The 114,027-nt window shown below is 41.8% G+C and carries 118 protein-coding genes and 1 other RNA gene (2 of these 119 cut by a window edge); 33 read left to right on the top strand and 86 right to left on the bottom strand.

What is annotated here, in order from left to right:
* The 3 genes from ACOOE0_RS18435 to lysA all read right to left on the bottom strand — a co-directional run.
* Nucleotides 1–10: the 5' end (the start) of a thioredoxin family protein gene (locus ACOOE0_RS18435; protein WP_420402243.1), read on the bottom strand. Its footprint begins 515 nt before the window's first position; the window shows 10 of its 525 coding nt (coding positions 1–10); the start codon lies at nucleotides 8–10; its stop codon lies beyond the left edge, outside the window.
* Between the two features lie 71 nt (nucleotides 11–81).
* On the bottom strand, nucleotides 82–495 hold the full coding sequence (locus ACOOE0_RS18430; protein WP_420400373.1) for a DUF3995 domain-containing protein: 414 nt from the start codon (nucleotides 493–495) through the stop codon (nucleotides 82–84).
* 1 nt (nucleotide 496) lies between these two features.
* The gene (lysA, locus tag ACOOE0_RS18425; protein ID WP_420400372.1) at nucleotides 497–1,735 is read right to left on the bottom strand and encodes a diaminopimelate decarboxylase; all 1,239 of its coding nucleotides are present in this window, start codon (nucleotides 1,733–1,735) and stop codon (nucleotides 497–499) included.
* Between the two features lie 164 nt (nucleotides 1,736–1,899).
* Between lysA and ACOOE0_RS18420 the strand changes: the two genes are divergently transcribed.
* From ACOOE0_RS18420 to ACOOE0_RS18405, 4 genes are all read left to right on the top strand, one after another.
* Nucleotides 1,900–2,538 carry an LON peptidase substrate-binding domain-containing protein gene (locus ACOOE0_RS18420; protein ID WP_420400371.1) on the top strand — a complete coding sequence of 213 codons (639 nt, stop codon included), beginning with the start codon at nucleotides 1,900–1,902 and terminating at the stop codon, nucleotides 2,536–2,538.
* A gap of 355 nt (nucleotides 2,539–2,893) precedes the next feature.
* Nucleotides 2,894–4,087 carry an ADP-forming succinate--CoA ligase subunit beta gene (gene sucC / locus ACOOE0_RS18415; RefSeq protein WP_420400370.1) on the top strand — a complete coding sequence of 398 codons (1,194 nt, stop codon included), beginning with the start codon at nucleotides 2,894–2,896 and terminating at the stop codon, nucleotides 4,085–4,087.
* Nucleotides 4,088–4,272: 185 nt separating this feature from the next.
* Nucleotides 4,273–4,674 (top strand): TerB family tellurite resistance protein, encoded by a 402-nt coding sequence (locus tag ACOOE0_RS18410; protein WP_420400369.1) that lies wholly within the window; start codon nucleotides 4,273–4,275, stop codon nucleotides 4,672–4,674.
* A gap of 116 nt (nucleotides 4,675–4,790) precedes the next feature.
* Complete coding sequence (locus ACOOE0_RS18405; protein WP_420400368.1) at nucleotides 4,791–5,216, top strand: Hsp20/alpha crystallin family protein; 426 nt, start codon at nucleotides 4,791–4,793, stop codon at nucleotides 5,214–5,216.
* A 132-nt stretch (nucleotides 5,217–5,348) separates the two neighbouring features.
* Here ACOOE0_RS18405 and uvrB read toward each other — a convergent pair whose 3' ends face one another.
* The 5 genes from uvrB to ACOOE0_RS18380 are packed head-to-tail and all read right to left on the bottom strand — an operon-like array spanning nucleotide 5,349 to nucleotide 13,655.
* On the bottom strand, nucleotides 5,349–7,337 hold the full coding sequence (gene uvrB, locus ACOOE0_RS18400) for an excinuclease ABC subunit UvrB (protein ID WP_420400367.1): 1,989 nt from the start codon (nucleotides 7,335–7,337) through the stop codon (nucleotides 5,349–5,351).
* A gap of 45 nt (nucleotides 7,338–7,382) precedes the next feature.
* The gene (locus tag ACOOE0_RS18395; protein ID WP_420400366.1) at nucleotides 7,383–9,119 is read right to left on the bottom strand and encodes a T9SS type B sorting domain-containing protein; all 1,737 of its coding nucleotides are present in this window, start codon (nucleotides 9,117–9,119) and stop codon (nucleotides 7,383–7,385) included.
* A gap of 51 nt (nucleotides 9,120–9,170) precedes the next feature.
* Complete coding sequence (locus ACOOE0_RS18390; RefSeq protein ID WP_420400365.1) at nucleotides 9,171–11,885, bottom strand: T9SS type B sorting domain-containing protein; 2,715 nt, start codon at nucleotides 11,883–11,885, stop codon at nucleotides 9,171–9,173.
* 28 nt (nucleotides 11,886–11,913) lie between these two features.
* On the bottom strand, nucleotides 11,914–12,747 hold the full coding sequence (locus ACOOE0_RS18385) for an ABC transporter permease (RefSeq protein WP_420400364.1): 834 nt from the start codon (nucleotides 12,745–12,747) through the stop codon (nucleotides 11,914–11,916).
* 11 nt (nucleotides 12,748–12,758) lie between these two features.
* On the bottom strand, nucleotides 12,759–13,655 hold the full coding sequence (locus tag ACOOE0_RS18380) for an ABC transporter ATP-binding protein (protein ID WP_420400363.1): 897 nt from the start codon (nucleotides 13,653–13,655) through the stop codon (nucleotides 12,759–12,761).
* Nucleotides 13,656–13,729: 74 nt separating this feature from the next.
* On the opposite strand from ACOOE0_RS18380, the gene ACOOE0_RS18375 reads away from it, so the two are divergent.
* Nucleotides 13,730–14,800: a hypothetical protein gene (locus tag ACOOE0_RS18375; RefSeq protein WP_420400362.1), complete on the top strand. Its 1,071-nt coding sequence runs from the start codon at nucleotides 13,730–13,732 to the stop codon at nucleotides 14,798–14,800.
* Between the two features lie 138 nt (nucleotides 14,801–14,938).
* Here ACOOE0_RS18375 and ACOOE0_RS18370 read toward each other — a convergent pair whose 3' ends face one another.
* The 8 genes from ACOOE0_RS18370 to ACOOE0_RS18335 all read right to left on the bottom strand — a co-directional run bounded on the left by ACOOE0_RS18370 (nucleotide 14,939) and on the right by ACOOE0_RS18335 (nucleotide 22,730).
* Nucleotides 14,939–15,997, bottom strand: a complete 1,059-nt coding sequence (locus tag ACOOE0_RS18370) for a nucleoid-associated protein (protein ID WP_420400361.1) — start codon at nucleotides 15,995–15,997, stop codon at nucleotides 14,939–14,941.
* A gap of 90 nt (nucleotides 15,998–16,087) precedes the next feature.
* The gene (locus ACOOE0_RS18365; RefSeq protein ID WP_420400360.1) at nucleotides 16,088–16,582 is read right to left on the bottom strand and encodes an IS1096 element passenger TnpR family protein; all 495 of its coding nucleotides are present in this window, start codon (nucleotides 16,580–16,582) and stop codon (nucleotides 16,088–16,090) included.
* Between the two features lie 44 nt (nucleotides 16,583–16,626).
* Nucleotides 16,627–17,640, bottom strand: a complete 1,014-nt coding sequence (locus tag ACOOE0_RS18360) for a COX15/CtaA family protein (RefSeq protein ID WP_420400359.1) — start codon at nucleotides 17,638–17,640, stop codon at nucleotides 16,627–16,629.
* Complete coding sequence (locus ACOOE0_RS18355) at nucleotides 17,627–19,066, bottom strand: CCA tRNA nucleotidyltransferase (protein WP_420400358.1); 1,440 nt, start codon at nucleotides 19,064–19,066, stop codon at nucleotides 17,627–17,629. Before ACOOE0_RS18355 ends, ACOOE0_RS18360 begins: the two co-directional genes overlap by 14 nt.
* 1 nt (nucleotide 19,067) lies before the next feature.
* Nucleotides 19,068–19,640, bottom strand: a complete 573-nt coding sequence (locus tag ACOOE0_RS18350) for an L-threonylcarbamoyladenylate synthase (RefSeq protein WP_420400357.1) — start codon at nucleotides 19,638–19,640, stop codon at nucleotides 19,068–19,070.
* Nucleotides 19,641–20,510, bottom strand: a complete 870-nt coding sequence (locus tag ACOOE0_RS18345; protein WP_420400356.1) for an N-acetylneuraminate synthase family protein — start codon at nucleotides 20,508–20,510, stop codon at nucleotides 19,641–19,643. It abuts the gene before it with no gap.
* Nucleotides 20,500–21,672 (bottom strand): cytidylyltransferase domain-containing protein, encoded by a 1,173-nt coding sequence (locus ACOOE0_RS18340; RefSeq protein WP_420400355.1) that lies wholly within the window; start codon nucleotides 21,670–21,672, stop codon nucleotides 20,500–20,502. The genes ACOOE0_RS18345 and ACOOE0_RS18340 overlap by 11 nt, the downstream gene beginning before the upstream one ends.
* Before the next feature lie 11 nt (nucleotides 21,673–21,683).
* Nucleotides 21,684–22,730, bottom strand: coding sequence for a glycosyltransferase family 52 (locus ACOOE0_RS18335; protein WP_420400354.1), 1,047 nt, complete (start codon nucleotides 22,728–22,730; stop codon nucleotides 21,684–21,686).
* Between the two features lie 74 nt (nucleotides 22,731–22,804).
* Here ACOOE0_RS18335 and ACOOE0_RS18330 point away from each other — a divergent pair, with 74 nt between their 5' ends.
* Nucleotides 22,805–23,617 carry a glycosyltransferase family 2 protein gene (locus ACOOE0_RS18330; protein ID WP_420400353.1) on the top strand — a complete coding sequence of 271 codons (813 nt, stop codon included), beginning with the start codon at nucleotides 22,805–22,807 and terminating at the stop codon, nucleotides 23,615–23,617.
* Here ACOOE0_RS18330 and ACOOE0_RS18325 read toward each other — a convergent pair.
* The gene (locus ACOOE0_RS18325; RefSeq protein WP_420400352.1) at nucleotides 23,599–24,402 is read right to left on the bottom strand and encodes a glycosyltransferase family 2 protein; all 804 of its coding nucleotides are present in this window, start codon (nucleotides 24,400–24,402) and stop codon (nucleotides 23,599–23,601) included. The genes ACOOE0_RS18330 and ACOOE0_RS18325 overlap by 19 nt on opposite strands.
* 459 nt (nucleotides 24,403–24,861) lie before the next feature.
* Between ACOOE0_RS18325 and ACOOE0_RS18320 the strand changes: the two genes are divergently transcribed.
* Nucleotides 24,862–25,860, top strand: a complete 999-nt coding sequence (locus ACOOE0_RS18320) for a hypothetical protein (RefSeq protein ID WP_420400351.1) — start codon at nucleotides 24,862–24,864, stop codon at nucleotides 25,858–25,860.
* Between the two features lie 58 nt (nucleotides 25,861–25,918).
* Here the strand turns inward: ACOOE0_RS18320 and ACOOE0_RS18315 are convergent, their stop codons facing one another.
* Nucleotides 25,919–26,734 carry a 2,3,4,5-tetrahydropyridine-2,6-dicarboxylate N-succinyltransferase gene (locus ACOOE0_RS18315; RefSeq protein WP_420400350.1) on the bottom strand — a complete coding sequence of 272 codons (816 nt, stop codon included), beginning with the start codon at nucleotides 26,732–26,734 and terminating at the stop codon, nucleotides 25,919–25,921.
* 99 nt (nucleotides 26,735–26,833) lie between these two features.
* Between ACOOE0_RS18315 and ruvX the strand changes: the two genes are divergently transcribed.
* From ruvX to ACOOE0_RS18300, 3 genes are read left to right on the top strand one after another with little or no spacing between them, the layout of a single operon-like run.
* Nucleotides 26,834–27,244, top strand: a complete 411-nt coding sequence (gene ruvX / locus ACOOE0_RS18310; RefSeq protein ID WP_420400349.1) for a Holliday junction resolvase RuvX — start codon at nucleotides 26,834–26,836, stop codon at nucleotides 27,242–27,244.
* A gap of 3 nt (nucleotides 27,245–27,247) precedes the next feature.
* A complete protein-coding gene (gene def, locus ACOOE0_RS18305) occupies nucleotides 27,248–27,838 on the top strand; it encodes a peptide deformylase (RefSeq protein ID WP_420400348.1) in 591 nt (196 codons plus the stop codon).
* A 52-nt stretch (nucleotides 27,839–27,890) separates the two neighbouring features.
* Entirely contained in the window at nucleotides 27,891–28,325 is a 435-nt protein-coding gene (locus ACOOE0_RS18300) for a DUF5606 domain-containing protein (protein ID WP_420400347.1), read from the top strand.
* Nucleotides 28,326–28,328: 3 nt separating this feature from the next.
* Here the strand turns inward: ACOOE0_RS18300 and ACOOE0_RS18295 are convergent, their stop codons facing one another.
* Together ACOOE0_RS18295 and ACOOE0_RS18290 are read right to left on the bottom strand one after the other, a co-directional pair.
* Nucleotides 28,329–29,909, bottom strand: a complete 1,581-nt coding sequence (locus ACOOE0_RS18295; RefSeq protein WP_420400346.1) for a family 20 glycosylhydrolase — start codon at nucleotides 29,907–29,909, stop codon at nucleotides 28,329–28,331.
* A 2-nt stretch (nucleotides 29,910–29,911) separates the two neighbouring features.
* A complete protein-coding gene (locus ACOOE0_RS18290) occupies nucleotides 29,912–30,583 on the bottom strand; it encodes a GDSL-type esterase/lipase family protein (RefSeq protein WP_420400345.1) in 672 nt (223 codons plus the stop codon).
* 103 nt (nucleotides 30,584–30,686) lie between these two features.
* On the opposite strand from ACOOE0_RS18290, the gene mazG reads away from it, so the two are divergent.
* The 6 genes from mazG to ACOOE0_RS18260 all read left to right on the top strand — a co-directional run bounded on the left by mazG (nucleotide 30,687) and on the right by ACOOE0_RS18260 (nucleotide 37,032).
* Nucleotides 30,687–31,460 (top strand): nucleoside triphosphate pyrophosphohydrolase, encoded by a 774-nt coding sequence (gene mazG, locus ACOOE0_RS18285; protein ID WP_420400344.1) that lies wholly within the window; start codon nucleotides 30,687–30,689, stop codon nucleotides 31,458–31,460.
* 67 nt (nucleotides 31,461–31,527) lie between these two features.
* A complete protein-coding gene (locus ACOOE0_RS18280; RefSeq protein WP_420400343.1) occupies nucleotides 31,528–33,105 on the top strand; it encodes a sulfatase in 1,578 nt (525 codons plus the stop codon).
* A gap of 69 nt (nucleotides 33,106–33,174) precedes the next feature.
* Nucleotides 33,175–34,545 carry an MATE family efflux transporter gene (locus tag ACOOE0_RS18275; protein ID WP_420400342.1) on the top strand — a complete coding sequence of 457 codons (1,371 nt, stop codon included), beginning with the start codon at nucleotides 33,175–33,177 and terminating at the stop codon, nucleotides 34,543–34,545.
* Between the two features lie 31 nt (nucleotides 34,546–34,576).
* On the top strand, nucleotides 34,577–34,804 hold the full coding sequence (locus ACOOE0_RS18270; protein ID WP_420400341.1) for a hypothetical protein: 228 nt from the start codon (nucleotides 34,577–34,579) through the stop codon (nucleotides 34,802–34,804).
* A 3-nt stretch (nucleotides 34,805–34,807) separates the two neighbouring features.
* A complete protein-coding gene (locus ACOOE0_RS18265) occupies nucleotides 34,808–35,377 on the top strand; it encodes a phosphatase PAP2 family protein (RefSeq protein WP_420400340.1) in 570 nt (189 codons plus the stop codon).
* Nucleotides 35,374–37,032: an ArnT family glycosyltransferase gene (locus ACOOE0_RS18260; protein WP_420400339.1), complete on the top strand. Its 1,659-nt coding sequence runs from the start codon at nucleotides 35,374–35,376 to the stop codon at nucleotides 37,030–37,032. Before ACOOE0_RS18265 ends, ACOOE0_RS18260 begins: the two co-directional genes overlap by 4 nt.
* On the opposite strand, the gene ACOOE0_RS18255 is transcribed toward ACOOE0_RS18260, so the two are convergent.
* From ACOOE0_RS18255 to meaB, 3 genes are read right to left on the bottom strand one after another with little or no spacing between them, the layout of a single operon-like run.
* On the bottom strand, nucleotides 37,029–37,901 hold the full coding sequence (locus ACOOE0_RS18255; RefSeq protein ID WP_420400338.1) for a lysylphosphatidylglycerol synthase transmembrane domain-containing protein: 873 nt from the start codon (nucleotides 37,899–37,901) through the stop codon (nucleotides 37,029–37,031). The two genes, ACOOE0_RS18260 and ACOOE0_RS18255, sit on opposite strands and share 4 nt — an antisense overlap.
* Entirely contained in the window at nucleotides 37,882–38,844 is a 963-nt protein-coding gene (locus ACOOE0_RS18250; protein WP_420400337.1) for a glycosyltransferase family 2 protein, read from the bottom strand. The genes ACOOE0_RS18255 and ACOOE0_RS18250 overlap by 20 nt, the downstream gene beginning before the upstream one ends.
* Before the next feature lie 34 nt (nucleotides 38,845–38,878).
* Nucleotides 38,879–39,970: a methylmalonyl Co-A mutase-associated GTPase MeaB gene (meaB, locus tag ACOOE0_RS18245; RefSeq protein ID WP_420400336.1), complete on the bottom strand. Its 1,092-nt coding sequence runs from the start codon at nucleotides 39,968–39,970 to the stop codon at nucleotides 38,879–38,881.
* Nucleotides 39,971–40,096: 126 nt separating this feature from the next.
* Here meaB and ACOOE0_RS18240 point away from each other — a divergent pair, with 126 nt between their 5' ends.
* The 3 genes from ACOOE0_RS18240 to ACOOE0_RS18230 are packed head-to-tail and all read left to right on the top strand — an operon-like array spanning nucleotide 40,097 to nucleotide 42,666.
* The gene (locus tag ACOOE0_RS18240; protein WP_420400335.1) at nucleotides 40,097–40,639 is read left to right on the top strand and encodes an RNA polymerase sigma factor; all 543 of its coding nucleotides are present in this window, start codon (nucleotides 40,097–40,099) and stop codon (nucleotides 40,637–40,639) included.
* Entirely contained in the window at nucleotides 40,623–41,225 is a 603-nt protein-coding gene (locus tag ACOOE0_RS18235) for a hypothetical protein (protein ID WP_420400334.1), read from the top strand. Before ACOOE0_RS18240 ends, ACOOE0_RS18235 begins: the two co-directional genes overlap by 17 nt.
* Nucleotides 41,197–42,666 (top strand): hypothetical protein, encoded by a 1,470-nt coding sequence (locus ACOOE0_RS18230; RefSeq protein WP_420400333.1) that lies wholly within the window; start codon nucleotides 41,197–41,199, stop codon nucleotides 42,664–42,666. The genes ACOOE0_RS18235 and ACOOE0_RS18230 overlap by 29 nt, the downstream gene beginning before the upstream one ends.
* Nucleotides 42,667–42,830: 164 nt before the next feature.
* Here ACOOE0_RS18230 and msrA read toward each other — a convergent pair whose 3' ends face one another.
* On the bottom strand, nucleotides 42,831–43,511 hold the full coding sequence (gene msrA / locus ACOOE0_RS18225) for a peptide-methionine (S)-S-oxide reductase MsrA (protein ID WP_420400332.1): 681 nt from the start codon (nucleotides 43,509–43,511) through the stop codon (nucleotides 42,831–42,833).
* Nucleotides 43,512–43,585: 74 nt separating this feature from the next.
* Entirely contained in the window at nucleotides 43,586–44,269 is a 684-nt protein-coding gene (locus ACOOE0_RS18220) for a metal-dependent hydrolase (protein WP_420400331.1), read from the bottom strand.
* A 327-nt stretch (nucleotides 44,270–44,596) separates the two neighbouring features.
* Here ACOOE0_RS18220 and ACOOE0_RS18215 point away from each other — a divergent pair, with 327 nt between their 5' ends.
* Both ACOOE0_RS18215 and ACOOE0_RS18210 read left to right on the top strand, forming a co-directional pair.
* Nucleotides 44,597–44,833: a hypothetical protein gene (locus ACOOE0_RS18215; protein ID WP_420400330.1), complete on the top strand. Its 237-nt coding sequence runs from the start codon at nucleotides 44,597–44,599 to the stop codon at nucleotides 44,831–44,833.
* A 2-nt stretch (nucleotides 44,834–44,835) separates the two neighbouring features.
* The gene (locus ACOOE0_RS18210; protein WP_420400329.1) at nucleotides 44,836–44,982 is read left to right on the top strand and encodes a hypothetical protein; all 147 of its coding nucleotides are present in this window, start codon (nucleotides 44,836–44,838) and stop codon (nucleotides 44,980–44,982) included.
* 64 nt (nucleotides 44,983–45,046) lie between these two features.
* On the opposite strand, the gene ACOOE0_RS18205 is transcribed toward ACOOE0_RS18210, so the two are convergent.
* From ACOOE0_RS18205 to ACOOE0_RS18160, 10 genes are all read right to left on the bottom strand, one after another.
* Nucleotides 45,047–46,624 (bottom strand): amidohydrolase family protein, encoded by a 1,578-nt coding sequence (locus ACOOE0_RS18205; protein WP_420400328.1) that lies wholly within the window; start codon nucleotides 46,622–46,624, stop codon nucleotides 45,047–45,049.
* A 6-nt stretch (nucleotides 46,625–46,630) separates the two neighbouring features.
* On the bottom strand, nucleotides 46,631–49,144 hold the full coding sequence (locus ACOOE0_RS18200) for a M14 family zinc carboxypeptidase (protein WP_420400327.1): 2,514 nt from the start codon (nucleotides 49,142–49,144) through the stop codon (nucleotides 46,631–46,633).
* Nucleotides 49,145–49,187: 43 nt separating this feature from the next.
* Nucleotides 49,188–50,405: a sensor histidine kinase gene (locus ACOOE0_RS18195; protein ID WP_420400326.1), complete on the bottom strand. Its 1,218-nt coding sequence runs from the start codon at nucleotides 50,403–50,405 to the stop codon at nucleotides 49,188–49,190.
* Nucleotides 50,406–50,566: 161 nt separating this feature from the next.
* Nucleotides 50,567–53,929: a preprotein translocase subunit SecA gene (gene secA / locus ACOOE0_RS18190; RefSeq protein WP_420400325.1), complete on the bottom strand. Its 3,363-nt coding sequence runs from the start codon at nucleotides 53,927–53,929 to the stop codon at nucleotides 50,567–50,569.
* A 293-nt stretch (nucleotides 53,930–54,222) separates the two neighbouring features.
* The gene (locus ACOOE0_RS18185; RefSeq protein ID WP_013551418.1) at nucleotides 54,223–54,447 is read right to left on the bottom strand and encodes a DUF2795 domain-containing protein; all 225 of its coding nucleotides are present in this window, start codon (nucleotides 54,445–54,447) and stop codon (nucleotides 54,223–54,225) included.
* 120 nt (nucleotides 54,448–54,567) lie between these two features.
* Nucleotides 54,568–55,128: a cob(I)yrinic acid a,c-diamide adenosyltransferase gene (locus tag ACOOE0_RS18180; RefSeq protein WP_420400324.1), complete on the bottom strand. Its 561-nt coding sequence runs from the start codon at nucleotides 55,126–55,128 to the stop codon at nucleotides 54,568–54,570.
* A 96-nt stretch (nucleotides 55,129–55,224) separates the two neighbouring features.
* The gene (locus ACOOE0_RS18175) at nucleotides 55,225–55,380 is read right to left on the bottom strand and encodes a hypothetical protein (protein ID WP_202619528.1); all 156 of its coding nucleotides are present in this window, start codon (nucleotides 55,378–55,380) and stop codon (nucleotides 55,225–55,227) included.
* Nucleotides 55,381–55,396: 16 nt separating this feature from the next.
* Nucleotides 55,397–55,858: a hypothetical protein gene (locus ACOOE0_RS18170; protein WP_420400323.1), complete on the bottom strand. Its 462-nt coding sequence runs from the start codon at nucleotides 55,856–55,858 to the stop codon at nucleotides 55,397–55,399.
* 37 nt (nucleotides 55,859–55,895) lie between these two features.
* Entirely contained in the window at nucleotides 55,896–57,773 is a 1,878-nt protein-coding gene (locus tag ACOOE0_RS18165) for an ABC-F family ATP-binding cassette domain-containing protein (RefSeq protein WP_420400322.1), read from the bottom strand.
* Between the two features lie 18 nt (nucleotides 57,774–57,791).
* The gene (locus ACOOE0_RS18160; RefSeq protein ID WP_420400321.1) at nucleotides 57,792–58,970 is read right to left on the bottom strand and encodes a DUF4105 domain-containing protein; all 1,179 of its coding nucleotides are present in this window, start codon (nucleotides 58,968–58,970) and stop codon (nucleotides 57,792–57,794) included.
* Nucleotides 58,971–59,075: 105 nt separating this feature from the next.
* On the opposite strand from ACOOE0_RS18160, the gene ACOOE0_RS18155 reads away from it, so the two are divergent.
* Both ACOOE0_RS18155 and ACOOE0_RS18150 read left to right on the top strand, forming a co-directional pair.
* Nucleotides 59,076–59,810, top strand: a complete 735-nt coding sequence (locus tag ACOOE0_RS18155) for a CDP-alcohol phosphatidyltransferase family protein (protein WP_420400320.1) — start codon at nucleotides 59,076–59,078, stop codon at nucleotides 59,808–59,810.
* Between the two features lie 17 nt (nucleotides 59,811–59,827).
* The gene (locus ACOOE0_RS18150) at nucleotides 59,828–60,232 is read left to right on the top strand and encodes a PH domain-containing protein (protein WP_420400319.1); all 405 of its coding nucleotides are present in this window, start codon (nucleotides 59,828–59,830) and stop codon (nucleotides 60,230–60,232) included.
* A gap of 5 nt (nucleotides 60,233–60,237) precedes the next feature.
* Here ACOOE0_RS18150 and lptB read toward each other — a convergent pair whose 3' ends face one another.
* Genes lptB through ACOOE0_RS18130 form a run of 4 tightly spaced genes read right to left on the bottom strand, consistent with a single transcriptional unit; the run spans nucleotide 60,238 to nucleotide 63,174 of the window.
* Nucleotides 60,238–60,978, bottom strand: coding sequence for an LPS export ABC transporter ATP-binding protein (gene lptB, locus ACOOE0_RS18145; RefSeq protein ID WP_420400318.1), 741 nt, complete (start codon nucleotides 60,976–60,978; stop codon nucleotides 60,238–60,240).
* Nucleotides 60,979–61,035: 57 nt separating this feature from the next.
* The gene (locus ACOOE0_RS18140; protein WP_420400317.1) at nucleotides 61,036–61,386 is read right to left on the bottom strand and encodes a carboxymuconolactone decarboxylase family protein; all 351 of its coding nucleotides are present in this window, start codon (nucleotides 61,384–61,386) and stop codon (nucleotides 61,036–61,038) included.
* Nucleotides 61,376–62,209, bottom strand: coding sequence for a twin-arginine translocase subunit TatC (gene tatC / locus ACOOE0_RS18135; RefSeq protein WP_420400316.1), 834 nt, complete (start codon nucleotides 62,207–62,209; stop codon nucleotides 61,376–61,378). Before tatC ends, ACOOE0_RS18140 begins: the two co-directional genes overlap by 11 nt.
* Nucleotides 62,209–63,174 carry a KpsF/GutQ family sugar-phosphate isomerase gene (locus ACOOE0_RS18130; protein ID WP_420400315.1) on the bottom strand — a complete coding sequence of 322 codons (966 nt, stop codon included), beginning with the start codon at nucleotides 63,172–63,174 and terminating at the stop codon, nucleotides 62,209–62,211. The genes tatC and ACOOE0_RS18130 overlap by 1 nt, the downstream gene beginning before the upstream one ends.
* 189 nt (nucleotides 63,175–63,363) lie before the next feature.
* Here ACOOE0_RS18130 and recQ point away from each other — a divergent pair, with 189 nt between their 5' ends.
* On the top strand, nucleotides 63,364–65,565 hold the full coding sequence (gene recQ, locus ACOOE0_RS18125) for a DNA helicase RecQ (protein ID WP_420402242.1): 2,202 nt from the start codon (nucleotides 63,364–63,366) through the stop codon (nucleotides 65,563–65,565).
* On the opposite strand, the gene ACOOE0_RS18120 is transcribed toward recQ, so the two are convergent.
* The 3 genes from ACOOE0_RS18120 to ACOOE0_RS18110 are packed head-to-tail and all read right to left on the bottom strand — an operon-like array spanning nucleotide 65,562 to nucleotide 66,534.
* Nucleotides 65,562–65,873: a CCC motif membrane protein gene (locus tag ACOOE0_RS18120; RefSeq protein WP_420400314.1), complete on the bottom strand. Its 312-nt coding sequence runs from the start codon at nucleotides 65,871–65,873 to the stop codon at nucleotides 65,562–65,564. The genes recQ and ACOOE0_RS18120 overlap by 4 nt on opposite strands.
* A 12-nt stretch (nucleotides 65,874–65,885) precedes the next feature.
* On the bottom strand, nucleotides 65,886–66,209 hold the full coding sequence (locus ACOOE0_RS18115) for a CCC motif membrane protein (protein ID WP_138834348.1): 324 nt from the start codon (nucleotides 66,207–66,209) through the stop codon (nucleotides 65,886–65,888).
* Between the two features lie 10 nt (nucleotides 66,210–66,219).
* Entirely contained in the window at nucleotides 66,220–66,534 is a 315-nt protein-coding gene (locus tag ACOOE0_RS18110) for a DUF2752 domain-containing protein (protein ID WP_420400313.1), read from the bottom strand.
* 78 nt (nucleotides 66,535–66,612) lie between these two features.
* Between ACOOE0_RS18110 and ACOOE0_RS18105 the strand changes: the two genes are divergently transcribed.
* Complete coding sequence (locus ACOOE0_RS18105) at nucleotides 66,613–67,155, top strand: Smr/MutS family protein (RefSeq protein ID WP_420400312.1); 543 nt, start codon at nucleotides 66,613–66,615, stop codon at nucleotides 67,153–67,155.
* Here the strand turns inward: ACOOE0_RS18105 and ACOOE0_RS18100 are convergent.
* The gene (locus ACOOE0_RS18100; RefSeq protein ID WP_420400311.1) at nucleotides 67,152–67,670 is read right to left on the bottom strand and encodes a hypothetical protein; all 519 of its coding nucleotides are present in this window, start codon (nucleotides 67,668–67,670) and stop codon (nucleotides 67,152–67,154) included. The two genes, ACOOE0_RS18105 and ACOOE0_RS18100, sit on opposite strands and share 4 nt — an antisense overlap.
* A gap of 111 nt (nucleotides 67,671–67,781) precedes the next feature.
* Between ACOOE0_RS18100 and ACOOE0_RS18095 the strand changes: the two genes are divergently transcribed.
* Nucleotides 67,782–68,930, top strand: a complete 1,149-nt coding sequence (locus tag ACOOE0_RS18095) for a cysteine desulfurase family protein (RefSeq protein ID WP_420400310.1) — start codon at nucleotides 67,782–67,784, stop codon at nucleotides 68,928–68,930.
* On the opposite strand, the gene ACOOE0_RS18090 is transcribed toward ACOOE0_RS18095, so the two are convergent.
* From ACOOE0_RS18090 to ACOOE0_RS18080, 3 genes are all read right to left on the bottom strand, one after another.
* Nucleotides 68,927–69,580 carry a hypothetical protein gene (locus tag ACOOE0_RS18090; protein ID WP_420400309.1) on the bottom strand — a complete coding sequence of 218 codons (654 nt, stop codon included), beginning with the start codon at nucleotides 69,578–69,580 and terminating at the stop codon, nucleotides 68,927–68,929. The genes ACOOE0_RS18095 and ACOOE0_RS18090 overlap by 4 nt on opposite strands.
* Before the next feature lie 9 nt (nucleotides 69,581–69,589).
* Nucleotides 69,590–71,983 (bottom strand): TonB-dependent receptor, encoded by a 2,394-nt coding sequence (locus tag ACOOE0_RS18085; RefSeq protein ID WP_420400308.1) that lies wholly within the window; start codon nucleotides 71,981–71,983, stop codon nucleotides 69,590–69,592.
* Between the two features lie 77 nt (nucleotides 71,984–72,060).
* Nucleotides 72,061–73,752: a M23 family metallopeptidase gene (locus ACOOE0_RS18080; protein WP_420400307.1), complete on the bottom strand. Its 1,692-nt coding sequence runs from the start codon at nucleotides 73,750–73,752 to the stop codon at nucleotides 72,061–72,063.
* A gap of 168 nt (nucleotides 73,753–73,920) precedes the next feature.
* Between ACOOE0_RS18080 and ACOOE0_RS18075 the strand changes: the two genes are divergently transcribed.
* The 4 genes from ACOOE0_RS18075 (at nucleotide 73,921) to rny (ending at nucleotide 76,312) form a co-directional block, all read left to right on the top strand.
* On the top strand, nucleotides 73,921–74,211 hold the full coding sequence (locus tag ACOOE0_RS18075; protein ID WP_138834334.1) for a hypothetical protein: 291 nt from the start codon (nucleotides 73,921–73,923) through the stop codon (nucleotides 74,209–74,211).
* 14 nt (nucleotides 74,212–74,225) lie between these two features.
* On the top strand, nucleotides 74,226–74,519 hold the full coding sequence (locus tag ACOOE0_RS18070) for a cell division protein ZapA (RefSeq protein WP_420400306.1): 294 nt from the start codon (nucleotides 74,226–74,228) through the stop codon (nucleotides 74,517–74,519).
* A gap of 60 nt (nucleotides 74,520–74,579) precedes the next feature.
* Nucleotides 74,580–74,689: non-coding RNA, 6S RNA (ssrS, locus tag ACOOE0_RS18065), on the top strand.
* A 51-nt stretch (nucleotides 74,690–74,740) separates the two neighbouring features.
* Complete coding sequence (gene rny, locus ACOOE0_RS18060) at nucleotides 74,741–76,312, top strand: ribonuclease Y (RefSeq protein ID WP_420400305.1); 1,572 nt, start codon at nucleotides 74,741–74,743, stop codon at nucleotides 76,310–76,312.
* A gap of 94 nt (nucleotides 76,313–76,406) precedes the next feature.
* On the opposite strand, the gene ACOOE0_RS18055 is transcribed toward rny, so the two are convergent.
* Complete coding sequence (locus ACOOE0_RS18055) at nucleotides 76,407–77,882, bottom strand: arylsulfatase (protein ID WP_420400304.1); 1,476 nt, start codon at nucleotides 77,880–77,882, stop codon at nucleotides 76,407–76,409.
* 127 nt (nucleotides 77,883–78,009) lie between these two features.
* On the opposite strand from ACOOE0_RS18055, the gene ACOOE0_RS18050 reads away from it, so the two are divergent.
* Entirely contained in the window at nucleotides 78,010–78,429 is a 420-nt protein-coding gene (locus tag ACOOE0_RS18050) for a CBS domain-containing protein (protein WP_420400303.1), read from the top strand.
* 15 nt (nucleotides 78,430–78,444) lie between these two features.
* Here the strand turns inward: ACOOE0_RS18050 and ACOOE0_RS18045 are convergent, their stop codons facing one another.
* The 7 genes from ACOOE0_RS18045 to ACOOE0_RS18015 form a co-directional block, all read right to left on the bottom strand.
* The gene (locus ACOOE0_RS18045; RefSeq protein WP_420400302.1) at nucleotides 78,445–80,505 is read right to left on the bottom strand and encodes a DUF349 domain-containing protein; all 2,061 of its coding nucleotides are present in this window, start codon (nucleotides 80,503–80,505) and stop codon (nucleotides 78,445–78,447) included.
* Between the two features lie 141 nt (nucleotides 80,506–80,646).
* Nucleotides 80,647–81,399: a shikimate dehydrogenase family protein gene (locus tag ACOOE0_RS18040; RefSeq protein WP_420400301.1), complete on the bottom strand. Its 753-nt coding sequence runs from the start codon at nucleotides 81,397–81,399 to the stop codon at nucleotides 80,647–80,649.
* Nucleotides 81,353–82,390, bottom strand: a complete 1,038-nt coding sequence (locus ACOOE0_RS18035; RefSeq protein ID WP_420400300.1) for a DUF368 domain-containing protein — start codon at nucleotides 82,388–82,390, stop codon at nucleotides 81,353–81,355. Before ACOOE0_RS18035 ends, ACOOE0_RS18040 begins: the two co-directional genes overlap by 47 nt.
* 18 nt (nucleotides 82,391–82,408) lie before the next feature.
* Entirely contained in the window at nucleotides 82,409–83,326 is a 918-nt protein-coding gene (locus ACOOE0_RS18030) for a DUF368 domain-containing protein (RefSeq protein WP_420400299.1), read from the bottom strand.
* 29 nt (nucleotides 83,327–83,355) lie between these two features.
* Complete coding sequence (locus ACOOE0_RS18025; RefSeq protein ID WP_420400298.1) at nucleotides 83,356–84,756, bottom strand: tetratricopeptide repeat protein; 1,401 nt, start codon at nucleotides 84,754–84,756, stop codon at nucleotides 83,356–83,358.
* Between the two features lie 86 nt (nucleotides 84,757–84,842).
* Entirely contained in the window at nucleotides 84,843–86,036 is a 1,194-nt protein-coding gene (locus ACOOE0_RS18020) for an aspartate aminotransferase family protein (protein ID WP_420400297.1), read from the bottom strand.
* Between the two features lie 55 nt (nucleotides 86,037–86,091).
* Nucleotides 86,092–87,786, bottom strand: coding sequence for an OstA-like protein (locus ACOOE0_RS18015; RefSeq protein WP_420400296.1), 1,695 nt, complete (start codon nucleotides 87,784–87,786; stop codon nucleotides 86,092–86,094).
* A gap of 230 nt (nucleotides 87,787–88,016) precedes the next feature.
* Here ACOOE0_RS18015 and ACOOE0_RS18010 point away from each other — a divergent pair, with 230 nt between their 5' ends.
* Entirely contained in the window at nucleotides 88,017–90,038 is a 2,022-nt protein-coding gene (locus tag ACOOE0_RS18010; RefSeq protein WP_420400295.1) for a hypothetical protein, read from the top strand.
* Here ACOOE0_RS18010 and ACOOE0_RS18005 read toward each other — a convergent pair whose 3' ends face one another.
* The 30 genes from ACOOE0_RS18005 to ACOOE0_RS17860 all read right to left on the bottom strand — a co-directional run bounded on the left by ACOOE0_RS18005 (nucleotide 90,039) and on the right by ACOOE0_RS17860 (nucleotide 111,748).
* The gene (locus ACOOE0_RS18005; RefSeq protein ID WP_420400294.1) at nucleotides 90,039–90,440 is read right to left on the bottom strand and encodes an OsmC family protein; all 402 of its coding nucleotides are present in this window, start codon (nucleotides 90,438–90,440) and stop codon (nucleotides 90,039–90,041) included.
* Between the two features lie 21 nt (nucleotides 90,441–90,461).
* Nucleotides 90,462–90,959 carry a GNAT family N-acetyltransferase gene (locus ACOOE0_RS18000; RefSeq protein WP_420400293.1) on the bottom strand — a complete coding sequence of 166 codons (498 nt, stop codon included), beginning with the start codon at nucleotides 90,957–90,959 and terminating at the stop codon, nucleotides 90,462–90,464.
* A gap of 82 nt (nucleotides 90,960–91,041) precedes the next feature.
* Nucleotides 91,042–92,538, bottom strand: coding sequence for a sulfatase (locus ACOOE0_RS17995; RefSeq protein ID WP_420400292.1), 1,497 nt, complete (start codon nucleotides 92,536–92,538; stop codon nucleotides 91,042–91,044).
* Nucleotides 92,539–92,602: 64 nt separating this feature from the next.
* On the bottom strand, nucleotides 92,603–94,051 hold the full coding sequence (locus ACOOE0_RS17990) for a sulfatase (RefSeq protein ID WP_420400291.1): 1,449 nt from the start codon (nucleotides 94,049–94,051) through the stop codon (nucleotides 92,603–92,605).
* A gap of 85 nt (nucleotides 94,052–94,136) precedes the next feature.
* Nucleotides 94,137–94,622, bottom strand: coding sequence for a DUF7000 family protein (locus ACOOE0_RS17985; RefSeq protein ID WP_420400290.1), 486 nt, complete (start codon nucleotides 94,620–94,622; stop codon nucleotides 94,137–94,139).
* Between the two features lie 43 nt (nucleotides 94,623–94,665).
* Entirely contained in the window at nucleotides 94,666–95,235 is a 570-nt protein-coding gene (locus ACOOE0_RS17980) for a class I SAM-dependent methyltransferase (protein ID WP_420400289.1), read from the bottom strand.
* Nucleotides 95,236–95,242: 7 nt separating this feature from the next.
* A complete protein-coding gene (locus ACOOE0_RS17975) occupies nucleotides 95,243–96,115 on the bottom strand; it encodes a YihY/virulence factor BrkB family protein (RefSeq protein WP_420400288.1) in 873 nt (290 codons plus the stop codon).
* A gap of 100 nt (nucleotides 96,116–96,215) precedes the next feature.
* A complete protein-coding gene (locus tag ACOOE0_RS17970) occupies nucleotides 96,216–96,788 on the bottom strand; it encodes a sugar O-acetyltransferase (protein WP_420400287.1) in 573 nt (190 codons plus the stop codon).
* Between the two features lie 198 nt (nucleotides 96,789–96,986).
* On the bottom strand, nucleotides 96,987–97,484 hold the full coding sequence (locus tag ACOOE0_RS17965; protein WP_420400286.1) for a VOC family protein: 498 nt from the start codon (nucleotides 97,482–97,484) through the stop codon (nucleotides 96,987–96,989).
* 75 nt (nucleotides 97,485–97,559) lie between these two features.
* Complete coding sequence (locus ACOOE0_RS17960) at nucleotides 97,560–98,375, bottom strand: AraC family transcriptional regulator (RefSeq protein ID WP_420400285.1); 816 nt, start codon at nucleotides 98,373–98,375, stop codon at nucleotides 97,560–97,562.
* A gap of 16 nt (nucleotides 98,376–98,391) precedes the next feature.
* Nucleotides 98,392–98,943, bottom strand: a complete 552-nt coding sequence (locus tag ACOOE0_RS17955; RefSeq protein WP_420400284.1) for a GNAT family N-acetyltransferase — start codon at nucleotides 98,941–98,943, stop codon at nucleotides 98,392–98,394.
* A 38-nt stretch (nucleotides 98,944–98,981) separates the two neighbouring features.
* On the bottom strand, nucleotides 98,982–99,575 hold the full coding sequence (locus ACOOE0_RS17950) for a hypothetical protein (RefSeq protein ID WP_420400283.1): 594 nt from the start codon (nucleotides 99,573–99,575) through the stop codon (nucleotides 98,982–98,984).
* 108 nt (nucleotides 99,576–99,683) lie between these two features.
* Nucleotides 99,684–99,980 carry an antibiotic biosynthesis monooxygenase family protein gene (locus tag ACOOE0_RS17945; RefSeq protein ID WP_420400282.1) on the bottom strand — a complete coding sequence of 99 codons (297 nt, stop codon included), beginning with the start codon at nucleotides 99,978–99,980 and terminating at the stop codon, nucleotides 99,684–99,686.
* A 184-nt stretch (nucleotides 99,981–100,164) separates the two neighbouring features.
* On the bottom strand, nucleotides 100,165–100,584 hold the full coding sequence (locus ACOOE0_RS17940; protein ID WP_420400281.1) for a VOC family protein: 420 nt from the start codon (nucleotides 100,582–100,584) through the stop codon (nucleotides 100,165–100,167).
* 112 nt (nucleotides 100,585–100,696) lie between these two features.
* Nucleotides 100,697–101,635 carry a LuxR C-terminal-related transcriptional regulator gene (locus tag ACOOE0_RS17935; RefSeq protein WP_420400280.1) on the bottom strand — a complete coding sequence of 313 codons (939 nt, stop codon included), beginning with the start codon at nucleotides 101,633–101,635 and terminating at the stop codon, nucleotides 100,697–100,699.
* 9 nt (nucleotides 101,636–101,644) lie between these two features.
* The gene (locus ACOOE0_RS17930; protein WP_420400279.1) at nucleotides 101,645–102,250 is read right to left on the bottom strand and encodes a hypothetical protein; all 606 of its coding nucleotides are present in this window, start codon (nucleotides 102,248–102,250) and stop codon (nucleotides 101,645–101,647) included.
* Nucleotides 102,251–102,495: 245 nt separating this feature from the next.
* A complete protein-coding gene (locus ACOOE0_RS17925; protein ID WP_420400278.1) occupies nucleotides 102,496–103,155 on the bottom strand; it encodes a cysteine hydrolase in 660 nt (219 codons plus the stop codon).
* Nucleotides 103,156–103,184: 29 nt separating this feature from the next.
* A complete protein-coding gene (locus ACOOE0_RS17920) occupies nucleotides 103,185–103,682 on the bottom strand; it encodes a DinB family protein (RefSeq protein WP_420400277.1) in 498 nt (165 codons plus the stop codon).
* 88 nt (nucleotides 103,683–103,770) lie between these two features.
* Nucleotides 103,771–104,415: a Crp/Fnr family transcriptional regulator gene (locus ACOOE0_RS17915; protein WP_420400276.1), complete on the bottom strand. Its 645-nt coding sequence runs from the start codon at nucleotides 104,413–104,415 to the stop codon at nucleotides 103,771–103,773.
* A 101-nt stretch (nucleotides 104,416–104,516) separates the two neighbouring features.
* Nucleotides 104,517–105,149, bottom strand: coding sequence for a hypothetical protein (locus ACOOE0_RS17910; protein ID WP_420400275.1), 633 nt, complete (start codon nucleotides 105,147–105,149; stop codon nucleotides 104,517–104,519).
* A gap of 146 nt (nucleotides 105,150–105,295) precedes the next feature.
* Nucleotides 105,296–106,183 carry a hypothetical protein gene (locus ACOOE0_RS17905; RefSeq protein WP_420400274.1) on the bottom strand — a complete coding sequence of 296 codons (888 nt, stop codon included), beginning with the start codon at nucleotides 106,181–106,183 and terminating at the stop codon, nucleotides 105,296–105,298.
* 250 nt (nucleotides 106,184–106,433) lie between these two features.
* A complete protein-coding gene (locus ACOOE0_RS17900) occupies nucleotides 106,434–106,814 on the bottom strand; it encodes a VOC family protein (protein ID WP_420402241.1) in 381 nt (126 codons plus the stop codon).
* A gap of 137 nt (nucleotides 106,815–106,951) precedes the next feature.
* The gene (locus ACOOE0_RS17895; protein ID WP_420400273.1) at nucleotides 106,952–107,764 is read right to left on the bottom strand and encodes an AraC family transcriptional regulator; all 813 of its coding nucleotides are present in this window, start codon (nucleotides 107,762–107,764) and stop codon (nucleotides 106,952–106,954) included.
* 95 nt (nucleotides 107,765–107,859) lie between these two features.
* Nucleotides 107,860–108,210, bottom strand: coding sequence for a nuclear transport factor 2 family protein (locus ACOOE0_RS17890; protein ID WP_420400272.1), 351 nt, complete (start codon nucleotides 108,208–108,210; stop codon nucleotides 107,860–107,862).
* Between the two features lie 14 nt (nucleotides 108,211–108,224).
* On the bottom strand, nucleotides 108,225–108,662 hold the full coding sequence (locus ACOOE0_RS17885) for a hypothetical protein (RefSeq protein ID WP_420400271.1): 438 nt from the start codon (nucleotides 108,660–108,662) through the stop codon (nucleotides 108,225–108,227).
* 19 nt (nucleotides 108,663–108,681) lie between these two features.
* A complete protein-coding gene (locus ACOOE0_RS17880; RefSeq protein ID WP_420400270.1) occupies nucleotides 108,682–109,365 on the bottom strand; it encodes a hypothetical protein in 684 nt (227 codons plus the stop codon).
* Between the two features lie 87 nt (nucleotides 109,366–109,452).
* Entirely contained in the window at nucleotides 109,453–110,112 is a 660-nt protein-coding gene (locus ACOOE0_RS17875; protein ID WP_420400269.1) for a hypothetical protein, read from the bottom strand.
* 81 nt (nucleotides 110,113–110,193) lie between these two features.
* Nucleotides 110,194–110,496 (bottom strand): hypothetical protein, encoded by a 303-nt coding sequence (locus tag ACOOE0_RS17870; RefSeq protein ID WP_420400268.1) that lies wholly within the window; start codon nucleotides 110,494–110,496, stop codon nucleotides 110,194–110,196.
* A 190-nt stretch (nucleotides 110,497–110,686) separates the two neighbouring features.
* The gene (locus tag ACOOE0_RS17865; RefSeq protein WP_420400267.1) at nucleotides 110,687–111,151 is read right to left on the bottom strand and encodes a hypothetical protein; all 465 of its coding nucleotides are present in this window, start codon (nucleotides 111,149–111,151) and stop codon (nucleotides 110,687–110,689) included.
* A 36-nt stretch (nucleotides 111,152–111,187) separates the two neighbouring features.
* Nucleotides 111,188–111,748: a hypothetical protein gene (locus ACOOE0_RS17860; RefSeq protein WP_420400266.1), complete on the bottom strand. Its 561-nt coding sequence runs from the start codon at nucleotides 111,746–111,748 to the stop codon at nucleotides 111,188–111,190.
* Nucleotides 111,749–111,923: 175 nt separating this feature from the next.
* On the opposite strand from ACOOE0_RS17860, the gene ACOOE0_RS17855 reads away from it, so the two are divergent.
* A complete protein-coding gene (locus ACOOE0_RS17855; RefSeq protein WP_420400265.1) occupies nucleotides 111,924–112,175 on the top strand; it encodes a hypothetical protein in 252 nt (83 codons plus the stop codon).
* Nucleotides 112,176–112,435: 260 nt separating this feature from the next.
* Here ACOOE0_RS17855 and ACOOE0_RS17850 read toward each other — a convergent pair whose 3' ends face one another.
* Nucleotides 112,436–113,134, bottom strand: coding sequence for a DUF4386 domain-containing protein (locus tag ACOOE0_RS17850; RefSeq protein WP_420400264.1), 699 nt, complete (start codon nucleotides 113,132–113,134; stop codon nucleotides 112,436–112,438).
* A gap of 54 nt (nucleotides 113,135–113,188) precedes the next feature.
* On the bottom strand, nucleotides 113,189–114,027 hold the 3' portion of the coding sequence (locus ACOOE0_RS17845) for a type II toxin-antitoxin system HipA family toxin (RefSeq protein WP_420400263.1). The gene runs 463 nt beyond the window's last position; only the last 839 of its 1,302 coding nucleotides appear in the window; its start codon lies beyond the right edge, outside the window — the gene reads right to left on this strand; the stop codon is at nucleotides 113,189–113,191.

The raw sequence follows: 114,027 nt of genomic DNA, 5'->3' as shown, positions 1-114,027 counted from the left end.
CTGCACGCATCATTCCTTAGATTTTATTGGGTTTGGTCTTGCGACCCTAACAAAACTAACGAAAATTATGCCAAAATAGTGTTAACCAAATGCTTCCAACAGAAGGATGAGAACACCCATAAGAAGACATAAAGGGGAATAATACTTCGTATCAAGGATGGAAAACTTACTGTTTTTGGCCGTTTTAAAAAACCCTACATACTTAAAGTCCCCAAACGCGCGAACAATAAATACGAAGGCGATACCAATTGAAATATACTGTAACCATGGATGACTTACATAGCCAATAACCTTGTTGATATAAACAAAAGCAAAGCCCAGCAAAATCACTCCCACCGCTACCGCCATAAGTTTGCCAGGGGTTTTAACGGTATTGCTCTTTACATTTTTGGGTAAAACAGCTTCAGGGTCCTTGATGCCGAAAATTGACCAATAAAAATGAAGCACCGCCAAGAAAATTAAAACAACGGACAACATGATGGCCAATACATCCATACTATTTGATCACTTCTGCTTTAGGGGTTTCAAACAAGTTTTTTACATCCACTTGGTTTCTAAGGATGTCGTCAAAAGTTTCCCGTTCCCTTATCAAATGGGCCTTGCCTTGATGCCAAAGCACCTCGGCGGGTCTAAAACGTGAATTGTAATTGCTTGACATGGTAAAACAATAGGCTCCGGCATTCTTAAAACACAGAATATCTCCTTCAGAGATTTCGTTGATTCTGCGGTTACTGCCAAAGGTGTCGGTTTCACAAATATAACCAACAACGGAGTAATAACGTTCCTTTCCTTTCGGATTTGAAATGTTGTTGATCTCGTGGGAGGACCCATACAACATAGGTCTGATCAAATGATTGAAACCGGAATCCACGCTGGCAAATACGGTGGAGGTAGTCTGTTTCACCACATTGACTTTGGCCAGGAAATAACCCGCTTCGCTCACCAAGAATTTTCCAGGTTCAAAAGCCAAGGTCAACTCTTTTCCATACTCTTCACAGAACTGATTAAACCTAGTGGTGAGTTTTTTGCCCAATTCTTCAATATTGGTTTCAATGTCGCCTTTTTTGTAAGGCACTTTAAACCCACTTCCAAAATCGATAAATTCCAGATTTTTAAAGTTCTTGGCTGTTTCAAAGAGAATCTCAGAAGCGTATAGAAATACATCAATATCCAATATATCACTACCGGTATGCATATGAATACCGTTGATGTTCATTTTGGTGAGATCAACAATGCGCAAAAGATGCGGAATCTGGTGGATACTGATACCAAACTTGGAATCGATATGCCCCACGGAAATTTTAGAATTGCCTCCTGCCATCACATGCGGATTGATTCGGATACATACTGGTACATCTGGATGTTTGCTGCCAAATTGTTCCAAAACGGACAGATTATCAATATTGATTTGCACACCAAGCGCGGAAGCTTCCTCTATTTCTTCCAATGAAACACCATTAGGGGTGAAAATAATGGACTCGGGTTTAAACCCGGCCATTAACCCCAATTTAACCTCTTGAATGGAAACCGTATCGAGACCACTGCCCAATTGGTTCATCAGGCGAAGAATGGAGATATTGGACAGCGCTTTGGCTGCGTAATTGAGTCGAAGGCTGCCCACACCTTTAAAGGCATTGGTCAATCTTTGGTATTGGGATGCTATTTTTTCAGCATCGTACACATATACAGGTGCACCAAATTGCCGTGAAATCTTAAGTAAATTCTGGGAGTTCATGTTCAAATTAGTCTTTCAAACAAATCTATGTGATGTGTATTAGCTAAGCAAGAATATAATATCAAATCATATTAATATAACAATTTGTTTAAAATATAACAATCAGAACAAATTGAACTTGCGGCTTTAAGGTTAGCATTGTACATTTAATACAAATATGCAGCATGAAATTACCCCTTTTTCCTTTGCAATCGGTCTTTTTCCCCGGTGAAACGGTTCCTTTGCACATTTTTGAGGACCGCTATAAGCAATTGATCAACGATTGCAGGCAGGAAGCTGTGACTTTTGGAATTCCTGTTTTTATTGATAATACCATTGCTTTTGGTACAGAAGTACAATTAGTGGAAGTGGTAACCACCTATGAAAATGGGGAGATGGATGTGGTATGCGTGGCCCGACAAGTTTTTCGGATTTTGAGTTTTGAACAGCAATTGGAGGACAAGTTATACGCTGGGGGAGAGGTGGAGTTCTTGGATGTTGAATACAGCGCGGATGAAAGCTTGCGGCAAGAGGTGTTGGACAAATTGGAAACGTTGTACGAATTGATGGATGTGCCGTTTAGCCAACCCCAACCCAAACAATTCAATAGTTTTTCATTGGCACATAAAATGGGACTTTCCTTTGAACAGGAGTACGAATTGCTTCAAATTTCCAAAGAAACAGATCGCCTAATGTTTATTAAACAGCACCTGGATTCCACCATTACGGTGCTTGAAGAGGTCAATAGAACCAAGACCTTAATAGAAATGAACGGGCACTTTAAGAACTTTGACCCCCTGGATTTTAAGAATTTCAAGAGATAGGACACGTTTTAGAGCCAAGAGCCAAGGCAAGAAAGCTTTTTGATTCCAATGTTGAATGCTAAATTTTAAATTCTGAGTTTAATCTCAGCTCAAACCGAAAGCTGCACAATCTAAAATTGAACTTTGTTCCTTGTTAACTGTTAACTGTTAACTGTTAACTGATAACTGATCCAGCATCATAGCCACAACAATTTTCAATTTTCCACTTCCCATTTTCAATTGATTCGACCCCAAATCCCATTATAATCCGTGAATAATTGCCCTTATTCCAATTATTACCCGCATTAATGCTTTTTCCCTTCAATTTGTCAATGTGGTTTTCTATTTTTGTCCGCAAATTAAAGTCAATTCACAGATGAATCTTCACGAATATCAAGGGAAAGAAATTTTAGCCAGTTTCGGTGTTAGGATCCAAAGAGGAATCGTAGCCAGAAACGCGAAGCAAGCGGTTGATGCAGCCAAACAACTTACGCAAGAGACCGGTACAGGATGGCACGTTATCAAAGCGCAGGTCCATGCGGGCGGAAGAGGAAAAGGCGGTGGTGTTAAGCTGGCCAAAAACTTGAAGGAAGTTGAAGAGTTGTCGGGCAACATTATTGGAATGAACCTGATTACCCCACAGACATCTGCCGAGGGGAAAAAAGTACATCAGGTTTTAATCGCTGAGGATGTTTATTATCCAGGCGATAGTGAAACCAGCGAGTTCTATATGTCAGTTCTTTTGAATAGGGGTACTGGTAGAAATATGATCATGTACTCCACAGAAGGGGGAATGGATATTGAGGAAGTGGCTGAAAAGACCCCGCATCTGATTTTTACCGAGGAAATTGATCCTGCTGTTGGTCTTATGCCGTTCCAAGCTCGGAAAATTGCTTTTAATCTTGGACTGTCAGGTGCTGCTTTTAAGGACATGGTGAAGTTTGTATCCGCCCTTTACAGAGCGTATCAAGAAAGTGATGCCAGTTTGTTTGAAATCAACCCGGTTCTTAAGACATCGGATGATAAGATTATGGCTGTGGATGCAAAAGTATCTATCGATGATAATGCCCTGTATCGCAGAAAGAATTATGCAGAAATGCGCGACCTGCGTGAGGAGAATCCCATAGAGGTGGAAGCTCGAGAAGTGGGCTTGAACTATGTGGATTTGGATGGTAATGTTGGTTGTATGGTAAACGGGGCTGGTTTGGCCATGGCTACCATGGATTTGATTAAGATGGCAGGTGGAGAGCCGGCGAACTTCCTGGATGTTGGTGGTACGGCTGATGCCAAAAGGGTTGAAGAGGCCTTCAGAATTATCCTTAAAGATCCGAATGTAAAGGCGATATTGATCAATATTTTTGGCGGAATTGTCCGTTGTGATAGAGTAGCACAAGGTGTTGTGGATGCCTATAAAAATATGGGAGATGCCATTAAAGTGCCAATTATTGTAAGACTACAGGGAACGAACGCGGAACTGGCCAAGGAAATCATTGACAATTCCGGATTGGCGGTACATTCTGCCGTTCAATTTCAGGAAGCTGCCGATAAGGTAAAAGAAGTATTGGGGTAATATCCTGCTTAAAATAAATTGAAAAGGCATTGCCAATGGTGATGCCTTTTTTTTGTTTCAAAGGATTCAGCAGTTCCCTTCAATGCGGTTAAATCAAAATTTAACATAGTTAATTTCAACTAATTAGGCACTAAAATAGCCATTTCAGGAGTTATCTATTGGAAACCAAACCGTAAACCACTACCATGGGGACCCATAAGGAGAAACTCAGCATCCTATCTGAAATGATTGCCTTTGCAAGGGTGGATCATTCCCTTAAGGATTCTGAATACCAATTTTTATTGGGTGTGGCTTCCCATCTGGGAATTGACAAGGAAACCTTTGACGGACTTCTCAATGAAAAATCTCCCAAGGTGGTTTTAAAATCCCAAGCAGAACGCATAGTGCAGTTCCATCGTCTCTTGCTTCTGATGAACATTGACCAAGAGCAGCATCAAAAGGAAATTAGGACACTTCACAATATTGGCCTCGCCATGGGGCTTCCACCTTCAGCAATTGGACAGGTTTTGGAAGTAATGCACCAGTATCCCAACAAGGTCGTTCCAGTCGATGTGCTGATCAATATCTTCAAAGCACATTACAACTAAAGACAAAATGTCACTATTTTTTGTTAAAGAAATGTCAAAATGACATGGTTTTTGCATTGGTATAGGATTTGACTATAGCTAGGTGATTTACACATGTATAATAAAATTGAATCACCATGAGTATAGTAAAAAGAAATAATCTGTTTTTTCCATCGCTAATGAATGATTTCCTTAGACCTGATTGGTTTGGTGGAACAGAAAACTGGAATAACAACCTTCCTGCGGTCAATATTAAGGACAACACAGAAAGTTTTGAATTGGAACTTGCGGTTCCTGGAGGTAAAAAAGAGGATTTTAAAGTGGAAGTGGACAACGATGTGCTTACCATTTCCAACGAAGTAAAATCTGAAAGAAGGAAAGAAAATGACAATTACACCCGAAGGGAGTTTGCTTATTCATCCTTCCAAAGGGCGTTTACCCTACCTGAAACTGTTGATGGTTCCAAGATAGACGCTAAGTACGAGGATGGTATTTTACGCTTGACGCTACCTAAAAAAGAGGAAGCATTGCCCGCTCCAAAGCGTTTGATTTCCATAGGTTAAAAGGATAAGAAAATTGGGAACACCAACTTAGGTGTTTTTCATGATGGCCTGCCGGATTCTCGGCAGGGTTGGTTTAGTTGGTTAGTTTGTGAGCGCGTTTCTACACTCTTCTACGTAGAAGCGCGCTTTCTTTTATTCTTGTTCCTGAAGGGTTTTTATTTCATCCCTGAGTTTGGCCGCTTCCATGAAGTTGAGTTCCTTGGCCGCTTTTTCCATAGCCTTTCGCTTTTCCCGAATCAATTTTTCCTTTTGATCGGGAGTCAAATATTCCAAATCGGGTTCAGCAGCCCTTAACTCTTCTTTTTGGAAGTGATACGTGGAAACTGAATTTTTAGCCAAGGCATTGTCCAAGTTCTTATTTAATGCCTTGGGAGTTATGTTGTTCTCCTTGTTATAGTTGATTTGCTTTTCCCTTCTATAATTGGTCTCGTCTATCGTTTTCTGCATGCTTTCCGTAATGGTATCGGCATACATGATTGCCTTTCCATTTAAGTTTCGGGCGGCCCTGCCCACTGTTTGGGTCAATGAGCGGTTGCTTCGTAAAAAACCCTCCTTATCCGCATCCAAAATGGCAACCAGGGAAACCTCGGGCAAATCCAGCCCTTCCCGCAGTAGATTCACCCCAATCAATACATCAAAAAGCCCTTTGCGCAAATCCTGCATGATTTCCACCCGTTCCAAAGTGTCTACATCACTATGGATATACCTGCACCTAACATCGATTCTGGATAAGTATTTGGTCAATTCTTCAGCCATTCGCTTGGTCAAGGTGGTGACCAAGGTACGCTCATCCAGTTCCACCCTTTGCTGAATTTCTTCAACCAAATCATCAATCTGGTTCATGCTCGGTTTCACCTCGATAACCGGATCCAATAAGCCCGTAGGCCTGATCACCTGCTCCACATACACCCCCTGACTTAGTTGCAGTTCATAATCTGCAGGAGTGGCGCTCACATAGATGACCTGATTTTGAAGGGCTTCAAATTCTTCGAATTTAAGTGGGCGGTTATCCAAGGCAGCAGGAAGTCGAAAACCGTAATCCACCAAATTTTCCTTCCGAGAACGGTCACCCCCGTACATGGCGTGCACTTGAGGAATGGTTACATGGCTCTCATCAATCAACATAAGATAATCATCTGGAAAGTAATCCAATAGGCAGAAAGGTCGGGTTCCCGGCTCCCGTCCATCCAGATATCTAGAATAATTTTCGATGCCGGAACAATAGCCCAATTCCCTGATCATTTCCAAATCAAAATTGGTTCGTTCTTCCAAGCGTTTGGCCTCCAAAGGTCGTCCTATTTCCTTGAAATAGTCAATCTGCTTCACCAAATCATCCTGGATCATATGGATTGCATTTTGCAAGATGTCCGGAGAGGTAACAAACATATTTGCTGGATAGATGTTCAGCGAATCATAGATTTCAATGACCTTGTTATTGAACGGGTCCAATGCCTCGATTTCCTCAATTTCATCCCCAAAAAAGTGAATTCTGAAAGCGTGGTCCGCATAGCCTGGAAAAACATCGACCACATCTCCTTTTACCCTGAAATTCCCATTTCTGAAATCGGCAGTGGTACGGGAATACAGACTTTGGACCAGTTGTTTTAGGAATTTGGTTCGGGAAATGACCTGATCGCGATGAATGGAAATCACATTCTTTTGAAATTCAATGGGGTTTCCAATGCCATATAAACAAGAAACAGAAGCGACCACCAAAACATCCCTTCGCCCTGAAAGCAACGAAGAAGTGGCGCTTAAGCGTAGCTTTTCAATATCCTCGTTGATGCTAAGGTCCTTTTCAATATAAAGACCGCTAGTGGGGATGTAAGCCTCAGGTTGATAATAATCGTAGTAGGACACAAAGTATTCCACTGCATTGTTGGGAAAAAATTGCTTGAATTCGGAATACAATTGGGCTGCCAAAGTCTTATTATGTGCAAGGACCAAGGTGGGTCGCTGAACGCGTTCCACTACGTTGGCCACAGTAAACGTTTTTCCAGAACCTGTTACCCCCAACAGGGTTTGATGAGGTTCACCTTCCTCAATTCCTGTAACCAACTGTTGAATGGCCTGCGGTTGATCACCAGTAGGATTAAACTCCGATACGACTTGAAACTTCATGCTATAAAAATACTAAAGGGATAGGGCATGGGGAAGTGTGAGCCATTATCTTTTTAATGCAAAATGCCCTTGGACCTCACGGTTTTGATCATCTGTGGCAGAAAACCAATATTCACCGGCTGGAAGGGGTCTTCCACCATAGTTGCCGTCCCATCCTGTTGAGTTTTCAGAAATAACGGCCAATAATCTTCCGTATCGATCAAATATGCGAATGTTCCTTGGTATTACAGCATTGCCCTCCTTGGGTAGTACAAACTGCCAGATATCATTGACATTGTCCCCGTTTGGAGTGAAGAATTTGGGAAAACCTTCCACAGATAGATCCTGAATAAACTTTTCGCTTACCGTTCCACATCCATTTTTATCCCTAACATAAAAGGTATGGGAGCCAGGCAAAACTCCCGTAAATACATTACTGTCCTGATAAGGGCCATTGATGTCATCCACGGCAAATTCATAGTCTCCGTTTCCAGTTGCGCTTACGGTAATCTCAAATCCCAGAGCCGTATCCACCGCAGATAGGCCATTGATGGTGGCAGTCTCGGATGAAACCACTTCAAACACCTGTGAAGTGGGACATTCAACAATGCTTCCGCCCTGTGAAACCACATTGAAGGCCATATACCGGTAGCGTCCATTCTCGCTCACTGTTACCTCATTGGAATTGGAAATCATCACCTCGTTGTCAAAGTCATCTATATGAAACCATCTGTAGCCATCCGCAAAATCAGGTGCTGTAATGGTCAAAGGGGCCTCGTTCTGGCAAAAGGAAAGAGTTTCTGGAAAATCTATTTCAGGGCCAAAGGTTATAAACTCCCCCGTGTTGGGATCCAAATAGGGCCCACAGCCCAATAAAGTGGAAAAACTTTCTTGTACGCAACCAATGGCACTTCCAGCGGCATTGAAAGGTACTATGGTGATGAAGAAGGTGCGGTTGGGTTCAAAATTAAGGACAAGGGTGGAATTGGATGAGAATGATGTATTGTTCAATATGTCGGTGCCATCAATGGTGGAACCTATGGTGACCCGATATCCTGTTGCGCCCGGAACCGGCAACCATTCTATTAACGGGGTCAGGGGTACATTGATCTCCCCATTGGCCGGTGTTACCAAGGAAGTGCATCCTGGTAATGGAGCCAAAGCGGCTGTGGTAAAACTAATTTCCGAGCAGCTGGGGGCATTGCCATTTTCATTATATGGGGTAACCGTGGCATAAAGCGTTGTATTTGCAGGTAGCTGCCCAGGTGGGTTGAAGGATATGACATTGCCCACATTGGTAAGAGGAACTACATTATCTGTTCCAGAGGCAGTCCCAATGGAGATGTTATAGCCTGTTGCCGTTGGGGCATAAAACCAGGAAAGATTGGAAAAAACGCTGACATCTGTGGCTCCATCAACTGGTGTCCTAAAGGTAGTACATCCTGGTGCCGTGACCACATCCTCCGTGGTGAAGGTTTGGCTACTACAGATAATATCCTGACTCCCTTGAAACAAAAAATCCAGAATAATCGTTACGTAAATTTGAGTGTTTTCAGGTAATCCCAAGGGAGGTGTAAAGGTGGTTGCACTTCCCACGGACTGCTCCAATATTTCTGCTCCCCCGTCTGTAGTGCCCAGTCGGATTCTATAGCCTGGAATGCCATCGGAAACGGCCCAGGTAATGGTAGCATCCACAGGAACATTTGTTGCACCATTTACAGGACTAAGCAAATTGGGGCATTCCTGTGCCATTCCAACCGCCGTTATACCAAGTACAACGATATGTAGCAATTTTTTTAACATTCAATAGCAATCCTACCTAAAAGGTAGTCATTTTTATGATTCAACCAAGGTTTATCGTTTTAAACTAAAATGGCCTTTGAACACCCTGCCATCTTCCAAATTCACTTTGAACCAATAATCCGATGCCGGCAGTTCATTATTATTGAAAGTCCCGTTCCATCCGCTGGTTTGGGGACTTAGCAATGCCATGAGTTCTCCGTAGCGATTATAAATGGATATAAGACTATTAGCCTGAGATACCTCGTCAACACCGATGAGTTGCCAGGTATCATTCACATTATCCCCATTTGGTGTGAAAAATTTGGGATATCCGATAACCGCTATTTTATGCTTGCTTATTCCACAACCATTTTTGTCTCGAACACTTACCGTTATGAATCCTGGGTCTATATTTTCAAAAATTGGCGAATCTTGATAATTGGTTCCGTCCAGCGAAAACTCGTAGTCCCCGTCTCCAGTAACCAGTATTTCAACCATATTGTTAGCTGATAAATCCTCAATAAGCACATCCTGAATCAGAGCTTTATTTGAGGGTATAATCTCAAAATCGGCGGTATTGAAGCACTCAAAAACCCCTTCATTGGTCACATAACGATAAGCAACTTCCAAGGTATATCCGCCAACCGCTGCAATAGAAATATCTTGTTGATCACCCACAAATTGCAGACTGGTTCCGACTCTTCTGTACCATTGGTAGTTGTCGTAACCATCAGGTGCATTGACCACCAGTGGTGGACCATCGGTACACCATGAAATTTCCTCAGGAAACTTGATGGAGGGTGTAGGGTTCACAACAAAGTTTAGTGCATCAATGTCCTCACATTCGTTATTGCTTTCCAAACGGGCATATATCGTAGTGGACTCCGAGAGATAATTTCCGGAAATGGGATGCAGTTCCAGAGTGGCATCTTCGACCGAGGCATAAAACGAAACATCGGAATTTGGATATTCCAGCGCCTGGATTTGATCTAAATTAAAGATACCTTCAAGCTCAGCATCCTCGGAGTCAATATCACATTCATAAAAGGTTTTTGCGTCATTCGGGTTTAACAGTATAGATCGAACCTCAAGTTGGAGTTCCCCGGAATTGGAACAGCCATTGCCATCCACAATTTCATAATAAATGGTTTGGTTAAACGGGGAGGTGTTGGCATAGCCTACGGGATTGTTTATTTCGTTGCCAGCCCCCAAATCTGCTATGCTCTCATAAAAAGAATAGCTGTACGCCGTATCAAAAATGGCTTCTTCCAGATTGAATGCTGTTAAACCATCATCGTTTCCATCCAGGACTATGTCGCATTGGGCCAAAGTTAACGGAGGTGCTAACGGTAATGGGTTTACGGAGATGAAAGCTTCCCCAATGACAGGGCACTGGCTGGGGTCGTTTGGAACTATCGAGAGACTATATCTACCGGCATCAGAAGGGTCGGCGTTGGTTACCGTCAATATATTTCCAGAATTGGATATGGGGTTGCCGTCCTTTTCCCAATTATAGGTTGCATTGGGCACAACGTCTGCCTCAAAGGAAAAATCCTCACCTTCACAGATGATGCCGGAGGTACTTTCCGATCCATCACTGTTCTTAATTATGGCAACCCTATCAAAATAGGACTGGATAAAGGGCGGAAGTCCCTGCGTAGCCCTTCCGCTTCCCAAATTCACCGCATTGTGGTTATAGTTGGCAGCGTTTCCAAGTTCATTGGGGTTTTCAATAACCCCCAAGAATGAAGTGCCTCGGATGTAATTTTCAGCTATAGTTCTGTAGATTTTTCCGTTTTGACCCAATTGCAATGCTCCACGATAAATGGATCTTCGGTCTATTTCCATTTCGGATGCTGCCACATTGCTTGCCGTAAGATCATACTGCAATAGCGAAGAAGAGTGACCTTGCTCTTCAAGTGCTGGGAGGTTATTGGAAGTATGCACGTACAAGAAACGTTGATTGGGGGAGAACTCCAATCCGTACGGAATCTTATTGGGAGCGGTTACGATAACCCTTTCCTGATTGGATACGATGCCCGTAGTGGTGTTAAAATCATACAAATAAAGTCCGAAAGCCATATTGGCACTGGCCAATTTTTTACCGTCTGCCGAAAATTTCAGATAGCCACGTGGATCCTGAATGTCCAGACTGGGAAAGGTGGATTTTACAGCTGTGGTATTGACACCTGCCGTGCTTACCTCAAAAGCATGATAGGTGTTGAAAAATTCATTCCCAGGATTCTCAAACCCCAAGGTAACCACCCAAATGGACTCATCGGAACAATCTTTGATCACCGCGGTAATTTTCTCCGAACAATCTGGAAGGAGGTTCACATTTTTTTGGATTACGGCTCCATTTCCGCCATTGAGCGTCATGTCCACTACAGAATAGCTTAGTCCGCGATCGGGATCCTCCTCAAAAGTTGAGGTGTCCACGGTAAAGATGTACAGAATATTGGGGTCTTGGGGTTTTTGCACCACAATTGCAGATTGGGTACTGGAGGGGTCGCCATATAGACCACTGCCGCCTTGCATTATATTATGGGTGCGGTCGTAAACGGTAATGCCATCGGTATAAAGCAAGAGATTGCCAATGCCATCCGAAATGGAGGTACAGCCTTCAAAGGTGTTGATGCGCCCGCCTGATAACGGGCTTACCGTACCATCATTATTGAAGGTAATTCCAGCTCCGTTTCCAAAATACCAATTGGAAGTTTCTCCCTGTGCAAAAAGCCCTAGGGAAAAGAAAAATAACAGTAAAAAATTTACGTATTTATATAGCATTCAGCGGATAACAGTACCTGACAAGATACTATAAATCCCGCTTTTTCAACAATACGTATGATAAATAGACAAAAAGTACAGTCCAAAAGATGACAATCAAGAACTCGTACCAATATACATGGTAGTCAAAACTCATGTTCTCGCCAATTTGCTGCCCAATGTTCTGAACGGCAGATAATCTAGTAAACGGTTCCTTGATCAAGTTGGTCATGGATTCCAAAGGAAAGAAGTCTTTAACCGCTTTGGCACTGTCCCAACTCATAACTTTCCAGCCCAGTAAACCAAAGACAATTTGTTCCAAAACAGCCCATAGAATCAGAAAGCCCAGCGCAAATGCGGAGCGTTTGACGAAAATCCCGAGGAAGAGACAGAACGAGAAAAATCCAACCAATTTGATGAAAAAGGCCAAGAGAAATTCCATGTCCGAGAATATGATTGAAATTTCATTGTAATCGGAATAAACCAGCCCCAAAATCATGGAAACCACAAAGACGAAAACGGTGGAAATCAAGGAAAATGAGATAACCGTCAAAAATTTGGAAGCAATGAATTCCTTTTTGGACAACCCGTCGATGAGGTTTTGTTTGATGGTTTTATTGCTGTACTCGTTGGCCATCATGGATACAATGACTATGGCGAGGAACAGCTTGAAAATAGCCGTGACAAAGGTGTTGAAGTGCCAGATATAGGGGAAGTTGAAGATTCCCTGATCCGCCAAATGAAATTTCACAGGGCCTATGTCAAATTTAATGGCTGCAATCAGCGCAATGGAAGTCAATAGCACAAAGTACGATGTGATTAAAATTTTGCTGGCCCTATTGTTCCACAGCTTGATGAATTCTATTTGTAGTAAGCGTACCATTCGTTTTCTGATTAGTTGTTTTTGGTCAAGGTCAAAAATTGCTCCTCAAGGCTTTCCTTCCGTTTTACCAGATGGGATAAAACCAAGCCCTTTTCATACAGAATTTTGTTGAGTTCCTCTGCCTGCATTTCTTCTTTGAGATAAGCCGTAAGGGTGCCATTCTCTCGGGTGATTTTCCCAAAACTGGCGTTTTTATCCAGCAGTTGTTCCAACTTGTCCATATCTGTTGTGCGAAGCTCAAAGAACCCATGACTGGCCAACATGCCATCCACAGGACCCGAATACAACTTTTCTCCTTTTCTCAGGATTACCACATGGGAACATACTTTTTCTACCTCGTCCAACAAGTGTGAGGCCAAAAGGATGGTAGTGCCTTGACCGGCAATTTTCTTGATGATTTGTCTGATTTGATGAATGCCTTGGGGGTCCAATCCATTGGTAGGTTCATCCAGAATAAGAATTTCCGGGTCGTTTAACAGAGCCGAGGCAATGGCCAAGCGCTGTTTCATTCCCAATGAATAGGTTTTGAATTTACTGCCCTTTCGATCCCAAAGACCTACTAATTCCAATTTTTCCTGAATCTTGGTTTCCGGGACTTCCTTGATTTTACAAACCAGCTTCAAGTTCTGAATCGCGGACATATACGGATAGAAATTGGGCCGCTCTATAATGGCCCCTACCTTTTTTAAGGCTTCATGGGTAGAGGTGTTGCCATCAAACCAGCTAAAGTCGCCGGCCGTGCGGTTAACCACATTTAAAATAATGCCCAGGGTGGTGGATTTACCGCTACCGTTAGGCCCCAAAATGCCATAGACATTGCCCTTTTCTATAGTAAAGGACAAATCTTTTACAGCAGTAAGAAAACCAAATTTCTTGGTCAGATTTTGTACGGTCAGTATTGTTTCCAAGACGGAATCGTTTTTTGATTAGTTTATAGTAACTTGACGAGGATTAGCCAATTTTGTTACAAATTAGGGAAAGAATGTCCGAAGAAAAATTGATGTCGAAGAAAAAACCGGCCTATCCGGTCAACAAAAAACTGGATGTGTATCTAGATCGGTACAGCCGTAAAATTGAGATTCCCATTTTTTACGAAGACCTTTTACGCTTTGCGGGTTCTGTTGTGGTTTATGATGCGGATGGCGAGGATACCCTTTGGGTACGGGTGTATTATTCCGATTTTGATCGCGAAGAAATCGATTTAAGCCTGAAAAAGGTGTATTCCATTTTGCACTCGGATGGCGGTGACCGAATTTTGGAGTATCTCAATGTGGATGCTGTGGATTACTGCACTTTTGGGAATTCGAAACCCTTCCGCATCAAAGTCAGGAACATTCTCAATGACAATTACACCTACTTCTATGTCAAAAAAACGGATGCTTCCAGAGTATATGGATTGGAATTGGAGCATATGCTTTCACCCTATAATCTTAACTTCTTGGTATTTGGTGATACCTTGATTGAGGAACATATCGCGGGAATTCCGGGTGACGTATTTATCGAGGACATGTTGCCCAAATGCACCGAGGCGGAAAAAGCACAGTTGGCCAAGGAATTTGTAAAGTTCAACGAGCGCTGTATGATTAGGCTTCTGGGAGATATGCGGTCGTACAACTATGTTATTGTTCCAGTGCATGACTTTGATCATGTAGTATATAAAATAAGAGCCATTGACTTTGATCAGCAGTGCTTTGAGGGGAAATTAAAAGTGTACCGTCCACAGTTTTTTAAGGAGAATTATAGGATGGTGGAGCTGGTACGAACCAAATTGCAGAAATATTCTGTGGATCAGTACAAAATTGAAGAACGCTCTATTGTGGCCAAGCGAATATTAAGCTCCGGGGATCGAATCAAAAGATTGTTGGATGCTTGTGTTATGGACGATATTTCCTTGGAGGACAACATCACTCGTTTGAAAATGGAAATCTACGAACTGGCCAAAGACATCAATTTCAAAAAATGCAATACCATGGGAGAAGTTTTGGCCCTAGCGCTTGATTTTGTGAAGCGGAATTACCAGGACGTTAATATGAGCAAGATATTTGATAGTTAGATGTCGGATTTCGGATGCTAGGTGTCAGGTGTTGGATGTAGTTTGTTGAACATTTGGAATGATAAAGGCTAACTTTATTACTTTGCCTCTTGCCTCTTGCCTCTTGCCTCTTGAGTTTGAACTTGAACTTGTGTCTGTCTAGCTTTTCTGCTCCTTGTTAAAATACACTAGGTAGTAGTACATCTGCCGTTCCTCGTCCCAGCCTTTTTCGACGAATTTTTCTGCTGATTCCAGGTTGATGAAATCCATTTTAATCTGAATGTTGGTATCCAGATTAATGACGTTCTTTATTTTTTTACGGGCATCAGAAACGGCCTTGTTGGCAATGTCAAAATTGGAAACGTCCTCAACGCTGTATTTAGGCCCTTTTTCAACCTTATAGTGCTTAAACTCAGGAATCAGTTCAGGATTTTCCATGACCTCATTCAAAAATGAAGTTTCTTCAAAGGCATCATTTTTGGCAAAATGGTTTACCGCGCGATTCATAAAAAGCACTTCCTGTTGTTTGTCTTCGGCTGGTAAAACCACATCCTTGGCAAAGTTTTGACAGAACTTTAGATAATTCTTGGTGTAAAAGTTCTCATCTGTAAGCGGGGACAGGCCCAAAAAGTTCTCCAACCAATATTTGGCATCGTATCGATTGCTATCCACGGATAAAACCTTGTATCCATCTTCTTTGGCTACATTGAAAACGATGCACCCCTTGTCCAACTTATTAATGTTAATTCCCTGCTTGATAAGGATTTCCAAGTTTTGATCTTCTTCCTGGAACTGTAAAAAATCGTGTTTTAGCTCGCTTTTGAAAATTCCAACGGCCTCCACTTTTTGGTTGTCCAACACCATATCCGAAAAGTGAACCACATAGACCTCCCCACTTTTTATGTGAGGGTGGTTGGACTGTTCAAAAAGATGAGTGGTAATTTGCTTGGAAACCGAATGGATTTGGGAAACATCTTCAAAAATCTCCCCAACAAGCTTGTAAACTTCATTGAACTCTACATCCACTTCGTTGTCGAACCGAAAATAGTTCTCTTCTTTTTCTCTAAAGGGTCTAAAGAAATACTCTTTCAAAAGCCCGGACATTTCATCGTTTAAACTGAAAGGCTGGGCGGATAAAAAGATGGGTTCGTTCTTGCTTTTATTGCCAACACGATGAAGGGATACACTTTCAATTTGGGCAGGGTATAGGTTTAGCATTATTGGGTAAAGGGTTTAATGGGTAAAAGGTTGCGGGTTAAAGGTTTCGGGTGTATATTGACTTGAACTTGAGTTTGAATTTGTCCTTAATCAGTTCCAATTTTCGTCAAAATCCAAATCATCGTAGCTGTCAAATGAATCGTCAAAATCCATTGAAGGTTTGGATTCGAATTTTTTCTCCGGCGGGGCATCAGGAAGCTCCCCAAAGCTGAACAATACATTGGGATAAGAACGGCCATCTTCCTTTTCAACCATATCGGCCAATTCCACAAAAAAGGTCCACATGCTCAAAAAATCATATACATAAATCATTTTGGGACTTTGTTCGGTAAGTACGTCCTCCAGAACGGTTTCGTTCATTAAACGCACATCAGAACCGTTTTCACTCATATCAAAGAGTGCGATTTCCTCATCTTGGTTCCAATCCTCATCACAGGTATAAAAGGAGGCCATTTCACTTCCCCCAAATCCAAAGGCTTGGGTGATGGAATTGTGAAACTCTTCCAAGGTGTTGGTAGCCTCAATCTCCAAATCCCGAAAAATATCCTCTTCAGCATCAAGAATTATCCTGATTTTGTATATCATCCAGCAAAAATTAAAGTGGGGTCAAAGTTACAATAAATAGTGGGTTATTTGGTGAATCGGTGCAAGCTAAACGTCATCGCTGCCAAAAGGAAAAAGGCACCAACCTGATGTAAAACACCCAACCACAAGGGAACCGCCATAATCAGGGTTAAAACACCCAATAAAAACTGGGCAAACACCAATATAAGTAGTATTTGCATTCCTTTTTGTTGTGGTGGGGTCATCTTTACTTTCTTGGTTTTGTACCAAATGGCCAAAACAAAAGCCACTACTACATAGGCCAGATAACGGTGCACGAATTGAACACCGCTTTTACCCTCATACAGATTTTTGATAAAGGGCTGTTGCTCAATGTACACAGTTTCATGAATCAATTTTCCGTCGCTCATCAGCGGCCAGTGGTTATGAAGGAACCCTGCGTCCAACCCGGCCACAAAAGCTCCCCAAATAATTTGAATGATCAATACCACAAGGGCAGCACGAATTAGGTTTCTGATGGATTTCTGAACCTCCTTTTTATTAGGATATATAAGATCAAGCGCAACCCAAAGGCTATAAGCAAAGGTCAAGAAAGCCGTGGTAAGATGGGCGGCCAGGCGATAATGGGAAACATCGGGTCGATCCACCAATCCACTTTTGACCATGTACCATCCCAGAAAGCCCTGAAATCCTCCCAAAAAAAGTAGTACCAGTGATTTCCGTATGGTGGGTCCATCTAGTTTTTTGGTAACCAAAAAGAACAGGAACGGCACAATGAACACTATGCCTATGAACCTGCCAATTACCCTATGCAACCATTCCCAGAAATAGATGCTCTTAAAATCCTCCAGGGTAAAATGGTAGTTTAGCTTTTGATACTCGGGATACTGCTGATAGAGTTCAAATGCTTCTTCCCACTCTTGTTGATTCATGGGGGGCAAGGTTCCGCTAATCAGCTTATAGTCCGATATGGAAAGTCCGGAATGCGTTAGTCTGGTGATTCCACCTACCACAACCATAATGAAAATAAGGGCACAGCCAGTAAGGAGCCAATAGATAACGTATTTATTTTTTTTCATTCGCAACGGGTTCAAGATTCATTTGTTTCCCTTTTTCCAACATAAATTGATAGGCTGCTTCGTATTCATTCGGGATTTCCCCTTCCAAAATGGCCTCTTTGATCGCATCTTTTAGGATTCCAATCTCTTTGGATGGTTTAAGATTAAAAACCTTCATGATCTCTTCCCCCGAAACAGGAGGTTGAAAATTTCGGACATGATCCCGTTCCTCAACTTCCACGATTTTTTGCCGGACAACCTTAAAGTTGTTCTTGTACTTTTTCTGTTTTTTGGGATTTTTGGTAGTGATATCCGCCTCACATAAGGTCATTAGATCTTCCACATGCTCGCCTGCATCAAAGACCAACCGCCTAACTGCCGAATCCGTTACGTGGTCTTCGGACAAAATAATGGGCCTGGAACTCATGAGTACCATCTTCTGTACGAACTTCATTTTCTCGTTGAGGGGCATCCGCAGGCGTTTAAAGAGTTTGTACACCATTTTGGAACCGACAAACTCGTGGCCGTGGAAAGTCCAGCCAATTTTTTTGTGGAATTTTTTGGTAGGGGCTTTGCCAATATCGTGCAACAAAGCAGCCCACCGCAACCAAAGATTATCCGTGGTTTGGGCAATATTGTCAACTACTTCCAAAGTGTGCCAAAAATTGTCCTTATGTCGTTGCCCTTCAATCTCCTCAATGCCCTGAAGTGCGGTCAATTCGGGTAAGATGTATCGAAGGAGCCCAGTTTGATGCATTAATCCAAGACCAATTGAGGGTTTATTGCTCGAAAGAATTTTATGCAGCTCATCCACAATGCGTTCCTTCGAAATAATTTTTATGCGGTCTTTGTTTTCCGTGATGGCCTGAAGCGAACGTAGTTCAATGGTAAAATTTAACTGGGAGGCAAACCTAATGGCACGCATCATCCGAAGAGGATCATCTGAATATGTAGTGCTAGGTTCAAGCGGTGTTCTGATTATCTGTTCTTCTAAATCTTTTCTTCCGTCAAAAGGATCCAACAGAAGCCCAAAATTCTCAGGATTAAGGCTCAATGCCATGGCGTTAATGGTAAAATCCCGTCTATTTTGGTCATCTTCCAAAGTTCCGTTTTCCACAAAGGGTTTACGGCTATTCCTGTCGTAACTTTCCTTACGTGCCCCCACGAATTCAAGCTCAAAATCTTGGTGTTTGATCATGGCGGTTCCAAAATTCTTGAAAACAGAAATCTGCGGATTTCCCGGTAGTTTGGAAGCTACTTTTTCAGCCAACTTGATTCCACTTCCCACGGCAACAATATCAATATCTTTTGGAGCTCCTCTTTGAAGCAAGTAGTCCCTGACGAATCCACCAATAACATAGGAATCCAGACCCAATTCTTTGGAAGCCTCGCCAATGATCTTAAAAATTGGATTTTCTAGTACCTTTTTATGGAATTCCTGCGCCATGCTACTCCCGGATTACCTTGACCTGCCCATCGTTGCTAAGCTTGATGATGGAAGAAGGTGAAGGGTCTTTGTTTTCGTCCGGCAAATTTACCACATAGTCCACTCCTTTTAAAATTTCTGGGGCTATCTCCGCAAAATGTTTGGGAGAAGGAAAGCCAGATATGTTTGCAGAGGTGGACACAATGGGTTTTCCAAAATTGTTAATGAGATATTGACAGAATTTATCGGATGCTACCCTAATGGCCAAGGTGTTATCTGAAGCAATTAGATTTTTTGCAACACCAATGGGTTCATCAAAGACAATGGTGGTAGGTTTGGTAGCGAAATCCATAATATCATAGGCCACATCAGGTACCTGCTTTATATGGCGCTCCAGCATGGCCTGACTGGATACTAAACAAATCAAGGCTTTGCTGTCTTCTCGCTGTTTAAGCTCGTATACCTTTTTTACAGCTTCGGGATTAGTGGCATCGCAGCCAATACCCCAAATGGTATCGGTTGGGTAGAGAATGAGCCCGCCAGATTGCAAAATTTCCTTTGCTTTGGCGAGTTCTGGACCAAAGTCAGGCTTCATTTACTTTTTGTATTTCAGTTTTTCGCGCTGTACGCTCTCAATATCCAGAATGTCCTTTTGCTTGTAGGTCAATGCTTGATGGGTTGCCCTTACATCCCTGCAGAGTTTGCGAAGTCCCATGGGTTCTAGGGAAGCAGCATGGTCTGTACCTTTCCAAGTTCTGTCCAGTGTAAAATGACGCTCAATGATATGGGCGCCCAGCGTGTAGGCAGCAACATCAACGGCAATTCCCAAATGATGCCCTGAAAAACCGATGCTCTTTACGCGGTTATCATACTTTTCCTTAAGTTTCAGAATATCTAGCAGGCAGATATCCTCAAAAGGAACCGGATAGCCAGAGGTGCAATTGTAGACCACCAAATCTTTTCCCCTACCACGTTCTTCAAAAAAATCCACCAAGGTTGAAATCTCATCTTTTGTGGTCATTCCAGTGGAAATGTGCAGTTCACCTTTGTAATTGTCGCATAACCATCCCAACATTTCATAATGGTTGTTACAGGCTGATGGAATCTTGATGAATTCAGGATTGAGGCTGGCAATCTCCTTTGCTGAGGTGGTGTCCCAAACTGAAGTAGAGTAGGTAATGCCCACTTCATTGCAATAGGCCATCAATTCCTTGTGCTGCTCCACATCAAATTCTAAAAACTCTCGATGTTCCCCATAGGTGCTTCCGTAGGAATTGACCGGATTTGGGTGCGGTTCGTTGTACTGCTCCTCGGTCAACAATTCCTTGTTGTTCCTTTTTTGAAATTTTACCGCATTGGCATTGCCAAAAATCTTGGCCATGTAAATGAGCTCCTTGGCTATTTTCATATCACCTTTGTGGTTACAGCCAATTTCTGCAATGATATAAGGTTCTTTATAGGTCATTAAATCTTAAATTGTAGTTCATGATAAATTCGCAGGCCTCTCTGATGGCCCCATTGGCGGATGCATGGGTTAAAACCACATCTGCTTGATACTTTATGGGTTTTGTGGCATTGGACGGACAAAAAGACCAGCCCACTCGAAGCATATTGGCCATATCGTTGACATCATCCCCAATGTACGCCAATTCTTGAGCCGTAAGCCTGCGTTCTTGTAAGATGTTTTCCAAGAAGGAATACTTGTCCTTTACGCCTAGAAAAACATCCTGGATTTGCAGTTTCTTCATGCGTTGTGCCACCGTTTCGGAATCTTCCGAGGTCATTACCATTACGTTGACGTTGTGTTGCCTAAGGATCTCCAATCCCATACCATCCCTCATGTCAAATGTTTTGGACAGCTCTCCTGTTTTTCCATAGGTTACTTTACCATCCGTAAAGACTCCGTCTACATCCAGGATAAGATGCGAGATGCGTTGTGGTGTTTTTTTGGTTTTAAAACTGGAGATTAACAGCTGTTCTATAACATTCCAGTCGGTTTCAGAATCTATTTCCACCAAAGTGTCCTCTGACATTTCCACCAACCCTATTTTACCACTAAGTCTGTTACTTGATTCTTGGAAGGCTTTTTTGGAGGAGGTGTAAACAGCTCCATTTTCCATGAGCAAACCGTCAAAATCCTGTCTTCTTGGGCGTTTTTTAAAGTCGTAGTTAAGACTTTTACCATTTTCGGACCAAATAAACCTGTGCGTACGAACAACACTTAGCGCAGCATCATATGTTCCATTCAAAACAAGCTCCAATCCTTTGTTGATGTCTGTTCTTTGTGTTAGTGGAGAGGTGGCCTGTAAGAGGCAAAAAACATCATAATCATGGTTGATAAGCTCAGAGAATTCCAGCATTGCCGACTCTGTAGAGGCAGTATCCGACGCGTTCTCGGCTGAGCGCAAAAGCGGCTTGACCTTATCCGTCCAAGCATAGTTTTTATCAATGTAAGCAATGATTTCCTCGTCATCGGTGAACACGTATATCTCGTCCAAGTTGGAAAAAATGGCTTCGCTCAGAACCCAAGAAAACAAGGGTCTGCCCAATAACTTTTTCTTGTTTTTACCAGGGATGCCTTTGGAGTTCTTTCGTAAGGGGATAAAACCTATGGTCTTTTTTTGCATGCTTTGCATTTTTAGGAAGGGATTTCCATGTTTTGGATCAAGTCCCTGGTTGCGCCGACGGTAAATTTATCCAAATAATCCTTACCTAGAAAAAAGCGCTCTTTAACGATCTCCAAGTTTGAAAGTGCGGTTGAAAATAAGGTATACCCTTTTTCGAAATAAAAACCTTCCTTCAATCCCAGGATTTCTATCGGAAAAAGAGCTGGCAATACCGTAATATTTTTAAAGTGTTCCTTATAATTGGTGAGCTCTCTGGGGTGCGTCTTTAGAATGATGTTCATATCCTGCGGTACCTTGGAGATAAGGTCTTTGTACATCGCTATTTTGACTTCTTCATTGGCTACCACTTTGTCCTCGGAAATGGGCTGCGTAAGGATTAAAGCGTTGTTACTGTTGGCAACCTCAAGCGTGCCATCTTGGATAAACAACTGGAAAACCTCTTGTTTTATACTTTCTGGCCATTGGGCAACCTCTCTTTTAATGTTGAGTTCCTTTGCTTTGTTCCGAATACCCACGGGGAGTTTTTGTGGGAATTGGGCGTAAATGGTTGCTATTTCCTTGTCAAAACCACCGCCGATGGGCGTTTTGGTTATATAGGTCTTGAGGAGTTGCTCAAACGGAGAATGCCTTTGTATATATGTCCTAGCCCCATCCTCAATCATATTAATGTCCTTTTTCTTGCCAAATTCATATAGAAAATAACTTTTGGAAGAATCCGTATCGCATAAATACAATTCAGCATTTTTGATAAACTCTTTTTCAATGGCCAGTTCCGGATGTTTTGCTTCCAAATATGGGATCAACTTGGATTTTCTTCGGAGTGAATAATTGAATTTTCCCAAGTCTTTCACATGATCCCTGCGTTCCGAGATAATATGGACATCCCTGAAAAAACGTTTTTTAAGGTTGGGAATCAATGTTTCGATCATAGGGGTGCTTTCCACCAAAAACAAAAGATTATTTCCACAGTTGTCCACGGAGTATTCCGAATTTTTGATGATATGGATCAAGGAAAGATAAATGTGGTATATAGTAGAGCCTACGTAGGTTCGATGCATATAAATTGCGGGAATTATATTGGAGATGTACCTCAAAAAACTACATTTGCAAAAGTACTGAAAAACTCTAATTAATGCCTGCTGTCAGTGTAATCATAAGTACCTACAACAAACCGGACTGGTTGGAAAAAGTGCTCTGGGGGTTCCACTGCCAGACCTATAAGGATTTTGAGGTGGTCATTGCTGATGATGGGTCTACCGAAGAAACCAAAAACAGGATTGAGTCCTTAAGGAACGAATTAAGTTATCCTGTTAAGCATGTTTGGCAAGAGGACGATGGCTTTCAAAAATGCAAGATTTTGAACAAAGCTATTGTTGCCACAGAAACAGACTATATTATAATGACCGACGGGGATTGTATCCCCAGGGAGGATTTTGTACAAGTACATTACATCAATAAAGCGCCCTCTACTTTTATTTCCGGGGGGTATTATATGCTGCCCATGAATATTTCCCTAGTCATTACCAAGGAAGATATTTTGCAACAAAACTGCTTCAACATCAATTGGCTTAAGGAAAAAGGAATTCCAAAGACTTTTAAAAACAACAAGTTGACGGCCAATGGATTTGTTTCCAAACTCTTAAATGCATTCACACCCACCAATCCTAGCTGGAATGGGCACAACTCCTCTGCTTGGAAACAGGATATTCTAAATGTCAATGGGTTTGACGAACGTATGCAATACGGTGGAGAAGACCGTGAAATGGGAGAGCGCATGGTGAATTTTGGAATAAAAACCAAGCAATTAAGATATAGCGCGGTGTGCATCCATCTCGATCACGATAGAGGCTATGTCAATCCAGAGGCATTAGCCAAGAACAAGGCCATTAGAAAAGAAGTAAAACAGGGTAAAAGTGTTTGGACGCACTACGGCATCACCAAATAGTAGGTGAGCTGATTTTTCTTTTCCAAGCGTTTCAATTCCCGATATCTTTCAAGAACACCAAGGGCATTTAGATAACTAATGGTAATTCCTTTTTTGCCATCTAAAAAGCCTAATCGAATCACATAATGGTTGAAGAATTTCCAAAGGGGTCTAAAAACCAATGAGAAATAATTGAACTGCTTTTCCTTGTAAAAAGCTTCCTTGGCCTTAAGCTGACCGTATCTGAGCATTTTGCCCTTGTAATCTTCGTAATTTTTGTAGCAGTAATGGGTCAAACGTTCCTTTAGGATACATGAATTGCCATCTACTTCCAAGGTTTCATGCACTAATTTTTTGTCCGTGTATTTGGCCTTACTTTTTCTGAAAAGGCGGTGATTTTTATCGGTTTGCCACCCACTGAAGTTCAATCGGGTATCCTGAAACATAAAAATACGATAGAACCAATAGGCCTCACAGGCTTTTGGGTCATTAATTGTAGTAATGATTTCTTCCTGTAGTTTAGGCCCCACAACTTCATCGGCATCCAAAAATAATACCCAATCATTTGAAGCTTGTTTCAAGGCATGGGATTTTTGGGCAGTAAAATTCTGAAAAGGGTGTTGGATTACTTTAACCATAGGATGGTTTTGAAGATATTCATAAGTACCATCCGTGCTGTAAGAATCCACCACTAGAATCTCATCAGCGAAGGTAACTGACTCAATACATCGCTCAATATATCCTATTTCATTGTAGGTAATGACAAGCGCGGATAGCTTTTGCTTTGGGGTGCTCAATCCAGCCATATTTATTGGTACAGGGTTTGGTGATTACAAAACTATAACAAAATAATCAGGAGAAAATTGTTTTAAAGCGTAATTTTCTTACACCATTTCGAATTACGAAATCCTCCAAATACTCCATAAAATTTTAACGATGTAGGTGGTTTTGTAAGGTATAGATGTCAAAAAATTAATAGGTTGCTTTAGCTAGTGTAAAAATGTTTACTAAATGTATTGTGACACTATAGAATGTTCGCATCACCATAAAGACTGGCAATATTAAGAGGGTTGTTCACTAAAGGAATATTTTAATTTCTTCATAGCAAAACCGTATGAAGAATGTATGATTTAAGGATTATTGTTTGTAAGGGATAACAATTAAGGTGGTATGGATTTTTGACCTCTAAAAATGTAAGAAAATTAATGTTAATTTAATATCAAAGAGTCCTTTTCATCTTTACATTTGAATCAAAATATAAAAACATGAAAAAACACTTTTTGAACATCACCTTGTTAATGTTGATTCTTATTAATTCAATTTCCTGTAGCAAACAGGATGGTTCCCTTTTGCAATCTGAATCTGGTCCGGACGCTGCATCGGACATAGTAGCATTCCAAGATTGGAATTCTTTTGAAATAGCGTATAAGGAGCTTTCCTCGTCGAATTCCGAAGATTATATTCTGAATTGGATATTTGAATCTGACCACTCTTCCTTATTTGTGGAGGCAATGAATAATGATGATGTTGAATTCATATCTTCGATAGAAAACTTGACTCCAGCGTTTTTAGCAATTTTGAATAAAAATTCCATGTTCAAGGTTGGTGAAACCTTAATTCAATTTTCGAATGATAAGTTTTATGAGGTTACAGGCCTTCAGCAAAGCCTAAATTTAGATTCGGAGATGAATCAAATAGGTGGAGTGACAAGTGATATCGTGGTAATATCTAAGAACCCTGACGGTTTAACTAATACTATCACAATGGGGACAAATGGAAATACTGCGGGATATTCCAACAAGGATTTCTGGAGGACAGCCTATTATCGCTGTAGTGATAATAAAAAAATAAGGGGCGCCTCCTCTAAAATGAAAAGATATGTTCAGCAACTAAAATCCATTTCCACGAACATCGGACCGCTGGCGGATTTGGAAGAACTTTTTATCGAGACTAAATTATACTACAGAAACAGCAGCAATCAATTGAGGTATTCAGAATTGGAAGAAAGAAATTATACCTATAACATTTCGGGAACCGTTACTGGATATTGGACAGGACCATACTCTAACTCTTTTACAGTAATTCCAATCAATTTAAACAACGTACAGCAAAACTGTAAAAAAGGTAAATGGTTTAGATATAGAATAGCACAATTTAACTCCTATGACGGCAGAACTTCATCTTGGCAAATAAGTGCTTCAGGTACAATTAGACATCAGATTAACGGAGATAGTTATTCATGGATAGCACCGGTAAACTGGTAGAATAACTTTAGTTTTTGCCTATGCATTTATATCCAGGCAATATGGAAATAGTTTCATTTTAAACCATTACATCATAGCTTCTTAAGGCCTCGTTTAACGAGGTCTTTTTGTTGGTGCTTTCTTTTCTTTTTCCAATGATCAAGGCACAAGGAACTTGGAACTCGCCGGCAGCAAATTTTTTGGTATAACTGCCTGGAATTACCACAGAACGTGCAGGAACCCTGCCTTTTAGCTCAATGGGTTCATCGCCCGTTACATCGATTATTTTGGTGGAAGCGGTCAACACCACATTGGCGCCCAAAACGGCTTCTTTTTCAACCCGAACCCCTTCTACCACAATGCAACGCGAGCCGATAAAGGCATTATCCTCAATGATTACAGGAGCAGCTTGCAAGGGCTCCAAAACACCGCCAATGCCCACACCTCCACTTAAATGGACATTTTTACCAATTTGTGCGCAGCTACCTACGGTGGCCCAAGTGTCTACCATCGTTCCTTCATCTACATAAGCACCAATGTTCACATAGCTGGGCATTAAAATGGTACCTGAAGAAATGTAGGCGCCATGCCTTGCAACAGCGTGGGGTACCACTCTGACCCCTTTTTCCTGATAGCCTCTCTTCAACGGGATTTTATCATGATATTCAAAGATACCGGCTTCCAAAACTTCCATCTTTTGGATGGGGAAATACAATACCACAGCTTTTTTGACCCATTCATTGATTTGCCAACCATCTTCAGTGGGTTCGGCGCATCGCAATTGCCCTAGATCTATCAGGTTGATTACTTCCCTGATCGCGTTTTGGGTTTCTTCTTCTTTTAACAGTTCCCTGTTCTCCCAAGCGTCTTCAATGCGAGCCCTAAGCTGTGTCATATTTTTTAAATTTTGACAAAGATAGTCGGCTCAAAAGAATATTCGACCTTATTTTAATGGCATAACATTTTTAGGGTTATTTTTGCCAAAAATTTAGACTTGGCGAGAATTTTGGCTTTGGATTTTGGGAAGGTGAGGACCGGCATAGCAGTGACGGATGAGCTTCAACTCATTGCATCAGGTCTTACCACGGTAGCAACCAAAGAATTGCTAAGTTTTGTTTCGGATTACTTGAAAAATGAAAAAGTGGAAAGGTTTGTAGTAGGGTTGCCCAAACAAATGGACAATACCCCATCGGAATCCGAAGCATTGATCCAACCTTTTTTGAAAAAGTTGGCAGCAGCGTTTCCAGAAATACCGATAGATCGCCAAGATGAACGTTTCACCTCAAAAATGGCCGTTCAGTCCATGGTGCAAAGTGGAATGAAAAAGAAAAAACGTCAAGATAAAGCCCTGGTCGATGAGATAAGTGCAACCCTTATTTTGCAGGCCTACTTAAACAGATTTTAGTTTATGATTTTACCCATTGTAGCCTACGGGGACCCCGTTTTGCGCAAAGTAGCCAAGGAAATCACTGACGCGTATCCCAAATTGCCGGAACTGATTGCCAATATGTGGGAGACCATGTATAACGCCCACGGGGTTGGATTGGCGGCCCCCCAAGTAGGTCTTCCTATCCGGATGTTTATGGTGGATACTAGTCCATTTGCGGATGATGAGGAACTGGATTCGAAAGAACAGGAAGCATTAAAAGGCTTCAAAAAAGTCTTTATCAACGCCACCATTGAGGATGAGACCGGTGAGGAATGGGACTTTAATGAGGGCTGCCTCAGCATTCCCGATATTAGGGAGGAAGTAAAGCGTAAACCACAGCTTACCATTAGTTATGTTGATGAGAATTTCAAGGCGCACACAGAAACCTACGATGGGCTTTTGGCAAGGGTAATTCAGCATGAGTACGACCACATACAAGGCGTGCTTTTCACGGATAAACTTTCTTCTTTAAAGAAAAGGCTCCTAAAAAGTAGGCTGGACAAAATTTCCAAAGGAAAAATAAGTGTGGACTACAAAATGAGGTTTCCGAATATCAAAAAAGGACGTTAAAAAAAATGCTGTTAGCTATAAAAGCATAATTTTGCGCGCATAAAACCAAAATATGGCACTGGACAAAATTTTATCAATTGCAGGAAAACCTGGTCTTTACAAACTGTTAACCCAAACCCGTACTGGTTTTGTTGGCGAATCCCTTTTAGATGGAAAACGGGTAACGGTAGGCATGCGCAACAACGTAAGTGTATTGTCCGAGATTGCCATTTACACCCTGCAAGAGGAAGTGCCTTTAAGGGAAGTATTTTCCAAAATCAAGGAAAAGGAAAATGGCCAAAAAACAAGTGTGAGTCATAAAGCGGAGAAAATTGCCTTGGAGGAGTATTTCTTTGAAATATTGCCCAATTATGACGAAGATAGAGTGTATGCCAGCGACATTAAGAAAATAATCCAGTGGTATAACCTGCTTTTGGATAACAAAATCACAGACTTCACCGAAGCAAAAGAAGAAGAGGTTACGGCCTCATCATCCGAAGAAGAATAAATCTTATTCCGGCCAGTCCACCAGTTTGGTTGGGTAAAAATTCACCTCCATTCGAGATAAATAGGGTACCTGTTGGGCAAGCCTTAGTTTATATTCATCCCAATTTCTGTGAGCAGCAGGAGACCAACCCATTTCAGCAAAACCAATGGCCCTGGGGAAAGCCAAATACTCCAATTCGGCACTGTTACTAATGGTCTCCGACCATAGCGGCGCTTCAAGGCCTAAAATACTTTCTTGTGGCAGTTCCTCCAAAAAGGTGTTGGGATCCCAATTGTAGGCAACATCAACAGGGATCATTCCAGCCCATGTTAGTCCATATTCAGAAATGGAATCGTATTTCATATCCAGGTACATTTTCTCAGCGGAAGAAACAATGATTTTGGATCCATTCTTGGCGGCTTTAACAGCATTATGTGGTTCGTTCCACAATTGTAAGACACTGGAGGAACTGATATCTGCCTGTGCAATTTCGTTCCAGCCGACGGGCGTCTTCCCATGCTTTAGCACAATTTTCTCCACCTTTTCCACAAAGTGGATATAATCCTTCTTTTTGGTCACATGACTTTCGTCCCCACCAATATGAAAATAAGGCCCGGGTGTAATCGCAGCAATTTCACGGATTACGTCATCCAAAAATGCGTAGACAGTGTCTTTTCGTGTATGAAATGAGCTATAGCCCACCAACATATCGGTTCTCACCCTGGGCGTGTCTGCCTTACCACCCGCATGCAGTATGGGATAACTTAAGGAAGCCGCATTGGTATGCCCCGGCATGTCTATTTCGGGGATGATGGTGATGTGTCTTTCCGCGGCGTAAGCCACAATATCCTTGTATTCCTCCTGGGTATAAAAACCTCCTTCACCACCACCAACTTCACTGACACCGCCCACTTCGGTAAGTTTGGGCCAGGATTTGATTTCAATACGCCAACCTTGGTCATCTGAAAGATGGAGGTGTAACGCGTTGTATTTGTAGTAAGCAAGAATATCCAGGTATTTTTTTACCTCGTCCACTGTGAAGAAGTGACGTGCAACATCCAGCATGGAAGCTCTATATGCATATCTGGGTTCGTCCAGCACTTTTCCCGTGGGAATTAACCAAAGTGGATGGTCCACTAAAGTATCGTTGGTCTGTTCGGGAATGAGTTGGCGCAGCGTCTGAATCCCTCTAAAAGCTCCAGCAGCAGTCTTGGCATTTAACAGAATGGAATCTTTTTTAATGTAGAGTTGATAAGATTCAGGACTTTTCAGGTCCTCGCTATCTGATTGGTTGATATATACCACACGCTCCATGGGCTGTTCGTCATTGGTGTGGTTTACGCCCAGATTCAATCCCGTTTTTAGTTTGATCTTTTGGGACAGAAACTTGCCTACTGCCTCAAAGTTGGAGTCTGTTTGGGTGGTGAAAATAACGGTTCCGGCATCAAGGGCAAATGCGCTGTTGGTGGCAATGGTTTTAACCGGCTTTGGAATCAAGGCAACTTCCGCCAGATCCGTTTTAGGAAAATTGATTTCCTTCTTTTTAGGTTGACAAGCCGCCAAACAAACAACGACTACAAAAATCCAAATCACTCTTAATTTCATGACTATAAAGTATGGTTTACGTAATTTTTAAGGACTTGGTGCCACAGGTCATAACCTTTGACATTCATATGCAGTCCGTCTTCAATAAAAAGATCTCTCTTAAGTTTTCTTTTGTTCAGCATCACATTCCAAACGTCCGCGAATCGGACCCCTGGGGTTTGTGCTGCCAGTTTTCGAAGTCTTTTGTTGAAGCGCATATATTTCCGCTTCAAATGCCATCTGGAAATGCTGGGCTTTGCAGAAATTAATACAATATCCATCTCTGGCCGTCTGGTTTGAAGCACCCCCAGGATATCTTCCATGGTCCCAATAATTGCCCTAGGGCTTTTTTTGGCGCTGATATCGTTGTCCCCCTCATAGATAAACACTTGCGAAGGATTGTAATCCAGAATCAGTTCGTCCAGAAAATGCTCCAAATCGGAGGACTGGGATCCCCCAAAGCCTGTGTTCAAAATATGCGACTCCGGGAATCGTTCTTGCAAATCTCTCCACATTCGAATACTGGAACTGCCCGTAAACACGATGGTGTTTTTGGAGCTGTCCCAAACTTTCCGGGTATTTTCCTGAACCTCTTTGACCTCTCCCGAAAAGGGCAGGGACTCCTGACCCATAGCAGAGCTAAAGGCAAATAAAAACAAGGTTGCGATTAAGAGCGACTTCATTCTAAACTTCATGACTATGTAACTTGTTGATAAATAATTTCATGTTGTCCAAAATTAGCTAAAAACCAGTCTTCCTAAATGTATGGTCTTTGTACTTTTAGATAAAATTTTATAGATGAATGAAAGATCTGGGCAGCTAAAGGCCATTGACCGGCTGCTTACTATCATGGATGAATTAAGGGCTGGATGTCCCTGGGACAAAAAACAGACCATGCAGACCCTGAGGCATTTGACCATTGAGGAAACCTATGAATTGGGCGATGCCATTTTGGATAACGACCTGGAGGAGGTGAAAAAGGAGCTGGGCGACCTTTTGCTTCATATTATATTCTATGCGAAAATTGGTTCGGAGACCCAGGACTTTGATATCGGCGATGTGGCGAATGGGATAGCTGAAAAGTTGATCAATAGGCATCCTCATATCTATGGGGATGTAAAAGTGCAGGATGAGGAAGAGGTAAAGCAAAATTGGGAAAGCATCAAACTGAAAGAGGGAAAGAAGAGTGTGCTTCAAGGTGTTCCCAATAGTTTGCCGGCCTTGGTCAAGGCCAATAGAATACAGGAAAAGGTGGCCGGGGTAGGATTTGATTGGGAGCAACCCGAACAGGTTTTTGAAAAGGTACAGGAAGAACTATCAGAACTTCAAGAAGAATTGAAACAAGGCAATGCCGATCGCTTGGAAATGGAATTTGGGGATGTCCTTTTTTCCATGGTCAATTATGCCCGTTTTTTGGACATCAATCCTGAAAATGCCTTGGAAAGAACCAATAAAAAGTTCATCAAGAGATTTCAATATCTGGAACAAAAAGCAAAGGAGTCAGGTAAAACGCTCAAGGAAATGACCTTGGATGAAATGAATGTTTTTTGGGAAGAGGCCAAAAAAGTCTAACAAATCTCACGGGGAATAGTCGACAATTTTCAATAGTTTTATGCCTCTTCAAAATAAAACCTTGAAAATGACATCCATAACCAAAACCAAAATTCTCCCATTCATTTTTGGGTTGGCAGTTCTTGTATCCTGCAAATCAAAAGTAGAGTCAGAGGTGCCATCCCAACCCAATATTTTGTTCATTTTATCTGATGATCACACCTCACAGGCGTGGGGACTGTATGGTGGAATCCTCCAAGATTATGTTCAAAATGAAAACCTCGAGCGGTTGGCTAGGGAAGGGGCGGTTTTAAACAACGCTTTTTGTACCAATTCCATTTGTACACCAAGTAGGGGAGCCATATTAACCGGCCAATACAGTCATGTAAATCAAGTATATACACTTAGCGAGCCCTTACCAAAAGGCCACCCTAACATTGCCAAGACCCTATCTGCAAATGGCTATCAAACCGCTATAATTGGAAAATGGCATTTGGTAGGGAAACCCGAAGGGTTTGATTATTTCAATGTGTTGCCTGGGCAAGGTTTGTATTGGAACCCCATTATGAAAACTGATGAGGATTGGGTAGATGGATACGACAGTACCAAAGGTACCGTCCATGAAGGTTTTTCAACGGATGTGATCACGGATTTGACCATTTCGCACTTGGAACAACGAGATACGGAAAAGCCATTTTTGATGTTCTGTAATTTTAAGGCCACCCATGAGCCTTTTGAATACCCCAAACGATTTGCCCATCTGTATGAAAATGAAGAGATACCAGAACCGGAATCCTTATTGGATTTTGGGAAAGAGACTACTGGCAGAACGTTTGGAGGGCAGATTTTGGAACGTTTGGCGGACAGATGGGAAGGAGCCACCAAGAACCCTGACGTATTCTGGACGCAATACCCTGGATTGCCCTACCCGCTGGATGGTCTGGATAGTATTCAAAAGCGGAAAAAAATCTATCAAAAATTGGTAAGGGACTTTATGCGCTGTGGAGCGGCAATTGACGATAACATTGGCAAATTATTGGACTGGTTGGAAGAGGAGGGAATCGCGGATAATACCATTGTGGTCTATACAGCAGATCAGGGCTACTTTTTAGGGGAGCATGGCTTTTTTGACAAACGTCTCATTTATGAAGAATCCCTTCGGATGCCCTTCGTAATTCGATATCCAAAGAAAATAAAGGGAGGACAGCGCATAGACGACATTATTCTTAACATCGATTTTGCTCCGTTGCTAGCTGATTACGCGGGAATTGAAAAACCTGCTTACATGCAGGGGGAGAGTTTTCGCCCTATCTTGGAAGGCCAGCCTCAGGAAGATTGGAGAAAGCAAATGTACTATCGTTATTGGTTGCACAATCCGGTGAGACCTGCCCATTTTGGAATAAGAAATGATCGGTACAAACTGGCACTTTTCTATGGTCAGGACCTGGGAAAAAAAGGAACTACACCTGAAAGTACAGAGCCCCAGTGGGAATTCTACGATTTGCAGGAGGATCCCAGGGAAATCAGAAATGCGATTGACGACAAGAAGTATACGACCATTATTTCCGAGATGAAGGACCAGCTGCTCCGAGAGCGGGCCAAATACGGGGATTTGGATAAAGATTATCCGGTAATGCGGGAAATTCTGACCACGGCCTTTGAATAATTTTTATCCATAAAATGGTTCGGTTAAGGTTTGGGGAAGCAGTATATTTGGCTGCCTAAACCCATTCAATTGCTCTCTAACTATACCAAAGAGTTTGCGTACAATCTCCGATTGGCCTATCCCGTTATTTTGGGAATGTTGGGCCATACTTTCGTTGCCTTTGCCGATAACATAATGGTGGGCCAACTGGGTACAGCCGAGCTTGCCGCTGTTTCCCTGGGCAATAGTTTTGTGTTTATAGCCATGTCCTTGGGCATTGGTTTTTCCACGGCCATAACCCCTTTGGTGGCGGAGGCGGATGGAGCAGGGGACAAGGCCGCAGGGAAAAGTGCCCTGAAACACGGTTTGGTATTATGTACCCTGCTCGGAATTTCCCTCTTCGGAATTATCCTGCTATGCAAACCATTTTTGCACTACATGAAGCAACCTGCCGAAGTGGTTGAACTGGCCATCCCTTATTTGGAATTGGTAGCCTTTTCGCTGGTACCCTTGATTATGTTTCAGGCGTTCAAGCAGTTTTCAGAAGGGCTTTCCCAGACCAAATACCCGATGTATGCCACGGTCTTGGCCAATGTCATCAATATTGTGATCAACTACCTGTTGATATTTGGCTCCTTTGGGTTTCCCAAACTGGGAATAGTCGGGGCGGCAATTGGAACCTTGGCATCCCGATTTATCATGGTGGGCTACATCTGGTTTTTGTTGAAGCGAAAGGAAAAATTCCAGTTCTACGTGACAGGATTTAATTTTAAGAACATTGAAAAAAGGATCATCAACAAAATCATAAGCTTGGGTTTTCCCTCGGCCTTACAGATGTTTTTTGAAGTGGCCATTTTTACCGCGGCCATTTGGTTGAGCGGGGTTTTGGGCAAAAATGCGCAGGCTGCCAACCAAATAGCATTAAACTTGAGTAGTATGACCTTTATGGTGGGAATGGGGCTCAGCGTTGCGGCAATGGTTCGGGTAGGTAACCAAAAAGGGCTTAGAAGGTTTGGGGAATTACGGCGGATTGCCCAATCCATTTTCTTTCTCACCTTGTTGTTGGAAGTTATTTTTGCCGCCCTCTTCTTGATAGGTAGGCATTGGTTGCCCACCATTTATTTGGATGTGGATGATATGGTCAATCAAATGGACAATACCGAAGTAATAATCATCGCGGCCAAATTATTGTTGGTAGCGGCCTTTTTTCAAATTTCGGATGGAATTCAGGTAGTTGTCCTAGGGGCGCTTAGGGGCTTGCAGGATGTTAAGATACCAACCTTTATCACCTTTGTGGCTTATTGGCTGATAGGGTTTCCGGTTTCGTATTATTTCGGGTTGTTTTCGGAATTAAAAAGTACGGGCATTTGGTTGGGGCTTTTGTTGGGGCTGACGGCATCAGCTGTAATGTTGTATATTCGATTTAACTATCTGACCAAAAAGTTGATAAGAACCAATTGAGACTTTAATACCTCGCATTCAAAACAAACGCATGGAATTACCAAAATTTTTGTTGGGAGATAATACAGATCATCCTGATTCCATTTTTATCGTTCATACAGAGTATCCAAGATTCATAATCAATCTTGAAAATGATGAAGTGGAGTGGTTGGAGGAATTTTCCAAGGAGGATGAGGCAGAATTGGCTGCGGAAGCAGAAAATTTGATAGAAGCTGCCACAGCTTTTTATGATCGGGAAGTTTCCAGATACAACGATTAATAGATGCTTGAACAACTCCTACAGCTGGACCAAGAGCTTTTTTTATACCTCAACGGACTTGGAACCGAGACTTGGGACGGGTTTTGGATGTTCATGACCAGAACCAGGAATTCCGCTCCACTCTATGTCTTCTTGTTGTATTTGGTATTTAAAAATTTTGGAACCAAAAGGACGTTGGTGGTACTAGTTGCCATCGCCTTGCTGATTACCTGCACCGACCAACTTTCCAATTTCTTTAAGTATGGCATTGGTAGGTTGAGACCTTGTCATGACCCAGAAATCAGTGACATTATGCGTTTGGTAAAAAGTTACTGTGGCGGCAAATTTGGTTATTTCTCCGCCCATGCGGCCAACTCCTTTGCTCCAGCCACATTTTTTGCGTTGTTGTTTAAGGGCAAGGTTAAGTTTATTGGTTGGATAATGATCCTATGGGCAATAATTGTAGCCTACAGTAGAATTTATATTGGTGTCCATTTTCCTTTGGACGTACTCACTGGTGCAGCCATTGGGGCTTTCTTTGGTTGGGTATTTTACAAGTTGTCTATATTTGCCTTCCAAAAAATGGGTACATGATATCTTCTGTAAGGTATTGGTTTTTAATAGCATTGATTCTAGTGGTGTACATTGCCGGTCTCTTTGTGACCCTTTTTGAAAATGATTCCGCCCAATTTGCAGTAATGGCCATGCGAATGGTGCAGGAAAATGACTTTTTCACACTGATTAAGGGCACTGAGGAATATCTGGACAAACCCCATATGCATTATTGGCTCGCTGCCTTTTCCTATAAGCTGTTCGGTATTCATGATTGGGCGTATAGAATCCCAGGTGTCCTGGCCATCTTTTTGGGAGCCTATAGTTGTTTTGGACTCGGGAAATTGCTCTATAATAAGGATGTTGGCAAGCTTTCAGCCATAATATTTCTGACGGCACAAACCATTGTTCTTTCTGGAATTGATGTCCGTACGGATGCTGTATTGACCGGTTTTTCCATTTTTGCGATATGGCAATTGGCCTTGTATGTTGAGAAGAATACATTGACCCATGTATTGTTGGGAGCTTTGGGAGCTGGATTGGCCTTTTCCACCAAAGGGCAAATTGCGTTGGTTGTGATTGGTATGGCACTACTTTGCCATTTGGCCTATACCAGAAAATGGAACCGATTATTGAATTGGAAGATTTTCTTGGCCCTGCTGGTTTTTGCCATTGCCATTGCTCCCATGCTGTATGCATACTATCTGCAGTTCGATTTACACCCGGAAAAAGTGATTCGAGGCAGGGACCATAGAAGCGGCATCTTTTTTATTCTATGGGAACAGAGTTTTGAACGCATGAGTGGTCAAGGAGTTGGGAAAAACAGCAGCGATTTCTTTTTCTTTTTCCATACGTTCCTGTGGGTCTTCTTGCCTTGGACCGTTTTGGCATTAATGGGCTATTGGAGTAGAGTCAAGGTTTTTATAAAAATGCGATTTAAGTACCATCGCCAGTTTGAATTCCTGACCTTGGGTGGGATTACCATCTTGTTTTTCCTGATAAGCTTGGCTCAATTTAAGCTACCGCATTACATCAATATTTTGATTCCCTTGTATGCCATTTTATCCGCTTCTTATCTATACAAGCTGTATAAATTCCAGAAACGTAAAGTGATCAAAATCATACTGGGGATTCAGTATTTTATCTTGAGTTTGGTTTTTATAACCACGGTACTCATCTGTTTTTATGCATTTCGATTTGAAAAAACCTACTGCTATTTCCTTTTAATAGCCCTTTTGGGAATTATTACTTATTTCTGCTTAAAGCGCGAAGTTTATTATCTACGAATTATAACCATTTCGGTTTGTAGCTCCATGCTGCTAAATGCGGTGTTGAACATGCATTTTTATCCGAACTTGTTGACCTATCAAGCAGGCTCTACCATGGCTGGGATTGTGGAAAAGGAACAGATACCGGTTGATGAAATTTATAAGATTTCTGAAAGGCATACCTGGGCTTTGGATTTCTATAACCAGCATCCCGTAAAAATCGTTCCCATCACGGAATTGGAAGACAAGCAGGGAATCTGGATATATGCTACAGACGCTGAACTGGAACAGATGGTCAATTCTGGATATCATTGGCATGAGCAAATTACGGTTGACCAATTCCGAATTACGCGCCTACAACTGAAATTTCTAAATCCCAACACTAGGGTAAAGAAATTGAACAAAATGCACTTGGTTCAGCTGGACTAAGAAACCATTTCCAGTTGAGGTTTCTTAAAGTGGTAGACTATCCCGAAAAAGGAAATCAGAGCAGTAATCAAGAAAAACACGAAACTAATACCTATGGATGTGTTGGCATCCAATTCCAGCCACTTTGCGCCATAAAGAAAAGTGACTTCCCGACTTCCAATACCTCCTATGGTCAATGGAATCACCGAAACTATGGATGAAACCAGAAAAACAAAGAGGTATTCCACAACATCCCAACTTATGGACAAGGATTTTAAAATACAAAGAATGCAAATCAATTGGGTGCCTTGAACCAAGGACGAATATCCCAGAGATTTCCAAAATACGGGCAAACTAAAACTGAAAAACTTTTTGTTGAGCAACCAAAATGTGAACAGGGACAACGGGATACAGAAGGCAACCAACCATTTGATATCTTGAAATATGGGTTGCTGAAGCAGCATCGCCAAAATGCAGATATAGATAAAAATAAGGAGCATTCCGCTTAAACGATCCAACAGCAATACACCCACTACTTTTTTGGTACCGGATTGGTATTTCTTTTGGATCACATAGCCCTTGTAGGCATCGCCTCCAATACCTCCGGGAAGGAAAAGGTTATAGAACATACCCAGCAAGTACAATTTTAGGTTGCTGAACTGAGTAATCCGTACCTCTATTTGATGAAAATAAAGATTCAGCCTAAAGGCCGCCAAAACCTTGGACAGTATAAATAGCATAATGCCAAGAAAAAGATATGTTGGCTTGCTATCCTTTAAGGTGCTTACAACATCCTTCAGGTTTATTTTGGTGAAAATAAAATAGATCAAGGCGGCACTGACAACTATTTTCAGTACGGTGATGAGTCTTTTACGCAGCTTTTCCGTCACCTATGCTTATTTTTTTGATCCGGTACGGTCTTTTTTGTTGGGATTCATAGTAGGTGCGGATCAACAGCTCCATTACAATACCGATGGTAAACAATTGAATGCCCCCCAGAATGAACATCATCCCAAAAATCAAAAGAGGTCGGGTGCCAATGTCCTCACCAAATCCAAGCTTTACGATTAAGAGGTAGATGTTGATGAAGATTCCCAAGATGATCAGCAATACCCCAAAAATTCCAAAAAGGTGGATGGGCCGTTGGAAGTACTTCCGAATAAAAAGCAGCAACATCATATCCGCCACTACTTTGAAAACACGTTCAAGACCATATTTGGAAACCCCAGCATGCCGCGCATGATGCTTTACGGGAACCTGTTTGATCTGTCCACCTTCCAAATGCGCCAACAGTGTAATAAAACGGTGCATCTCCCCATAAAGATTCAATCCTTTGGCAATGTCCTTAGTAAAAACTTTTAAGGCGCAGCCGTTGTCCTTAATGTCCAGTTTTGTGACCCTTCGCACCAAGAAATTGGCAATTTTGGAAGGGATTTTTTTGACCAAGGAATCCTTTCGCTTTTGCCGGATACCGGTAATCACGTCATAATCTCCCGAAATGGCTTCCTCCAACATTTTGGGAATGTCGGATGGGTCGTTCTGAAGGTCGCCATCCATGGTAATGATATACTCCCCTTCAGCATAATCAATTCCTGCCGCCAAGGCCAAGCTTTGACCGTAATTCTTTTTCAGTTCTATGAGGTGTACCTTGGAATCATCCATTCCTTTGACCACCTTACGGGTTTTGTCCTTGGAAAAATCGTCCACATAAATGATTTGGTAGTGGTACCCCTTAAGGCTTTCATGGATTTTCTCCGTCAAAAGAACCACATTGTCTTCTTCATTGTACAAGGGAACCACAATGGACAGAAAGGAATCGGTAACAGTGCTCATGAATTGGCTTATAGACGGAGCAAATTTACTTCTTTTATTTAAGTTCTTGGGTCAGGCTTGTCAACAAGGTTTTTGCCGCATAAAAGGGTGAGATTTTGTTGGATTCGATATCCTTGAGCAAGCTGTCCCTTTGGGATTTAAATGACTTTTTCTGATGAAAAAACTGCTTCAATTCCTCATCAACGGTTTGTAGGAACCAATTTTTGTTTTGGGTCTTTCTGTTTTTGTCAAAATGCCCATTTTGGATGGATTGGTTGGCAAATTCTTGAATCATGTCCCAAATTTCCAGAATTCCAGTGTTTTCCATTGCAGAGCACCGTAGCACTTTGGGAGTCCAGCCATTTTCCTTTGGAGGATACAAATGCAGGGCCCTGGTAAATTCGGTTTCGGCCAATTTGGCCTTCTGCAGGTTATGTCCATCCGCTTTATTGATGGCAATGGCATCCGCCATCTCCATAATCCCGCGTTTTATGCCCTGAAGTTCATCCCCGGCACCGGATAGTTTCAGCAATAGAAAGAAATCGACCATGCTGTGCACTACCGTTTCACTTTGACCCACTCCTACGGTCTCCACAAGGATCACATCAAATCCAGCAGCCTCACAAAGAATAATGCTTTCCCTGGTTTTTCGTGCCACCCCACCCAAGGATTCGCCTGATGGAGAAGGTCGGATAAAGGCATCGGTATCCTTGGAAAGTGATTGCATGCGGGTCTTATCCCCAAGAATACTTCCCTTGCTCAAGGTGCTTGTGGGATCCACAGCCAAAACAGCTACCTTTTTTCCAAGACCGGTAAGGGTTTTGCCCAGGACTTCAATAAACGAGCTTTTACCTACGCCCGGGACACCTGTGATACCAATTCTAATGCTTTGGTTTGGTTTGGCAAGGCATTTTTCCACTACAGCGTTGGCCTTTGCAAAATGATCCGGATTGGAACTTTCCAGCAGGGTAATGGCCTTGGAAAGCATGGTTTTATTACCTTCCAAAATCCCATCAATCATTTGTTCTAACGGGATTTCCTGCCTTCGGAGTTGTTTAATTTTGGAAACAGTATTTTCAGGTATGCTTTTTTCGCTGGCCAAGGGCAGAATACTTAGGTTTTGTACGAAGGTATAAAGTTTTCCCATGGCAACCGAATCGTGGGATTTCCCATTTTTTGTTAAAAAAGCTGTAAAACGACACTATTTTGCAACGGGCCCAAATTTGTATCGTCCTTAATGCAAACAACGAAAACACCAAACCTTTAACTCTCCATGTTTCAAATTGAACTGGTAGAACAATGTAAGGCAAACGACCGCAAGGCGCAGATGCAATTGTACAAGCAGTATTGCGAGGGTATGTATGCAGTAGCTGTACGATTTGTCAAAGATGCGGATGATGCAGAAGACATGGTACAGGAAGCCTTCATCAAGGCGTTTCAGCGCATTCACCAGTTTAAGGGCGAAGTCACTTTTGGGGCGTGGTTGAAACGGATTGTGGTAAATCGGTGCATCGACTTTTTAAAATCGAAACACCAACAAAAGGTAGAGCTCAACGAAGGACACTTACATGTAAGTGATGATGAGGATTGGAGTGTGGATGATGGTGTAACCTTGGAAAGGGTCAAAAAAGCGATGGATGGCTTGCCTGAAAAATATAGGTACGTGGTACAACTGTTTTTGATAGAGGGGTACGACCACAGTGAAATAGCGGAGATTTTGGGAATTTCCGATACCGCGTCACGTACCCGATTACTGAGGGGGAAAGCACAGTTAAAAGAAAAACTTAAAGATGTAGCTTATGGCACAGGATCTTAGAAAAATGTTCGAAAAGGAAAGGGAGCAGAAGACCTATTCCATGAAGAAAGGACATGAAGACCGGTTTTTGTCCAAATTGGAGCAGGAAATCCCAGAAGTGGTAGTTGCTAAAAAGTCCAAGGGGATGTTCTGGTTAAAAATAGCGGCTTCCATTGCGGTGGTGTTTGCCCTTGGGGCTTACTTTTTAGGCAGTAATAGCCCTGTTGACCCTGATTCCAATGGACAAGTGGCGGGAACCGATTCTGATGAAACCGAAATCCAGACCATCTCGTTGGGAGACCTTTCCCCGGATTTACAAAAAATTGAAAATTATTACCTGACCAACATTAACCTAGAACTGTCCGAATTGGAGTTTTCCGAAGAAAACAAAGTGATCATTCACAGTTTTATGGATCAGTTGGTCCAATTGGACGAAGAATATCAGGCATTAAATAAAGAGTTGAATAGTGTTGGACCCAATGACCAGACCATCAATGCCTTGATCAAAAACCTGCAAATACGCTTGCAGTTGTTACAGAAGTTAAAATCAAAGTTGAATCAATTAAAATCATCAAAAAATGAACAGAATCAATCCAATATTATTTAGTGTTTTCCTCCTGTTTCTGGCCAGCTTTATAGGCCAGGCACAGGAAAAAACCAAAACCTACAAGGAGACCTTCAATGTGGGCGATGAAACGGTGTTGAACATTGACACCAAACATGCCGACATTGAGTTTGAAACTTGGGACAAGCCGGCGGTTGAAATTACAGCGGTAGTGGAGCTGGATGGCGCTTCGGATGAAGAAGCTGAAAACTACTTTAAAAAGGATGCTGTAAAAATTATGGGGAACAGCAAGGAGATTCAAGTTAAGACCAGCGGGAGTGATTATAGCATAGTTACCTCGGGAAATATGAATTTAGGAGATTTTGACATTGTGATTCCGGATGCCCCTATGGTTGAACCCATTTTTGAACAGCTTGAAATTCCTGAATTGCCAGAGGTGTTCGTGTTGCCGGAACTACCACCATTACCCCCTGTACCTTTTACAAATTTCGATTATGATGCCTATAAAAAAGATGGGGATAAATATTTGAAGGAATGGAAAAAATCATTCGACAAGAGTTTCAACAAAGACTACCAAAAGAAATTGGAGGAATGGAGCGAAAGGATAAAGGAAATGTCCGAGGAGCGGGAGCAAGAGCGGGAGGCTCTTATGGAGCAGCGTGAAGCCCTTATGGAGCAACGTAAAGTCCTGCGGGAAGAAGCTAGAGCGGTACGCGATGAGGCACGGGCAGTCCGCGAAGAAGCTAGGGCAAAACAAAGGGAGCATCGGCATAAGCAGAGGGAACAGATCATAGAGAGTAGAACCTTTACCATTCGAGGAGACGATGATTCCAACATCTTTTACTTTTCTTCGGATGACGGGGAGCATAGAGAGTACAAGGTGAAAAAACGTATCAAGATTAAAATGCCGAAGTCGGTGAAGTTAAAAATGAACGTTCGGCATGGGGAGGTAAAACTTTCCGCCAATACCAAAAACATTAAAGCAAGCTTGTCCCATGCAAGCTTGCTTGCTTCAACCATCGATGGCGACCGAACCGATATTAGGGCGTCCTATACGCCTGTTGTGGTCCAAAAATGGAATTATGGTCAGTTAAAGACGGATTTTTCGGAAAAAGTGGACCTTAAAGAAGTAAAGGAACTGAGATTGAATGCCGTTTCCTCCAGGGTTTCCATTGATAAATTAGTGAACAAGATCTTTGTTACCAATAACTTGGGTTCGGTACATATTGAATCTGTGGCGGATTCCTTCTCCAATATTGATATCACTGTGGAGAACGGAGAAGTGGATTTCGGATTGCCCAATGTACCTTTTGCTATCTATGTGAATGAGACCTTGTCTGACTTCGAGTTTCCTGAAAGTTTACAAATGGACAGTTCCAAGAATTACAATACCGTAGTGCACAAAGGCTATCACATCAACAATAAAGGTGATAAAACCATCAACATTAATTCCAAGTATAGCGAAGTAGTGCTAGATCAATAGACGAATGTGACAAGCACAGTCAAAAGTCAAAAAGTTCAAATCCCAAATCCCAAGTATCAACTCTCATTAGGCAATTAGCCAACTGCCTTCAATTTTCCCTTTTCCACTTTCCATTTTCAATTCTCCATTCCTTAGAAGAAGCACTGGTTTAGTCAAGCAATAGGTTAGTGGCTTTCTTCCTTTAAGTACGATTTGAAATTCTCTTTGAACCTGTTTAATCTGGGGATGGACACATTCCTGATATAGGAGTTGTTCGGATTCCTCTTCTCATAATCCTGGTGATAGTCCTCGGCTTTGTAGAACTTATTGAATTTCACCACCTGGGTCACAATGGGTCTCCCATATACCTTGGAAGCTTCCAAGGTTTCTATATATTTCTTAATGATGTTTTTCTGCTCCTTGTCTTTATAAAATGCAATGGAACGGTATTGGGCACCCCTGTCAGGTCCCTGTCTATTTAGTGAAGTAGGGTCATGTGAGCCAAAAAATACCTGGACCAATTCGGTAAAACTGATTACTTCAGGATCATAGTATACTTCCACCGCCTCTGCATGATGCGTTCTTCCGTAGGCCACTTCCTCGTAAGTTGGGTTTTTCTCAAAACCTCCTGAATACCCAGAATGTACCTCTGCGACACCTTTGACACTCTCAAAAATGGCCTCAACGCACCAAAAACAACCACTGGCAAAATAAGCGGTTTCATAATTTTGAAGGTCCTTCTGCACGGCAACAGGTGTTTTTTCAACTTTTTCTTGCGTAACGGCAACCGTCTTATCCTGTTGTATAGTTTTGGGCTTACAACCCGTAGAAGCGATGAAAAGCATCGCAAAGAGAATTACTTTCATTATTGTAAACTTAAATTTTCTTGTTGGTCGGGCAGAAGGTGCGCGCATTACTATAGTTCAAGGTTAATTAAAAACTAAATCTCAATGCTTTCCCCAATTTCTGGAAGCAACAATTCCTTGCCTTGGGCCTTAAAATAGGATTTGGCGGCTTGTTTATCCAATACAATGGGTGGGAAAGTATCATAATGGCAGCCCAACAATGTATTACATTCCACAAAATCACAAGCCATTGCGGCATCTTCATATCCCATGGTAAAATTGTCACCAATAGGCATTATACATAGGTCTACCGATGGTGAGGTGAGGGGAATCAATTTCATATCCATTGTAAGAGCGGTATCTCCAGCAATATAGATGGTTTTTGAACCGGAGTTTATAACAAACCCTCCAGGGTTTCCCCCATACGTACCATCAGGGAGCACGCTGGAATGAATGGCGTTCACATATTTTAGGGTTCCAAATTCCACATTGTGTTTACCTCCATGGTTCATGGGATGGCCTTGGATTCCTTTTTCGGCAAACCACTGTACGATTTCAAAATTGGAAATGAGCAGAGCATCTGGATTGTTCTTTGCAATAGTCTCCACATCCAATACATGATCTTGATGGCCATGGGTCAATAATATGTAATCTACCGCAATGGTATTCACATCGATGTGAGAGGCAAATTCATTTCCACTGATAAATGGATCAATAATGATTTTGGAGTCGCCAATCTCAAGATGGATGGTTGCATGGCCGAGAAAAGTAATTTTCATAATGGAAGATTCAAAAAATCGGGATTAGGGTTCACGAATTGCACCTGAAATTATGAAATAAACGGTATTGACCCAAAACTTTCATCCGATGATTTCACCAAAAAACCAGATGAAGTGCATGGTCTGTATCAGCTGCTATTCCTAGGAATATCGATGAAATGCACAAGCTATCGGCAGCCTGTTTTTTTGCCTGAAATCTTTCATCGAGGATAAAATACACTTCAGCCGAAAAAAGTTCCCACACCGAAAAAAAAGGAGGGTTAAGCGATGAAAATCTGAGCCGGATAGACCCCAAGGTAACTTTACCATGTAAAAATAACCCAAGTCATGAAAGCAATTTTAACCATCATCGCAATCGTCTTTTTCGGAACTGTAGCTATGGCGCAAAACGTTTCCAAAGAGGTAAAAGTAGAAACTACTACTGTAGGTGTTGAATTGAATGTTGAGATTCAGGAAGAGACTAAAAAGGATAGCGAAGTAGCTAGACTATATATGTTCAAGAACTCCAGAATCAAGAAAGCACTTTCTTTCAGAACTAAAAGAAACAAGTCTAAATTGGCTTAATCATGATATTGGAAATCGCAATACCATTTGCTTTATTTCTTAGTACCGCCTTTGTGGTGGCATCCATTTTGTTCTCTTTGCGCAAAAGAAGGCCAGAATCCAATACGGATACGCTTAATCGGATTAAATCGCAGGAGAGCGATTTTTAAGCCATTGCACCTGCTTATTCACCTATTTTAGAAATATCTAATCAACACACCCCCGTTATGGACATCATTCTAATCCCGGTTGCTTTATTTTGTAGTTTAGTTTTTGTTTCTGCTGCTGTACTATTGTCTTTACGTCTTGCAAAAGCCCCTTCGCATCGTAAATAATGCCATCTTTGATGGTATAGGTAACCCCGCCCACACGAACAACTTTGTTATCTTCCGTGAGTTTCACGGCTCCTGTGCCGTAAAGAACTTTCAGGTTTTTTAGGGGATTTTCGTCAACAACCACAAAATCTGCCAATTTTCCGACTTCCACGGTACCTATTTGGTCCGACATACCCAATGCTTCTGCCCCGTTTAAGGTGGCAGAGCGAATAATTTCCAACGGATGGAACCCAGCTTCCCGTAACAATTCCATTTCCCGAACATAGGCAAAACCATAAAGCTGGAAGATAAATCCGGAATCGGAACCTGTGGTGACCCTACCGCCTCTATTCTTATATTCATTGACGAAAGTCATCCATAGTTTATAATTGTTTCTCCAGGCCACTTCCTGTTCTGTGCCCCAATCGTGCCAGTAAGAGCCATGTGATATTTTACTGGGTTGGTAGAAGGTCCAAAGGGTTGGCAGGGTATAATCCTCATGCCATTCTGCCCTTCGCGCCCTATGTAGATCCCTACTGGCTTCATAGATGTTGAAAGTGGGGTCTAGTGTAAAGTCCAGCGCGATTAATTCGTCCATTACCTTGTTCCAATGTTCTGAATAGGGTTTGGCCGCCTGTTCCCATAATTTTCCCGCTTCCTCAAACCGATGTTGTTCGTTTTGATAATTGTAGTCTAAGGGATAGTCCTGTACCGTCCTGTCTTCAAACAAGGCCTCGGGAAGCCCGTACCAGTGTTCCATACTGGTAAGCCCTGCCCTGGCAGAATGCAGCACATTCCATCGTGCTACGTCCATTTGGGCATGGTGGCAAGCCGAACGCAGCCCCAATTTCTTGTTTTCGTCCAGAGCGGCGGCCATAATTTCTGGAGCTGCCCCAAAAAACTTGATACCATCCGCACCTTGCTTGGCATTGGATCTCACCCATGCTCTTGCTTGTTCTGGGGTACTAATGGGACCGTTGTCCAGAGGGTTAAAATCTTTGGTGGTTTGTCCAAATGCGGTATAAGCCTGGATTCTGGGAGCAATGATTTCATTTTTTTCGCTCTTCCGTTTAAGATCCAAAGTCCAAGCAATGCCTCTTCCCGCGGGTTCCCTAACAGTTGTAATGCCATGGGCCATCCAAAGCTTAAAGACATAATCGGAATCTGCGCCTTGGGCCACACCGCCAATATGGCCGTGCATATCCACAAACCCCGGTAAAAGGTACATACCTTCGCAGTCCAGCTCTTTGCCACCTGCTTTAAGTTGAGGTCTTTTACTTTCATCAATCTTGACCCCTGGGTAACCCACAACTTGGATATCCACAATTTTGTTGTTTTCAACCACAATATCGATGGGCCCTCTTGGCGGTGCTCCGTTACCATTGATTAGGGTGACTCCACGTATGATAAGTTGTGGAAAGGGGCCTTCACTGAGATTATCCTGTCCTAAAGCCAGGAAGCTATTGCAGAGAAGCAAAAGGATCAGCAGTTTTTTCATGATATCTTATTCTGGAATTTCAATTTTATCACCTAGAAACAGTGCGTTTAGGAAAAGTCGATTGGTGCCATACCAAGACCCCCTAAAATTCGGATTATCCGCAAAGAGAACCACTCTTCCACTCCCAACTTTACTTACAATTAAGGAAGCGGAGGGTTTTAGGAAGTCTTCCATGTTTTTCTTGGTAATGAAACCGTCAATATGTGGGTTTTTGGCATACTTGGCCACGGTCGCATATTCATTTTTGCTTGGAGCCAACCAAACCGAATTGTTCTTGTATACTGGGATAGAGCTATCGTGATATCCAAAGGCCAGGGGATGGGTAATATCCAAATCCACCTTGAAGATTCCTCCACCAACGCTCTCTTTGCCCAGATATTCAGGAGCATCCACATAGGGTTTTCTTACTACCGTCTTAGTGGAATCCTCTTCCTTCTCCGTCAATCGTTCCTTAACAAGCTTCTTTTCAATGGCCCACTTGGAAGCTGTTCCAATCGTTACCAGGGTATTCCCCTTACTAACCCAATTTTTGATTTTTTCCTGCTGCTTTTTGGATAAATCATAGTTCCCGGACACCATGACCAAGGTATTGTACTTGTCCAAATTGGCCCCTCCAAAGTTGCGCATTGGAATTTTGGTGATGGGCATGTGCACTCGGGTATCCAAAAGATGCCAGACTTCTCCAGCGTCGTAAGAGCGGACACCGTGCCCTATCAACAAGGCAGCTTTGGGTTGGGTAATAGGCTCCACGTATCTACTCCCCAGATCGATTCCCGCAGCACTGTAACCCGTAGCCGCTGCATAAATGGGCACCTGAAATTTCTTTTGGGCTTGCTGAATTAGCTTATATACTTCATCGGAGTCCTTTTTCTGAAGACTGACTGCCACAACCAAAGCCCCATAATTAAACCTTTGATTGCCAGTTACAGTTTTTGCTGTAAAGGGTTTAAAAGATGACGATACCACTAAACCTTCAGACTGTAAATAATGCAACGCGGCGACAGCGTTGTAGTCATCATAATCAATGATATAGGCATAATCCGTCTTTGACACCCCGTTGGGATTTACCAAATTATCCAAGGAGGTGATTTGCTCTCCTAAGTTTAGGTTGGACACCGGCTTGTATTTCATGTTATAAAAGTTGGCCACAGACCAAGCCGATGCATCGTAATATACGCTGTCCCGGTACTTTTCATAAGTTTCGAACATCGTCTGAACCATTCGATATTGAGGTTGTCTTGTAGGAACCACAAATTGGCCTCCAGAGCGGTAAACGTCCACTTTATGGAGGAGCAATTTATCTACAAACGCCTTGACCCTATTTGGATCATGGTCATCCCTAAACGTATAGCCTTTGACTCTACTTTTGGAAGCATTGGTCAACGCACTTTTGAAGAAATCCTGTTGGTATTTCCTTAATTGCGCTTTGTTTTCCACGGCAGCTTTTACCGTTGCCATGCTTGAGACGAATTGGTTTCTTATGGTAAATGGGAAGGTGATTTCCCCAAATGCCGTGGTTTGTTTATGGCCTCTTGAACTGGCTTGCTCAAATAACAAAGCCAATCCACCTTGTAAATCGGGGTAGGAGGAACCATATCCAGGATAAGTCCCGTCAAATACCTCTTTGGTAAAGTAAAACGAACCAATACTGTCCAAGGCTTTGGCGAAGTAGTCCCCAAATAGGTTGTTGAGGTCGATATAATTTTCCTTGGGCATTATGGGATCCCAGGAAGCGTTGTCTTTCATCGGCTCAAAGAAATAGGAACTTTGGGTGCCCATTTCATGAAAATCCGTGACCACATTGGGATACCATTGGTGGTACCAAGTCAATTTGCCACGACTTTCTGGATTAATGCCCAAAAGCCAATCCCTATTGAGGTCAAACCAATAGTGGTTGGTTCTTCCTCTAGGCCAGTATTCATTGTGTTCCGCATCTTGTGGATCCGCCACTAAAGGACTGCCCTGGTACATATTGGCCCATTGGGTATGCCTGTCCCTTCCATCAGGATTGATGGTGGGGTCAATAAAAATTACCCCATTATTGATGTAGTTGAGGATCTCTGGGTGGTTGGATGCGGCAAGGGTATAAGCCGTTAACAATGCAGATTCTCCTCCGGAAGGCTCGTTCCCATGCACATTGTACCCTAAATTGATGAAGATGGGTACTTCACCATAGTTGGTAGGGCTTTGATTTGGATCCACAAACTGCAAATGCTGACTTTTGATTTGATCCAAATTGTTCAGATTGCTCGGAGACGTGACCGTTAGCATGATCAATTTTCTACCTTCGTGCGTTTTTCCATATTCTTGGATGCTAGCTCTATCGGAAGTTTCCGCGAGCTTTTGGAAATATGACACGATCAAATCATGACGGGTGTGGTGTTGACCTATTGGGTAGCCCAGAAACTCTTCGGGCGAGGGAACATCGGAATTAAAAGGATGGTATTTTTTGAGGAAATAGTCTTGTGCTGAAACTGTAGTACCTGTAAAAAGTACTGCCAAGAGTAGTTTTTTCAACATGTTCGGAAAGATTAAGTTAATCTCCTAAAGATAGAAAAAGGATTTAATCAATAGCCTTGATTTCCTCTATAATTTCCTCGAATTCCAAACGGTAATATGTGCCTTGTTTTTCAGGGTCTCGTTCAATGGTTCCCCTAAGTTGTCGGGCAAGGTTGTAAATAAGCTTAAGACCTAAGGACTTTGAAGTTTCCGGACTGATATCATTTGCATAGCCCACACCATTATCGCCCAGATGCATTTCATAACGCTTTTCAGACAACTGGCGCAAGGAAATCAGGATTTCCCCGGCATCATCGCCCTTTATTCCATATTTAAGCGCATTGGTGATGGTTTCGTTGATGATCAATCCCAGGGGAATTACGGTATCAATACTGAGTTTGTAATCATCTACATGAAGGTTGACCTTTATTTTATTGGTGTTTCCCTTTACGGACCGAACTAGATAATTGCAAAGCTCCTCCACATAGGGCCGCAACTCTATCTTGGATAGATAGTCGTCTCGTTTGTACAACATTTCATGAACCATGGCCATGGAGACCACCCGATTTTGGCTACTCTTGATGATGCTGCTTATTTTCTCATCGGAAACCGCCCTGGATTGCAAACTCAACAAACTGGAAACGGTCTGGAGATTGTTCTTAACCCTATGGTGTACTTCTTTGAGCAGGGTTTCTTTTTCCTCGATCCGCTCCTGTACTTCTTTTCTGGACTTATATAAATTGTGATGGGCACGTAGAAGGTTCCTTCCAAAAACTCCTCCCAATAGGTACACGGCAAAGACAACGCTTAAAAAAGCAAACCATCTTCTGGAACCTTCGGGAACCATGTTCGCCGTAAGATTCAAATCGGCAAGATCATACACAAATATGGCGGCAACCAGTACTAGATTTACAATAAGATAAAACTGTCCGTACATCTTGGTGGTCACATAGCCTGCAAAAACCACAATGGCCAACACCAAAATAAATGGGCTTTGGATTCCTCCGCTATGGATGGTGATCAATATTCCACCAGCCATTGCCAGCAAAGACGCAATGTTGTAGGTAGCGGTAAGGTTTTTATGCTTGTTGTACAGATAAGTATTCAGAAAATTTATAGCTGCGTAACCAAAGAACACATAAGGGATAATGCCTTTTATATCCAAGAGAAAAATGCAAACAAGCCCAAAAATTATGGAAGTTAAGATGGAATTGTGGTTGACCTTAAGAATCAACTGGATTTTATCCTGCAAACGACGATTTTCCTCGTTGGGCATGTTCATAGTCATGGTATGGTTATTCCATTTTACCACAGATGGTTGAAAAGCAGTGGTAAAAGTAGCTATGTGGGGGTGTTTGGGATGTAAAACTAACTATGTTTTTGTTATAATCAAAAGCGGCAGCCGTAAATGACTGCCGCTTTTCCAATTTTATGTATTTCGGGTTAATCCTCAACCAAGACCCATTCGCCCTTATCTATCAGAGGCTCAGCTTGTTTGTACTTTACGGTCTTGCTTTCTCCCGACATCACATTTTTTATGGTCACCCGCTCGTTTCTACCAATTTTGGGCCTTTCCCGAACTACGGTTTCCGTGACCTGTGGTCTTCTGCCCTGGGTTTGACCGGCAGCTCTATTTTGGGCCGCAAGTTCATCACTGTTCGGGATTTCTTCCTTGGAAGTTTTTAGATTTTCCTTGGGTCTTCTTACGGTTCTGGCCTCTTGGATTTGATTGGTATTCTCGGATGGGAGTTCCCCTTTGAACAAAAAGGATATTACTTCTTTGTTTACCTTGTCAATCATGTCCTTGAAAAGCTCAAAGGCCTCAAACTTATAGATCAATAGAGGGTCCTTTTGTTCGTGCACCGCCAATTGAACGGATTGCTTTAACTCGTCCATTTTGCGCAGATGCGTTTTCCAGGAATCGTCTATGATGGCCAGTGAAATGTTCTTTTCGAAGTCAGTGATCAATTGCTTTCCATCACTGCTATAGGCCTCTTCCAGGTTGGTGACCACATTCAAGGTCTTGATGCCATCCGTAAATGGAACCACAATACGCTCAAACTTGTTGGTTTGGTCCTCGTATACTTTTTTGATTACCTGAAAGGCCACCGTGGCGCTGCGTTCCATCTTCTGCTGATAGAAATCATAAGCGCCTTTGTACACTTGGTTGGCGATTTCTTGGAAGCTCAATTTTCTAAATTCCTCTTCCGAAACTGGAGAAGTAATGGAGAAATATTTGATCAACTCAAACTCAAAATTCTTATAATCTTCCGCCAGTTTGTTGGTCTCAGCAATCACCTCGCAGGTGTCATAGATCATATTGGCTATGTCTACCTTTAAGCGTTCACCTTGAAGGGCGTGTCGTCTTCGTTTGTAGACCACCTCACGTTGGGCGTTCATAACATCATCGTACTCCAAAAGACGTTTACGAATTCCGAAGTTGTTCTCCTCCACCTTTTTCTGGGCGCGCTCAATGGACTTGGTCATCATGGAATGTTGGATTACTTCCCCTTCTTCCAGTCCCATTCGGTCCATCATTTTGGCAACCCTGTCCGAGCCGAACAAACGCATAAGGTTATCCTCCAGCGATACATAGAACTGGGAACTTCCCACGTCTCCCTGACGTCCAGAACGTCCACGCAGCTGTCTGTCCACCCTTCGGGAATCGTGCCTTTCTGTACCGACAATCGCCAATCCGCCCGCAGCTTTTACCTGGTCACTTAGTTTAATATCCGTTCCACGACCAGCCATGTTGGTGGCGATGGTCACTACTCCGGCATTCCCTGCTTCGGCAACAATGTCGGCTTCTTTTTTATGTAATTTGGCGTTAAGTACGTTGTGTGGAACTTTACGAACGCTCAACAATTTGGACAACAATTCTGAAATCTCCACAGAAGTTGTACCTATCAATACGGGTCTTCCTGCCTTGGAGAGATCAGTCACCTCTTCAATTATGGCGTTGTATTTTTCCCTTTTGGTTTTGTAGATTAAATCGTGTCTATCATCCCTGGCGATTGGTCTGTTGGTTGGAATTTCCATCACATCCAACTTGTAGATTTCCCAGAATTCCCCAGCTTCGGTAACCGCCGTACCAGTCATCCCAGCTAGCTTATTGTACATCCTGAAGTAATTCTGCAAGGTAATGGTGGCAAAGGTCTGGGTCATGGCCTCAATCTTCACATTCTCCTTGGCCTCAATAGCTTGGTGCAAACCATCGGAATAACGTCTACCGTCCATTATCCGACCCGTCTGCTCATCCACAATCATCACTTTGTTGTCCATAACCACATACTCCACATCTTTTTCAAAGAGAGTGTAGGCCTTGAGCAATTGGCTCATGGTGTGGATTCGCTCACTTTTTACGGCAAAATCCTTGAAAAGCTCTTCTTTAAGCTCTGCTTCCTTTTCAATTTCCAGTTCTTGCTCTTCAATCTTGGCTATTTCTCCACCAATATCGGGCATCACAAAGAAATCCTTGTCTTGGTCTCCAGAGATATAATCGACCCCTTTATCCGTCAACTCAATCTGGTTGTTTTTTTCATCGATGGTAAACAACAGGTCGGCATCCACTTTGGGCATTTCCCTGTTGTTGTCCTGCATATAGAAGTTTTCCGTCTTTTGAAGTAGTTGTTTTACCCCTTCTTCGCTCAAAAACTTTATGAGTGCCTTGTTCTTTGGCAATCCGCGATATACACGAAGCAACAGAAATCCGCCTTCTTTAGTATCCCCTTCCTTGATGAGCTTCTTGGCCTCAGCCAAAACCCCTGTCAAATGCTGGCGTTGTTTTTGGACAATATCTGAAACCTTGGGCTTTAACTCATTGAACTCATGGCGATCCCCTTCAGGAACAGGTCCTGATATGATCAACGGGGTACGGGCATCATCAATTAATACGGAATCCACCTCGTCCACAATGGCATAATGATGTGGAGGTTGCACCAAATCCCCAGGAGTATGGGCCATATTATCCCTTAGATAATCGAAACCAAATTCGTTATTGGTTCCGTAGGTAATATCTGCGTTGTATGCCGCTCTTCTTCCTTCAGAGTTGGGTTGATGTTTATCTATACAATCCACGGACAGCCCATGGAATTCAAAGATGGGGGCCATCCATGCGCTATCCCTTTTTGCCAGGTAATCATTTACGGTTACCAGATGGGCTCCTTTTCCAGAAAGCGCGTTTAGATAGAGTGGGAGGGTGGCCACAAGCGTTTTTCCCTCTCCAGTCTGCATTTCTGCAATTTTCCCTTGATGCAAGGAAATTCCACCAATGAGCTGAACATCATAATGAATCATGTCCCAGGTCACTTCCTTGCCAGCGGCATCCCACGAATTTTTCCAAACGGCATCATCTCCATCCAGCGTAACATAGTCCTTGGTACCGGACAAGCTTCGGTCAAATTCCGTAGCGGTTACGGTAAGGGTCTCATTGTTGGCAAAACGTTTGGCGGTTTCTTTTACCACCGCAAATGCCTCGGGTAAGATGGTATTTAAGGTCTTCTCTGAAATTTTGTAGGCCTCTTCATTGAGCTTATCTATCTCGGAGTAGATTTCCTCGTTACGATCAATATCGGTAGAGTTTTGAACTTCTTCTTTAAGCGCAGCGATTTGATCATTGATTTCCTTGCAATCCTCTGCTATCTGCGATTTGAACGCAGTTGTTTTTTGACGGAGTTGATCATGTGACAATCCTTCCAATGCTTGTTCAAAGGATCTGATCTCTTTTACCAAAGGCTGTAGTGCTTTAACATCTTTCTCGGACTTATCCCCAACAAAAACCTTTAGTACGGAATTAATAAAGCTCATGAATAAATTTTCTTTTGAATTGCAAAAGTTGTTCCATTGTCCAGAACGGCTTGGAATGCCCTTGCAAGGCTGTCAAAATTACAGAGAACTGCTTATAAACACATTAAAATTGGTTATAAAATTAACCTTTGCACCCACAATTTAGGGTTTCCAACCCAAGTTCCTCAGTTGGATTGCCGTTAAATCCCTGACGCACAATACAAGAACTGCCATTCACATTTGTTGGCTATCCTTAGGGAAGCGCACAAAAAAAAGCCCCGAAAGGGGCTTCTGATATGATTTTGTTTTGGAGTTTAATACTCGTCCTCGTTCCAGAGGTAATCTTCTTCGGTGGGATAATCGGGCCAGATTTCCTCAATGGACTCGTATATTTCACCACCTTCCTCTTCCATGGACTGTAGGTTTTCCACAACTTCCAAGGGAGCTCCGGTACGGATGGCGTAATCTATTAATTCGTCTTTGGTGGCTGGCCAAGGCGCATCACTTAAATATGAAGCTAATTCTAATGTCCAGTACATAGTAACGGTTTGATTTTTATTTTTTGCAAAAATAATTTTTAAACCGAATTTGTCAAGTAAAATCGGTATTATTTAAAAAATATTTTTAGCGTGTTAATCTGAAACGCAGAAAATTAGGATTTATTCTTTCAATTTTTCGGGAATCCACTTGACCTCTTCTGCTTGCAGTTCTTTTGACAACTTCCGTGCCAATACAAAAAGGTAGTCGGAAAGACGATTGATATATGACAACAGACTTTCGGGTACGGGGTCATTTTCATGAAGGTAGGAGATCATTCGTTCGGCCCTTCGGCAAATAGTTCTGGCAATATGACAGTATGACACGGTTGTATGTCCTCCTGGAAGAATAAAATGGGTCATTTCTGGAAGTTCTTCGTTCATTTGATCCATTTCTTTCTCCAATAAATGGATGTCCTCATCAGAAATTCTAGGGATTTTTAATCGGTTTTCCTTGGTGGGTTCCGTGGCCAAGATGGCACCAACCGTAAACAACTTGTTCTGGATTAAGGATAGCACATCTTTGGTATGACTATCCATATCTTGATCTCTTAGCAACCCCAAAAAAGAGTTCAGCTCATCTATGGTTCCGTAACTCTCTATACGGATATGGTGCTTGGGGACACGTTTACCGGTAAATAGCGCAGTGGTTCCTTTATCGCCTGTTTTAGTGTAAATTTTCATGTATTCAATTATCAATGGACAATTATCAATTAGCAATTATCAATAAGTGAGTTTAAGAAGCGACTCCAATGCATTCCAATTGCAAATTGTTTACTGTTAATTGGACTTATTGTGACGTCTTTTACCGTCCATGAATCTTCTTGATTTTCTGCGCCTTTTGCCTCTTCTGTTACTGAAAAGGATAATCAGATAAATAAGAAAGAGGATTCCAAGTACGTACCAAATGGTGTAATCTGTTGTTGCACTTTCCATACCTAAAATTACTTTTTTAAATCCGGATGGTGAAATGTTCCTTTTCTTGCTCGCTTCGAATGAAAATAGCCCCCAAACGGTACATGTCAATGCTTACCGTAATCTTTGGCGAAGTTATCAATGATTGCCATTGTTCTTGTTTTTGTGGATTTTGATGTATTCCATCAATTAAAACCACACTGTCGTTATGCAATTTTCCTTCGGTAAGCAGTTGATTGAAATGGAATAGATCAAACTGATTGGCAAAGACTGCATCAAATGGTTTATTATATTCCAAATCTGGAAAGGAATTCATTATGCTTTGAGCGGCCTGCAAATGATCTAAAATGGCAACCTTGCTTACATCAAAATAGGGGATACACTTCAAAAGGATATTTATGCTTTTGCTTTTATGCGCTCTACCCTTACTGTACAAGCACTGCGTCACAAATCGGAAAACAAAAGGAGAGTGCACCCCGTGCTCGTTGGTGGATTTCAAAAGGAAGCTTAGATAAGAAGTTATCCTGAAATACATGTTAACCTTCCAAAATTGCGGAAAGTTCGAACCAACGTTCCGTTTTGGTTTCTATTTGATCTGTTATTTCGTTTAACTCAACAGATAATTTAGCAATCGCATCTCCGCTCAATTCAGGATCCATAAATTGATTTTGTAGGGTGGCCTTCCGTTCTTCAAGCCTTTGGATTTCCTTTTCCAATTGCTTGTGTTCCTTTTGTTCCAGATAGGACAGTTTTCTGGAATCATCCTTTTCTTTCCAGGATGTTCTCCCAGCTTTATCCGAAGCATTGCTCTTTGCCTCCCTTTCTGCAAGAACCCTGCTGTTTTCATAAGCTCTATAGTCCGAATAATTACCGGGAAAATCCTCAATAAGGCCATTGCCTTTAAAAACAAAAAGATGGTCCACAATTTTATCCATAAAATAGCGGTCGTGGGATACCACGATCAAACAACCCGGAAAATCCAGAAGAAAGCTCTCTAGGACATTCAAGGTCACTATGTCCAGGTCGTTGGTTGGCTCATCCAGGATTAGAAAATTTGGATTTTGGATCAAAACGGTACACAAATAGAGCCGTTTGCGTTCCCCGCCACTTAATTTTTCCACAAAATCATACTGCTTTTTGCGATCAAACAGAAAACGCTCCAGAAGTTGTTGGGCGGATATCTGCTTCCCTTTTTTTAAGGGAATATAGTCGCCAAACTCCCTGATCACTTCAATTACCTTTTGTCCTTCCTTGATGGGGATTCCTTTTTGGGTGTAGTAACCAAACTTTAGGGTGTCTCCAACCACAATCTTTCCGCCATCCGGTTCTTCACCTTGGGTAATCAGGTTTAAAAAAGTGGATTTCCCAGTTCCATTTTGACCAATGATTCCAACACGTTCCCCTTTGGTGAAGTTGTAATCGAACTTATTTAGGATGGTCTTTTCATCAAAAGCCTTGGAAACATTGTGAAGTTCCAAAATCTTACTGCCCAGACGCTCCATGCTCAGCTCTAATTGCACTTGGTGATCCTGCCTTCTCTGGTGTGCTTTCTTTTTGATTTCCTTGAAATCGTCAATCCTGGATTTGGACTTGGTGGTCCGTGCTTTGGGTTGTCTGCGCATCCAGTCCAATTCCTTTTTGAACAGCAGCTTGGTCTTGTGCTGCTCTACGGCTTCCCTTTCCTCCCTGGCTTCTTTTTCCCGAAGATAGTAGGAGTAATTTCCTTTGTAACTATATAATTGGTTGTTGTCCAATTCAATGATCTCATTACAGACCCGTTCCAAAAAATACCGATCGTGTGTCACCATGAACAAGGTGATGTTCTCCTTGGAAAAATAAGCTTCCAGCCACTCGATCATTTCCAGGTCCAGATGGTTTGTTGGCTCGTCCAAAATGAGTAAGTCAGGTTTGTTTAAAAGGGCATTGGCCAGAGCCAATCTTTTTTTCTGCCCGCCAGATAAGGTGCTCACCTTGGCATCCAATTGGTTTAGATGCAGTTTAAACAGGATTTGTTTGTATTGTGTCTCAAAATCCCAGGCATTGTGCTGCTCCATGGCATCAAATGCCTGTTGGTACCAGTCGGTATCACCGGGATTTAGTACAGCTTTCTCATAGTTGGCAATGACTTTTAGGATTTCATTATCGGTAGTAAAAATGGTTTCCTCTATAGTCAAACTGGGATTCAGATTGGGCTCTTGCTCCAAAAAGGAGATCTTAATTCCCTTCCTGGATACCACCTGACCTGTTTCAGACACATCTTTCCCCGACATGATGTTGAGAATGGAGGTCTTTCCACTTCCGTTCTTGGCAATCAAGGCTATTTTTTGGTCTTTATTGATTCCGAAGGAAATATGGGAAAACAAGACTAGTTCACCATAAGATTTAGATATGTTTTCTACTGTCAGTAAGTTCATTGCAAGTTTTTTGGACCGTTAACTCTTTGCGAATTTCAAGAGATAACCATATCGTATGGCCAGGGTCAAAAGTAAGGGAATCAGAACCGGTGAAAAAATCTGGACTTTGACTACCCACAGAATAATCATGATTCCCAATAGGGCAAGCGCTGCCCAAAGGTACTTTGCAAACCAGGAGGGTAAATGTTGCGGAAACACAAAGACATAGGCCGCTACCAAATTGGCAGGTAAAGCCCACAGTACATTAAAGTTCCAAGGTGTTGAGGTATGATCGGTGGCCAACCAAAGAATCAAAAGGAAAGTACCTATAAGCCCAGTCAATAGAAAAAGGGTAAAATCCAGCCACCTACTTCGGGTACCGTGTCTATGATCAAGGTAGGTTACAATTGCGGTAAACAAGAGTAATAGCGCAAACCAAAACAAGGGAGAAAGTGGGAAAAAGCCAGACCGGGTAATTTCAGTATAGTCTAGGATCGTACGTTCCCTTTTTAGCAAAGGTTTACCGTCTTTTAATGTGCTCCTCATTTGTTTCATGGTATAATAGGGTAGGAACATGTGTTCCTGTACCGTTGCCTTTCGATCCACCACCGAGCCAAAGGCCACATCTATACCAAAGCTTGCCCATGAATTTAAATCCATATTTTGTCTCACCAATTGCCTAAACGTGTATTTTTGGTCCAAATGAGAGTCATCTAAGACCAGGGCATCCCCAAATTGATCTTTTAAGATAACCCCTGTGATACTGGAGCAATTGTTCAATAGGGGATCATAGAGATAATCGCGGTTTTCGGGACGGTAATTGGTTTCAAAAAAATCAAGGAGCTGGTTCTTTTCCTCCAAGCTTAGATCTAGGATTTGCTCCCTTACCCATCGTTTCTCCAGCTCATACTCAAACAAAAAACGGTCAAAGCTTCTTCTGGATAAGGAATAGATCAATCTACCCTTAACAAAATTTGAATAGAAGTTGGGGCGGTTAAAATCGAAAGTACCGTAATTATAAACTACATCGATGCCCAATACAGAATCTTGAACCCGAAATGCCGTATGGCCAAACATGGAATAAAGTTCATCTCCTACCGCACAGGTTAACAAACTTATCTGGGAATTTTCTGAAAGCGATGGGGTCTGGGAAAGTAATCGTCCTCCTGGCAACAGAAAGAAGATCAAAAGGAAAACCAACAGTCTCATTTGCGACATAGTCCCGCAAATATCAGAATAAATAGGACATGGTGTATCTTCAACGGAAACGAATACTTAAACCAGTTCATTTTTTAGCTTATTTTTACGAAAACCAGAAAACCTATGCGATCTTATATCCCGAATTTTTTAACGCTCCTGAATCTTTTCAGCGGATGTGTGGCCACGGTGTTTGCAGTGCAGAACCAATTGGAAATGGCCGCCATTTTTGTGTTTATCGGGATTTTCTTTGACTTTTTTGATGGATTGGCCGCAAGGGCGCTCAATGTCCAAAGTGAAATTGGGGTTCAATTGGATTCTTTGGCCGATATGGTTACCAGCGGAGTGGTACCAGGGATAGTGATGTTTCAATTACTGGATATGTCGCAGGCATCTGGTTGGAGTGATGGACAATTGGGTGGTATGCCATGGTTGGGAGCGGATGTGGCGCCCATTGCCTTTTTTGGTTTCATCATCACCTTGGCATCTGCCTATCGGTTGGCCAAATTTAATGTGGACGAAAACCAGGTTTCATCATTTATTGGTCTGCCCACTCCTGCCAATACGCTTTTGATTTTATCCTTGCCCTTAATTTTGTTGTACCATCATAATGACGCGCTCAACAACATCATTTTAAATCAGTGGTTTTTGTTGGGATTGACCTTGGTGAGTGCTTATTTGCTCAATTCCAGGATAGAACTCTTTGCTTTGAAATTCGGTAATTGGAGTTTTAAGGACAATGCCGTGCGTTATTTGTTTTTGATTGCCAGTTTGGTGCTCTTGATTACCCTAAGGTTTTTGGCGATTCCCGTAATTGTGATATTGTATATTCTGCTGTCCCTGATCAATAAAAATACTTGAGGTTGGGTGGTGAAATCGTGAAATACAAATCCAAAGTTGGTACAGGCCTTTTACTTTTTGTGCTGATATCTTTTGGAATTGGAGGTTACTTCTTGGTCTTGGATTGGAAATGGGTAGTTGGATTAATTCACTTTGGTTCACTAGCCTTGATTCTTTACTTGTTTTTTTCCATTTCATATGTAATAACCGGCAGGGAATTATTGATCAATTATGGCCCATTTTACCAAAAGAAGATCAATATTGCTTCCATTACCCATATCAAGGAGACTAGAAATCCTATAAGTTCTCCTGCTGCCTCCCTAGATCGTTTGGAAATTAGCTACGGCACTGGATTTATTTTGGTGTCTCCAAAAAACAAAAAAGGATTCATTAAGCATATAAAATCCCTGGTTCCTGAAGTGAGAATTGAAATGGGGAATTAGCGGAGTTAAAAATCCAACTTCTTTTTTCGAAGCTCAAAATTCTGACCTAGATACACCTTACGTACCATTTCATCCACAGCAAGCTCTTCAGGTATGCCTGCTTTTAAGATACCCCCTTCAAACATAAGGTAAGAACGCTCGGTGATGGCTAAGGTTTCTTGAACATTGTGATCCGTGATCAAAATTCCAATGTTCTTGTTCTTTAATTGGGCCACGATACGCTGTATGTCTTCCACGGCCACAGGATCTACTCCAGCGAATGGTTCATCTAATAAAATAAATTTGGGGTCGGTGGCCAGGGCCCTGGCTATTTCTGTACGCCTGCGCTCTCCACCCGATAACAAATCCCCACGGTTTTTACGGATGTGCCCCAGTCCAAATTCGTCAATAAGCGACTCCATTTTCATGTGCTGCTCCTTTTTGGACAACTTGGTTAATTGGAGGACGCTTAAAATGTTTTTCTCAATGCTTAGTTTCCGAAACACCGAAGCCTCTTGGGCTAGATATCCAATGCCGTGTTGGGCTCTTTTATACATGGGAAAGGTGGTAATTTCCATGTCATCCAAAAAGATTTGTCCACCATTGGGTTTGATCAAGCCAACAATCATATAGAATGAGGTGGTCTTCCCAGCTCCATTGGGTCCCAAAAGTCCCACAATTTCTCCTTGGTTTACTTCTAGGGAAATGCCCTTTACAACCTTACGGCCCCGATAGGCCTTCATAATATTTTCAGCGCGTAGCTTCATAAGAATTCGCCAAAACTAAACATATTCTCTTTGGGGATCACGGACTTTGGGATTTTTTTATGCCTCAAGGGATTCCAATTCTTCCCAATACTCGTAGGCACGTCTAAGGTGGGGGATTACAATGGTTCCTCCTATAAGAGTAGCTATGCTGAGGGTTTCCATGACCTCTTCTTTGTTGGCACCGATTTTTTTAGAGCTTTCCAAATGATATTTGACGCAATCATCACAGCGCATCACTGCAGAGGCCACTAAGCCCAACAGCTCTTTGGTCTTCACATCCAAGGCACCTTCCATAAAGGCATTGGTGTCCAGATTAAAAATGCGCTTGATTACTTTATTGTTTTCTGCCAAGAGCTTATCGTTCATCTTGGCGCGATACGCATTGAATTCTTCTACTTTATTTGGCATTTCGTTTTTCTTTTTTAGCTTCTCTTTTTACTACGATACTGGAGATATAGATACTGGCTTGGTATAACAACAGTACAGGTATGGCAACGATGATCTGGCTGGTTACATCAGGAGGTGTAATTACTGCACATAAAATCAATACGACTACCAATGCAATTTTCCTGTATTTTTTGAGTATTTCAGGCGTGACCAATCCAACTTTGGTTAAAAAGAAAATGATAATGGGCAATTCAAACATCACCCCGCAGGCAATTACGGAAGACCTAACGTTGGCTATGAAGGAGCTAATATCAATCTCGTTGGTTACTTCCTTGCTCACCTGGTAGGTTCCCAAAAAGTTAATGGAGAGCGGTGCCACCACATAATAGCCAAATAAAACACCCAAAAAGAAAAGGGATGAAGCGACCAATATAAAGCCTCGGGAATGTTTTCTCTCGTTGGTATGGAGCCCTGGACTGATAAAACGCCATAACTCCCATAGAACATAGGGGAAGGCAATGATGAAACCAGCCCAAATGGAAGTCCATATATGTGCTGAGAACTGCCCCGCCATGGTTCGGTTTTGAATGGTAAATGGCAAGGAGTCACTACAAAACTCTGATTCCATTCCGAAAAAAGTGGCAATCTTGCAAAAGAATTGATAGGTAGGGAAGTCCATTTTCTTTGGCCCAAATATGATGGTGTCAAAAATGAAGTCCTTCATGATAAAGGCACCGCAGGCAACAATGACAATTGCTGCTACAGATCGAATCAAGTGCCATCTCAATTCTTCCAAATGGTCCAAAAAGGACATTTCGTCGGGGTTGTTCTGTTTTTTTGCCATTAAAGGATGCCTTCGTTTATGAGGTTATGTAAATGGACCACACCTGAATAAGTCCCATTGTCAAAAGCCAACAATTGTGAAATGCCATTGTCCTGCAGCATTTTCAATGCTTTTACGGCTAAGGTATCCACATCCACGGATTTAGGATCTTTCGTCATAATGTCCTTGGCGGTAAGTTCTCCAATATTGTCATATTTGCTTAGCATACGCCTGATGTCCCCGTCAGTAACCACTCCCACAACTTTATTGTTGTCCATGACCGCGGTGACCCCAAGCATTTTTTCGGAAATCTCCACGATTACTTCCTTAACGCTGGAATTTACGTCCACCAAAGGTTTTTGATTGTTCACCACGATATCCGCCACCCTTAGGTACAGTTTTTTGCCCAAGGCTCCCCCTGGATGATATTTGGCAAAATCCGAACTGCTAAAGCCCCGAAGTTCTAAAAGGCAGATGGCAAGGGCATCCCCTATGGCCAATTGCGCCGAAGTGCTGGTGGTGGGAGCAAGGTTATTTGGACAGGCTTCTTTTTCCACATAGGCGCCAAGCACAAAATCGGCTTGTTTGGATAGCACGGAATCCATATTTCCCGTAATTCCAATGAGTTTATTGCTGCCATTTTTGATCAGAGGTAGTAATGCCTTGATCTCTGCGGTGTTCCCACTTTTGGAAAGACAGACCACCACATCGTTTTTTTGGATGGTTCCCAAGTCGCCATGAATGGCATCCGCGGCATGCATAAAGATTGCTGGGGTTCCTGTGGAATTGAGCGTGGCAACTATTTTTGAGGCGATTATGGCACTTTTTCCAACACCGGTTACCACCACCCGGCCTTGGGATTTTAATATGTGTTGAACGGCTTGGGCAAACTGTTCATCCAATTGGTTTATCAAATTATGGATGGCTTTGCTTTCTGTTTCCAGCGTCCTTTTCGCAATAGATAGAATAGATTGGGTTTCGTCCAAGGTAATTAACTGATTATCTAATTGTATTCCTAAAAGAATGTCTTATATTTAAGTTTACAAAACTAAACAAACTATCGCTTACTGACCATTTAGGAAAGATAGATTGCTTCTTCTTTTAAATTGATATTTAAAATTAGAATATGAACCACCTCCAGATTAGGTTGCTTGATATTAAAAGAACGCATGGGAATGGGGCTTACCAGTACTGATTTATATACCTCGCTTAAAAAATACTTCGGATTTTCACAGTTTAAAGGTCTTCAAGAGAAGGTTATTCAAAATATATTGGATGATAACGACACTTTTGTTATCATGCCTACAGGAGGCGGCAAATCCCTTTGTTATCAGCTTCCGGCCATAATGAAAGAAGGGACTTCCATTGTGGTTTCCCCATTGATTGCTTTAATGAAAAATCAAGTGGATGCTATTCGTGGAGTTTCGGAAAACCATGGAATTGCCCATGTACTCAATTCATCTTTGACCAAAACGGAAGTAAAGCAGGTCAAAGAGGATATTACCAATGGCATTACCAAGTTGTTGTATGTGGCACCGGAATCACTGACCAAGGAAGAGAACATTGAATTTCTGAAAGGTGTTACACTCTCTTTTGTGGCGGTGGACGAAGCGCATTGTATTTCGGAATGGGGACATGATTTTAGACCAGAGTATCGCAACTTGAAGAACATTATAAGCCGTTTGGGCGATAATATTCCCATAATTGGGCTTACGGCCACGGCAACACCCAAAGTACAGGAGGACATCATCAAGAATTTGGGTATGACCGATGCCAAAGTGTTTAAGGCTTCCTTCAATAGACCCAATCTTTTTTACGAAGTACGACCCAAGACCCAAAATGTGGATGCGGATATTATCCGATTTATCAAACAGAATGAGGGGAAATCCGGAATAGTGTATTGTCTAAGCCGTAAACGGGTGGAGGAATTGGCTCAAGTACTTCAGGTTAATGGCGTAAGCGCCGTACCCTACCATGCCGGTTTTGATGCCAAAACAAGATCCAAGTATCAGGATATGTTCTTGATGGAGGAGGTGGATGTGGTAGTGGCTACCATTGCTTTTGGGATGGGAATTGATAAACCCGATGTTCGTTTTGTAATCCATCACGATATTCCTAAAAGTATAGAGAGCTACTATCAGGAAACCGGACGCGCTGGTAGAGATGGGGGTGAAGGCCATTGTTTGGCATTTTATGCCTACAAAGACGTGGAAAAATTGGAAAAATTCATGTCGGGCAAGCCCGTGGCGGAACAGGAGATAGGCAATGCGCTACTGCAGGAAATTGTGGCCTATGCGGAAACCTCCATGTCACGACGGAAGTTTATCCTGCATTATTTTGGGGAGGAATTTGACGAAGTAAATGGCGATGGGGCCGATATGGATGACAATACCAGGAATCCGAAGCCCAAGGAAGAGGCCATGAACGAAGTGGCCAAACTCTTAAGCGTGGTTAGGGATACCAAGGAAAAATTCAAGACCAAGGAAATTGTCAAGGTTTTGGTAGGCAAGGTAAATGCCATGATTTCATCCCACAAGACCGATGAAAAGGAGTTTTTTGGTATTGGGAAAGAAAGGGATGAACCGTACTGGATGGCCTTGGTTAGACAAGTATTGGTTGCAGGATTGCTCAAAAAAGAAATAGAGCAGTATGGTATTTTGCATTTGACCCCTGATGGGGAATGTTTCTTGCAGGACCCTAGATCATTTCTTATGACCAAGGATCATGAATATAGTGAGAAGAATAACGAAGCTATCGTGGCTGCAGCCAAGTCGCCTGGTGGGGGAGCGGATAACAATCTTTTGAAAATCCTTAAGGATCTAAGAAAAAAAGAGGCACAAAAGCTTGGAGTGCCCCCCTTTGTGGTCTTCCAGGACCCTTCTTTGGATGATATGGCCTTGAAGTATCCCATTAAAATGGAGGAACTTCTGAAAATTCATGGTGTGGGCGAGGGAAAGGCCAAGAAATATGGAAAACCTTTTGTGGAATTGATAGCCAGCTATGTTGAGGAAAATGATGTGGTCAGGCCTGATGATTTGGTGGTCAAGAGTACAGGGGCCAATTCAGGTCTGAAACTGTATATTATCCAAAACGTGGATAGAAAATTACCTCTGGATGATATCGCATCGGCCAAAGGTCTCGAACTGCCCAACCTGATCAAGGAAATGGAGCAGATTGTCTTTAGCGGGACCAAGTTGAATATTGGCTACTGGATAGACGAAATCTTGGATGAGGATCAGCAAGAGGAAATCCATGAGTATTTTCTGGAAGCCGAATCCGATTCCATATCCGAAGCTATAGAGGAATTTGAAGGAGATTATGAGGATGAAGAGTTACGGCTCTACCGCCTCAAATTTATCAGTGAGGTGGCTAATTAATAGCCACCACTCATTCCTTCCATGCCTATCGCTGCCATGATTATGCCAAAATAGGCTATCAATATGATCAGGCCTATAAAAGCGATTCCCAACCCTATATAGGCCAATATTTTTCCTGTCTTTACATTGCTGTAATCGGTATAGGATTCAGGATTTTGTTCATATAACTGCGTGGCGGTTTTAGCTTTTACTAAAGCGATTATGCTAAAAACAGCACCAAAGGGGCCACAGCAGAAAAATGCGGTAACTATGGAAACAATTCCAAGTGTTAACACGGTGCTTGCCCCTGGTAAAGGTTGTTGACTCATATCTTAATTGGATTATCCGCCGTATTGTTCCATGAGCTCCCTTTGCATCTCTTGAATGCCATCCATTCCAATGGTGCTGAACAAGAATATGGTATAACCCAAATACAGAACGTTCAAAATAATACCGATGATGGCCAATATTTTTCCAGTTTTCACATTACTGAAACCTTCGTAGTTCTCAGGGTTTTCCATGTAAAGTTTTGTGGCTTTATTGGCTAGTACCAAGGCAATGATACCGAAAATCAGTCCTAGAACACCATAGCAACAACATGTTACAATGGAAACGATTCCGAAAACCAGAATCAGCGTTGAATTTGGGAGTTTTTGTTTTTCCATAATTTGAAATTTAATTGAATAAACTATTCATTTTTAATATATAACTAACTATAATGGTCCCAGCGGTAACCAACATCAAAAAGAATTTTATTTGATGTGCGTATTTCAACTTTAAAAAGAGGTTGGAAATCAGAAATAGTAACAGCAGTACAATGGGATATACCGCAGGATACATTTTAAATGCCCCTACAAAATCGCCATGTAAGAGCAGGTCCACAGACCTTTGCATACCACAACCGGGACAGTCAATTCCAAAAAGCTTTTTATTGAGGCAAGGCAGCATATAGTCCTTGGCGCTGAGAAGAATGGTTAGTTGTGAAAACATGGTCATGGTTACTGCCAAGTAAATTACTATTATTTTTGATATTGCTGTTGAAATTTCAAAATATTTTTGCCACAGACGATGAGCGGATTTCAGATAGGAGATAAGGTAGAAGTCTTGGACGAGGACATTTCCGGCTATGTGGAATCCATAGATGGAGATATGGTCACCTTGATCACTGATGATGGTTTTCCATTGCAATATCATTTAAGGGAACTTCTGCTTAAAAAAGAGGGCATCCAAGTGACTAATTTTGAAGCTTCGCAAGTAAAAAAAGAAAAGGAAATTCCAAAGAGAAATCGAGCCGTTACGGTTAAGCCCAAATTGCGGAATGCTCCCAAAATGGAAGTGGACCTACACATCCATCAATTGGTAAAAACCACCAAGGGTTTAAGCAATTTCGATATGATGAATTTGCAGCTGGAAACCGCCAAACGTCAGCTGGAATTCGCGATTCGGAAACGCATCCAAAAAGTAGTGTTTATCCATGGGGTGGGAGAGGGCATTCTTAAAGAAGAACTCCAATACCTCTTTAAAAAATACGAAGGGGTAAAATGGTACGATGCGGATTATCAAAAATATGGCTTGGGAGCTACTGAGGTATATATTACCCAAAAGGCCTAATTGGTGATAGTCGTACTTACCGTCCCAAATTCGTCAATGGTCAGATTGGTGATTCGTTCCCCGTTCTCCGTAATAAAAGAAATACCGCTTAAGGTAATGGTATGGTCAAACTCTGTTCCCTCTGCATTGGTCGTGGTTGAAATGAATACTGAGCCATCTGCTGCCTCCACTTCTTGAGAAACCGTTGGGGTAGCGGGTGGAATATCGGAACAAAAATAGGTGGAACTCACTGTCCCTGAAAAGTTACGGTAAGTCAACTGCGATTGCCCGGGAATCGTACTCTCGGTACTAATGGTTTCCCCGACAACACCATTGTTTAAAACACCGCTTTGTAGGTCAAGAATAAGTGCCTCGCTTTCATTGATTTTAAAAAGGATGTTGCTGGCGTTCGGTAAAGGGTCATCACAAAATTGAATTACTTGATCATTAAAGTCAATGGTCTCAATCTGTAGGTCGCCATCACTGCAAGAAAACAAGATGAGCACAAGCAGCATTGGGAAGCATAATTTTCTCATGCGCCAAATTTAATGGAATTCCAATTTAATACCCTAAGGAAGGCATAATCTTTAAAAGAAATTAACTTTATTTCACCTATTTTTGATGATTCGAAAATTGATAGCTAACCCATGCAAAAAGTTTATCTGGATAATGCCGCCACAACGCAGGTAAGACCTGAGGTAATTGCAAAAATGCAAGTGGCACTTTCTGATTTTTACGGGAACCCATCTTCTACCCATAGTTATGGAAGATCGGCCAAAACTGCGGTTGAGCAGGCCCGTAAAACCATTGCAAAGACCTTGAACGCTAAACCGGCTGAAATTATATTCACTTCAGGAGGAACAGAAGCTGATAATATGATTCTTCGTTGTGCTGTTCGTGACTTGGAGGTAAAGACCATTATCACTTCCAAAATTGAACACCATGCAGTCCTGCATACTGCTGAAGAGTTGGAAAAAGAATATGGTATCTCACTGCAATTTGTGGATTTGGACACCCACGGCAATCCGGTCATGGATCACCTAAAATCACTTTTGGTCCAAGACGATAGCAAAAAACTGGTCAGTTTAATGCATGTGAACAATGAAATTGGGAATATCGTGGATATTCATGCTATTGGAACCCTTTGCAAAGAGCATGATGCACTTTTTCACTCGGATACAGTACAATCCGTTGGGCATTATCCTTGGGATGTTGAAAACACCCCGGTTGACTTCTTCACCGCCGCTGCCCATAAATTCCATGGTCCAAAGGGCGTTGGATTCGCCTTCATAAGGAAAAACTCGGGTTTAAAACCCATGATTTTTGGAGGTTCCCAAGAACGTGGTTACAGAGCAGGAACAGAACCTTTCCACAACATCGTAGGTTTGGAAGAGGCTTTTATCCAATCTTATGACAATTTGGAGGAAGAAATCCAATACGTGAAAGGATTGAAAAAGCATTTTGTGGAGCAAATCAAAGAAGCCATTCCAGAAGTTGAATTCAATGGACATTCCGGTGACCTTGATAAAAGTACCTACACCTTGGCCAATGTACGTTTACCCTTTGATAAACAAAAGGCGTTGATGCTGTTGTTTCATTTGGATATAAAAGGCATTGCCTGCTCCAAGGGAAGTGCTTGTCAGTCAGGCAGCAATATGGGGTCGCATGTCCTTAACCAAATCTTGGCTCCCGAGGAATTGGAAAAGCCCTCTTTGCGGTTTTCATTCTCCAAATACAATACCAAGGAGGAATTGGATTATACTATAGAAGTGCTTAAGGAATTTGCAGCGAGCTAATTCTTGTTTTTCCGCTGTTTCTTTTCCTTGTCGTACGGGAATTTACGGGAAGCCAGTTTCATCATGCGATCAATAAGCTCGGTGGTGTTCTTTCCCGTTTTTTTGGTGATGGCTTTTTCGTATTTCCAGAGCAGTTTACCAGAACCCCCATCGCTCACTTTTACCCCAATCCTGCCGTAATTGGCATCCCCGCTAAAATAGTCCAACAGGCTAAAGTTGGTGGGAACCCCCTTGGACAATAGTATATTAAGGTTGAGGTTTCCACTTATGATGCCATCAACTTCCAAAATTTTGCAAAGTTGTTTGATGGTATGTATGTCCAAATTTTCGTAGGTAATGCCATTTTGTGCTAATATGGCGTTGGTATCCTCAATGTTCTGAAAGTCAACATTGAACTTTTTCCGTTTCTTCCGTTTGGAAAAGTAGGTCTCCAAAGCGTTTTGTACAGCGTATCCCTCCTTTTTGGCCAAGTCCAATAGTTCATTTCGGTCCACATTCCGCTTTAAATCCAAATTGGCAATGAAGGGAATAATGGCCAAAGTCTCGTGATTTTCACTTAATTCATCAAACCTTCGGTTCTCGTAAATGTTCTTTTGTGCACTGCCCACAGCTACCATCAAAAACGACAAAAGAAGAATAATTTTTTTCATTCATGTGCTTTAAAAACGCATCCCAAATTTAAAATTGAGAATACGGCCGGTAAGAAAATTGGGAACGGCAAATTGCTGTTGCGTGTCCACATCCCTAACCCATGTATTTGTTATGGAATTCTGATTGTTGAACATATTGAAAATTTCAAATCCAACGTTGAATTCCCTGAATTTATGTAACCAATGTCCTTCCGGGTACTGGTTTTTTCTGTCCGCAAAAATATACGAAATTCCCATATCGGCCCTTCTGTAATCTCTTAATCTATTCTGAAAATTGTAAGGGTCGGCATTGTTGGGAGAACCACCGGGCACTCCTGTGTTGTAAACCAGATTGAGATAAAGTTTAAGATTTGGAATGTTTGGGATATAGTCTTGAAAGAGCACTGCAAACTTAAAACGTTGGTCAGTTGGCCTGGAAATATAACCTCTTTGATTCGAGTTTTCCTCCGTTTGAAGGTATCCAAGACTCACCCAGGATTGTGTTCCTGGAACAAAAGCCCCTGTTAGCCGAAAATCAAATCCATAAGCGTAGGCATCCGCAATATTGTTGGCGGCATAACGTACCCTAACGTCCTCTACAGTATAGGTGTTGACATTGGTCAGATCTTTATAGTATGCCTCACTGATCAAGGTAAAAGGGCGGTTCCATAAGTTAAAGCTGAGTTCGCTTCCTAAAACATAGTGAACGGATTTTTGAGCTTCCACTTCGGGATTTATATTGCCTGATGCATCCCGTAGTTCCCGATAAAATGGGGGTTGCTGGTAACTACCCACCGAAAACCGGAACAACATATCCTTTTCCCAATCCGGTTTTATGGAGAATTGTGCACGGGGACTTATCAAGCTCTGGGAATTTGCTTCAAACCCTTCTCCACTTAACGTCCAATACTGCGCCCTTAAACCAAGGTTGACATACACATCATGTGCGCCCAGTTTTGAGTGTTCGCTATATTGTGCATAGCCTGAAATCCTATTGGTTTTTACAAAGTTGGTGGCCTGCACACTTTCATAGGCGATAAGATCACCTGCAAATGGTTCCTCTGGCTGATTATTGACAAACGCAGGTTCAAAAGGTCGGATAAAGAATCCTGCGGAGTCTATAAATTCGGATTCCCGCAACTGATCCCGAACGTCTTCATGGGTAAACTTGGCTCCCCACTCCAAGGACGTACTTCCTTTTTTATAGGTTCCTTTATGGGCAAAATTAAAAATCAGGGCATCCAGCTGGTTTCGGGCCCTGTTCAATTGAGAGCCCACCCCTCTGGAGTTGACCACTTCTCCTAAATTTTCACTGCCCAAATTGGTGTCCAGCTCGGCCAATTCGTATGAAGCAATGATATCTGAAAATTCCTCTTCTTGCGTATGATACACCGAAGCCGTTAGCGAAATTTTGGTGTTGTCATTGATTAGATTATCGGATTTGACTGTTGCAAGTCCGCTTTCATATCTGCTATTCTCACTGCCCTCGTAGAAAATCAACAAAGCTCTTGGGTCGTTTAGGGTTCCAAAGTTGGTCTGCCTGGTCAAGGGTTCATTCTTGTAATCGTTGACGGAATACGTCCCCAAGAAATTGAGATGAAACTTATCAGAAAACCGATAAGTAAGAAGACTTTGCACATCCACAAAGGTGGGATTGAAGTTGCTTTCGGTCTGTTGGCTATTTACCAATAAACTGTTGTTCCGATAACGCAGACCTGTAATGCTGCTAAACTTCTTGTTTTTTGAGATGGATTCCACTGTGGCCGATGCACCCAGAAGACTGCCATCCAGTTTCAAACCAAACTCAATCGGTGTCTTATAAGTGATGTCCAAGACAGACGATAGCTTGTCACCATATTTGGCTTGGAAACCTCCTGATGAGAATTCCAGGGAAGTAATCATATCGCTGTTCACAAAACTTAAGCCCTCTTGTTGGGCCGAGCGTACCAAAAAGGGCCGATACACCTGAATGCCATTGACATAAACAAGGTTTTCATCAAAATTGCCTCCACGGACATTGTATTGGGTGCTAAGCTCATTGTTGAAGGAAACGCCGGGTAACAGTTTCAGTATATTTTCAACACCTGCATTGGCACCAGGGATTTTACGAACGATCTCGGGATCTACGGTGGTAATACCTTCAACACTTTTTTCACCCGTGGGAGATACTTCTACCCCGGCCACTTGGGTAATTTTAGTCTTCATCACTGGGTTAAACTCAAAAGTTTCGTTCGTGGACAATATCAGGTCTTCCAAAACCACATTCTCATGGCTCAGGTGGGAGAATGTAAGGGTGAGTTTGGTTTCCGCGATCAACAACAACAGATAATACCCGTTGGAATCTGTAGTGGTGCCTTCTGTCCCAACTGAAATATTGACATTGGAAATGGGTTGGTTGTTCTCATCCAAGACCGTTCCCGCCACTGTTGCGGTTTGACCATGAAAGGTCACAGTCCAAAAAATGGACAGCAGGAATAGGAGGGCTTTGGGTCGGGGTAACACTATTTTCTGAAAAAAGTACTCTGAAAAGTACTGGAGTTGCCTACATTATCTGTAACGACCACCTTTAGGTCGCATTGTGTCTTGTCCAAGATTTTATCGTCAAAATTGTAGGTCAGGGTCTTGGTCTTGGGTTCATATTCCATTAAAATCCACTCCCCGTTCAATGTTGCATTGTAAGAGTTGACACCGCTGAGATCATCTGATATTTTTAGGCTCAAATAACTATAGTTGCTCAACCATTGTTTTTCTTTAAAGTTTCGTGCTTTGATTTCTGGAGCTACGGTATCCCTTGCCAAAGTATAGGTTCCTAGGGTTCGGGTTCGGGTGGTAAACGAACCATCTCGCTTAAATGTTTTTGAATATCTCGGTTTTTGGCGGTCATCGAGCCGGGCAATGAACAACTGCTTTTTGTCCGCACCTGAATATTTGGAGGCATCAAAACTGATGGTAAAGTTTCTGTGGGCTGCCACTTCCTCATTATGGATGGCCACCGTATCCTGGCCCTCTTCCAATTCAATATAAAAATCCTTGTAAAAGGTATTGGCGGGAAAATAGACTTTGGCCGCTCCCAGGTCAAAGTTGTTGGGTTTATTGGCAATGATAAAATTCTCCGTCTTCGAATCAGCTCTGGGGATTTTGGATATTTCCCTTTTCCCTTCTACTGGAATGACCACTTTCGTCTGGTTCCTTTTAAAATCAGAAATAAGGAGCTCCACCGTATAGGACATGCCTTCCTTTACGGTTATTTCCCCATTGTTGTGTAATGTCTTATAGATGCCAAGTCGATTATGCGACTCCTTAAAACATTTTTGGATGCGCTGACGGAATTTACCATAATGGGCATAATCAATGAGGGTGTTGATATAGCGGGTTTCTCCGAAGGAGAAGGTCTCAAAATTATATTCAGAGTATACTTTTCCATTGACGGTCTGTTTTACGCCGTAGACTCCATTTTTGTTTGCAGCCATATCTTGTCGGTCAAAACCATTGAAGCCGAAACCAATATTTCCAATTGCGTTGATTTTATCTGCCAAGAAAGAACCATCGGGTTGTTTGGTAAAGTTCAACTGAATTTTTCGGGCACTTTGATTGATCACTGCATCTTCCGATAGGGGATAACCATAAAGACCCAAAAGGGTAGGATTGGTGGCATCCCTCACCTCATAACCATAGAGTAGGGGATTGGTGGGTTTTTCAGTGACGCTGCTGCGAATTTCAAAATGAAGATGGGGCCCGGAAGACCCTCCCGTATTTCCAGTGTAGGCAATGGTACTGCCTTTGGTGACCTTCAGTTCGCCATAATCGGGAAATACTTCAACTTCATAGGATTGTTTCTTGTATTGCAGGTCCTTGATGTAGGACTCAATTTCGGGGCCAAATTTTTGAAGATGGGCATACACGGATGTATACCCGTTAGGGTGGGCTACGTACAGGGCTTTACCATAACCCCATAAGGAGACTTTGATTCGGGTGACAGTGCCATCGGCAATGGCCAGTACTGGGAGTCCCTGTCTGCGTTGGGTCTTAATGTCTATTCCAGAGTGAAAGTGGTTGGAACGCAATTCACCAAAAGTGCCAGCTAGCACCAATGGGATGTCCAAGGGGGACTGAAAGGTGTCTTGAGGGTATTTTTCCTGAGCTTGAAGAAAGGGGGACAAAAGCAAAAGTATTCCCAGAAAGTAAAACCGCATAGTGTAATTTATAATTACATACGAATGTAACCCATATTTTGGTTAGTTAAAAGGCTTTCCCTTTGGTTTAGGGGCTTGTAGGGTATTCCCTAAAGAATAATACCAAAAAGTATTGTGCGGTTTGGCTAGGTTGGTTAACTTTGTGTGATACGCATTTGATGTTTGCATATGGGCGAACTTGTTGAAATTGTTGATTCTTTGGAAAACAAGGTGAGCAAATTGTTGCACAAAATGGAATTGTTGCACAAGGCCAATGCCAAGTTGAAAAAAGAACTCGACCTCGCGAAAGAAGAGACCAAAGCTCAACAGGAAGCCGTTAATGATTGGGAAGAGAAGTACAATTCCCTAAAAATGGCAAACTCGATGCTGGGTAGTAATACGAATAAAACAGAAGCCAAGCTCAAGATAAATACATTGATACGCGAACTGGACGTTTGCATTGCCAAGCTTGCAGATTAGTTTGTACCAATATTATGGAGGAGAAGCTCAAAATAAAGCTTTCCATTGCAGATAGGGTGTATCCATTGACCATAGACCCTAAACAAGAGGAAGGATTGCGGAAAGCAGCCAAGATTATTGAAAGCTTGGCCAAAAAATTTGAGCAGAATTATGCAGTACGCGACAAGCAGGACGTTCTTGCCATGTGTGCCCTACAATTTGCCTCCAAAATAGAGCAAGGTGGAATAGATAGTTCGGAAAGCACCAAAGCGGCTTATGAGCGCCTAAAGGCACTGGACGATTTGGTACATTCCAAACTTGGTGAATAAAATAAGTTCTTTTAAATAAAATATTTGTTACTGCCCACATTGGTAATTAATTTTTGACAAACTCAACACTATTATAATTAAAAAGGGTGAGTTTAGGTTGTAAAAGCAGGCCCTACCTGTATAGGGATCCTTGAGCAGCTTGTTAGCCCTAAACCTGTAATTTGGAGTTTGTACAAGACTTCGCCCAATGTGGGCTTTTTTTATAACCAAACATAAACAACATGGATAACACTATAATTTTGGTTGTAGCCGCAGTAGTAGGATTGGTCATAGGATTTGCCATTGCCAAAATGCTGGAGAAGGGAAAAGCGGCCAAAACCATTTCTGGAGCTAAAAGGGAAGCTGCAGATATTGTAAAGGAAGCCAAGAAAGAGGGCGAAAACATAAAAAAAGATAAAATATTCCAAGCCAAGGAAAAATTCTTGGAACTCAAAGCCGAGCATGAGAAGGTCATTATAAACAAGGACAAAAAAATTGCTGAAGCGGAGAAAAGAACCCGCGACAAGGAGTCCCAAATAAGCAACGAGCTTTCGAAGAACAAAAAGTTAAACGAAAAGCTGGAGTCGAGGATCAAAGAGGTGTCTTACAAAAGTGAGATTTTGGACAAGAAGCAATCCGAAGCTGATAAATTGCACAAAAGTCAAGTACAGCAGTTGGAAGTCATTTCCGGCCTGTCTGCGGAAGACGCCAAGAGCCAGTTACTGGAATCCTTAAAGGAAACGGCCAAGACGGATGCCATGGCTTATCTTCAAAGTACCTTGGAAGAGGCCAAACTAACCGCCCAGCAAGAGGCTCGAAAAATCGTAATCAACACTATACAGCGCATTGGAACGGAGGAAGCAGTGGAAAACTGCGTCTCTGTTTTTAATCTGGAATCTGATGATGTCAAAGGACGTATTATTGGTCGTGAGGGAAGAAACATTCGCGCGCTTGAGTCTGCTACCGGAGTTGAGATTATTGTGGATGATACCCCAGAGGCCATTATTCTTTCCTGTTTCGATTCTGTTCGCAGGGAAGTGGCACGTCTTTCACTACATCGCTTGGTCACCGACGGAAGAATTCACCCAGCCCGAATTGAGGAAATCGTTAAGAAGACCGAGAAGCAAATCAATGAGGAGATTGCAGAAATTGGTAAACGTACCGTAATTGACCTTGGAATCCATGGTCTTCATCCGGAATTGATCAAAGCTGTGGGTAGAATGAAATACCGCTCCTCTTACGGACAAAACTTATTGCAACACTCCAGGGAAGTAGCCAAACTTTGTGGCGTTATGGCTGCCGAGTTGGGCTTGAATCCCAAAATTGCCAAAAGAGCTGGATTATTGCATGATATCGGTAAAGTTCCCAATACAGAGGTTGAGGTAGAAACCCCTCACGCCATTTTAGGAATGCAGTGGGCCCAAAAATATGGGGAAAAGAAGGAGGTTTGCAACGCTATTGGTGCCCACCACGATGAAATTGAAATGAACACTTTGATTTCTCCCATCGTACAGGTTTGCGATGCCATTAGTGGTGCACGTCCTGGAGCTAGGAGACAAGTTCTGGATTCCTACATTCAGCGCTTGAAAGACTTGGAGGATATTGCCTTCGGATTCAACGGAGTCCAAAAAGCCTATGCCATTCAGGCGGGTAGGGAACTTCGGGTGATTGTGGAAAGCGAAAAGGTCAGTGATGACAAAGCTGCCGAGCTATCCTTTGAAATCTCGCAGAAAATCCAAACCGATATGACCTATCCAGGTCAGGTAAAAGTTACGGTTATTAGGGAAACACGATCCGTGAACGTGGCCAAATAGGAAATCAGTTTTAACCCAAAAACCGTCAATTCGAGTGAAATTGGACTCGAACAGACGAATTGCTGCCGCAAAATTCACAACGGGCAACCTTAATTTATTCTTGGACAGCCTTTTCATATTCAAAAGGGAAAACGCTGGATGGGCTGTGTTCCTCTTTCATGATTTCAACTATTTGTTGAACAATTTCAGGATGTTTTGCTGATACATCTTGGGTTTCACCTTCGTCGGTTGTCAGATTGTATAACTCCACTGGGGCATCGGGGTTTTGGCTCATATTGTAGCGTACACCTTTCCATTGGCCAAGACGGGCCGCTTGCCTTCCACCTCTTTCAAGAAATTCCCAATACAGGTGATCATGCTTGGGCTGTTCCTTCCCCAAAAGTTCTGGAAGAAATGAAATACCATCCGTATGTTCCGGTGGATCTAGTTGCAATAGCTCATGTACCGTAGGTAGAAAGTCCCAGAAGGCGGAAATATGGGTTGAAGTGGAACCTGCTTTGATTTTATTGGGCCAATAAGCAATCATTGGTACACGAATCCCACCTTCGTACAAATCCCTTTTGTAACCTTTTAAATGCGCGTTACTGTCAAAAAAATCAGGATCGGCACCACCTTCCATGTGCGGGCCATTATCTGAGGTGAATATGATAATGGTATTCTCAGCAATGCCCAGGGCCTCCACTTTTTCCCGAATTTCTCCCACCTGGTCGTCCAAAAGACTTACCATGGCCGCAAAAGCGGCATGAGGTTCCTTTTGTGAACCATATCCTCCATTTTTATAATGTTCCCCGTCATCTATCCCTTTGTATTCGTTTTCTGGTGCAAATTTTTCTCGAAACTTGGACATATAAGATTCTGGGGCAGCAAGTTCTGCGTGGGGAATAACGGATGGATAATACATAAAGAAGTTGCGATCTTTGTTGGTTTCCAAAAAAGCTAAAGCCCTTTCATGGATAATCTCGGGGCCGTAAGTATTGGTGTCTGAATTTTTGTTTCCCTCCAGCAACTGCTTTTCCTGATTGTGCCACATATGGTACGGATAATAGTTATGGCCAATTCGTTGGCAATTATATCCGTAGAATTCATCAAAACCTTGATTATTTGGGTCGCCTTCGGAACCAGGATAGCCTAATCCCCATTTCCCAAAGGCGCCTGTAGCATAACCCTGTTGCTGTAACAATTCTGCCACAGTAAATGCCTCCGATTCCAACGGATGTTGACCCTCTGGCCTTACCTCTTTATTTCCACGAATAAAGGTATGGCCCGTATGCTGCCCCGTCATAAGTGCTGATCGGGAGGGTGCACACACCGTAGACCCCGAATAATGCTGGGTAAAAAACATGCCATCCCGGGCCAGTTTATCAATGTTTGGGGTGTCAAAATGTTGTTGTCCAGTAAAACTTAGGTCTCCATAACCTAAATCATCTGCCAAAATATAGATGATGTTGGGCTTAGTGACAGTATTCTGGACTTCCTCATTTTTTTTGGATGGCTTGCAAAGTACAAATGTTAGGGATAGTGCTACAACTGTACTGATTAGCACTAGTTGGGAGAGGGGTTTATTGGACATGGTTGATTAAAAATGGTGTGGTTACTAAAGTAAAGATTTATACAAGAAGGTAAAACAGCTCCTGATATTTATCATGCTTTGGCAACAGAATTCAGGCTAATTTCATGATAATTAAATATCAGATATCATGAAAAAGAGAGTTCCTGTTTCCGAGATAATGACCCGAAATTTGGTTACTGTAACCACCAGTAGCGATTTGGTTAGCGCCGAAGAACTTTTTAAGAAACACCGTATACGGCATATTCCTGTGGTTTCTGGAAGAGAAATTGTAGGAATGCTAAGTTATACGGATTTACTACGAATTAGTTTTGCCGATGCTGTGGATGAGAACGAAGAAAGTGTGGACACCATGGTTTACAATATGTTTACTATTTCGCAGGTGATGGCCAGAGATGTAGTGAGTGTCTCTTCCCAGACCACAATTAAGGAAGTTGCTCAGTTTTTGGCTTCCAAGGAATTTCATGCGCTCCCCGTAGTCGACGAAGGTAAATTGGTGGGTATCGTAACAACCACTGATCTTATCAATTATTTATTGGAGCAGTACTGATGTAGGGCTAGGGAACTATTCTTCCTCACCTGTACCCTCAGAGTCTGTCGCTTCAGCCTCCTTATTACGGTTGTGCTTAAGGATATTCAATTTCTTGAGTTTGGCTTGCCAGGTTTCCAAAGCGGCTTTGTGCTGGTCTATATTCTTGATGACATCCTTTACCAGTGGGTTATCTTCTGAGGCGTTGGAGAAAAATTGAAGATTGTTTTCCAATTGCCGGATTTCCGCCTTGCTCTCGTCAATTTTTCTGCGGATAAAGGTGCGTTCATTGCTAATGGCCCGGTCATCATCCGCTTTGACCAATTCCTGCATCTTGTCCCCATACCTTAACAACTCCGACTCGTGCTTGCTTATCCCCAACTTTCTAAAAAGCGCGTCCACAATTTTGTTGAACTTGCCGTTGATGTGCTTTTTGTTGTATGGAATACGGCCATACGATTTCCACTCATCAATAAAAGCCTTGAGCGTTTCCAGGTCCTTATCGTTGTCCCCGGTTAATTGGAAAGCTTTAAGACGATCCAAACAAGCATTTTTCTTGTTGTAGTTCTCGTATTCTTCCTTTTGGGATTCGTTTTTCTCGGCATGCAAGCGGTTAAAATAATGATTGCATGCATCCTTGAACTCATTCCAAATCTTATCGGAGTACTTTCGTGGGACATGCCCAATTTTTTTCCACTCGCTCTGGATACGCTTCATTTCAGGAGTCGCCATTTCCCTGTCATCGCTATCTTTTAAAGCTAGGGCCAGACCCAATAGCGCCCTTTTCTTTTCCAGGTTCTCCAGTTGTTCTTTTTTCTGGCTCTTGTAAAAGGCGTTTTTATTTCGGTTGAAGGTTCTAACCGCTTCCTTAAAGGCACTCCAGGTTTGCTCGTTCACCTTTTGGGGCACTTTTCCTGCCTTAAAAAAGGATTCCCGTAATGCTTCTATTTCCTTTATCTGCTGCTGCAGCGCCCGATGATTGCGGGTTACGTTGTTCGCTATTTCAGTGATGGAAGCAATAATTTCCTGTTTCTTCTCCAGGTTCTTTTCATAAACTTTTTCCAGTTCATGGTAATGTTCCTGTCTTCGCTGATGCATCGCCTTTGTGGCCTGACTAAAGCGTTCCCAAACTTCTTCCCGTTGTTCCTTGGCAACGGGTCCAATGTCTTCTTTCCAAATTTTGTGAAGGGTTTGAAGCTCGCGGAATGCTTTCCCTAAATCAGGTTCATTGGCCAATGCTTCCGCTTTTTCCACCAACTTGAGTTTTTCCTCCAAATTGTGTTTGAAGTCAAGATCTCGTAACTCACGGTTGAGGTGCAAAAAGTCGTAGAAAATCTCCATATGGTGGTGATAGGTCCGCCACACATCATTATAGCTGTTTCTGGGTACTGGACCTGCATTTCGCCAGTTTTCCTGTAAATCCTTAAAATTCTTGTAGGTCGTATTGATGTCTTCCTCAACGTTTACAAGGCTTTTAAGTTCCTCAATGATTTCAAGTCTTCTTTGAAGGTTGCTTTTTAAGGTTTGCTCTAGATTCTTGTAGTACTGATCTCGTTTTTCCCTGAATTCGGAAAAAACCTCATTGAACTGTCTTTTGGCAACGGAGTTATATCTGAAATCGATTTCATTGCCGCCATTGGCTACAAATTCCTCCTTTTTTTGCTCTATAAATTCCTGGAATTTTTGGTCAAACTCGTATTTGATGGAGCTTACATGCTTACTGATGGCCTGTACCTTCTCGTTCTTTACCAAACGTTGCAGCTCACCCACCAAGTTTTCCATGGACATGGAATGGTAGTCCAGAAAGGGAATATGATGTCGCTTTTCATTCTCCACATCTTCAGCATCTTCAGCGTTCGATTCTTCGATTTCCTCAATGACCTTATCGTCTTCTTCAGATTTGGATGTAACGGGTTCTTCCACGGCTTCGCCATCCGGCGTCACCTTGGTTTCCTCTTCATCCTTGTCTTGTACTGCAGTGTCGGATGAGCTTGGCTCAGAAATGGGGGATTCTTCTATAATCGTTTTTTCAGTATCCGCACTTTGTTCAGTACCACCACCTTCAGTTTCCTGAAGTTCTTGTTCGTTGTCCAGCATTCGTAGTTTGTTTTCCTTTTTGGATCAATGATAATTATAGCCAAGTTAACAACTATATTGCCCAATAACAAAAGTAGTGATTCTTCTTTTGTTCAGGGTTTTAGCCTTCTTTGAAGAAAATTACGGGCAAGAAATTACCGTTTAGGGCATGTTCCAAATCTCCCAAGCTTTTTCGGCCTGAAATTCCAACATTTTCTGCCCATTGCAAATAGCCGCACCTTGGGCTTCCCCTGAAGCTAGAAAAGCAGTTTTTGCGGGATTGTAAATCAAATCAAACAAAAGGTGTTTTTCCGAGATGAAGGAATAGGGAATATCCGGTTTTTCACTGAGGTTGGGATAAGTGCCCAATGGGGTGCAATTTATGATCACCGTATGGTCTTCCATAATTTCCCGATCCAATTCCTCGTAGGTGAATTGGTCCTCTTTTTTGCTACGGGAAACAAACCGGTGCGCAATGCCCAATTCATCCAATACAAAACGTATCGCCTTTGATGCACCTCCAGTGCCCAAAATCAGTGCTTTGGTATGATGGGCTTGTAAAAAAGGTTCTAAGGATTTCTGAAAACCATAAAAATCGGTGTTGAATCCTGTTAAGCCTTGTGGACCAAACTTTATCACGTTGACTGCGCCAATTGCGCTGGCGGTCCCATCCATCTGGGAGAGAAAGGGAATCACTTGTTCCTTATACGGAATGGTCACATTCATTCCGCTTAGAGTGTTCTGTGTCACTAGCGTTTCAAAATCCGAAATCTGGGGAAGGTCAAAATTTTCATAGCTATGATCATCCAATCCCAATTCTTGAAATTTCTTTGTGAAATACCCTTGAGAAAAGGAATAGCTAATATTCTTACCGAGCAGCCCGAACCTGTTTTCTTTCTTTTCTGTTTTTTCCATACCAATCCAGTGCTAATAAAACCAAAATTCCCAAGATTACAAATACCGCGGCCCACCATGTTTCCATATCGGCCATATTCGGAAGGTAACGTTCGTAATTGAGAACCACTTTGTCGCCATTGCTATCCAAAAGGGGATTTCCTTGGGTGTCCATTTTGAACATGGTACGTTTCCAAGGCCACAAGACTCCTAAAGAACCTGTGATAAATCCCAAAATAACTGCGGTGGATATTTTCTTGTAATGTTTCAGTACATAGCTCAGTAAATGGGAAAAGGTGACCAATCCTGTGGCTGAGCCCAAGGTGAACACAGCCAAAATTTTTAACGTTTGCATTCTTTTGGGGTTTTGCATAAAACCAAAATCGCCACTAAACATTTCTGACATGGTATCGTAAAGGGCATTGACAGAATCCACAAGCAGCAAGACGTAATTTCCCAGTAAGATGAGTATGAACGAACCTGAAAGTCCTGGTAAAGTCATTCCAGAAACACTGATGATTCCACAGAAGAAAATGAAAATCAGATTGTCGTTTTGCGTTGCCGGACTTAAAAAACTGATGGATATCCCAACAATCAGCCCAATGATACCGAAGGTAACCGTGCGTTTGTTCCAATGGTCAAAATCTTTCCCTATGTAGTAAATGGAACCTAGGATCATGCCGAAAAAACCAGCCCAAACATAGAGTTCCTTTTGCTCCAAAAAGTAATCCAACACTCGAGATACGCTAAAGTAACTGATAAGCATTCCAGCAATCAGCAATAGTAAAAACTGGCCGTTTGTATAGCGGTAAAAACTCTTGAAACGTCCGTTGACCAAGAGTTTAAAAGCTTTACCGTTGACTTTTTGGAGGGAATAGATAAACTCCTCGTAGAAGCCGCCCACAAACGCCACAATACCCCCTGAAACCCCTGGAACCTTATTGGCAGCCCCCATACAGAGGCCTTTTATGACCAAAAAGAAATTGTCAAGAAATGTTCTTGGCTGATGCATCTCGGATGGCGTTTAATCTTATTTTTTGGAGGCTGTTCTTTCCAGGATAAAAATAAGCGAAAAACCAACAATGGCGAGGATAATGGCAGGTAATAGCTGGCTGTCACCTTCAAAGGCTGATGGCCAAACATTTACGTCGTCTACAACAACGGTTTTGTCACCAAATGTCTTGGTCTCCAATACCTTTTTCCAGGGCCAAACCTGGTTTATGGAACCAACGATTAAACCAGTAAGCACGGCAAATGTCTGGAACTTGTACTTGCGCAACAACCATTTTAGCACTTTGGAGAAACTAAGGAGGCCAATAACCGCCCCTGAAACAAAAACCAACAACTTTTTGACATCCACATCGGCAATGGCGGTACTTAGGGTGCTATACGCGCCCAGAAGAATTAATATAAAAGTCCCAGAGATACCCGGTAAGATCATTGCACATATGGCTATGGCGGCGCAAACAAAAAAGTAAGCTTGGTTATCATTCACCTCTGCACTTGGCAATGTGGTCAAGTAATAGCCCAAACCAATACCCAAAATGAGAAATACAATCATTGCCAAATCCCATTTTGGAATCTGTTTGCCCAAATACCAAATACTTGCAATGATCAATCCTAGGAAAAATGACCAAATCAAGATGGGATGATATTCTAGCAGGTATTTGGCCAATTTCATAAAGGAGACATAACTGATCAGTACCCCAGCTCCCAACGCCAAGATAAAATTCCCGTTGGCCTTGGACCAGAATTCCTTGAATTTACCTTGAAATAGGAGCTTGATCATTCCAAGATTGATGTTGCCAATAGTCTGAACAAGCTCTTCGTAAATTCCGGAGACGAGGGCAATGGTTCCACCAGAAACTCCGGGAACCGCATCAGCGGCACCCATGGCCATACCCTTTAGTGTAATCAACACATAATCAATTAATTTGCGTGCTTTCATGAAATAATGGAATAGGGGAATGCCCTAGTTTAGGTGGATGTTTTTTTAATCTCGGAAACCAAGTTGCGCAACCAGGCCACTTTCTGAAACTCTGGGAATTCCTCTTCAAAAATCTGCAATTTTTCAATGTCCATGTGCATGGCTTGAGCCAATTTTTCCTTGGCATTGAGCACCTCGTTGTTTTTTAGATACACCCCGGCAAGTTTGTAAACCAATTCGGCATTTTCAGGATAAAATTCCAAACCTTGTACCAATACTTGGATGGAAGATCCAAAATCCCCAACTTTTCTGAGCACCTCTGCCCAATTTAACCAAGTGTCCAACTCGTAATTTCCTAAATCAACGGCTTGTTTATATGCAAAATCAGCTTCGTCAAAATTGTTCAGCGCTAGATAGATCTTTGCACTTTTCTTCCAATAAATGGGATTTTCCCCATCAATATTGATGGCCTTGTTGATGTAATACAATGCCCGCTCATAATTTTCCAACTTGTAATGAAAATCCGTAATGGCCAGCCAGCCCTTGTCTAAAAGAGGGTCTTCATGGACGGTATTGTAGTAATAGTACTTGGCCAAATCGTTGTTTCCCAATTTTTCATGGCAACGCCCTATACGCAAGTAGGCATGCGAAGTTGGATCCTCAATGGAAATGGTAGTTTCGTAATTTTCAATGGCCTCATTGTATCTACCCAACTTTTCCAGCACTTTGGCTTTTTCAAAATAGGCGCCAATGAAAGAATCATCAGAAATAATGGCAAAGTCAAAGGAGGTTAGGGCCTCGTTGTACATTTCCTTGCTATAGTAGATTTTTCCCAGCTGGTGCCATGCCACTTCACTGTAGGGATTGCGCTCCAAATACTGGTTAAGAAACTGAATGGCTCCATCAAAATCTTCCAAAAATTCATAGCAATACACCACATTGTAGAGCGATGAATAATCCGCGTCATCAAATTCCACACATTTCATAAAGCTTCGCTTGGCCTTCTCATAATCGTCCATGAAGAGGTACTCCATGCCCAATAGGGAATGGATGTCAAAGTTTTCCTCGGTAAGATGCAGGGCTTCCAACAGCAGGTTTACCGCTTCTTGGTGATTGTCCTGTTTGGATTGAATATTGGCTCTTTGAATAAAGATTTCTTCGTTATGGGCATCTATGGTCTGAAGTTCGTCCAACAGGCGTTCCGCTACTTCATATTTGTCCTCAAAAACCAATACCTCTACCCGAAGCAATTTAAGTTCCAAGGAGTTGGGATGCTGCTCCAAACCTATTTGGATAGCCTTTTTTCCAAGGGATATTTTGCCGTTGTTCAGGTAATGGTGAATGATTTCCTCGAAGTCCTCTGCATCAAAAAAATACACATCATCGGTTTTGAGCATGGACTCAAATTTGCTGATGGATTTTTCGGGAAATTCGTTAGAATCTAACGCCATAGTAACGTATTTGGTTTAACTATGGACTTAAAATTAGCCCTTTGGAGCTATCAAAAAGTCCGATTTTGGGGTATGTTATCAACAAATTAGTTAACAGCAGTAGGCTTAAAAGTGTCTAAAATGCTAATGATTTGGTCGCATCCTTCAACAATTTCTTCTTCCGAAATGGTGAGAGGAGGTGATATCCTGACCGCTTTGGGCTCAAAGAGCAGCCAGAACAGAATCAATCTCCGTTTGGCCGCAGTCAGCACCAGATAATTAGCAATTTCCTTGTTTTTTAAAACCAGGGCGAGCATTAAACCCTTTCCCCGTATTTCATTAATCAAAGGATGTACCAAACGGGATCGGAAGAGCTTTTCTTTTTGGAGAGTTTGCTCAATCAACTGACTTTCAGTTATTTCCTTTAAAGTTGCCAAGCTGGCAGCTGCTATGACGGGATTTCCGCCAAAAGTGGTGATATGCCCCAATTTTGGGCTCTCTTGAAGGGAATCCATCATCTTTTTGGAGGAAACAAAGGCGCCTACAGGGAGACCAGATGCCATTCCCTTACCAATGACCAAAATATCGGGGACACAGTTAAAATGCTCAAATGCGAAGAGTTTTCCCGTTCTTCCGAATCCTGGTTGGATCTCGTCCAAAATCAGCAAGGCGCCAACCTCATTGCACCGATTTCGAACCTTATGCAAATAGTCGTTTTGAGGCATGATGAAACCCGCCCCACCTTGAATGGTTTCAAGGACTACCGCAGCTGTTTTATTGGTGATTTTTTCCAAATCCTTGGGCTCGTTGAACTGGATAAAGGAAACATCAGGAATCAAGGGTCTAAATGCGCTTTTTCGTTCTTCGTAACCCATCAGGCTTAAACTGCCCATGGTATTGCCGTGATAGGCTTTATTGGCTGAGATAATCTGGGTTCTTCCAGTGAATCTTCGTGCCAACTTAATGGCACCCTCAATGGCTTCGGTTCCCGAATTCACCAGATAGGTGGTTTCCAAATTTTTGGGTAGATGGGATGCTAAAAGTTTGGCGTAGTCCACAGCTGGCTGTTGCACATATTCGCCATAAACCATCACATGCATGTATTTTTCAGACTGGTTTTTTACCGCTTCCACCACTTTGGGATGGCAATGCCCCAGACTACACGCAGAAACACCAGCCACAAAATCCAAATGAGCCATGCCTTCTTGATCATATATATAACTGCCTTTGGCATGCGAAATCTGCAATCCTAGCGGATGGGGAGTGGTCTGCGCCTGATATTTCAAAAAGTCTTCTTTCACCTTTATTCAATGGGCAATTAACAGTAAACAATTAACAATTGACAATGAGCAATGATTAATTACTGTTGGGGACTTTGGTTTCTTTGGGTTTGGTTGCGTCCGCATTGGGCTTTTGGTCAGTGTCCAAAGGTAGGTTGCCGCTCCGTTCCTGTTCCTCGGTATCAATGTCCACTGGATTATCGATACCCCTGATTTTCACCAATTCAATATTGTTATCGTCCTCATCAAAAATATCATCCTTGGAAAGAATACGTTCATCGCCTCGCCAAACAAAACCTTTTAATTTTCTGCTTTCTTCTGGTAAATCGGTTTCCGGAAAGATATCCCCATCTGGGTTTACAAAAAAGGTAATATCCTCAATGTCACTATTGGCCATGAGCAATCTAATCTTGCTACAGATGGTCTTGTCAATTCCGATGAGTTCATCGTCGTCATTGTACATGTAATAGATGACCTCGGTATTTTGTATCAAGTCGATTATTTTGAGCTCATTTTCAATGAACTTGCCCAAGAGGTTTTTACCCTTTGCCTGATTGTACCCCTTTTTTCCTATGGTGTCCGCAGAAATGATAAAGGCATTTTCAAGTACTTTGAGCGAGTCCAGTTTCTCTGTTTCCAAATCAGAAATTAGGTGGATGCTGTCCCCGGTAATTTGATTTTCCAGGTTCCAAAGAATAGGATTGGTAATCAACTGGGTAATTCCAGTTTTTTCCTCGGAATGGATAGAATCGCATTTTCCACTTAAATCCGTTTTGTAAAATTTAGCGTTTCTAAAGGCCCTAACAATGCGGGACTCTGGCTTCCCAGTTACCATTAGGGTATCACCATGAATATACAATGAGTCTTGCTGAACCAAATTAATGGCCACAGCTCGCTTGGTAGCAAAGACGGAGTCTTTTTCCTTGAACACTTCGGCATAATGAGCTCTAATTACCCCATTATTTACCGTATCTGTTACCTTGATGTTGTTTGTGGCAGAAGCAAAGGAGCTGGTTTTGTCAAAATAGACACTATCCCCTTCAATGATACGGTTGTTGTAATCTATTCTTGTGTTTTTTACACCATAACCCCGCTCAATAGTAGTGTCGTAAAATCCCCGCTCGCAATAGATTTTATACTCTTCGCCAACAATGGTTGAGGGACCGTACATGTATGCATTTTTGGAAAGGCGGTAGTAATCCAGTTGTTCGGAATCAATGATGTATTCTGGATTGTCTATGTGTACATTTTTACGGAATTGCACCTTCTTGAGTTTCATGAAGTAATTTCCGATGATACTGGTGAGCACATTTACCGAATCCACCACTTTACCTCCAGAGCGATAGTAGGAGAGCTGGTTTTCCCTGTCAAAATAAAGCGTGTCCGTGGTCAGGGTCATTTTACCATCGGTAAGATCCACATTTTCCCAGGCCTTGGCGAGCTTGGTATTGCCATCGTAGTCCATTTTTCCACTGTTCATTTCAATGGAGTCCCCTTGTTGTAAACGGATATTTCCAATAGCTTTAAGGCGATTCTCCTGATTGTAAAAAATGGCTACATCACACCAAAGGTCGGCACCTTGGTGCTCAAACTGTACCTGTCTTTCATCATCTTTACTAAATATGGAAGCTCCAGGGAAGTTATCCTCGTCCTTGGTGAAATTGGCCCCGTAAACAATATTGATTTGCCTTCCTTCGGCCTGTTCAGGTTGCTCCTGACCCAAAACAGGGAATGCAATCAGGATCAAAATGAAAAAAACTAGTTGCCTCAATACCACAAATTTTGTCCAAAAGTAGGCTTTTTAGGAAAAGTAGGGGACAGGATTTAGAAAGCTTTGGGATAATTTCAAGCCAATTTATCAAACCCTTTACGGGATAATTTGTAACCCTCGGCGGATAAGTGTATGCCAAAGCGTTAATCCGTTCAGGGATGACCTCCGTCGATTTTTGCATGTAGAATTATTTTGAATTTAATTTCTTGTAGATCCAAATACACAATCATATGCATTTTTTGATCAGACTCACCATTTTGGTGGGAAGTGCCATTTGTTTAATTGCTTGTGCTGATAACAGCCCCAAGCTTCCTGAATACATTCAAGAACACCCCTTGGAAATTTCTGTTTTGGATGGGGAAGGAACGGAAATCAAAATCTATATAGAAGACGGGGGAGGGACTTCCGATCAGGATCTTATGGTAATTAAAAAAGTAACTCCAACTTTAGATGGAGGTTTGTTGTATGAATATACCATAAGCGCCGAAAAAGATTTGGACATCAACCTCCATAAAACTTGGTCGGTAACCAATGGTTCTTTCCAGAAGGCTGAATTTTTATTGCCCGGCTTTTGGTACAAAAGGAACATGAGATCCCCAGAGACTGCCCCTTCCTTCAAAACCGCCGACTACTGGTCGTTTAGGGAGGATCGGATGAGTACACCGGCTGCGGTTGCATTTAATCCTGAGCTGCAACAATGGCTCAAATTGGAACGGATGGACAATCTGGTTAGGGAAGAAACACCTGATTCCACGGGAGGGAAAATCAGGATTAGAACTGATATTGGGAGTTTGGGAATTGGTAAAATGGGCGAAGATCATCTGCAGTTGGCCGCCAATTTTCCATTCAATGAAGTGCCCAAGTCCTATCAATCCAAATTAAAATTGAATCCTCAATGGAAGGCTTTTTATACTCTGGAAAAAGGGGAAACGCTTACAGTTAGTTGGAAGGTGAGCCATGGCAGCGCGGCTGATTTCACCGATTTGGTCACCCAAACATGGGAACAGGGATACGATAGACATCATCCTAGCTCAATTAACCCTAAGAAAACGGACGCAGAAATCAAGGAAATACTTAGCAATTATTTTTATGAAAGCTATGCGGAAACCAAAAATTTAAAAGGTTTTGCAGGACTTTGGTTCGATACACAAACTTGTGAGAATACCGGAGTGCTATCAGTGGGCTTTTGCGGAAAGACATTTGCCAACGCTTACAATTTATTGGAATATGGTTATGAGCAAAACAATGATGAGCACAAAGCTTTGGCCCGACAAGTCTTGGACTCCTACTATGCCAATGGTTTTACGGATACTGGTTTGATTCGGGAGTTGGTATATGGCGAAAATGCAGAGGATGTCTATACGCTTAGAAAGCAGAGTGAGGGGCTTAAAAATTTATTGTTTTTACTGGATTTTGACAAGCAGCATGGTAAAGAACATCCCAAACTTGTGAAAACCATAGAGAATCTTATGCACCAATTTGCAAAAATGCAGGACGATGAAGGAGGTTTTCCAAGAAAATTTGATACCTCTTTTGCCGTATTGGATGATTCCAGGGGCAGTACGCAAAGCATTATTACACCTATGATTATGGCAGCTCGATACTTTAAAGAGCCTAAATTTCTGGAAGTGGCGGTAAAAGCAGGGAACTATTCTGAAAAATACATTATTGATAAAGCCGACTATTTTTCTTCCACTTTGGATGCCAATTGTGAGGATAAGGAGGCCGCGGCCATTGCGGCTGTCTCGTTTTACCATTTGGCATTGACCGCTCAAGACGATATGCGCAAAAAGTATGTGGCCTTAGCTCAAAAAGCCGCATATTTTGGACTGAGTTGGTATTACCTCTATGATGTTCCTTTTGCAGAAGGCAGTCTCCTAAAGGAAGCAGAACTCAAAACTCGGGGTTGGGGAAATGTGTCCACAGAAAACAACCATATTGATGTTTGGGCCTTTGACTTTCCACATGTTTTAAATTGGCTGTCCGAGGAAACAAAAGAAAAGCGGTTTGCTGAAATGTCTGAAGTAATTACTTCCTCCATCAAGGATCAAATGTTACCGTATGAAGGGCATATGGTGGGTGTTGGTAAAAAGGGCTATATGCCCGAGATTATTCAACACACGGTCTGGGATTATGGAGCCAACGGTAAGGGATATCTCAATGCGCATATGTCTGTGGGGTGGACAGTGGCTTCCATTTGGGAGGTATTGACCCCTGGTCGATTCCAAGATTTTATGGATAGAAACCCCTAACTACTTAGAGGTTAAAGTAACGGAAACCCCTTTGCGCAAGGTGTTATGAATTTCGGCAACCTTATCCGTATCGGCTATAAGCGCGTCTAGAACCGATTCGGAGGCATCTCCTTCAATAGCGACCTGGTAGGTTATGTTAAACCCTGGTTCTCCTTCCGCTGCAAACTCGCCAGATGCTTCTACTTCTACCTTGCTTAGCTGGATGTCTTTTTTTGCAGCTTCGCGATAAAGGTCGTTACAGAAACAGGTAGCAAGGGATAGGAACAAAAGTTCACCGCCATTCGCTGAAGACCCAAAACCGGTAGACTTACCGGGAATATTTAGTTGGGATGTTGTACCGTTGGTATCCAACCATACTTCGTGATGATTCAAACTATTTGAAACTTTGGCTGAAATTTTCATTGCAGATGGTATTAAGTTGTTTTAGTAATCTAACTCTCGTTCCAAAACATAATCATCCATTACAAAACCATTGCCAATATCTTGGACAATGGAATCAATATTGACAAAACCTATTTTTTCATAGGCTGCAATGGAATTGCTGTTGTACTTGTTCACGGTCAATCGTATTTTACTTTTCCCCAATTTCTTGGCCTGGTTTTCTATAAATTCAATGGCCTTCCTGCCAATCCCCTTACCACGTTCCGAACTCAAAACATATAATTTACTTAAGAATAGGAAGCTATCTTTTGGGTTGAAGGAAAAGTAGCCCACAGGAGTATTTTCATGTTGCAACAGATAGTAGTGATATCCCTCTTTTACTTGGTCTTCCATAGCTTGGGCTGACTGAAATTTATCCAGCATGTAACTGACTTGCTCTACCCCAATTATTGGAGTATAATGTTCAGTCCAGATGATATGGGCCAAATGGGCGATGGTGCTGAAATCTTTTTTTGATGTAGCGTGAAGAACGGTCGTCATATTCTTGAAAGCTTGACAAGTTTATGGCAATGTATCAAACATGGTTTTTACAATCAAATAAAGGACTTTGTTTTATTTTGATTTAGTTGGTTTTTTTACCGCCACCTCCGCCCAAGTAGGGATAGTGGTCAAAGCCATCAAAATTGGGGTTTTTAGCCCTCGGATCATTAAGGGAAATCAATTTTTCTTGAAGTTTCAACCTCATTTGTTTTAAAACGTCGGCATAATCTGTATTAGCAGCAATATTGTTTACCTGATCGGGATCATTTTTTAAATCATAAAGTTCTTCTTCCGGCCTTTTGGCAAAACAAAGCTCGTATGCCTTTCGGTGTGCTTCATCCTTGTCCTTGTTTTCAATAATGTAATTCTTGGTGGGACCGCCATCACAATCTGCATACCATTGGTTTGGCAGGTTGGTGTTTCCCAATTCTCCGGTACCCGCTGGCCACCAATCTTTCTGGTAATTTCGAATGTATAGGAAGCTGTCATTTTTGTAACCACGGGAGGGATAACCGGCCATATTGGGTTTTTCTTGGGCTGGTACATGTCTCTCCCTACCAAAAACAATATCAGTCCGGTTGGAGGTATCAACGGTTCCTGACTTTGTGGACTGCAAAAGATTTACAAAGCTTTCGCCGGTCATTTCCTTGGGAACATCCACACTGGCAATTTCAAGTAGGGTGGGGGCAATATCTGCAAAGGAAATAAAATCGTTAACCCATCTATTGGCCTTGATTTCTTTCCCCCAACGAACCGCGAAGGGAACACGGACTCCTGAGTCGTAAAGATTGCCCTTGCATCGTGGGAATGGCATTCCGTGGTCGCCAGTCATAATGATAATGGTATTTTCCAACAGACCTTGTTCTTCCAGTTGGGATATGACAGAACCTACCAGGCTATCCCATCGCTGAACCTCAAAATAATAGTCGGCCACATCGTTGCGTACCACATCCGATTTGGGATAATGCTCAAAGAGATGAACTTTTGAAACATCAATACCACTTGCTTTCCCTGAACCTTTTTTATAGTCTCTGTGAGGGTCAGAAGTGCCCAACCAAAAGAAGAATGGGGTTTCTTTAGAGGTGGTTTTCAGAAAGTCTCCGAAGGTCTCGTAAGCCTGGTTGGCTGGATGGGCTTTGTGATGCGAAATCCACTCCTCCAGATTTCCAGGACCCCAAGTTTTCGCCTTGGTTCGCCCAGTGGTGTATCCATTGTTTGCCAATAGGTGGATAAAACTTTGGTGTTCAGCTGGCAACGTACTCCAAAGATTTGCCCCCGGTCCAAGTTCCCAATGATACTTTCCTGTTATAAAAGCATTTCTACTTGGCGTACAGGAAGGACTGGTGACATAGGCATTGTTGAAAAGAATTCCCTCTTTCGCGATTCGGTCGAAATTCGGTGTTTTAACCGATGTATCACCATAGGCTCCTGCATGAGGCCATCCCCAATCGTCTGCAAGGCAAAATACAATATTGGGACGTTGACTTTGTTTTTCCTGACTTTGCGAAAGATTCGGAACAAAGCAAAGTACCAAAATCCAAAGCAGTGAAGTAACCAATATTTTTCTAAAGCGTTTCATATGTATCCATTTTCAAGGGGTTGACCGACCTATTGCTAGGTTTTAAATCTCAGATATCCCTGGTTCATTGTACGAGTTTGTGTTTTTCCGGTAGTCTTTCTTCCAAGACTTTTTTTAGTTCTTCCACCATTTCAGGATTTTCCATTGCCCTATTTTCGGATTCGGCGGCTTTGGAAGTATGATCATACAGTTCGGCAAAACCATCGTTATGGAGAGTTAAGCGGTGGGTATTGGTTCTGAGTGTCATGGCATTGTTGGTATATGCAACAGCTGGGTGTCCTGGAATCCTGGAATCCTCCAAAATAGGTTTAAACGAGGTTCCTTGTACAAATGAGGGTGTTTCAACCCCTGTTAATTCACAAAGTGTTGGAAAAATGTCGACGGTCTCTACAATAGCCTTGGTGTTGGTATTGGCGTTTTCCATTCCTGGATAATGTACAATCAAAGGGGCGCGTAACGATTCTTCAAATAAACTGTGTTTTCCCCAGATGGCATGTTCGCCCAAATGCCAACCGTGATCTCCCCAAAGCACCACAATGGTGTTCTTTTCCGCCCCAGTTTGCCTTAATTTGCTCAATACCTTGCCAATTTGTGCGTCCGCATAGCTGATGCAAGCCGCATAATGTTTTCGTACTTCCTCAGCAAAGGTTTCATCCGCGTTTGGGTCTTTATCCCAGCGGTTGTATTTCATAAATTCACCCGATGCATGCCAAGTAGTCTTTCCCACGGGTTTATTCAAATGTTCTGGGCGCGGTATTTTGATACTGTCATAAAGCTCTAAATAGGATTTGGGTGCTCCAAACGGGAGGTGGGGCTTAAGAAATCCGACGGCAAGAAAAAATGGCTTTTCATTTGAGCTGGAAAGTTCTTGTAATTGTTTCAAAGCTTCATTGGCAATGGCACCATCAGGATAGATATCATCATTACCCTCTCCACTTTGAAATACATCCATCTCTGCGGCATTTTTTCGGATTTCTCCATAGGCCAAGCCATGCATGGCACCTCTGGGATGCATCCATTCCGAGGCGGGCATCAAATGTTTATCCCATGCATTGGGCATTTCCACCTTGGAAGTATCGTTCCAATCTTTTCCGCCCCTACCACCGGGATGATGGGAAACTTTGCCAACGGAAACCGTTGTGTAGCCGTTGGTCCTGAACCATTCCGGCATGCTGGGAGCAACACTTTTATTGTCCTTTGCCCAGTTTTCCGCTCGATGGAAAAGCGCATAATTATCAGCTCTTCCGTATTGACCGGTTAAGAGGGTGTATCGAGAAGGTCCACAACTTGGCGCATTGACGTAATGCCTGTAAAAGGACATTCCGCTACGTGCCAATTGATCTATGTTGGGGGAAATGATATGGTCTACCCCGAAGCTTTTCAGATCAGGTCGAAGATCATCAACACAAATCAAAAGGATGTTCGATTTTTTTGGGTGCTGTTGTTTGTTGCCGCAATTGTTCAACAAAAAAGTACCAAGAGCGGCACAAACCAATAGTTTCAAATTTCTCATGGTCTCGTATTGTTTTCCAAACGGGTGTCCAACGGGAATCTTCAGCTAGTTAAAAGTTCCCCATTTCCTCAGTCATTGGCATTGTCTAAGCAAGAACTTCCATGATATCCTTATGGAATTTTAGGACCCCACTTTCAATTTTTTCTGTTAAAGCATCTATATGGTTGAAGTTAGGGTTTTTAACCAAAACATGCTCAATTATTGAACTGTGGGCATTTTTGGAAATAGGATATTTATTCCAATCGCTACTTTGAAACTGTTCCCAAAATTTCTGTTGGATTTGCTTGTTTTGACCCACTAACCAAATTTCGAACTGCATTTTTTCATGATTAAACAGCACACCAATTTTTAACTTTTGACTTTTCAAGCTTTTGGGGGTAAGCGGAAAATAACTCATGTCCATATACCCTTGGTAGAAGTTGCCCACTATAAATTCAGTGGCATGCTGGTTTATAAAATGGGTTCTTAATCCCATTAGAAAGCCTATTAATGCCTTATATCCTTTGGCAACATTGCCCGATTTGCTTTGTGTGGCATATTCCTCAATGTGTTCCCCTACTAAATTGTTCATGTGTTTCTGTTCTTGGTTGTTATGATGGTTTGGTTCTGAAGGTTTATCTTTTCATGCCAATGAGCAAAAGGGAATCCCCTTCCTCAAATTCCTTGTACGTTTCCAGCAATAAAATCTTAAAACGGGATTGGAACATTTGCTCAAGGGCTGCTTTGGTATGATAATTTACAAAAAGGCCTTTAAAAGTTTCCGAACCTTCACCCTCCCAAAATGAATGGCAGATTATACCATTGGAATTCAAAATGGCATGTTGTCGATGTATTGACTCTGACAATTCATTATCCTTCAAATGATGCATTACTTTGTTTGAATAGATACCATCAAATTTTTGATCTGTTTTGAGGGTTACGGCGTCCAAATTCAAGAATTCCCCGTTTGGATTATCCGCTGTGAGATGTTTTAGAAACTCGCCTGAATTATCTGATCCGGTAACCTGATACGATTCGCTCAGAATACGCCAATCGGTACCTGGGCCCGAACCGATTTCTAGAACCTTTGATTTGTGCGGTAGTACTTTGTGCAGTTTCTCAATCAACATTCCTCCATTCACATCCTTAGCCAAGCGAATATATTCTTGAACCGATTCTTTGGTTTGATAATAATTGTTCTTCATTGAATTTTCATAGTTTGGCATCAACTTCCACATGTTCTACCCGTACAGCGTTGGCGTTTGGCAAGATTTCGTATCCTAGCCGAGTGCTGATTATTTTAACAAAACTGGCACCAAGAAAGATGAGCTGGGAAGTGTAGTACACCCAAAGCATCAATAAGGCCAACACACTTGCCGATCCAAATGTGGATGACACATGGCTGTGGCCTATATACATCCCAATGCCTATTTTTCCAAAAATAAAAAGTGTGGCGGTAAACGCCCCACCCAACACTGCTGCCTTCCAATGGATCTGCGCATCTCCCAAAAATTTGAACATAATGGCAAAAACCAAAGCGAGTACCACAAAAGAGGCCAAATGCTCATACAGATAGGTGAATTGGTAATCGGTGTGCAGGTTGTTTCCATGTTTTACTAAAAAACTATTGATGGCCGTACTCGTCAGAACAAGAAAGAACATCACAATCAAAATGAGAAAAGAAACGGCATGCTTGGACAGATAGTTGATGATACTGCTTTTCGGCTTTGCTTTAATGTTCCATAAACTATTGAAGGCATTGTGGATTTGGCTGAACATTCCCGAAGCGCTCAAACCTAAGGTTACAAACCCAATGATAGAGGTTACAACTCCATTATGCTGTACATGCTGATTTTTGATAATGTCCTCAATTTGGGATGAAGCCTCAGCTCCCAAAATATCGCTTAGTTGTCCATATATTTCTCCTGAGACAGCCTGTTTACCGAACAAAAGCCCCAAAATGGAAATAATGATCATTATCATGGGCAACATGGAGAAAACGGCGTAATAGGCCAAAGCAGCTCCTTTTTGAAAGGTATTTCCGCTAAAGAAATGATTGAAAACTTCCTTTATGAATTTTATCATGAAGAGGTGAATGGATTAGAGTTTCGCATCATAAAAATAAGGATGTGAGCTTGGTAGGCACAAAATTAGTGGCTTTGAAATAGATTGTTTCACAAAGCGGCTAAAGTTGTTTCTTTATTTCGCATGGATTCCCAAAGGCTAAAACGTTATCCGGAACGTTTTTGGTCACTACACTCCCTGCACCAATGGTCACGTTGTTGCCAATGGTAACACCAGGGAAAATTACCGTGTTTCCACCTATCCAAACATTATCCCCTATAGTCACAGGTTCAGTGGAAGTCAAGTATCGTGATGATTGTCCATCATCCACAATACGATCCGAAGCTTTTAAAGGGTGATTGGCAGTATAGATTTGAACATAGGGTGCTATCAATCCGTTTTTGCCAATGGTAATTTTATTGTTGTCCAAAAACATACAGTTGGTATTCACAAAGGTGTTCTCCCCAATGGAAATGTTTTCTCCATAATCGCAAAAGAATGGTGACTCTATCCAAACGCCATTTCCTTTGAACCCAAACAACTCATCCAAAATCTGCTCTCTTTCTTCAATTAATTCCGAATCTAGCTTATTGTATTGTTTCAAAAGCTTCCGCGCCCTGTGATACATTTGGATCAATTCCGAATCCCTGGAATTGTAATAATCACCGGCCAGCATTTTCTCTTTTTCGGTCATGGAATAGTGTTTATGTGTGCTTGGGTGATGTGGTTTGTCCTGCTATACCACAACTTTCGGTCATGGTGTATTCCCTTTAGAGATAAAATCCACCCATTTTTACCTAGCAAGATACCTTTTTAAATGCAAAAAACGGTTCGGGTTTAAACCAGAACCGTTAGGATTTTTATAGCTAGGTACAAAACTGTTTTTCGAGACTCAGTTGGGAGAATGAAGTCCCATTTTATTGCCTTCCGAGTCAATAAACAAAGCGAAAAAGCCCATCTCATCCGCATGCGGAGTTTTGGGAACCATGATTTGCCCCCCGCTTTCCTCCACTTTGTCAAGAATGGTTTGGAGGTTGTCACCCCCGTTGAGGTAGATCGTTGTTCCGTCCGCCGAAGGTTGCAACCCTTCTTCTTTGGTAATAACCCCAGTGACCAGTTGCTCTTCATACGGTAAAATGCCCATTTCCATCTCCGGCATCTCGAATTTTTCAATTTTTAGATCCAAAATATGCTCATAAAAATTGATGGCTCTGGTAATGTCCGTGGCAGGAATCTCAAAAATTGAAACATAACTTTTCATATCGTTTGTATTTTGGTTTTGGGTTGCATCCATTTGTTTTTTTTCCAATTCCGGTTTGGCTTTGCCGTTACAAGCGGCAATGACCAACGCCAATAATGCCACAGAGAGCTTAATACTAGTTCCTTTCATGTTGTGCGATTCATTTATAGGGACTAAACTAAATCGCTGGTAAAAAAGGAAATTGTAAAAATGCGACAGCTGGATTTATTTGTAGAAAAGGGTGGAAAGGGCCATGTTCTCGTTCCCTAAGAATTCAGAGGGATTAATTCCCGTAAACTCTTTAAAATCTTTGATAAAATGTGCTTGGTCAAAGTATTCATTTTCGTAGGCGATGGTTGTCAATTTGTCGTGTTCCTTGTTTAATAACATTTTAAGGGCACTTTGCAATCGAATTACCTTACCGAGTTGTTTGGGAGAGATACCTACTTGTTTTGCGAATTTCCTTTCCAATTGCCTTCTTTTTGATAAATCGTCTTTAAGAATTTTACGTATGGCAGGGCTTCCCTTGGATTCTAAAAGAACATCTATGGTTGTTCTTACAATTTGATCTATGGTGGATGGATTGCTAAGTTTCTTTAAAAGAAACGCTTCAATAATGGCTATTCTTTCTTGTGTAGTGGTGGCTTGAACCATTTTTTGTTCCAATTCCTTGGCAGGTTGCAGTCCAAATAGATTTTCCTGTGGGGTTTCTTTGTCTACCAAACTTTTAAGGGTAGTATTTACAAAGTTGGCAAAACCATAGGGATAAAAACAGATGGCAAAAGTGTCAACATCACCTATGGGTTCAATATAGTATGATTTGGTTCTTTGCCCCATGACCATGGCGCAGGGGTGCAGAACAAATTCGCTATCGGAGATGTACCGTTTGATAGGGTCTCCAAAATTGAAGGTCATTTCAACAAAACCATCAGGAATAATTTTTTGCTTTGGGTTGTTGGGATCAAAAGGGACTTCCAAGGTCCAATAAAAGTTGATCAAGGCCTCCAATTCGGGGCGTGGCTGATAGGTCTGATAATTCATGGCTCAGCTGTATTTCCTAGCGTTTGGTTATAAAATCGGTAGCCAAAATGGCGTAATGAAAATTATCGGACCAGCCCTGTTTTAAGGGTAAAACCTGTCGCTTTCTACCCTCCTTGGTCATTCCCACTTTTTCCAGCACTCGGATGCTGCCCAGGTTCTCAACGGCACATCCGGCCTCAATACGATGCAAATGGAGTTCGCTGAAACCAAATTCCAATAGTCTGTGCAACGATTCCGTGGCATAACCCTGCTTCCAGAAATTGGAATGAAGTTTATACCATACTTCGGCAATTCTAAACTTCGGAGGGCCTAAGTTCATAGCAATCAAACCTATGAATTCCCCATTTGCCGCTGATTCTATTTTTAGTGTGAAATGTCTGCTTTCCCCATTATTGTTTTTCACAATCCAATCCTTGACAATTTGCTCAGTTTCCTCAATATTTTCTGGAATCCCAAGGGTGTTGAACTGGTCTGTTTCAGGCAGAGAATGCAATTCGTGGATTTTCTCTAGATCCGTTAGGGAAATATGGGATATTAATAATCTTTCGGTTTCAAGTTTAACTTTCACAAGATGTCTTTAAAGGAATTTTCAAGCTTCATATTTCATTACAGAATCATCGAATTCCATAGATAAAAGGCAAAAACCACTACTAGCGTGATGTAGGCATAGATGGCCGAGGTGTTGAACAACGCACCCTCATTTCCAGCCGCTAGATACACAGATTTTAGCACTTTTTTATACTGGTACCATTTGAGTTGCGGTTGCCAACGTACTTGATTGATATAATAAACAGGCAGCATGATCATGCCTAGCAGAATCACAGGAAGAAAAAGCAAACCCAACATCGTCAAACCTAACATGAAAATCGCAACCAATTTACTTGCAAGACTTTTGTAATGAACCACCTCGCCGTTTTCCCTTTTGGCATTTTTGGCCCTTACATAGATACTGCTCACTACAATGGATAGGGTCTGTGCATCGGTGATCCAGTTTGGGATTTTTATATCCCCAAAAACCCATTGGACGGGTTGATACAACAACTGAAAAATGGGATGCACCAAATCTCTATAAAAGTTTAGGATTTCGGCAGGGCTTAGCGCCAGTTTGAAGTCAAATCCAATTTGCAATAGACTAGCTATGGAAGAAGCAGATAACGCAATACCCAAAATACTCCAAATTTTACCTGCCAAATTGCCCATGCCCTAAGATAAGCTAATTGTATTACAAAGGACTTTAGTTTGTGGCGAAGTCAACATAAATGAATTTGAATGGCTACTGCTTGAAGCATGTCCAAATTTGTCCATGGTTTACTTTGTAAAGTCGTCTACTTCCTTGAAAATTTCCACGGAGACCCGCTCACCCAAATCATGCATGGATTGCATTTGGGTTGGTTTGCTATCGCTCCAAAACTGCTGCCAATCTTCTAGCGAATCCCATTTGGCGATGGTTTTTATTTGGCTTCCATCAGCTTCTCCCTGAAGCATAAAACTACCTTGCGCCCCTTTAACTTCTTCATGAATGCTGTTGGTGGTTCTTGTCCAGGTTTTTATAAATGCGTCCAGATTTTCCGGAGCTACTTTCCAGCTATAGATGATTCGTATCATTTAATTGCTTTTTAGAGGTAATTCCCATCTGACGGATGGCCAAATGTTCAATTACGCAACTGAATGATAAATGTAACCAATGGAAACCGGCATTTTTGATAAACAACCAAATTTTATCAATAAAAATGAAAGCAAAAAGCCATAAACCTAATTGGGATATGGCTTCAGGGAGAGGTGTAAGTATTTAACTGTGATATTTATTTCGTTCTTCAGTAAGCTCGCTCAGGTATTGTACAAATTCAAACTGATTGCCATCCGCATCGGCAAAATAATCCCTGATTCTAAATTGTTCCACTTCTTTTGGGTAATCCCTTTTGTATCCCTTACTTAAAAGGTTATGGGCTATTTCTTCCACGTTGGGCACTACAAAGCCAATATGGTTTATGCCTTTTTTGTCATAGTTTTTTTCTACCGGAAGGTCACTGAGTTTTGCCTGGTTCAATGCTATGTAGGTATGCTCGTCACCTAGATGAACCCATTCCCGGGTACCATGGCCACCACCCCTTATTCTGAAATGGGGAAAGGCGGTTTGAAAAAACCTTATCGCTTCTTGAAGATCGTTTACGGTGATATTGGCGTGTTCCAGATATATGCTTTGTGTCATAACATGTTGTTTTTGTTCAGAACAAAGGTCGAAAGAGCCAAGGAGGTGTAAAATGATCTTAGGTACAGAAAACTACCTGTACTTAAGTACAGTATTGTAACCGCTGATGAGGTTAGACGCTTAGGAGTCCTCTTTTTAGTCCAATATCCACCGCTTCCGTGCGATTATTGGCATTGAGCTTGGATAAGATGGCCGTGATATGGAATTTCACGGTCCGTTCCGTGATGAACAATTGTTCCCCTATTTGTTTGTTGGTAAGTCCCTCCTTGATCAAATGAAGTACTTGTAACTCACGTTTGGTAATTGGCAAGTCAGGATAATGAAAGCTTGGTACGGAAGAATCGGCATCCTCCAAATCTTCCGTTTCACGGAACAGTTGGGATAAATTGGAATGCAGATCCCCTAATTTTTGATGTACTTCCTTAAGCGTACCCTGATCGGAAGTTGAACTTTCAAGACAAGCCTTTATTTCTTCCAACTCTGGAAAAATCACTTTTTTAGAGACCTTGGCCAATGTGGATTCCGAATGGGCAATTTTTGGATGGAATGGCGGTTGCAGACGCGTCCGCTGAATAGCTGCTCCAACCAATTCACTGATGGTATTCAGTATGGTTAGCTCTTTTTGGTTGAGTTTACGGGTTTCTTTACTCAATAGGTTGATCAGCCCCACTTTTTCATCGTTAACATGGATTGGAATAGTGGCATGAAACCTTAAATCGTTGGTGCCGGTGCTAATATCCTGTAAGCGCGTACAGGCAATTTCACTAATGTTCAAGGCTTGATCCATTTCGTCAGATAAATACTGTTTTATGCAATAGCATCGCCCGGCGAGTCGTTCAGGATGGTTGCTCAGTGCGGGCGGTAAATTGTGGGAAACAGCCAGATAGACCGATTTGTTATCGGGTTCGGTAAGCCAAATCCAACCCGTGTCCATATCCAGGATTTCAGCCATCTTCTCCAAAGATTTTCGCAACACGGAATACAAGGAAAACTCCTTGTTTAGCTGACTTGCGATTGCATATAAGTGGGAGAAATAATCTCTATCCGTCATTGGGTACAACTATTTTGAAGGCTTTGGCAACATTTTGTAAAGCACAAGTCCACTAAGCCATCCGCCAAGTAGTCCTGTGGTAATCCCAACGGTAATCCAAAAAACAACGTGATTGGTAGTACTGTTTTGAAGATCCATGTTAAGATCAAATGAGGAATAAACAACAAATAGGATAACCTCTCCAATAAAACTGGCAAAAGGGAAGGATAGCACAGCTATCAACCATTTCACCTTATTTGTTGAAAAGGAAAGTATGCCTATCCATAATCCTGAACCCAAGGCCAAATAAGCAAACAGAATGTCATAGTCCAATTCCCCTGGAATTACGGTCTGGTAGTATCCAAACCAAAATAATAAAACGAATGCGAGGGTCGCCAAGATAATTCTGATCCGTGAAATTGAGATATAATCTTTAAGCACTGACTTTTGGAACAGAAACAGTATTGACGCCACCACGGCCAGCGCTACGCAATGGGCAATGATTTGGTTTGTGTTCAACTCACGACCATGATTTCCGGTAAGCCCGTGGGCAATGGGAGTATAGAGCAAATAACCTATCAAAAACCCGGTAATATTGGCCAAAATCCATTTCTTGAGAAAAACTTTTTTTGTCATGGAATTCGCTTAAAGAAGAACAACAAACATGGTTCTGTTTGAAGTTAACCAAAATCAATGACTTAGTTGCTCAAGGTAAGTGAATTGTTCCTTGGTTCTTGCTAATTGTACACTGATTTCAAGAATTTGGCTCCAGAGAGTAGAGGGTAGATGCAAATTAGAAGTAGTTGGATCCTCTGGTCTTGATCGAATGAACTCACCTCGACTTCTTCCCAAAGCCAAGATGAGTTCTTTTGCCCAACCTATTAGTCCTTAGTCAAAAATTCCTGGGTAGTGATCATTGTGGCCGTATGTAGTGCAAGTGTCTTATAGGAGGCATCCAATAACTCGAGGCTGGTTGAACCTATGGCATCGGAAATAACAATGGTTTTATATCCATTCTCTGCGGCATCCCGCGCATGCGATTCCACACAGCCTTCTGCCAACATGCCTGCTATGTAGATTGTATCGACGCCAAGCTTTTCCAAATGTTCTTGAACTGAATCCGCCCAAAAAGAAGAAAAACCTTGACGGAAAGGAAGTACCTGTTCCTTTTTCAAAGGACGTGCCTCTGGAATAAAGGCAACCCCATCGGAATTCATATCCAACAATTGATTTTGGACAATGACCCCTTGAATGGCATTTAAAGGCTGGTACCCTTTCATCTTTTCATAGTCAAACCCAACCGGGGAATGAATTATTGGAATGTTGCGCTTTCTGGCCTCTATAAGTACCCGTTTTAGATTTTCTCTTACCTTGTTCTTGGCCTCGGCATCTTTGGTAAGGCCCCAAGCCTTACCATCTTCAGAAAGTAAATCCACTTGCGCCGAAGTGATGAGCAATACGGACTTGGCTTCTTTTCCATTTTGGGCATGGATGGGAGCTGTCAATAGGGTTATCGCTATGATGAATACTATATGTTTCATTTGTGTCTGAATTTTAAGGTTGATAAGAATTAAGAAAAAGGATTTACATCGGCAGAAGGCCCATAAATTGAGGGTAGTGCAAGTTCCAAACTCCTAAGGTAGGTGGACAGCTGCCCTCTGTGATGGTACCAATGATTCAATACAAAGGTTCTGATAAATGCCACTGTGGGCATTTCGGCCAAGGTATTTCCATTGTCCGTGAGTTTCCAGTTGGCATTCAACCACTGATCTGTTTCGTTTTCCGCAACGGACTGTACGGCTTTTTTGCTTTTCTCCAAGCCTTCCAAAATATCATCTTTGGTAAGCGGTTGTGGATGGTTTACAATTACGGCTGCTTCCACTTGTCCATCTTTGGCATAGCCAAGGTTGAAATAAGGAATGGTGGCCACATGAAGTGCCAGTTGCCCCAAGGTCATTGCTTTGGCATGCGGTTGATAATGTAATCGGTCTTCAGGGACAAGCTTGAGCAGCTGCGTTGTGGAAATGATTTCTTGCTCCATTTCCATGGAAATTTGTTGTGCATTCATTGTTCTTTGTTTTGATTAAAAATGATGCCACAAATTTCATCTAGGGTGCAGCTTTGGAACGGTATCTTTTGATACAGTGACCAAAAAATTATGTCAATTCAATCCCTTTTCGGTGCAGTTTCACCTTTTCATTGAGCTCAAATTGCTTAAGGATGCGGGAAACGACCACTCTGGTAGTGCCCAGCTCGTTGGCAAGCTCTTGATGGGAAATCTCAATAAGGGAGGTTTTGTCTTTTTCTTTTCTGAAAAGCAGGTATTCATTGATTCGAGTGTCGATATGCTCAAAAGCTACGCTTTCAAAAGTACCGAGGAGTTCATCATATCGGTTTCTAAACGTACGTATCACAAAGGTGTTCCACGATTTGTACTTGGTTTGCCATTGGGTGATAAAGGGGGTTGGAATGGCAAGAATGGTGGTATCCGTTGCCGCGACGGCCTTGGAAGGACTTTGATTGTTAAAAAAACAGGCGGATAAGGACATCATGCAAGTTTGGCCTGGATCCACGTAGTACAACAAGATCTCCCGTTCCTCACTGGTCTGAAAAACCCTGATGGTACCTTTGAGTACAATAGGGAGTACTTTAACGTATTGCCCCTCACGAACAATAACATCCCCCGTTTTAAATTCCAAGATTTGCCCATGTTCCAGGAGTTCCTCTTTAAGCTCAATCTCGGTTAGAAAATGAAATTTCTTAAGAATTTCTTGTTTATGGGGTATGGGGGTAGTGTTCATTGCTATTAAATCGCTGGAATATATTAAGTGTCTTTACATGTCGAGTATTTAGTGGTTATAGCATACATTCAAGGTCAGGATTGAACACGCTATTTTTTTTCTCATTGGTATTTTTTGATCACTTTTTCCACCCGTTTTCTTTTGGATTCTTTCTCCAAATCGTTGAGTCTTGAAGTTAATGTTTTTAAGAACAGCGCTTTGTTTTTATCGTTAATTATGGGCATTGCCCTTTCCGCATACATGGGAAGCTGATTTGGAGCACTTTTCAAAAGCTGTTCCAACAGCAATGGAAAGGTGTTTTCTGCATAGTTATTAAGAGCACATAGTTTGATCAAAATATTCACGCCGTGGTCTTTGGTAATCACAGAACCCTTGTCGGATGCCTCTAGAATTGCAGGCAAATGGTTGTAAATTTCCTTCGGTTTTTCATTCGTTATGGTGCCCAGTGCCGTCATTGCTCCCCATTGAAGTCGATTGTTTTTACTTATTAAATGCGAAACAAATTCGTCAACGTAATTGGCAATCAGCTTCGGGTCTTGGTCGCCAATTTCATAAAGTACTTTAATGCAATCGTTTTGAATGGCTTTGGTATTGAATAAATTGTCAACCAGTTCTTTTACGGCCTTTTTGTCCTGCGCAACTACAATTTCTTTGGCCAGCTCTTGATTTGGAACTTCATCTCTTCGGTTAAGGGATGAGGCCAACTTGGCTATGATGTCTATGTTGTTTTCCATCTTTCTGGATAGGGTTTTCAGATATCACTTTGCAACCCTCACAATGTATAAAAACTTGCTTCATAAAGGCCAATTTACAGGTTTTAATTCTGCTTGCCCTTGCTGTTTGGTTATGATTTTGAACCTTAAAATACCACTGTAAGGTATCAAAACTTTATACCAGGAGCCAAAACCAACTGAAAGAAAATCAATAGCAGAACAAGGAGTACTATGGGTAACACATACACTTTTTGATCAAGCCTGTTTGGCGTATGTTTTACATGCTTGATTGTATGGGCGGAAGCCCATATCCATGGAATGGAATAAATAAAAACGATAAAAGGAGTAATCGCCTGACTCATTGGAGGCACTCTAAAAGGAACAATCATTAAGCTGCCTACAAAAGCCGCTCCCACGGCTATAAACCGAATATACTTGAATTTTACCTTCGGGTTGCTGTGATCAACATCCTCCGGAGCAAATTCGAAAAGAAGCCGGCCAAACAGCATCACAACCAAAGGGGTGGCAAAAATGCATATCAGAGCTAGTATTATGAGAAGAGGTTGACTCAAATCCAAATACCCTACAAGCGCTTGGCCAACATCTGTGTTTGGAGCTAAATAAGCCACTGTGACTTGGGGCAAGGATTGAATAATTCCATGAAAGGCAAGCCACAGAACAAATAACTTCCAGATGCTTTGGGAGTTTTTAATGTATCTGTAAATGACCAAACAAATTAACCCGATCAAAAAAATGGCCAAGGCTCCAGAACCTTGCATCAAATGCATCATGGGGTGTTCTCCTTCCCAGGTATGATTATTGTGATATAAAGATGATTCCAGGCCAAGCACTTTTTTCCCCAGAACAAGAAATACTTCCTGTAGAAAAAAAATGAAATTATATGCCAAGGCATACAGAACTGCAGAATTGATCAGGGTGTTGAAGGTGACCATACCTTTTGGGGCCGATAATCTTTTATAACTGACCCAATTAAATGCCCCCCAAAGTATAGGGCCCAATAATAAGGCGGCAAAACATACTTGAACTATTATCATTACCTAGCTATTTTTTATTGCAGGCTATGTTTCCCTGCAATAATTTTTCCAGTAAGACTTCTAATTCAAAAATGAGGTTACATAAATAGTGCAAATATTTATAAGCTGGGGATGTTGTAATGGTCGCGGTAAGGGTAGACAGGATTTAAAATCCACTACTTTTCGATAAGAAGCTACTCAAATAAATGCAGAAACGGTCTGGGTCTGTACCCAAACCGCTATAGCTTAACCCAACGTTGGGCATGGTGTTTTATTCTTCTGGTTTGGTATAGGTCACCATATCAATTCCAATTCCGTTTGGGTCTTTTATGGCAAAATGTCTATCGCCCCAGGGTTCATTCCGAATTTCAATTTCGATGGGAACACCTTTGTCTTTGAGTTGTTGGTATACTTTATCCACATGCGCAACTTCAATAGTCAAATAAACACCTTTTCCATTAAAAGCCGATTGGAAAATGGGTTTTTGGCTGGGGTGATCAGGTTGTAAAAAACTGATTTCCGCAGAATGGTCAGGGGTGTGAAGCAATAGATAAAATTCGTTTTCAAAACGTACTCCAAAGTCCAGAACTTCTGTGTAGAATTGCTTTGTTTCCTGCAATTTTTCGGTAATTATTCCTGCGTTAAGTTTCATTTTGTTTGTTGTTTGTGCACTCGTCAAGCCAACTGTAAGAACAAATGCAGTTACTACTAATGCTTTCATTGTCAACTATTTTGTTGCTGCAAATCTAGACGGGCAAGAAACGGGGGCATTGTAAAAATCGGACAAACTTAACTGAAGGCCTCCGAAGGTGTTACCCCATAAAATGTTTTGAAGTTTTTGATGAAATGGGCCTGGTCAAAAAAACCAACATCAAAGTACAGTTTGTTTTCCTTTAGACTTTGGGTTGAAGGTTTTGCATTCAAAATATGCTGAAAACGCACAACATTACTGAACGATTTGGCCGTAGTTCCGATATAAAAGTTGAAAATTCTGCGAAGTTGTCGTGGACTTAAACCAGTATTAAGGTCTTTTTCGGTGTCCAAATGTCCATTTTTTTGGAAAATCAGGTTCAGGGCGTCCAAAAAACGGTGGTCGTAATGAACAGCTTGTTTTTTTAAACATCCATTTATTTTTTCATTGAGCTTTTTTACAATGGTGTCGAAGGAATCCATCGCTTTGATTTCTGAATGGATCCATTCGGAAAAATCGGGCAGGACATTGTTGAGGTCTTGGGATTGGTTGCTTAAAGTTTTGGCGTTCACGGCAAACAAGTGCGGGAATGCAGCAGGCAAAAATCGAATACCGATATAATCAAATTCTTTTCCAATAGGGAATTGTACATACTTTCGGGAAAATCCCATTACAAAATTTTCGGTCGGTCGTTTGTGGTTGAAAAAAATGTCTATACAACCGTCCGAAACAACACGGTAGTTATAATCTTGCTTTAGCGGATGTTGCGTTTTAAGTTGCCAAAAGCAGTACACAAAATTCTCGATTTCCTTATTCGGTTGGATTTCGTGATAACTAGGTTCGTCATCCTTGGCCGAAACCGCAGGTTGAATCGGTTTGTAGTGTTCTCTTATGGTTTTCAGTTCACTCACTGGGGTAGTCTTGCTATATGCATGATGGTCTCCACCACTTTTTCATTCCTACATTTCCATTTGAGATGAACCACCGTCATTGTTAAGTTATGTATTTAATCATCACCTCTACCCAAGTATGCTCGGATTGATTTTATTTTTTGATGGGAATCAAAGGTTATGACATCAACCACATGGAGTTCTTCGGTGCTGTCGACGGTAATTTTAAGCTCGGCGGCCACGGTATCTGTATTTTCATAAACAGAAAGCACATCAATGACTATGGAATCTGCAGCCTTGAAGTTTTTCCTAGTTTCATCAATTGCTTTCTCCTTTCCTTCAACCCGTATTTTCCAGTCTCTTAATACAATGTTTTCTGAAAACATCTCTTGGATACCATCCAAGTCCTTTTCCGAATATTTTTCCAGATAGTCCAAGCATAAAGCCTTGTTGGATTTTTGGGTCATAGGCTCATTTTTTTCTATTCGTCTAACAAATCCAATTTCCAACCAGGATTTGGTCGTTTTTCTTTCCAATCCCAATAAGTTCCATAAAAGTCATCGTGAAGCATCGAGTCCATTTCGTTTTCTTCATCAAAATCCACTAACATGACTTCTTCCCATTCCCCGTATTCAATCGTTGGGTCCGTAGTTCCGTCCAATATATTCAGAAAAGAGAAAAACACTTCGGCAGTATTACTTGCGAAAACTTTTCTTAAAGCACTCTTTAAATTCGAATTTACTTCCAATTTTACCAATTCAGATTTTTCGGATTCCGTCAACCCTCCATTCGAAGGATAATTTATGAGTCGGTTTATCCTTTTATGTTTAAGGTCATTTACCGTGTGATTTGCACTTTCCTCAATCAATTGGTGAATTGAAACTAGAAGTGATTTTTTATTGTTTTCAGATAATTTCATTCTTGGTTTATAGGCAACTTTATTTATTAATTTCAGACTGTAATTCAGTCATCTTTTTATCAGTCATGGTTGCTGTTTTTGCCATTCCATTTATTGTTTCAAAGGTCAGCGTTAGAGCAACATTAGATGCCAATGCCATTTTTGTTTCTATTAATACATGAGCAATAGCATCAATTACTATTTTCAAGGTTTTTTCGTTATTCTCAAGGTTTATGTTTTTGTCAACAAACTTTCTTGTCTCATATCCAGCTTGAAGAGGTAGGAAGAATGGTTTATTATCATCAGGAATTGTCAACGAAAGATTTCCCCATTCCGTTTCTCCAACGTTCTTTGCATAATTTTCAAAAATCCCAGGCAGATCTGGAAAAGAACTGTCGTCAAAATGAGAATTGATTTTCCTTTTGATTGTCGCAAAAACTGATTCTTGAGGTAATTCATCCCAGTTTTCAACAGCCACAGGTCCAACAAGAATCTCGTTAATTTTTTCCGAAAAAATGGCGGAACCAGGTTCAAACTCGTGTTCATTAATCGAAAATTCGTTCGCAACTTCAATACATCTTTCTGCAACTATTGTTGACATAGCACAAAGTGCGTCTTCAACTCTGACACCTTTATCAGTTTGAATACTGGTATATACATATTTCACTAATTTTTTAGTCAGTTTTTCATCTGAAGGTTTGGTCAAAAAATCAAATATTCCCATTATTTCGTTTTAATGTTGCTTATCGGCCTGGTCCATGATTTTGTTCCGCGCTCTTGGGATGAATTATAGCCCGAGTAGTAAGCAGTTTTATTCAACACTGTACTTAACACTTATACTTTTTCTTAGAACACCTTTGTCGTTAATAAATGTTGTTGTCACATCCAAAGCTGTATCTCCACTTTCTAAAAGTTTTTCCATGAAACTGGAAAAAACAGTTTCGGATGCTTTCGTTTCCGAAATTTCGATCAGGTCGCCAATTTTCAAGTTTTTTATTTTCCCAAGTCGTTCAGCCCTTTTGTCCGCCTTTTCCAGTAACTTCTTATAAATCCTTTCCTCGGTCGATTCATTTTGCTCATAGTTTGTCTTGATCAAACTATAATCCAAGCCATTAGTTTGTTCAACCTTCTCAAGGAAGATTTCTTTTTCAATGATATTTGGAACAAAGACGGTGTAGCTTATTGGTTGAATTCCGGAAAAAGCTGCTAAAACAAGGTTAATTTGGTTTTCTTCAAATTGGAGGCTGTTCCTTTTTATAAACTCCAAAACCCTTTTGTTGGATTTCATTATTTTTTCAGTCCTTTCTTTGGTGCTTTCTTCTCCAAAATCGTAAACGAAGTCACCTTTAAGTAGATATTCGAATGATTTTGGTTTAAGAACGATGGTGTCCTTGACCAAAACCTCAATAAATTTTTCTTGAGAAATTCCAATTGTTGAAATGAGCAAGAATAGTAATGGCAGTCTTTTCATAGTTTAGTCAAAATTACATATTAGGGTCTCGGCTATGATTTCGTCCCGAGCCTTCAGGATGAATTATAGCCATTGTTGTGGCTAGTTTATTTTTTTAAACTCTCCATTTCTTAAACTCATTTCTTTAAAATTTTTGACATAAGACCTGAATGCGATTCGATTCTCACCGATTTCATTCAACAATTCCACTACCATACCACCGTCACCATTCACCATTTTCATTTCGTCAGATAGGCTCATCTTACTTTTGTCGAATTTCTGAATATAACTGCAATCATTTATCCATCTTATAGAGTAATAGACTTTGTCGCCAAATTGGTTGGTCTCTATTTGTTCCGAAGAAGTTCTTTTTATGGAATAATAAGACTCTGTATCTCCTGACATGATTATTTCATAAGATCCCAATTTGTAATTATTACAATTTGAATCTTGGACATTTACGGAAGTCAACAAGGATAAGGCAATAAGAAATGAGCAAATAATAGATTTCATGATTAGTTTAATTAGTCACAATGGTCTCGGCTATGGTTTCACCACGAATATTCGGGATGAATTGTAGCCATTTTTTACATGGTTACTTGTTCTTTATATATCCGTCTTCAACCATTAGGGCATGTGCTTTATCAATATCCTGTTTAGATTTTGGTTCGTCCAAATAATAAGGAAGTTTTGTTTTTTCGTTTACCAATCTAAGCATTTCACCATCAGCTATGAGATCCTCAATCGTCAAAATCATACTTTCGTCAAAATTATCGGGAACTTTTCCTTGCGAGAATTGACTTGCCATCCAAATGACATATTCCTCAATCGTCTTTTGCCCAACAGCATCAAGGAAAATTTGTTGAGGCCATTCACCCATGGTTATCATACGTGGGGATTTGTTATCAAAGGCATGTATCATTTTATCATCCAGCCAATCCCATTGTAATGTCCTTATAAAGTACTTTTCCTTATTCTGATAGTTTTGTAAAAAATTGAAAGTAGGTAATTCCTTCGGTTTCTTTTTAAATAGTCCGAACATAAGTTTTTGATAATACACAGAGGTCTTGACTCAAAGTAATTACTGAGCAATTACTTATAGCCATTGTTGTGTGGCGTTTTTAAATCCATTTATTAATTCCCAATGATAATCCGAGTTTATTTCAATTCGGACAATTCCTTTTGATTTGCTCCAATAAATTCGGTCGATATGTCCAGAATGTGATTTTTTCGATTTTCGGTCAATTCGGACGACATCATTTAACTCCATTCCACTTATTTTCAGCTTTTTGGGCTTCAATTTCATTAGAGTCTTTAAATCGGTTCCGTGATAATATCTTTTCTCATTTAGAATAAGGTCAAAACTTACTCTAATTTCGGATGTATAGTTTTGTTTCGCAACAGTAATTATTTCATCACAATTTTCACAATCCTTGTCCGATTGTACTCTCAAAATTTCTTTGCTTTTTGCCCAAAACATATCGCCAAGATTCGGCGGATGCTCACGCACAGTTATTTCCGTAATTCGGATGGTATCTATTTCAGATTTATTTGATTTGAAAACTAAAACCTCATTTCCATTGTAAGGAATTGATTGTTTCTCTTGTTTGGTCAGCTTTTTTGTTCGAAATGGATTGGTAAAGATATATCCTAACATAAATAAGATTAGGACTAGAAAATATGGAAGTAATTTAAGTCGGTTTCTCATTTTTGGTCAAATGCACTACAACTTGTTTATGGCTACAATTTACCCTTTTTTATACGCATAACCTTCCCATTGGCAGGATAAAACCTACTTTTTTCAACTTGCCATATATGGCATGAAACAACCCATGGAATTCGTTTTTCTTTGGATGCATGAAATACAAACCATTAACCAAACCCAAAAGAAACAGCTCTCCCATTTTATTAAAGAAGGCTATGGCTCTCCACAGGAGTTTGCCAAGGTGCTGGACCGTAACCTGGAAATGCTCTTTTATATAGAGGAAGAAGTATTTACCCCGCGCGAGGTGCAAAGTGTGGTCTCGGCGCTAAGGGGCATTGTAACAATCCTTAGGTTACGGGAAAGGAAAAAAAGCAAATGAAAAATTGAAAATGGAAAGTGGAAAATGGAAAGTGGAAAATTGAGCTTGAGCTTGAGCTTGAGATTTGAACTTGAATTTCAACCATGGTTGTTGGAATTTGGTGCTTTAAAGTTGTTTTTTTTGGATTGTTCGATTTCAAATCCCAAATCCCACTTCCTACTTCCTACTTTCGACATTTGACTTTAAAACTTACCCATAAAAATTGGCCGTTACCTTAAGACGCATTAGCACCGTGCTGCGCCAAAATGAATGAGCATGTTTTAAGCGGGAACAGGCTCTTTAAGCGTTCGCCCCTTGATCAACAGCCAGAACATAAACACCAGTTCCCCAAAAAAGGTAAAGAACAGGATGTCCAAATTGATTTCCGGGCTAACAAAGGCTCCCAGGGTGTGGATTATATACCCCAAGCCTGCAATCAACAATAGAATTGCGAAAATTTTTGGTACATAAGTGGCCTTAAAGACCAGTATGCCCAATAGTACCAAATACACCCCAAAAATGACCAGCCCAAAGGACCATTCCAATCTAAACGCATCCAAATAAAATTGCATGGATTGGGCCACTTCCGTTCCCGTACCTGAAGCGTACTGCTGTACAAGGGTCAATATTTTCACCAAATTGGTGAGAGCTATCAAGTACATGGCCGTGTAGATCAACCTAAACCAGGCCACAAGCAGGGAAAAGTAGCGTTGTACGGGTTTTAAAAAAAGATAGAGTGCCCAGGCCACCACAATATCGCAGAGCAAAGTGATCAAATGCAGAAAAATACTGGTGGTAAACAACAGCTTTTCTCTACTGATGTTTTCAGCTGTGGTCGCTGCATCATCCGCAATAAGCTTGGGAAAAATATAGAATTCCGCAAAGGGCACGGTAAGGGTCATGAGCAGTAGCCCAAGGCCCGCAATGAGGGCTGCGTTGCCCAAAGTTAAAGTCTTTTTGGTGGTAGTTGAGGTAGTCATAATGTCCAGTTTTTATCTAAGACCGATCACCTCGCGTTTTGTTACAAAGTTACTTTAAAAGGTGTTCAGGCTGTTGTGTATTCTTTCGGTTAAATCCTTCCGTACCTGTGCCTGTTTTGCAAAGGTTTTCCAAGATTTTACCACCGCATTGATCTCCTCAAGAATGCTTTTGCCCTTTTTTAGATTGTTGTCCTTGGCAATGGTCAAGAGATCTTCTTGGGTAATGTCCAAGCGCTTTCCGTTTACGCTCAAGGTCTGTTTGTTTACCCAGTGGTTGGTGGGATCAAATGAAAAACAAAGGTCGTAGGCAGGGGCCAGCCGCCATTCCCCGTCCTTTTTTAGGATAAAGGAAAAGTTCTTGGTGTGATCGTCATAGTTGGTGGCCAAAACGTTAAAAGCCATTCTTCGGAACATTTGCTCCGCTTCAGGGTAGGTCAATCGCAATATGCGCATGGTTTGGAACAGCTGTTCATAGCTGTAACCGTACATATCGTTAAAATCGTAATGCTGTAGCCCGCAAAGCGATTGGATATGGTGACGAGTGTTGCCTTCACGATCAAAACGCTGGGTCATAAAATGCGCCCTTCCGTTTTCTTCCAGCAGTTGGCATTCGCTCATTGCAATTCCGCAATCTTGGGCCATAAGATAATAGGCGTATTCCACACGCCCCCAACCCGAGCTTTCTCCAAACTGGTCTCCACTAACGCCGTCCAGTTTAAGCAGCCAATGTTCAAACCCTTTGGGCACATTGCCCTGCCCGGAGCGTACTTCCTTGGTCTTGGGATTATAGGCAATTACCGCCTTGGGACGGGCACCCCCGGCTGAGGTTCCTATTTTAAGGATATCCATCATGGCCTTTTCGTCATCCTTGTTCAGTTGGGTCAAAAAGGTTT

Origin of the sequence: Flagellimonas sp. (assembly GCF_965215805.1) — a bacterium.
Taxonomy (GTDB): Bacteria; Bacteroidota; Bacteroidia; order Flavobacteriales; family Flavobacteriaceae; genus Flagellimonas.
This window is presented reverse-complemented; position numbering and strand designations above follow the sequence as displayed.

Coding starts and splice junctions, on each gene's coding strand:
- ACOOE0_RS18430 (WP_420400373.1), bottom strand. CDS start 495: ATGGATGTATTGGCCATCATGTTGTCCGTTGTTTTAATTTTCTTGGCG.
- lysA (WP_420400372.1), bottom strand. CDS start 1,735: ATGAACTCCCAGAATTTACTTAAGATTTCACGGCAATTTGGTGCACCT.
- ACOOE0_RS18420 (WP_420400371.1), top strand. CDS start 1,900: ATGAAATTACCCCTTTTTCCTTTGCAATCGGTCTTTTTCCCCGGTGAA.
- sucC (WP_420400370.1), top strand. CDS start 2,894: ATGAATCTTCACGAATATCAAGGGAAAGAAATTTTAGCCAGTTTCGGT.
- ACOOE0_RS18410 (WP_420400369.1), top strand. CDS start 4,273: ATGGGGACCCATAAGGAGAAACTCAGCATCCTATCTGAAATGATTGCC.
- ACOOE0_RS18405 (WP_420400368.1), top strand. CDS start 4,791: ATGAGTATAGTAAAAAGAAATAATCTGTTTTTTCCATCGCTAATGAAT.
- uvrB (WP_420400367.1), bottom strand. CDS start 7,337: ATGAAGTTTCAAGTCGTATCGGAGTTTAATCCTACTGGTGATCAACCG.
- ACOOE0_RS18395 (WP_420400366.1), bottom strand. CDS start 9,119: ATGTTAAAAAAATTGCTACATATCGTTGTACTTGGTATAACGGCGGTT.
- ACOOE0_RS18390 (WP_420400365.1), bottom strand. CDS start 11,885: ATGCTATATAAATACGTAAATTTTTTACTGTTATTTTTCTTTTCCCTA.
- ACOOE0_RS18385 (WP_420400364.1), bottom strand. CDS start 12,747: ATGGTACGCTTACTACAAATAGAATTCATCAAGCTGTGGAACAATAGG.
- ACOOE0_RS18375 (WP_420400362.1), top strand. CDS start 13,730: ATGTCCGAAGAAAAATTGATGTCGAAGAAAAAACCGGCCTATCCGGTC.
- ACOOE0_RS18370 (WP_420400361.1), bottom strand. CDS start 15,997: ATGCTAAACCTATACCCTGCCCAAATTGAAAGTGTATCCCTTCATCGT.
- ACOOE0_RS18365 (WP_420400360.1), bottom strand. CDS start 16,582: ATGATATACAAAATCAGGATAATTCTTGATGCTGAAGAGGATATTTTT.
- ACOOE0_RS18360 (WP_420400359.1), bottom strand. CDS start 17,640: ATGAAAAAAAATAAATACGTTATCTATTGGCTCCTTACTGGCTGTGCC.
- ACOOE0_RS18355 (WP_420400358.1), bottom strand. CDS start 19,066: ATGGCGCAGGAATTCCATAAAAAGGTACTAGAAAATCCAATTTTTAAG.
- ACOOE0_RS18350 (WP_420400357.1), bottom strand. CDS start 19,640: ATGAAGCCTGACTTTGGTCCAGAACTCGCCAAAGCAAAGGAAATTTTG.
- ACOOE0_RS18345 (WP_420400356.1), bottom strand. CDS start 20,510: ATGACCTATAAAGAACCTTATATCATTGCAGAAATTGGCTGTAACCAC.
- ACOOE0_RS18340 (WP_420400355.1), bottom strand. CDS start 21,672: ATGCAAAAAAAGACCATAGGTTTTATCCCCTTACGAAAGAACTCCAAA.
- ACOOE0_RS18335 (WP_420400354.1), bottom strand. CDS start 22,730: ATGCATCGAACCTACGTAGGCTCTACTATATACCACATTTATCTTTCC.
- ACOOE0_RS18330 (WP_420400353.1), top strand. CDS start 22,805: ATGCCTGCTGTCAGTGTAATCATAAGTACCTACAACAAACCGGACTGG.
- ACOOE0_RS18325 (WP_420400352.1), bottom strand. CDS start 24,402: ATGGCTGGATTGAGCACCCCAAAGCAAAAGCTATCCGCGCTTGTCATT.
- ACOOE0_RS18320 (WP_420400351.1), top strand. CDS start 24,862: ATGAAAAAACACTTTTTGAACATCACCTTGTTAATGTTGATTCTTATT.
- ACOOE0_RS18315 (WP_420400350.1), bottom strand. CDS start 26,734: ATGACACAGCTTAGGGCTCGCATTGAAGACGCTTGGGAGAACAGGGAA.
- def (WP_420400348.1), top strand. CDS start 27,248: ATGATTTTACCCATTGTAGCCTACGGGGACCCCGTTTTGCGCAAAGTA.
- ACOOE0_RS18300 (WP_420400347.1), top strand. CDS start 27,891: ATGGCACTGGACAAAATTTTATCAATTGCAGGAAAACCTGGTCTTTAC.
- ACOOE0_RS18295 (WP_420400346.1), bottom strand. CDS start 29,909: ATGAAATTAAGAGTGATTTGGATTTTTGTAGTCGTTGTTTGTTTGGCG.
- ACOOE0_RS18290 (WP_420400345.1), bottom strand. CDS start 30,583: ATGAAGTTTAGAATGAAGTCGCTCTTAATCGCAACCTTGTTTTTATTT.
- mazG (WP_420400344.1), top strand. CDS start 30,687: ATGAATGAAAGATCTGGGCAGCTAAAGGCCATTGACCGGCTGCTTACT.
- ACOOE0_RS18280 (WP_420400343.1), top strand. CDS start 31,528: ATGACATCCATAACCAAAACCAAAATTCTCCCATTCATTTTTGGGTTG.
- ACOOE0_RS18270 (WP_420400341.1), top strand. CDS start 34,577: ATGGAATTACCAAAATTTTTGTTGGGAGATAATACAGATCATCCTGAT.
- ACOOE0_RS18265 (WP_420400340.1), top strand. CDS start 34,808: ATGCTTGAACAACTCCTACAGCTGGACCAAGAGCTTTTTTTATACCTC.
- ACOOE0_RS18260 (WP_420400339.1), top strand. CDS start 35,374: ATGATATCTTCTGTAAGGTATTGGTTTTTAATAGCATTGATTCTAGTG.
- ACOOE0_RS18250 (WP_420400337.1), bottom strand. CDS start 38,844: ATGAGCACTGTTACCGATTCCTTTCTGTCCATTGTGGTTCCCTTGTAC.
- meaB (WP_420400336.1), bottom strand. CDS start 39,970: ATGGGAAAACTTTATACCTTCGTACAAAACCTAAGTATTCTGCCCTTG.
- ACOOE0_RS18240 (WP_420400335.1), top strand. CDS start 40,097: ATGTTTCAAATTGAACTGGTAGAACAATGTAAGGCAAACGACCGCAAG.
- ACOOE0_RS18235 (WP_420400334.1), top strand. CDS start 40,623: ATGGCACAGGATCTTAGAAAAATGTTCGAAAAGGAAAGGGAGCAGAAG.
- ACOOE0_RS18230 (WP_420400333.1), top strand. CDS start 41,197: ATGAACAGAATCAATCCAATATTATTTAGTGTTTTCCTCCTGTTTCTG.
- msrA (WP_420400332.1), bottom strand. CDS start 43,511: ATGAAAGTAATTCTCTTTGCGATGCTTTTCATCGCTTCTACGGGTTGT.
- ACOOE0_RS18220 (WP_420400331.1), bottom strand. CDS start 44,269: ATGAAAATTACTTTTCTCGGCCATGCAACCATCCATCTTGAGATTGGC.
- ACOOE0_RS18215 (WP_420400330.1), top strand. CDS start 44,597: ATGAAAGCAATTTTAACCATCATCGCAATCGTCTTTTTCGGAACTGTA.
- ACOOE0_RS18210 (WP_420400329.1), top strand. CDS start 44,836: ATGATATTGGAAATCGCAATACCATTTGCTTTATTTCTTAGTACCGCC.
- ACOOE0_RS18205 (WP_420400328.1), bottom strand. CDS start 46,624: ATGAAAAAACTGCTGATCCTTTTGCTTCTCTGCAATAGCTTCCTGGCT.
- ACOOE0_RS18200 (WP_420400327.1), bottom strand. CDS start 49,144: ATGTTGAAAAAACTACTCTTGGCAGTACTTTTTACAGGTACTACAGTT.
- ACOOE0_RS18195 (WP_420400326.1), bottom strand. CDS start 50,405: ATGAACATGCCCAACGAGGAAAATCGTCGTTTGCAGGATAAAATCCAG.
- secA (WP_420400325.1), bottom strand. CDS start 53,929: ATGAGCTTTATTAATTCCGTACTAAAGGTTTTTGTTGGGGATAAGTCC.
- ACOOE0_RS18185 (WP_013551418.1), bottom strand. CDS start 54,447: ATGTACTGGACATTAGAATTAGCTTCATATTTAAGTGATGCGCCTTGG.
- ACOOE0_RS18180 (WP_420400324.1), bottom strand. CDS start 55,128: ATGAAAATTTACACTAAAACAGGCGATAAAGGAACCACTGCGCTATTT.
- ACOOE0_RS18175 (WP_202619528.1), bottom strand. CDS start 55,380: ATGGAAAGTGCAACAACAGATTACACCATTTGGTACGTACTTGGAATC.
- ACOOE0_RS18165 (WP_420400322.1), bottom strand. CDS start 57,773: ATGAACTTACTGACAGTAGAAAACATATCTAAATCTTATGGTGAACTA.
- ACOOE0_RS18160 (WP_420400321.1), bottom strand. CDS start 58,970: ATGTCGCAAATGAGACTGTTGGTTTTCCTTTTGATCTTCTTTCTGTTG.
- ACOOE0_RS18155 (WP_420400320.1), top strand. CDS start 59,076: ATGCGATCTTATATCCCGAATTTTTTAACGCTCCTGAATCTTTTCAGC.
- lptB (WP_420400318.1), bottom strand. CDS start 60,978: ATGAAGCTACGCGCTGAAAATATTATGAAGGCCTATCGGGGCCGTAAG.
- ACOOE0_RS18140 (WP_420400317.1), bottom strand. CDS start 61,386: ATGCCAAATAAAGTAGAAGAATTCAATGCGTATCGCGCCAAGATGAAC.
- tatC (WP_420400316.1), bottom strand. CDS start 62,209: ATGGCAAAAAAACAGAACAACCCCGACGAAATGTCCTTTTTGGACCAT.
- recQ (WP_420402242.1), top strand. CDS start 63,364: ATGGGGCTTACCAGTACTGATTTATATACCTCGCTTAAAAAATACTTC.
- ACOOE0_RS18120 (WP_420400314.1), bottom strand. CDS start 65,873: ATGAGTCAACAACCTTTACCAGGGGCAAGCACCGTGTTAACACTTGGA.
- ACOOE0_RS18115 (WP_138834348.1), bottom strand. CDS start 66,209: ATGGAAAAACAAAAACTCCCAAATTCAACGCTGATTCTGGTTTTCGGA.
- ACOOE0_RS18110 (WP_420400313.1), bottom strand. CDS start 66,534: ATGTTTTCACAACTAACCATTCTTCTCAGCGCCAAGGACTATATGCTG.
- ACOOE0_RS18105 (WP_420400312.1), top strand. CDS start 66,613: ATGAGCGGATTTCAGATAGGAGATAAGGTAGAAGTCTTGGACGAGGAC.
- ACOOE0_RS18100 (WP_420400311.1), bottom strand. CDS start 67,670: ATGAGAAAATTATGCTTCCCAATGCTGCTTGTGCTCATCTTGTTTTCT.
- ACOOE0_RS18095 (WP_420400310.1), top strand. CDS start 67,782: ATGCAAAAAGTTTATCTGGATAATGCCGCCACAACGCAGGTAAGACCT.
- ACOOE0_RS18090 (WP_420400309.1), bottom strand. CDS start 69,580: ATGAAAAAAATTATTCTTCTTTTGTCGTTTTTGATGGTAGCTGTGGGC.
- ACOOE0_RS18080 (WP_420400307.1), bottom strand. CDS start 73,752: ATGCGGTTTTACTTTCTGGGAATACTTTTGCTTTTGTCCCCCTTTCTT.
- ACOOE0_RS18075 (WP_138834334.1), top strand. CDS start 73,921: ATGGGCGAACTTGTTGAAATTGTTGATTCTTTGGAAAACAAGGTGAGC.
- ACOOE0_RS18070 (WP_420400306.1), top strand. CDS start 74,226: ATGGAGGAGAAGCTCAAAATAAAGCTTTCCATTGCAGATAGGGTGTAT.
- rny (WP_420400305.1), top strand. CDS start 74,741: ATGGATAACACTATAATTTTGGTTGTAGCCGCAGTAGTAGGATTGGTC.
- ACOOE0_RS18055 (WP_420400304.1), bottom strand. CDS start 77,882: ATGTCCAATAAACCCCTCTCCCAACTAGTGCTAATCAGTACAGTTGTA.
- ACOOE0_RS18050 (WP_420400303.1), top strand. CDS start 78,010: ATGAAAAAGAGAGTTCCTGTTTCCGAGATAATGACCCGAAATTTGGTT.
- ACOOE0_RS18045 (WP_420400302.1), bottom strand. CDS start 80,505: ATGCTGGACAACGAACAAGAACTTCAGGAAACTGAAGGTGGTGGTACT.
- ACOOE0_RS18040 (WP_420400301.1), bottom strand. CDS start 81,399: ATGGAAAAAACAGAAAAGAAAGAAAACAGGTTCGGGCTGCTCGGTAAG.
- ACOOE0_RS18035 (WP_420400300.1), bottom strand. CDS start 82,390: ATGCATCAGCCAAGAACATTTCTTGACAATTTCTTTTTGGTCATAAAA.
- ACOOE0_RS18030 (WP_420400299.1), bottom strand. CDS start 83,326: ATGAAAGCACGCAAATTAATTGATTATGTGTTGATTACACTAAAGGGT.
- ACOOE0_RS18025 (WP_420400298.1), bottom strand. CDS start 84,756: ATGGCGTTAGATTCTAACGAATTTCCCGAAAAATCCATCAGCAAATTT.
- ACOOE0_RS18010 (WP_420400295.1), top strand. CDS start 88,017: ATGCATTTTTTGATCAGACTCACCATTTTGGTGGGAAGTGCCATTTGT.
- ACOOE0_RS18005 (WP_420400294.1), bottom strand. CDS start 90,440: ATGAAAATTTCAGCCAAAGTTTCAAATAGTTTGAATCATCACGAAGTA.
- ACOOE0_RS18000 (WP_420400293.1), bottom strand. CDS start 90,959: ATGACGACCGTTCTTCACGCTACATCAAAAAAAGATTTCAGCACCATC.
- ACOOE0_RS17995 (WP_420400292.1), bottom strand. CDS start 92,538: ATGAAACGCTTTAGAAAAATATTGGTTACTTCACTGCTTTGGATTTTG.
- ACOOE0_RS17990 (WP_420400291.1), bottom strand. CDS start 94,051: ATGAGAAATTTGAAACTATTGGTTTGTGCCGCTCTTGGTACTTTTTTG.
- ACOOE0_RS17985 (WP_420400290.1), bottom strand. CDS start 94,622: ATGAACAATTTAGTAGGGGAACACATTGAGGAATATGCCACACAAAGC.
- ACOOE0_RS17980 (WP_420400289.1), bottom strand. CDS start 95,235: ATGAAGAACAATTATTATCAAACCAAAGAATCGGTTCAAGAATATATT.
- ACOOE0_RS17975 (WP_420400288.1), bottom strand. CDS start 96,115: ATGATAAAATTCATAAAGGAAGTTTTCAATCATTTCTTTAGCGGAAAT.
- ACOOE0_RS17970 (WP_420400287.1), bottom strand. CDS start 96,788: ATGACCGAAAAAGAGAAAATGCTGGCCGGTGATTATTACAATTCCAGG.
- ACOOE0_RS17965 (WP_420400286.1), bottom strand. CDS start 97,484: ATGAAAGGAACTAGTATTAAGCTCTCTGTGGCATTATTGGCGTTGGTC.
- ACOOE0_RS17960 (WP_420400285.1), bottom strand. CDS start 98,375: ATGAATTATCAGACCTATCAGCCACGCCCCGAATTGGAGGCCTTGATC.
- ACOOE0_RS17950 (WP_420400283.1), bottom strand. CDS start 99,575: ATGGGCAATTTGGCAGGTAAAATTTGGAGTATTTTGGGTATTGCGTTA.
- ACOOE0_RS17945 (WP_420400282.1), bottom strand. CDS start 99,980: ATGATACGAATCATCTATAGCTGGAAAGTAGCTCCGGAAAATCTGGAC.
- ACOOE0_RS17940 (WP_420400281.1), bottom strand. CDS start 100,584: ATGACACAAAGCATATATCTGGAACACGCCAATATCACCGTAAACGAT.
- ACOOE0_RS17935 (WP_420400280.1), bottom strand. CDS start 101,635: ATGACGGATAGAGATTATTTCTCCCACTTATATGCAATCGCAAGTCAG.
- ACOOE0_RS17930 (WP_420400279.1), bottom strand. CDS start 102,250: ATGACAAAAAAAGTTTTTCTCAAGAAATGGATTTTGGCCAATATTACC.
- ACOOE0_RS17925 (WP_420400278.1), bottom strand. CDS start 103,155: ATGAAACATATAGTATTCATCATAGCGATAACCCTATTGACAGCTCCC.
- ACOOE0_RS17920 (WP_420400277.1), bottom strand. CDS start 103,682: ATGAATGCACAACAAATTTCCATGGAAATGGAGCAAGAAATCATTTCC.
- ACOOE0_RS17915 (WP_420400276.1), bottom strand. CDS start 104,415: ATGAACACTACCCCCATACCCCATAAACAAGAAATTCTTAAGAAATTT.
- ACOOE0_RS17910 (WP_420400275.1), bottom strand. CDS start 105,149: ATGGAAAACAACATAGACATCATAGCCAAGTTGGCCTCATCCCTTAAC.
- ACOOE0_RS17905 (WP_420400274.1), bottom strand. CDS start 106,183: ATGATAATAGTTCAAGTATGTTTTGCCGCCTTATTATTGGGCCCTATA.
- ACOOE0_RS17900 (WP_420402241.1), bottom strand. CDS start 106,814: ATGAAACTTAACGCAGGAATAATTACCGAAAAATTGCAGGAAACAAAG.
- ACOOE0_RS17890 (WP_420400272.1), bottom strand. CDS start 108,210: ATGACCCAAAAATCCAACAAGGCTTTATGCTTGGACTATCTGGAAAAA.
- ACOOE0_RS17885 (WP_420400271.1), bottom strand. CDS start 108,662: ATGAAATTATCTGAAAACAATAAAAAATCACTTCTAGTTTCAATTCAC.
- ACOOE0_RS17880 (WP_420400270.1), bottom strand. CDS start 109,365: ATGGGAATATTTGATTTTTTGACCAAACCTTCAGATGAAAAACTGACT.
- ACOOE0_RS17875 (WP_420400269.1), bottom strand. CDS start 110,112: ATGAAAAGACTGCCATTACTATTCTTGCTCATTTCAACAATTGGAATT.
- ACOOE0_RS17870 (WP_420400268.1), bottom strand. CDS start 110,496: ATGTCAGGAGATACAGAGTCTTATTATTCCATAAAAAGAACTTCTTCG.
- ACOOE0_RS17860 (WP_420400266.1), bottom strand. CDS start 111,748: ATGTTAGGATATATCTTTACCAATCCATTTCGAACAAAAAAGCTGACC.
- ACOOE0_RS17855 (WP_420400265.1), top strand. CDS start 111,924: ATGGAATTCGTTTTTCTTTGGATGCATGAAATACAAACCATTAACCAA.
- ACOOE0_RS17850 (WP_420400264.1), bottom strand. CDS start 113,134: ATGACTACCTCAACTACCACCAAAAAGACTTTAACTTTGGGCAACGCA.